The sequence below is a fragment of the Burkholderia sp. AU6039 genome, from assembly GCF_002223365.1.
Taxonomy (GTDB): Bacteria; Pseudomonadota; Gammaproteobacteria; order Burkholderiales; family Burkholderiaceae; genus Burkholderia.
Genome location: NZ_NKFK01000005.1, coordinates 1,944,544 through 2,059,886, shown reverse-complemented (window position 1 = coordinate 2,059,886; position 115,343 = coordinate 1,944,544). Strand labels below are relative to the sequence as shown.

General features: G+C 67.3%; 96 protein-coding genes (2 of these 96 only partly in view). 37 read left to right on the top strand and 59 right to left on the bottom strand.

The window, feature by feature from the left end:
- Window positions 1–229: the 5' end (the start) of a lysoplasmalogenase gene (locus tag CFB39_RS26930; protein WP_089475682.1), read on the bottom strand. It extends 443 nt beyond the left edge of the window; 229 of the gene's 672 nt are visible here — the first part of the coding sequence; the start codon lies at window positions 227–229; its stop codon lies off the left edge, out of view.
- A 433-nt stretch (window positions 230–662) separates the two neighbouring features.
- Between CFB39_RS26930 and speB the strand changes: the two genes are divergently transcribed.
- Complete coding sequence (gene speB / locus CFB39_RS26925) at window positions 663–1,631, top strand: agmatinase (RefSeq protein ID WP_089475119.1); 969 nt, start codon at window positions 663–665, stop codon at window positions 1,629–1,631.
- A gap of 234 nt (window positions 1,632–1,865) precedes the next feature.
- On the opposite strand, the gene CFB39_RS26920 is transcribed toward speB, so the two are convergent.
- Entirely contained in the window at window positions 1,866–3,155 is a 1,290-nt protein-coding gene (locus tag CFB39_RS26920; protein ID WP_089475118.1) for a citrate synthase family protein, read from the bottom strand.
- A 103-nt stretch (window positions 3,156–3,258) separates the two neighbouring features.
- Here CFB39_RS26920 and CFB39_RS26915 point away from each other — a divergent pair, with 103 nt between their 5' ends.
- Window positions 3,259–4,692: a CoA transferase gene (locus CFB39_RS26915; protein WP_089475117.1), complete on the top strand. Its 1,434-nt coding sequence runs from the start codon at window positions 3,259–3,261 to the stop codon at window positions 4,690–4,692.
- Window positions 4,693–5,004: 312 nt separating this feature from the next.
- Here the strand turns inward: CFB39_RS26915 and CFB39_RS26910 are convergent, their stop codons facing one another.
- The 6 genes from CFB39_RS26910 to CFB39_RS26885 form a co-directional block, all read right to left on the bottom strand.
- Window positions 5,005–5,229: a hypothetical protein gene (locus CFB39_RS26910; RefSeq protein WP_089475116.1), complete on the bottom strand. Its 225-nt coding sequence runs from the start codon at window positions 5,227–5,229 to the stop codon at window positions 5,005–5,007.
- 276 nt (window positions 5,230–5,505) lie between these two features.
- Window positions 5,506–5,709 (bottom strand): cold-shock protein, encoded by a 204-nt coding sequence (locus CFB39_RS26905; RefSeq protein ID WP_006485974.1) that lies wholly within the window; start codon window positions 5,707–5,709, stop codon window positions 5,506–5,508.
- Between the two features lie 414 nt (window positions 5,710–6,123).
- Window positions 6,124–7,107: a sulfonate ABC transporter substrate-binding protein gene (locus CFB39_RS26900; RefSeq protein ID WP_089475115.1), complete on the bottom strand. Its 984-nt coding sequence runs from the start codon at window positions 7,105–7,107 to the stop codon at window positions 6,124–6,126.
- 123 nt (window positions 7,108–7,230) lie between these two features.
- Window positions 7,231–8,070, bottom strand: a complete 840-nt coding sequence (locus CFB39_RS26895) for a MerR family transcriptional regulator (RefSeq protein ID WP_089427206.1) — start codon at window positions 8,068–8,070, stop codon at window positions 7,231–7,233.
- A 9-nt stretch (window positions 8,071–8,079) separates the two neighbouring features.
- Window positions 8,080–8,640 (bottom strand): GNAT family N-acetyltransferase, encoded by a 561-nt coding sequence (locus tag CFB39_RS26890; RefSeq protein WP_089475114.1) that lies wholly within the window; start codon window positions 8,638–8,640, stop codon window positions 8,080–8,082.
- Window positions 8,641–8,727: 87 nt separating this feature from the next.
- Window positions 8,728–9,600: a LysR family transcriptional regulator gene (locus tag CFB39_RS26885; RefSeq protein WP_089475113.1), complete on the bottom strand. Its 873-nt coding sequence runs from the start codon at window positions 9,598–9,600 to the stop codon at window positions 8,728–8,730.
- A gap of 131 nt (window positions 9,601–9,731) precedes the next feature.
- Between CFB39_RS26885 and CFB39_RS26880 the strand changes: the two genes are divergently transcribed.
- Window positions 9,732–10,730, top strand: coding sequence for a quinone oxidoreductase (locus tag CFB39_RS26880; protein ID WP_089475681.1), 999 nt, complete (start codon window positions 9,732–9,734; stop codon window positions 10,728–10,730).
- Between the two features lie 58 nt (window positions 10,731–10,788).
- Here CFB39_RS26880 and CFB39_RS26875 read toward each other — a convergent pair whose 3' ends face one another.
- Entirely contained in the window at window positions 10,789–12,303 is a 1,515-nt protein-coding gene (locus CFB39_RS26875; protein WP_089475112.1) for an MDR family MFS transporter, read from the bottom strand.
- A 229-nt stretch (window positions 12,304–12,532) separates the two neighbouring features.
- Here CFB39_RS26875 and CFB39_RS26870 point away from each other — a divergent pair, with 229 nt between their 5' ends.
- Window positions 12,533–14,092, top strand: coding sequence for a methyl-accepting chemotaxis protein (locus CFB39_RS26870; RefSeq protein ID WP_089427209.1), 1,560 nt, complete (start codon window positions 12,533–12,535; stop codon window positions 14,090–14,092).
- A gap of 55 nt (window positions 14,093–14,147) precedes the next feature.
- Here the strand turns inward: CFB39_RS26870 and CFB39_RS26865 are convergent, their stop codons facing one another.
- Both CFB39_RS26865 and CFB39_RS26860 read right to left on the bottom strand, forming a co-directional pair.
- Complete coding sequence (locus tag CFB39_RS26865) at window positions 14,148–15,815, bottom strand: ATP-dependent helicase (RefSeq protein WP_089475111.1); 1,668 nt, start codon at window positions 15,813–15,815, stop codon at window positions 14,148–14,150.
- 126 nt (window positions 15,816–15,941) lie between these two features.
- Window positions 15,942–16,796 (bottom strand): helix-turn-helix domain-containing protein, encoded by an 855-nt coding sequence (locus tag CFB39_RS26860; protein ID WP_006485970.1) that lies wholly within the window; start codon window positions 16,794–16,796, stop codon window positions 15,942–15,944.
- Window positions 16,797–17,020: 224 nt separating this feature from the next.
- On the opposite strand from CFB39_RS26860, the gene CFB39_RS26855 reads away from it, so the two are divergent.
- The 4 genes from CFB39_RS26855 (at window position 17,021) to CFB39_RS39675 (ending at window position 20,981) form a co-directional block, all read left to right on the top strand.
- Entirely contained in the window at window positions 17,021–18,355 is a 1,335-nt protein-coding gene (locus tag CFB39_RS26855) for an FAD-binding oxidoreductase (RefSeq protein WP_089475110.1), read from the top strand.
- 82 nt (window positions 18,356–18,437) lie between these two features.
- Window positions 18,438–19,532 carry a TrkA family potassium uptake protein gene (locus tag CFB39_RS26850; RefSeq protein WP_069251854.1) on the top strand — a complete coding sequence of 365 codons (1,095 nt, stop codon included), beginning with the start codon at window positions 18,438–18,440 and terminating at the stop codon, window positions 19,530–19,532.
- A 203-nt stretch (window positions 19,533–19,735) separates the two neighbouring features.
- Window positions 19,736–20,824 carry a retroviral-like aspartic protease family protein gene (locus tag CFB39_RS26845; protein ID WP_174972360.1) on the top strand — a complete coding sequence of 363 codons (1,089 nt, stop codon included), beginning with the start codon at window positions 19,736–19,738 and terminating at the stop codon, window positions 20,822–20,824.
- 16 nt (window positions 20,825–20,840) lie between these two features.
- Window positions 20,841–20,981 (top strand): hypothetical protein, encoded by a 141-nt coding sequence (locus tag CFB39_RS39675; RefSeq protein WP_256991458.1) that lies wholly within the window; start codon window positions 20,841–20,843, stop codon window positions 20,979–20,981.
- Window positions 20,982–21,086: 105 nt separating this feature from the next.
- On the opposite strand, the gene CFB39_RS26840 is transcribed toward CFB39_RS39675, so the two are convergent.
- Together CFB39_RS26840 and CFB39_RS26835 are read right to left on the bottom strand one after the other, a co-directional pair.
- Entirely contained in the window at window positions 21,087–21,845 is a 759-nt protein-coding gene (locus CFB39_RS26840) for an SDR family oxidoreductase (RefSeq protein WP_089475109.1), read from the bottom strand.
- A 140-nt stretch (window positions 21,846–21,985) separates the two neighbouring features.
- On the bottom strand, window positions 21,986–22,930 hold the full coding sequence (locus tag CFB39_RS26835; RefSeq protein WP_089475108.1) for a LysR family transcriptional regulator: 945 nt from the start codon (window positions 22,928–22,930) through the stop codon (window positions 21,986–21,988).
- Between the two features lie 166 nt (window positions 22,931–23,096).
- Between CFB39_RS26835 and CFB39_RS26830 the strand changes: the two genes are divergently transcribed.
- Window positions 23,097–24,311, top strand: a complete 1,215-nt coding sequence (locus tag CFB39_RS26830; RefSeq protein ID WP_089475107.1) for an FAD-dependent monooxygenase — start codon at window positions 23,097–23,099, stop codon at window positions 24,309–24,311.
- Window positions 24,312–24,475: 164 nt separating this feature from the next.
- Here the strand turns inward: CFB39_RS26830 and CFB39_RS26825 are convergent, their stop codons facing one another.
- Complete coding sequence (locus tag CFB39_RS26825) at window positions 24,476–25,411, bottom strand: esterase family protein (protein WP_089475106.1); 936 nt, start codon at window positions 25,409–25,411, stop codon at window positions 24,476–24,478.
- Window positions 25,412–25,472: 61 nt separating this feature from the next.
- The gene (locus CFB39_RS26820; RefSeq protein ID WP_046548090.1) at window positions 25,473–26,570 is read right to left on the bottom strand and encodes an OpgC domain-containing protein; all 1,098 of its coding nucleotides are present in this window, start codon (window positions 26,568–26,570) and stop codon (window positions 25,473–25,475) included.
- A gap of 382 nt (window positions 26,571–26,952) precedes the next feature.
- On the opposite strand from CFB39_RS26820, the gene CFB39_RS26815 reads away from it, so the two are divergent.
- The gene (locus tag CFB39_RS26815; protein ID WP_089427217.1) at window positions 26,953–28,107 is read left to right on the top strand and encodes a porin; all 1,155 of its coding nucleotides are present in this window, start codon (window positions 26,953–26,955) and stop codon (window positions 28,105–28,107) included.
- A gap of 45 nt (window positions 28,108–28,152) precedes the next feature.
- Here the strand turns inward: CFB39_RS26815 and CFB39_RS26810 are convergent, their stop codons facing one another.
- A complete protein-coding gene (locus CFB39_RS26810; RefSeq protein ID WP_089427218.1) occupies window positions 28,153–29,064 on the bottom strand; it encodes a LysR family transcriptional regulator in 912 nt (303 codons plus the stop codon).
- 140 nt (window positions 29,065–29,204) lie between these two features.
- On the opposite strand from CFB39_RS26810, the gene CFB39_RS26805 reads away from it, so the two are divergent.
- Both CFB39_RS26805 and CFB39_RS26800 read left to right on the top strand, forming a co-directional pair.
- Entirely contained in the window at window positions 29,205–30,221 is a 1,017-nt protein-coding gene (locus CFB39_RS26805) for an aldo/keto reductase (RefSeq protein WP_089475105.1), read from the top strand.
- 423 nt (window positions 30,222–30,644) lie between these two features.
- Complete coding sequence (locus CFB39_RS26800) at window positions 30,645–31,385, top strand: sulfite exporter TauE/SafE family protein (protein ID WP_089475104.1); 741 nt, start codon at window positions 30,645–30,647, stop codon at window positions 31,383–31,385.
- A 112-nt stretch (window positions 31,386–31,497) separates the two neighbouring features.
- Here CFB39_RS26800 and CFB39_RS26795 read toward each other — a convergent pair whose 3' ends face one another.
- From CFB39_RS26795 to CFB39_RS26785, 3 genes are all read right to left on the bottom strand, one after another.
- Window positions 31,498–33,672, bottom strand: a complete 2,175-nt coding sequence (locus CFB39_RS26795; protein ID WP_089475103.1) for a hypothetical protein — start codon at window positions 33,670–33,672, stop codon at window positions 31,498–31,500.
- A gap of 495 nt (window positions 33,673–34,167) precedes the next feature.
- Window positions 34,168–34,554 carry an ester cyclase gene (locus tag CFB39_RS26790; RefSeq protein WP_089475102.1) on the bottom strand — a complete coding sequence of 129 codons (387 nt, stop codon included), beginning with the start codon at window positions 34,552–34,554 and terminating at the stop codon, window positions 34,168–34,170.
- Between the two features lie 46 nt (window positions 34,555–34,600).
- A complete protein-coding gene (locus CFB39_RS26785) occupies window positions 34,601–35,497 on the bottom strand; it encodes a LysR substrate-binding domain-containing protein (protein ID WP_089475101.1) in 897 nt (298 codons plus the stop codon).
- A gap of 512 nt (window positions 35,498–36,009) precedes the next feature.
- Here CFB39_RS26785 and CFB39_RS26780 point away from each other — a divergent pair.
- From CFB39_RS26780 to CFB39_RS26770, 3 genes are all read left to right on the top strand, one after another.
- On the top strand, window positions 36,010–36,870 hold the full coding sequence (locus CFB39_RS26780; RefSeq protein ID WP_089475100.1) for a peptidoglycan DD-metalloendopeptidase family protein: 861 nt from the start codon (window positions 36,010–36,012) through the stop codon (window positions 36,868–36,870).
- 210 nt (window positions 36,871–37,080) lie between these two features.
- Entirely contained in the window at window positions 37,081–37,980 is a 900-nt protein-coding gene (gene bla, locus CFB39_RS26775) for a class A beta-lactamase (RefSeq protein WP_089475099.1), read from the top strand.
- A 106-nt stretch (window positions 37,981–38,086) separates the two neighbouring features.
- A complete protein-coding gene (locus CFB39_RS26770) occupies window positions 38,087–38,959 on the top strand; it encodes a LysR substrate-binding domain-containing protein (RefSeq protein WP_089475680.1) in 873 nt (290 codons plus the stop codon).
- Window positions 38,960–39,026: 67 nt separating this feature from the next.
- On the opposite strand, the gene CFB39_RS26765 is transcribed toward CFB39_RS26770, so the two are convergent.
- The 9 genes from CFB39_RS26765 to sapR all read right to left on the bottom strand — a co-directional run bounded on the left by CFB39_RS26765 (window position 39,027) and on the right by sapR (window position 47,017).
- On the bottom strand, window positions 39,027–39,362 hold the full coding sequence (locus tag CFB39_RS26765; protein WP_089475098.1) for a type 1 fimbrial protein: 336 nt from the start codon (window positions 39,360–39,362) through the stop codon (window positions 39,027–39,029).
- Window positions 39,363–39,741: 379 nt separating this feature from the next.
- Window positions 39,742–39,996: a GlsB/YeaQ/YmgE family stress response membrane protein gene (locus tag CFB39_RS26760; protein ID WP_046548078.1), complete on the bottom strand. Its 255-nt coding sequence runs from the start codon at window positions 39,994–39,996 to the stop codon at window positions 39,742–39,744.
- 128 nt (window positions 39,997–40,124) lie between these two features.
- Entirely contained in the window at window positions 40,125–40,901 is a 777-nt protein-coding gene (locus tag CFB39_RS26755) for an ABC transporter ATP-binding protein (RefSeq protein ID WP_089475097.1), read from the bottom strand.
- Window positions 40,898–41,812, bottom strand: a complete 915-nt coding sequence (locus CFB39_RS26750) for an ABC transporter ATP-binding protein (protein WP_089475096.1) — start codon at window positions 41,810–41,812, stop codon at window positions 40,898–40,900. Before CFB39_RS26750 ends, CFB39_RS26755 begins: the two co-directional genes overlap by 4 nt.
- A gap of 1 nt (window position 41,813) precedes the next feature.
- Complete coding sequence (gene nikC / locus CFB39_RS26745) at window positions 41,814–42,728, bottom strand: nickel transporter permease (protein WP_069251831.1); 915 nt, start codon at window positions 42,726–42,728, stop codon at window positions 41,814–41,816.
- Between the two features lie 66 nt (window positions 42,729–42,794).
- A complete protein-coding gene (locus CFB39_RS26740) occupies window positions 42,795–43,865 on the bottom strand; it encodes an ABC transporter permease (protein WP_089475095.1) in 1,071 nt (356 codons plus the stop codon).
- A gap of 10 nt (window positions 43,866–43,875) precedes the next feature.
- Window positions 43,876–45,477 carry an ABC transporter substrate-binding protein gene (locus tag CFB39_RS26735; RefSeq protein WP_089475094.1) on the bottom strand — a complete coding sequence of 534 codons (1,602 nt, stop codon included), beginning with the start codon at window positions 45,475–45,477 and terminating at the stop codon, window positions 43,876–43,878.
- A 70-nt stretch (window positions 45,478–45,547) separates the two neighbouring features.
- Window positions 45,548–46,111, bottom strand: coding sequence for a D-alanyl-D-alanine dipeptidase (gene ddpX / locus CFB39_RS26730; RefSeq protein ID WP_089442239.1), 564 nt, complete (start codon window positions 46,109–46,111; stop codon window positions 45,548–45,550).
- Window positions 46,112–46,135: 24 nt separating this feature from the next.
- Complete coding sequence (gene sapR / locus CFB39_RS26725) at window positions 46,136–47,017, bottom strand: sap1 transcriptional regulator SapR (RefSeq protein ID WP_089432867.1); 882 nt, start codon at window positions 47,015–47,017, stop codon at window positions 46,136–46,138.
- A 237-nt stretch (window positions 47,018–47,254) separates the two neighbouring features.
- Here sapR and CFB39_RS26720 point away from each other — a divergent pair, with 237 nt between their 5' ends.
- The 4 genes from CFB39_RS26720 to CFB39_RS26705 all read left to right on the top strand — a co-directional run bounded on the left by CFB39_RS26720 (window position 47,255) and on the right by CFB39_RS26705 (window position 51,904).
- A complete protein-coding gene (locus tag CFB39_RS26720; protein WP_089475093.1) occupies window positions 47,255–47,503 on the top strand; it encodes a helix-turn-helix domain-containing protein in 249 nt (82 codons plus the stop codon).
- 3 nt (window positions 47,504–47,506) lie between these two features.
- On the top strand, window positions 47,507–48,841 hold the full coding sequence (locus tag CFB39_RS26715) for a type II toxin-antitoxin system HipA family toxin (protein ID WP_089475092.1): 1,335 nt from the start codon (window positions 47,507–47,509) through the stop codon (window positions 48,839–48,841).
- A gap of 414 nt (window positions 48,842–49,255) precedes the next feature.
- A complete protein-coding gene (locus CFB39_RS26710) occupies window positions 49,256–50,512 on the top strand; it encodes an oxalate decarboxylase family bicupin (RefSeq protein WP_089475091.1) in 1,257 nt (418 codons plus the stop codon).
- 84 nt (window positions 50,513–50,596) lie between these two features.
- Window positions 50,597–51,904 carry an Nramp family divalent metal transporter gene (locus CFB39_RS26705; protein WP_089475090.1) on the top strand — a complete coding sequence of 436 codons (1,308 nt, stop codon included), beginning with the start codon at window positions 50,597–50,599 and terminating at the stop codon, window positions 51,902–51,904.
- Window positions 51,905–51,923: 19 nt separating this feature from the next.
- On the opposite strand, the gene CFB39_RS26700 is transcribed toward CFB39_RS26705, so the two are convergent.
- From CFB39_RS26700 to CFB39_RS26670, 7 genes are all read right to left on the bottom strand, one after another.
- Entirely contained in the window at window positions 51,924–53,177 is a 1,254-nt protein-coding gene (locus CFB39_RS26700; protein WP_089475089.1) for a hypothetical protein, read from the bottom strand.
- Between the two features lie 27 nt (window positions 53,178–53,204).
- Complete coding sequence (locus tag CFB39_RS26695) at window positions 53,205–53,747, bottom strand: class I SAM-dependent methyltransferase (RefSeq protein WP_144030323.1); 543 nt, start codon at window positions 53,745–53,747, stop codon at window positions 53,205–53,207.
- Between the two features lie 170 nt (window positions 53,748–53,917).
- Window positions 53,918–55,507, bottom strand: a complete 1,590-nt coding sequence (locus CFB39_RS26690; RefSeq protein ID WP_089447887.1) for an ABC transporter substrate-binding protein — start codon at window positions 55,505–55,507, stop codon at window positions 53,918–53,920.
- Window positions 55,508–55,643: 136 nt separating this feature from the next.
- The gene (locus tag CFB39_RS26685) at window positions 55,644–55,979 is read right to left on the bottom strand and encodes a sugar ABC transporter ATPase (protein ID WP_089427240.1); all 336 of its coding nucleotides are present in this window, start codon (window positions 55,977–55,979) and stop codon (window positions 55,644–55,646) included.
- A gap of 257 nt (window positions 55,980–56,236) precedes the next feature.
- Entirely contained in the window at window positions 56,237–56,566 is a 330-nt protein-coding gene (locus CFB39_RS26680) for a hypothetical protein (RefSeq protein WP_089427241.1), read from the bottom strand.
- 174 nt (window positions 56,567–56,740) lie between these two features.
- Window positions 56,741–58,300 carry a DHA2 family efflux MFS transporter permease subunit gene (locus CFB39_RS26675; protein ID WP_089432861.1) on the bottom strand — a complete coding sequence of 520 codons (1,560 nt, stop codon included), beginning with the start codon at window positions 58,298–58,300 and terminating at the stop codon, window positions 56,741–56,743.
- Window positions 58,301–58,721: 421 nt separating this feature from the next.
- Window positions 58,722–59,624, bottom strand: a complete 903-nt coding sequence (locus CFB39_RS26670; protein WP_069251819.1) for a LysR family transcriptional regulator — start codon at window positions 59,622–59,624, stop codon at window positions 58,722–58,724.
- A 145-nt stretch (window positions 59,625–59,769) separates the two neighbouring features.
- Here CFB39_RS26670 and CFB39_RS26665 point away from each other — a divergent pair, with 145 nt between their 5' ends.
- From CFB39_RS26665 to CFB39_RS26655, 3 genes are all read left to right on the top strand, one after another.
- Window positions 59,770–61,803 (top strand): FUSC family protein, encoded by a 2,034-nt coding sequence (locus CFB39_RS26665; protein WP_089475087.1) that lies wholly within the window; start codon window positions 59,770–59,772, stop codon window positions 61,801–61,803.
- Window positions 61,804–62,649: 846 nt separating this feature from the next.
- Window positions 62,650–63,825: a hypothetical protein gene (locus CFB39_RS26660; RefSeq protein ID WP_089475086.1), complete on the top strand. Its 1,176-nt coding sequence runs from the start codon at window positions 62,650–62,652 to the stop codon at window positions 63,823–63,825.
- Between the two features lie 125 nt (window positions 63,826–63,950).
- Window positions 63,951–64,850 carry a hypothetical protein gene (locus tag CFB39_RS26655; protein WP_089475085.1) on the top strand — a complete coding sequence of 300 codons (900 nt, stop codon included), beginning with the start codon at window positions 63,951–63,953 and terminating at the stop codon, window positions 64,848–64,850.
- 121 nt (window positions 64,851–64,971) lie between these two features.
- Here the strand turns inward: CFB39_RS26655 and CFB39_RS26650 are convergent, their stop codons facing one another.
- The gene (locus tag CFB39_RS26650) at window positions 64,972–65,892 is read right to left on the bottom strand and encodes a bestrophin family protein (protein WP_089475084.1); all 921 of its coding nucleotides are present in this window, start codon (window positions 65,890–65,892) and stop codon (window positions 64,972–64,974) included.
- A 12-nt stretch (window positions 65,893–65,904) separates the two neighbouring features.
- Window positions 65,905–68,229 carry an FdhF/YdeP family oxidoreductase gene (locus tag CFB39_RS26645; RefSeq protein ID WP_089475083.1) on the bottom strand — a complete coding sequence of 775 codons (2,325 nt, stop codon included), beginning with the start codon at window positions 68,227–68,229 and terminating at the stop codon, window positions 65,905–65,907.
- 155 nt (window positions 68,230–68,384) lie between these two features.
- Here CFB39_RS26645 and CFB39_RS26635 point away from each other — a divergent pair, with 155 nt between their 5' ends.
- The gene (locus CFB39_RS26635; protein ID WP_089475082.1) at window positions 68,385–69,806 is read left to right on the top strand and encodes a PLP-dependent aminotransferase family protein; all 1,422 of its coding nucleotides are present in this window, start codon (window positions 68,385–68,387) and stop codon (window positions 69,804–69,806) included.
- 54 nt (window positions 69,807–69,860) lie between these two features.
- On the opposite strand, the gene CFB39_RS26630 is transcribed toward CFB39_RS26635, so the two are convergent.
- A complete protein-coding gene (locus CFB39_RS26630) occupies window positions 69,861–71,111 on the bottom strand; it encodes a mechanosensitive ion channel family protein (protein WP_089475081.1) in 1,251 nt (416 codons plus the stop codon).
- 494 nt (window positions 71,112–71,605) lie between these two features.
- Here CFB39_RS26630 and CFB39_RS26620 point away from each other — a divergent pair, with 494 nt between their 5' ends.
- On the top strand, window positions 71,606–73,324 hold the full coding sequence (locus tag CFB39_RS26620) for a SulP family inorganic anion transporter (RefSeq protein WP_089475079.1): 1,719 nt from the start codon (window positions 71,606–71,608) through the stop codon (window positions 73,322–73,324).
- Between the two features lie 134 nt (window positions 73,325–73,458).
- Here CFB39_RS26620 and CFB39_RS26615 read toward each other — a convergent pair whose 3' ends face one another.
- The 6 genes from CFB39_RS26615 to CFB39_RS26590 form a co-directional block, all read right to left on the bottom strand.
- Window positions 73,459–74,913 (bottom strand): DHA2 family efflux MFS transporter permease subunit, encoded by a 1,455-nt coding sequence (locus CFB39_RS26615; protein WP_089475078.1) that lies wholly within the window; start codon window positions 74,911–74,913, stop codon window positions 73,459–73,461.
- On the bottom strand, window positions 74,910–75,473 hold the full coding sequence (locus CFB39_RS26610) for an isochorismatase family protein (RefSeq protein ID WP_089475077.1): 564 nt from the start codon (window positions 75,471–75,473) through the stop codon (window positions 74,910–74,912). Before CFB39_RS26610 ends, CFB39_RS26615 begins: the two co-directional genes overlap by 4 nt.
- Window positions 75,474–75,540: 67 nt before the next feature.
- On the bottom strand, window positions 75,541–75,996 hold the full coding sequence (locus CFB39_RS26605) for a MarR family winged helix-turn-helix transcriptional regulator (RefSeq protein WP_089475076.1): 456 nt from the start codon (window positions 75,994–75,996) through the stop codon (window positions 75,541–75,543).
- 73 nt (window positions 75,997–76,069) lie between these two features.
- Window positions 76,070–76,303, bottom strand: coding sequence for a hypothetical protein (locus CFB39_RS26600; RefSeq protein ID WP_089427257.1), 234 nt, complete (start codon window positions 76,301–76,303; stop codon window positions 76,070–76,072).
- A 44-nt stretch (window positions 76,304–76,347) separates the two neighbouring features.
- The gene (locus CFB39_RS26595; RefSeq protein ID WP_089475075.1) at window positions 76,348–77,448 is read right to left on the bottom strand and encodes a serine hydrolase; all 1,101 of its coding nucleotides are present in this window, start codon (window positions 77,446–77,448) and stop codon (window positions 76,348–76,350) included.
- A gap of 242 nt (window positions 77,449–77,690) precedes the next feature.
- On the bottom strand, window positions 77,691–77,990 hold the full coding sequence (locus CFB39_RS26590) for a hypothetical protein (protein ID WP_089475074.1): 300 nt from the start codon (window positions 77,988–77,990) through the stop codon (window positions 77,691–77,693).
- Between the two features lie 51 nt (window positions 77,991–78,041).
- Between CFB39_RS26590 and CFB39_RS26585 the strand changes: the two genes are divergently transcribed.
- Window positions 78,042–78,917, top strand: coding sequence for a LysR family transcriptional regulator (locus CFB39_RS26585; protein ID WP_089475073.1), 876 nt, complete (start codon window positions 78,042–78,044; stop codon window positions 78,915–78,917).
- A gap of 79 nt (window positions 78,918–78,996) precedes the next feature.
- Window positions 78,997–79,281: a transcriptional regulator gene (locus CFB39_RS26580; protein ID WP_089475072.1), complete on the top strand. Its 285-nt coding sequence runs from the start codon at window positions 78,997–78,999 to the stop codon at window positions 79,279–79,281.
- Between the two features lie 58 nt (window positions 79,282–79,339).
- On the opposite strand, the gene CFB39_RS26575 is transcribed toward CFB39_RS26580, so the two are convergent.
- From CFB39_RS26575 to CFB39_RS26555, 3 genes are all read right to left on the bottom strand, one after another.
- A complete protein-coding gene (locus CFB39_RS26575) occupies window positions 79,340–80,083 on the bottom strand; it encodes a transporter (protein ID WP_089475071.1) in 744 nt (247 codons plus the stop codon).
- 80 nt (window positions 80,084–80,163) lie between these two features.
- Complete coding sequence (gene mgtA / locus CFB39_RS26570) at window positions 80,164–82,929, bottom strand: magnesium-translocating P-type ATPase (RefSeq protein ID WP_089475070.1); 2,766 nt, start codon at window positions 82,927–82,929, stop codon at window positions 80,164–80,166.
- 718 nt (window positions 82,930–83,647) lie between these two features.
- Window positions 83,648–85,306, bottom strand: a complete 1,659-nt coding sequence (locus CFB39_RS26555) for a S8 family peptidase (RefSeq protein WP_089475067.1) — start codon at window positions 85,304–85,306, stop codon at window positions 83,648–83,650.
- Between the two features lie 421 nt (window positions 85,307–85,727).
- Here CFB39_RS26555 and CFB39_RS26550 point away from each other — a divergent pair, with 421 nt between their 5' ends.
- Window positions 85,728–86,624 (top strand): glutamate/aspartate ABC transporter substrate-binding protein, encoded by an 897-nt coding sequence (locus CFB39_RS26550; protein ID WP_089475066.1) that lies wholly within the window; start codon window positions 85,728–85,730, stop codon window positions 86,622–86,624.
- Window positions 86,625–86,699: 75 nt separating this feature from the next.
- Here CFB39_RS26550 and CFB39_RS26545 read toward each other — a convergent pair whose 3' ends face one another.
- The gene (locus CFB39_RS26545) at window positions 86,700–87,239 is read right to left on the bottom strand and encodes a hypothetical protein (RefSeq protein ID WP_089475065.1); all 540 of its coding nucleotides are present in this window, start codon (window positions 87,237–87,239) and stop codon (window positions 86,700–86,702) included.
- 299 nt (window positions 87,240–87,538) lie between these two features.
- Between CFB39_RS26545 and CFB39_RS26540 the strand changes: the two genes are divergently transcribed.
- Together CFB39_RS26540 and CFB39_RS26535 are read left to right on the top strand one after the other, a co-directional pair.
- Complete coding sequence (locus CFB39_RS26540) at window positions 87,539–88,792, top strand: multidrug effflux MFS transporter (protein ID WP_089475064.1); 1,254 nt, start codon at window positions 87,539–87,541, stop codon at window positions 88,790–88,792.
- Between the two features lie 21 nt (window positions 88,793–88,813).
- Window positions 88,814–89,335, top strand: a complete 522-nt coding sequence (locus CFB39_RS26535) for a GNAT family N-acetyltransferase (RefSeq protein ID WP_089475063.1) — start codon at window positions 88,814–88,816, stop codon at window positions 89,333–89,335.
- A 39-nt stretch (window positions 89,336–89,374) separates the two neighbouring features.
- Here the strand turns inward: CFB39_RS26535 and CFB39_RS26530 are convergent, their stop codons facing one another.
- The 3 genes from CFB39_RS26530 to CFB39_RS26520 all read right to left on the bottom strand — a co-directional run bounded on the left by CFB39_RS26530 (window position 89,375) and on the right by CFB39_RS26520 (window position 98,478).
- A complete protein-coding gene (locus tag CFB39_RS26530; protein WP_089475062.1) occupies window positions 89,375–90,064 on the bottom strand; it encodes a hypothetical protein in 690 nt (229 codons plus the stop codon).
- A gap of 100 nt (window positions 90,065–90,164) precedes the next feature.
- Window positions 90,165–92,414 carry a penicillin-binding protein 1C gene (gene pbpC, locus CFB39_RS26525; RefSeq protein ID WP_089475061.1) on the bottom strand — a complete coding sequence of 750 codons (2,250 nt, stop codon included), beginning with the start codon at window positions 92,412–92,414 and terminating at the stop codon, window positions 90,165–90,167.
- 10 nt (window positions 92,415–92,424) lie between these two features.
- Entirely contained in the window at window positions 92,425–98,478 is a 6,054-nt protein-coding gene (locus CFB39_RS26520; RefSeq protein ID WP_089475060.1) for an alpha-2-macroglobulin, read from the bottom strand.
- A 303-nt stretch (window positions 98,479–98,781) separates the two neighbouring features.
- Here CFB39_RS26520 and CFB39_RS26515 point away from each other — a divergent pair, with 303 nt between their 5' ends.
- The 5 genes from CFB39_RS26515 (at window position 98,782) to CFB39_RS26495 (ending at window position 103,962) form a co-directional block, all read left to right on the top strand.
- On the top strand, window positions 98,782–99,288 hold the full coding sequence (locus tag CFB39_RS26515; RefSeq protein ID WP_089442267.1) for a sugar dehydrogenase complex small subunit: 507 nt from the start codon (window positions 98,782–98,784) through the stop codon (window positions 99,286–99,288).
- Complete coding sequence (locus tag CFB39_RS26510) at window positions 99,288–100,907, top strand: GMC family oxidoreductase (RefSeq protein WP_089475059.1); 1,620 nt, start codon at window positions 99,288–99,290, stop codon at window positions 100,905–100,907. Before CFB39_RS26515 ends, CFB39_RS26510 begins: the two co-directional genes overlap by 1 nt.
- A gap of 2 nt (window positions 100,908–100,909) precedes the next feature.
- Window positions 100,910–102,187 carry a cytochrome c gene (locus CFB39_RS26505; RefSeq protein WP_089475058.1) on the top strand — a complete coding sequence of 426 codons (1,278 nt, stop codon included), beginning with the start codon at window positions 100,910–100,912 and terminating at the stop codon, window positions 102,185–102,187.
- 185 nt (window positions 102,188–102,372) lie between these two features.
- Complete coding sequence (locus CFB39_RS26500; RefSeq protein WP_089429075.1) at window positions 102,373–102,792, top strand: DoxX family protein; 420 nt, start codon at window positions 102,373–102,375, stop codon at window positions 102,790–102,792.
- A 63-nt stretch (window positions 102,793–102,855) separates the two neighbouring features.
- Window positions 102,856–103,962 (top strand): porin, encoded by a 1,107-nt coding sequence (locus CFB39_RS26495; RefSeq protein ID WP_089475057.1) that lies wholly within the window; start codon window positions 102,856–102,858, stop codon window positions 103,960–103,962.
- 84 nt (window positions 103,963–104,046) lie between these two features.
- Here CFB39_RS26495 and CFB39_RS26490 read toward each other — a convergent pair whose 3' ends face one another.
- From CFB39_RS26490 to CFB39_RS26480, 3 genes are all read right to left on the bottom strand, one after another.
- Entirely contained in the window at window positions 104,047–104,589 is a 543-nt protein-coding gene (locus tag CFB39_RS26490) for a cysteine hydrolase family protein (RefSeq protein ID WP_089475056.1), read from the bottom strand.
- A gap of 229 nt (window positions 104,590–104,818) precedes the next feature.
- A complete protein-coding gene (locus tag CFB39_RS26485; RefSeq protein ID WP_089432841.1) occupies window positions 104,819–106,138 on the bottom strand; it encodes an MFS transporter in 1,320 nt (439 codons plus the stop codon).
- 44 nt (window positions 106,139–106,182) lie between these two features.
- Entirely contained in the window at window positions 106,183–107,367 is a 1,185-nt protein-coding gene (locus CFB39_RS26480; RefSeq protein ID WP_089427279.1) for a M20 aminoacylase family protein, read from the bottom strand.
- Between the two features lie 181 nt (window positions 107,368–107,548).
- On the opposite strand from CFB39_RS26480, the gene CFB39_RS26475 reads away from it, so the two are divergent.
- Both CFB39_RS26475 and CFB39_RS26470 read left to right on the top strand, forming a co-directional pair.
- Window positions 107,549–108,451, top strand: coding sequence for a LysR substrate-binding domain-containing protein (locus CFB39_RS26475; protein WP_089427280.1), 903 nt, complete (start codon window positions 107,549–107,551; stop codon window positions 108,449–108,451).
- Between the two features lie 209 nt (window positions 108,452–108,660).
- Window positions 108,661–108,981 carry a pyrimidine/purine nucleoside phosphorylase gene (locus CFB39_RS26470; protein ID WP_006478890.1) on the top strand — a complete coding sequence of 107 codons (321 nt, stop codon included), beginning with the start codon at window positions 108,661–108,663 and terminating at the stop codon, window positions 108,979–108,981.
- Between the two features lie 90 nt (window positions 108,982–109,071).
- Here the strand turns inward: CFB39_RS26470 and CFB39_RS26465 are convergent, their stop codons facing one another.
- The 4 genes from CFB39_RS26465 to CFB39_RS26450 all read right to left on the bottom strand — a co-directional run bounded on the left by CFB39_RS26465 (window position 109,072) and on the right by CFB39_RS26450 (window position 113,425).
- Window positions 109,072–109,407, bottom strand: coding sequence for a hypothetical protein (locus tag CFB39_RS26465; protein WP_021162025.1), 336 nt, complete (start codon window positions 109,405–109,407; stop codon window positions 109,072–109,074).
- 489 nt (window positions 109,408–109,896) lie between these two features.
- Window positions 109,897–111,684: a chloride channel protein gene (locus CFB39_RS26460; protein ID WP_089475055.1), complete on the bottom strand. Its 1,788-nt coding sequence runs from the start codon at window positions 111,682–111,684 to the stop codon at window positions 109,897–109,899.
- A 20-nt stretch (window positions 111,685–111,704) separates the two neighbouring features.
- Complete coding sequence (locus CFB39_RS26455) at window positions 111,705–112,118, bottom strand: MarR family winged helix-turn-helix transcriptional regulator (RefSeq protein ID WP_089427282.1); 414 nt, start codon at window positions 112,116–112,118, stop codon at window positions 111,705–111,707.
- Between the two features lie 131 nt (window positions 112,119–112,249).
- Window positions 112,250–113,425 carry an HPP family protein gene (locus CFB39_RS26450; RefSeq protein WP_089475054.1) on the bottom strand — a complete coding sequence of 392 codons (1,176 nt, stop codon included), beginning with the start codon at window positions 113,423–113,425 and terminating at the stop codon, window positions 112,250–112,252.
- Window positions 113,426–113,787: 362 nt separating this feature from the next.
- On the opposite strand from CFB39_RS26450, the gene CFB39_RS26445 reads away from it, so the two are divergent.
- The gene (locus tag CFB39_RS26445; protein ID WP_089427284.1) at window positions 113,788–114,756 is read left to right on the top strand and encodes a LysR family transcriptional regulator; all 969 of its coding nucleotides are present in this window, start codon (window positions 113,788–113,790) and stop codon (window positions 114,754–114,756) included.
- A gap of 49 nt (window positions 114,757–114,805) precedes the next feature.
- Here CFB39_RS26445 and CFB39_RS26440 read toward each other — a convergent pair whose 3' ends face one another.
- Window positions 114,806–115,343, bottom strand: the 3' end of a protein-coding gene (locus tag CFB39_RS26440; protein WP_089475053.1) for an MFS transporter. The gene runs 827 nt beyond the window's last position; the window shows 538 of its 1,365 coding nt (coding positions 828–1,365); its start codon lies off the right edge, out of view — the gene reads right to left on this strand; its stop codon occupies window positions 114,806–114,808.

Sequence of the window (115,343 nt, the reverse complement as noted above, 5' to 3'; positions counted from 1 at the left end):
CGAGCAGCACGTCGCCGAGCACGGCCGTCACGAGCGCCGCGCACAGCCACGCGCGTTCGCGCGGTGCGGCGCAGGTGCTGCCCGCCGCGAGCAGCAGGATGCCCATCGCGGCTTTCGCGACGGCCTGGCCGGGATAGGGCGCCGCGGCGAGCGACAGTCCATATAGCAGCGCGGCGACGACGGCGAGCGGCCAGAGCCGGCGGTAGGTGGCGGGAAGCGTGGCGATCAAGGCGGGTGTCTCCGGTTTGTTGTTGTCTGCGGTGGACGGCGCGCGGTCGAGCGCGCGGCTGTCGGCCATTATCCGGAAGAAAGGGCGTGCCAAAACCGGCGAATCCTTCTAGGAAACGACCGGGATCGTCCTGCACGAGGAGTGCCCGCCGGCGCGGCAATCCGGCGATGCCGGGCTCCGACGCCTGGGCGCGGCCGCCGGATTTCTCCGCGCGTTGCCCCGGTTGAACCGGGGCAACGACTGCAATTCGGCTTGCTATGATCGCCGCGGTATTGCCGTTGTCGATGTGGTTGTTGCTGTCGTTGTCGTCGTTCCGCCCGGCCGCGCGACTGGATGCGCAAGCCGATGCGGGCCCGATGAATCCATGCCGTGCCCGGCCCGTGCGCTCAGGCGAACCGGGCGGGCTGGCCTCCCCACGAAAACAGGTCCGACCATGACCGAACTTCTCCACGGCGACGGCGCGATCCGTCGCACGACGCCGTACGGCTCGTCGATCGAAAACACCTATGCGGGCGTGCTGTCGTTCATGCGCCGCAACTATTCGCGCGCGCTCGACGGCGTCGACGTCGCGATCTCCGGCGTGCCGCTCGACCTCGCGACGACCTACCGCTCCGGCGCGCGGCTCGGGCCGGCCGCGATCCGCGCGGCGAGCGTGCAGCTCGCGGAGCTTCATCCGTATCCGTGGGGCTTCAACCCGTTCGACGATCTCGCGGCGGTCGACTACGGCGATTGCTGGTTCGACGCGCACAACCCGCTGTCGATCAAGCCCGCGATCGTCGAGCATGCGCGCACGATCCTCGGTTCCGGCGCGAAGATGCTGACGCTCGGCGGCGACCACTACATCACGTACCCGCTGCTGGTCGCGCATGCGGAGCGCTACGGCAAGCCGCTGTCGCTGATCCATTTCGACGCGCACTGCGATACGTGGGCCGACGACGATCCGGACAGCCTCAATCACGGAACGATGTTCTACAAGGCCGTGAAGGAAGGGCTGATCGATCCGGCGACGTCGGTGCAGGTCGGCATTCGCACGTGGAACGACGACTTTCTCGGCATTGAGCGGCTCGATGCGGCGTGGGTGCATGACCATGGCGCGCGTGCAGCGGTCGAGCGGATCGTCGATATCGTCGGCGCGCGGCCGGCGTACCTGACGTTCGATATCGATTGTCTCGATCCGGCGTTCGCGCCCGGCACCGGCACGCCGGTCGCGGGCGGGCTGTCGTCGGCGCAGGCGCTCGCGATCGTGCGCGCGCTCGGCGCGGTGAACCTGATCGGCGCGGATGTGGTCGAGGTCGCACCCGCGTACGACCATGCGGACATCACGGCGATTGCGGCCGCGCATGTCGCGTGTGACTTGCTGTGTCTGTGGCGGCAGAAGAAGGTGGCGGGAGCGCTGAAGTAAGCCGGCATGCCGGGCATGCGCGTGCCGCTGGCGCGGTGCGCGCATTGCCGGATCGAGGTGCCGTGTGCTGTTCGTATCCCGTGAATCTGGAGAAAAGTCTTTGCGGATTTCCGTGGAGGGGCGTTGCCGACCTGTTGGCGAAATCCGCGAAACGTCAGTAGTTGGCTGCTTCCGTACGCCAACGACGCGCTGGCGTGTCACCGATGACGTGCCGCGACTGCATCAAGCAAAAACCTATCTACTCCTGAAGAAAGCCGCAAGCATGTCGTCTTTCGGCGCTGCCGGTTGAGTTGTTTGCTGTTTTCCCGCCCGTCCGCGAGATCGAGAGGGATCCGCCCCGGCACCATCTGGCCAGGCCCCCGTATAAACCGCACGCGGCCGGATGAGATCGGATTGCTCGCGCTGCTCCAGCCCGTGCGCGATCCAGCCGATCGAGCGGCCGAGCGCGAACAGGCCGAATGCCGCGCCGACGGGAAGCCGCAAATGTCTGCGTAACGCCACCAGCGCGAGATCGAGCGAGGGCTTCTGGCCGACGAGCGTGCTCCCGGTATCGATCATCCTTTTCCATTGAGGATGACGCGGCAGGATCCGCGACAACAGATACGTCGCACGCACGTCGCCATCGGGATAGAGCGCATGTCCGAAGCCCGGCAAGCCGTCACCCCGGGCGAGACGTGCGCCCATTTTTTGCTCGACGTCCCTTTTGCCCAGTTCGTCCCACAGTGCTTCGCCGCGCGCGGTGGTGGCGCCATGCCGCTCGCCCGACAAGCCGGCCAGGCCGCCGACGACGACGGCGCGCAAGCTCGCGTTCGTCGACGCGATGCACCGCCCCGTGAAGCTCGACGCGTTCAGTTCGTGATCCGCACACAGCACGAGCGCCATCCTGATCAGCTCGGCGCCCGCCGGCCCGACGCCCCATGCCCGCGCGCATTGCGCGTGGATGGGTGCGGTATCGATGCGGGTGCGCAGCAGGCATGCCGCCAGAATCCGCACGAGATCGCCGCAGCCCTGCGCCTGACGATCGGCCGACTGATGCCAGATCGCCGTCGGCGCGTCCTCGCTCGCGACGGTGAAGAGCGGCAGCAGCGCTTGCTCGGTGCGTTGACCGGCGTAGTGTCTGAAGAGCGTTCGCAGTACTGATGGCGTCGTGGGGACTTGACGGCCGAAAGCAGTCAGCTCGTCGCATCGCCACAGCAGCGCCGCGACTTCCTCGAGACTCGCGTGGGCAGCGAGATCGAGTGCATCCACCCCGCGATAGAAGAGCCGGCCGCCATCGATCAACGTGATGCTCGATTCGAGCACGGGCGACCCCCAGTTCAGCGCGGCCTTCGCCACTTCCTTCGGCTTGCGGCCGCGTGCGCGTTGGTCCGCGAGGCGCTCGACATCGGCCGCGAGGTAGCGGCTTTCACGGTGGCTGCCGCCTGGCTCCGCGCGAAGCAGGCCGCGGCTGACGTACGCATAGAGGGTTTGCCGCGAGACACCGAGCCTTGCCGCGGCTTCGGTCGAATTCAGGTAGTTCGACATCGTGCGCAGGGGGAATCGTTCGACAGGTTGATCAGGATAATCAACGTTGACAGCAAATGCGAGCGAGACGATCTTTGCGTCACCTGATTCATGCGAGGCGAACATGGGTGTCGATCAAATGTCGAGAGAGCGGGCAGCGGCCGATGACGATCGGGTGTCGCGTCAGCTACGGGCGTTCTGGCTCGCGGCGGGTGGGTCTCAGGCTTTTCTCGAGTCGTGCAGCTTCAGCGGGGCGGGCGAACTGGTTTCGGCATTTCGCGTCACCGACATGGCCACGGCGGCGATCGGCGCGGCAGGGATGTCCGTTGCCGAATTGCTGCATGCAGCGACCGGAGCGTTGCCGGCGGTTCGGGTCGACCGGCGCATGGCGTCGCTATGGTTCGGCACGTCGCTGCGTCCGCAGGGCTGGACGATGCCGCCGCAATGGGATCCGGTGGCCGGCAACTATCGGGCGCGCGATCGCTGGATCCGCTTGCACACGAACGCGCCGCATCATCGGCTGGCCGCGTTGTCGGTGCTCGGCTGCGCCGCCGATGCGCAGTCGGTCGCACAAGCGGTGAATCGCTGGGATGCCGGCGCGCTCGAAGAGGCGATCGTCGAGCGCGGCGGTTGTGCCGCGGCGATGTACTCGGCGCAGGAGTGGGCCGGGCATCCGCAGGGCAACGCAGTCGCAACCGAGCCGTTGCTGCATGTCCGTGCCGCGGCCGATGCCGTCGCGCATGATTGGCGGCCTTCGAAAGACCGGCCGTTGCGCGGCATTCGCGTGCTCGACCTGACGCGCATTCTCGCCGGCCCCGTGGCGACACGGTTTCTTGCGGGCCTCGGCGCTGATGTGCTGCGCATCGATCCGTACGGCTGGGAAGAGCCGGGCACGGTGCCCGAAGTCGTCCTCGGCAAGCGGTGTGCGCGGCTGAACCTGAAGGATGCCGCGGATCTCGATACGCTCAAGCAGTTGCTGCGCAGCGCGGATATCGTCGTGCACGGTTACCGGTCGGACGCGCTCGCGCGACTCGGGCTCGATGCCGCGCATCGGCGCGAGCTGAATCCTGCGCTCATCGACGTGTCGCTCGACGCCTATGGCTGGCGTGGTGAATGGCGTTGCCGGCGCGGTTTCGACAGCCTCATCCAAATGAGCACGGGAATCGCCGAGGCGGGCATGCGCGTGATGGGTGGCGATGAGCCGGTGAACTTGCCCGTTCAGGCGATCGACCATGCGACCGGCTACCTGATGGCGACGGCTGCCATTCGCGGGCTGACGACGCGAATGAAAGAGGGCGTTGGTACCGAGGTGCGCGCTTCGCTGGCGCGGACGGCGGCTGAGTTGCAGTTGCGGTCGGAGCCGATGAGCGAGGTGAACGAACTGGTCGCTGACGATCAACATGATCGTGCGGAACACGTCGAACCGACGTCGTGGGGGCCGGCATCCCGGCTCCTGCCGCCCGTGCGGATCGACGATGCGCCGCTCCGATGGTTTTATCCGGCCCGCGCGCTGGGTGCGTACGAGCCCGAATGGTTGTCGTCGAACGACGATCTGTGACGCGATGCGACGAGTCGGTTGGTGTCGGTGAGTGGCGACGGCACGGGAATCGACCTGGCCACGGCGATGAATGTGCTCAGCGCAATGCGCAGGTTGTCATCATCGGGCAGCGCGCGAACGTGCTGGAACACGTGGCCGAAGCGATCGGCGGCGTGTTTCCGGATGTACCCCCGCCGCGCCCTGGCCGCCGATCAGGGGTGCCTGATCAGACGGAATGCGTTCGGCGGAGAGGGGGCGGGCTAGTGAAGCCAGTGGGCCGGCGAAGACCGCCGGCGCGTTGCGCGGCGCCGGATCGAGGGTCGGGCGTTGTGTTTAACCGCGCGTGTCGACCCAGTTGCGTGCCCAGCGTGCCGAATGCTGCAACGCCTGCTCCTCGCTCGTGAAGTAATCGAGCGAATAGAACTGGTAGCGGCCTTCGGTGCGTGGGCTACCGGCGCGTTCAAGCAGCAGGTTGGATGAAAAACTACCGTCGGGCAAACGATGAGCCGAGGGTTGGACGGCATAGCCGTTGTATTGATGAATTTGTTTGTTGTGCATTTTAATTTTAATGATGTTCGAGTGCGCGCGTGCCGTGCGGAATATGCACGGGTATGCCGATTCAAAGCCATTGCGAGCTGAATCCGACGCAGTCGTAAAGCGAAAAAGGGCTTGGCAGCCAGAGGGGGAATGAAGTGCAACGAGGCGTGTGGCGCGCGGCGAGCTGCGGAATGAACCGATGCAGCCAAGAGCAATCGCGCCAACTTTGGGAGACCAGGCTCCGCGAGGATGTCGCTGCAACCCGGCGCCCGTTACGGGGGCCGGGTCCTTCAAACTTTACAGCGGCTTGATGTTGGCCGCTTGCAGACCCTTCGGGCCTTGCTTCGTTTCGAAGCTCACTTTCTGGTTTTCAGCCAGCGTCTTGAAGCCGTCGGCGCGAATTTCGGAGAAGTGAGCGAAGAGATCGTCGCCGCCGTTGTCGGGCGTGATGAAGCCAAAGCCTTTGCTGTCGTTGAACCACTTGACGATACCGGTATCCATGAAGATTCCTTGAGAAAAAAATATGAAGATTTGCTCTGGAAAGAGCGCTTGAAGCGTCAAGGAGGGAGAGGACAACGAATACCGCTGAGGAGCGATCAATTGATGAACAGCAATCGGACTTCTTGAACTTCGACCGAAACATTAACCGCTGGGCAGCGGTGGCGTCAATCATTAACTTGTAACTGTTTCGCCGCGCAGCCTGTTTGCGGACGAAGCGATGGGGCCCTGCGTGGCGGAGTGTGCTGCGCGGCACGGCGTGCAGGGACGTCCACGATAAACGCACACGCGAGACTCGCGCGCTGGCGCGAACGCCGACAGTGCGTCCCGCGTTTCCCGAAAATTCGACAAGAACAAGAAAGGCCGACGAGTCGTGTGCCCGGCGGGTGTTTCGGCACGTTGCGCGCTGCGTTCTCGCTACTTCGCCGCGAGCGCACGCTGAGCACTTTTATCGACCCATGCGTTGTCGGCCACGTTCAGCTTCTGCGGAATCAGCTTCGCCGCATAAAACGCATCGGCGACGCGTTGCTGAGCCGCGACGATCTTTTCGTCGAGCGGCACCGCGCCAAACGGGACACGCTTGATCCACGTCTCGACAATCGGTTGCGGCAGGCCGACCTTCGGTGCGATCAGCGCCGCCGTGTCGGCCGGATGCGTGTTGACCCACTGGCCCGTCTCGCGCGCCTGCTTCAGGATCGCGCCGACCACGTCCGGATGCTGCTGCGCGAAATCCCGCGTCGCTTCGTAGAAGTTGTTGGTCGCCGCGAGGCCCGTGTAGTCGGACAGCGTGCGCACCTTTAGCGCATTCTGCGCGGCCGCGTAGTACGGATCCCAGACGACCCACGCATCGACGTTGCCGCTCTCGAATGCGGCGCGCGCGTCGGCTGGCGGAAGATACACGGGGCGGATTTCGTCGTAGCGCACGCCGGCCTGCTTCAACGCTTCGAGCAGCAGGTAGTTCGCGCTCGAGCCCTTCTGCAGCGCGATCTTCTTGCCGCGCAGGCCGGCGACCGAGCCGATCGGCGAATCGGCCTTCACGATCACGGCTTCGTTGTGCGGCGCCGGCGGTTCCGCGCCGACATAGACGAAGTGCACGCCGGCCGCCTGTGCGAACACGGGCGGCGGCGCGCCCGTATAGCCGAAGTCGATGCTGTTCGCGTTCAGCGCTTCGAGCAGCTGCGGGCCGGCCGGGAATTCGAACCACTGCACGCCATAGCCGAGCGGCTTGAGCCGCGCTTCGAGCGAACCTTGCGCCTTGATGACCGACAGCAGGCCGGCCTTCTGGTAACCGATGCGCACGACCTTGTCGGCGCCGCCTTGCGCGAAAGCCGACGCGGCGGACAGTGCGACGAGCGTGGTGACGGCGGCGGTGCGGGCGATCCAGCGGGTGAAACGAATCATCGAACGGACTCCATGCAAAACGTCTTCGGGCGAGCGGCGGTGCCGCTCGGTTGGAAGAATCGTCGCATGGGCAATCACGCCCGCAAACGAAGCATTGCCGATATCAATATGACGGCGGCGCGCCTATGCTTCGTCGCCGCCGTTTTCCGGTGAAGGTGTGCCGGACTGCCGTGCGGCCTCGTCGCTGAGCTTCTTGTCGAGGATCGTCGCGACGCGGCCGCCGAGATACGCGCTCGCCGCGGTTTCCAGTGCGCGGTTCGTCTCGCCTTCGACGAACACGGCCGCGAGCGGGCGCAGGCGCCAGATCGCATCGACCAGTTCGGGCACGTCGGTGGCGGGCGGCAGCGTGCCCGCGTCGTAGCGGTCGAGCCGCTTCACGACGAGATCGACCAGCAGCCGCGCGATCGCGTCGAAATGCGGCCGTGCGAGGCTGATCACGTCGAGCAGCTCGCGCGGCGGAATGCCTTCCTTGGTCATCGCGGCGGCCGCTTCGAGCAGCGCGGGGCTCTTGGCGACGAACGACAGGCCGCGCCGTTCGAGCAGGCCGAGTTCGGTCACGCGCGACAGCTGCGTGGTGGCCTGCGGGCCGAACATCTGCGCGAGCGCGGCAAGCGAATAGGTCTTCGGCAGTTCGTGCGACCAGCGGCCGCCGATCGCGTTTTCGAGACCGAGGATCGAGCGCAGGTCGTGGCCTTCGTCGATTGCCTTGATCAGGTCCTGGATGTTCGACAGCGTGTAGCCGCGCGCGAGCAGATGGTTGATCAGCTTCAGCCGCGCGACGTGCGTGTCGTCGTAGATGCCGACGCGGCCGCGCTTTTCCGGCGGCGCGAGCAAACCGCGATCCTGGTACGCACGGACATTGCGCACGGTCGTGTCGGACACGCGTGCAAGTTCGTCGACCGTGTACTCGTTGCGGGAGTCCGGGGCCGCCTCGTCGGGTGTGGAATGAGTCTGTTTTGACATGCGGCCATTCTAGCGCGACGTGGGAGGCTCCGGCGAGACGGGGAGCGTGCGGGCGCCGTCGCCGAGCGGGCGCTGCAGCAGCGCCGTATCGATCCAGCGGCCGTGCTTGAAACCGACCGCCTTCAGCATGCCGGCCGGCTCGAAGCCGAACGCGCGATGCAGTGACGTCGAGCCGCCGGTGCCGCCGTCGGCGATCACCGCGATCATCTGCCGCCACGGGCCGGCCTCGCAGCGTTCGATCAGCGCGGCGAGCAGCGCGCGGCCGATCCCGCGCCCGCGCTGCGCATCGTCGATGTAGATCGAATCCTCGATCGTGAACCGGTACGCGCTGCGCGTGCGGTACGGCGTCGCGTACGCGTAGCCGGCCACGCGGCCGTCGCATTCGGCGACGAGATACGGCAGCCCGTGGCGCAGCACCGCGTCGCGGCGCGCGCGTAGTTCGTCGACGTCGGGCGGCGTTTCCTCGAACGACGCGACGCTGTGGTGCACGTGGTGCGCATAGATCGCGTGGATCGTATCGAGGTCGGCGTCGGTCGCGTCGCGAACGACGCAGGCGGGGGCGGTGGGCATGGCGGCGGGTCCGGTGAATTCGGAATGCAAACCGCTACTATGCCGGCCGCTGGCGCGCATGGCAAAGCCGTGTGCGGAGGCAACTGCCTACAGCCGTCCGTCCGCCGCGTGAACGGCTTCGGCGATCGCGTCGGCGACACGCTGCACGCGCGGCGACCGGCGCACGTCCGGGTGGACCACGAGCCAGATCTCGCGCTCGATGTCGCAACGCGGGGCGGCCGTCAGCTCGACGAGCGGCGCGCCGGCATGCGCGGCCGGATCGTCGACGAGAAACCGCGGCAGCAGCGCGACGCCGGCGCCGGCCGCGCACGCGCGATGCTGCGCGGCCAGGTCGTTGGTGACGAACGCGAAACGGCGGCCGGCCGCGAAGCGGGCGAGCCACTGGTGCTGCGGCGTTTGCGCGAGCGCGTCGTCGTAGCCGACGAACGGCCAGGTGTCGGGCGGCGCGTCCGCCCATTCCGGCGACGCGCACAGCGCGAAGCGCATCGTGCCGAGCCGGCGTGCGGCGAGCCCCGGCTCGGTGGGCCGCGACAGCCGCACGGCGAGATCGGCTTCGCGCGTGTACAGGTTCGCTGCGTGCATCTCGCCCAGCAGGTCGATCCGCAGCGCCGGCCATGCGCGCTGCGCGCGGGCGAGCCGCGGCGCGAGGAAGTGGCTGGCGAACACCGGCGACGCCGATACGCGCACCACGCCGTCGAGCGCCGCCGCGCCCTGCGCGGCGCGCGCGAACGCATGCGCGTCGGTTTCGATGCGTGCCGCGTGCTCGGCAAGGTGCAGCCCTTCGTCGGTCGGCGGCCAGCCGCGCGGCAGCCGGTCGAACAGCCGGATGCCGAGCGCGGACTCCAGCGCGTCGATGCGCCGCGCGACCGTCGAGTGCTGAACCTGCAGCGCCCGCGCGGCGGCCGACAGGCTGCCGCCGCGCATCACCGCGAGGAAATAACGGACGTCGTCCCAGCTCATCGGCAATGCGGACGCGGAAACGGGATCCTGATCGGTCGAATTTTGCACGGTAGATGGGCGGTTGGCGGGAATTCCGTTCGATTATGCACGATGGGATGATCGTGTCACTTCATTCGATTACGAGGAACGTCATGACCCAGACTGCCACCGCCATCCGGATCGGGATCGACCGTTACGGCGACGCCGGCGTGCTGCGCCGCGTCGATGCGCCCGTCGCGCCGCCCGGTGCCGGCGAAGTACGGATTCGCCAGACCGCGATCGGCGTGAATTTCGTCGACATCTATTTCAGGTCGGGCGCGCACGCGTTGCCGGCGCTGCCGGATGCGCTCGGCGTCGAGGCGGCCGGCGTGATCGATGCGGTCGGGCCGGGCGTGATGGAGCTCGTCCCTGGCCAGCGCGTCGCGTATGCGGGCATGCCGACCGGCAGCTATGCGAGCCTGCGCACGATGCCGGCCGAGCGTGTGCTGCCGATTCCCGACGGCCTGAGCGACGAAGCCGCCGCGGCCGGGCTGCTGAAAGGGATCACCGTTTACATGCTGCTGCATCGCGTCCGTCATGTCGGCGCCGGCGACACGGTGCTCGTGCATGCGGCGGCCGGCGGCGTCGGGCTGCTGGCGACGCAATGGGCGCGTGCGCTCGGCGCGCGGGTGATCGGCACGGTCGGGTCGGCCGCGAAAGCCGCGCTTGTTCGCAAGCATGGCGCCGACGCGGTCGTCGATTACCGCGAGGAGGATTTCGTCGCGGCGGCCCGCGCGTTCGGCGGCGGCGCGGGAGTCGATTATGCGATCGACGGGATCGGCGGCGACGTGCTGACGCGCACGCTCGGCGCGGTCCGTCCGTTCGGGATGGTCGCGAGCATCGGGCAGGTGGCCGCGATCGGTGCGCGGCAGACGTTCGATCTCGACGAACTGGGGCCGGCGCGGTCGATCGCGCTGGCACGGCCGAGCGTGCTCGGCTTCATCGCGCGTGACGTCGACGGATATCGGGAGGCTGCGCGCGCGACGCTCGAGCGGCTGGCGGGCGGGATGCACGTGGAGATCGGCGCGCGGCTGCCGCTCGAACAGGCGGCCGATGCGCACCGGTTGCTGGAGTCGCGCGCGACGACGGGTGGGGTCGTGCTGGTGCCGTGATGGCGGGGGATGGGGATCGCGATGCGGCTCGATGCTCGCATCGCGATCCACGGGAGGCTCAGTGGTGCTTGCGCAGCGGCGCATCCTCGACGAACCACGCGAGCACGAACGCGATCGCGATGACCGTCGCCGCGGCCAGATACACGACGTGCAGCGAACCGGCGAACGCATGCAGGTACGCGTCGCGCACGGCATCCGGCAACTGGTGCACGGCGGCCGGGCCGAGCGCGGGCGGCAGCGCCGTGCCAGCCGGCAGCGCAGCCATTACGCGCGACTGCAGCCCGTGCGAGAACAGCGCGCCGAATGCCGCGACACCGAGCGAGCCGCCGATCGAGCGGAACAGCGTCGCGCCCGACGTCGCGACGCCCATGTGCCGGAATTCGACCGTGTTCTGCACGGCGAGGGTCAGCACGGGCATCACCATGCCGAGGCCGATCCCGAGCAGCGCCATGTACGCATACATCGTGTGCAGCGGCGTATCGAGCGTCAGCGTCGACAGCAGCGCCATCGCGATGCCGCCGGTCAGCGTGCCCAGGATCGGGAACATCCGGTACGAGCCGAGCCGCGAGATCAGCCGGCCGCTGACGATCGACGTCACGAGCATCCCGCCCATCATCGGCAGCAGCTGCATCCCGGCCTGCGACGGCGTCGAGCCCTTCACGACCTGCAGGTAGAGCGGGATGAACGTGACCGAGCCGAACAGCGCGATCCCGACGACGAAGCCGATCAGGCTGACCAGCACGAAGGTGCGATGGCGGAACAGCTCGAGCGGCATGATCGGCTCGGCCGCGAGCCGCTCTTCGTAAATGAAGCCGCCGATCGCGACGATGCCGAGCACGAGCGTCATCCACAGCTGCGGCGACGTCCACGGCAGCAGCGAGCCGCCTTCGCTCGTGAAGAGGATCACGCAGGTGAGGGCGGTGGCGAGGAACGAGGCGCCCATGTAGTCGATCCGGTGCTTCACGTGCGCGGTGTGCGGCCGGAACGCGACGCCGATCACCGCGAGCGCGAGAAAGCCGAGCGGCAGGTTGATCGTGAAGATCCAGCGCCACGACAGGTGCTCGACCAGGAAGCCGCCGAGCAGCGGGCCGATGATCGTCGCGAGGCCGTACACGCCGCCGAACATCCCCTGGTAGCGCGCGCGGCGATCGGGCGGCACCAGATCGCCGATCGCGGCCATCGTGACGACCATCAGGCCGCCGCCGCCCAGCCCCTGCAACGCGCGCAGCACGATCAGCTGCGTCATGTCCTGCGCGACGCCGCACAGCGCGGAGCCCGCGAGGAACAGCACGATCGCGGCCTGCAGCACGATCTTGCGGCCGTACAGGTCGCCGAGCTTGCCGTACAACGGCAGCACGACGGTGGAGGAGAGCAGGTACGCGGTGACGACCCACGACAACTGGTCGAGCCCGCCGAGCTCGCCGACGATCGTCGGCAGCGCGGTCGACACGATCGTCTGGTCGAGTGCGGACAGCAGCATGACGAGCAGCAGCGCGGCGACGATCAGCCCGGTCGGCGCGTCGCGGCGGGCCGTTTCGGCGGCCTGTGGAGTGAGGAGGGTGTCGGTTGTCATCGAGACATCTGCCATGGCAGGGAATTGTGTCGAATATAGCCATTGATAGTTGACTGGTCAATTTCTGCTCAGCCTCGATGTGTTGCAACCGTAACAGGAGATTGCCGGCCCGGAAAATTGACCGGGATCAGGGGAAAGCGGGGACGGACTCAAGTTTTTTGCAGGCAAACCGTAATCCAGAGTGCTGCGGACCGATTGCCGCGGCACTTTTCATCGCTCTCGTCCCGTCATGAACCTGAACGCCCTGTTTTCCCGTTTCTCGATCCGTACGCGGATTTTCTCCACGCTCGGCCTCGTTGCCGCGCTGCTCGTCGTCTCGGGGCTGATCGGCCTCGCCGGCATGCAGAGCTCGAACCGCGCGCTCGACGAGGCTTATACGCAGCAACTGGCTGCGAAGACCGCGCTGTCGGCGGCCAGCCTGAACCTGACGATCGTGCGCACGACGCTCGACCGCGCGATGCTGCATCCGGAAGCGCCGGAGGTGCCCGATCTCGTCAAGAAGGCCGAGAGCTATCTCGCGAAGGCCGACACCGCCTGGCGCGGCTACGCGTCGATGCCGCACGACGGCGACGAAGGCCCGCTCGCGAGCCGCCTCGACGCCGCGCGCCAGGCGCTGATCGGGCAGGCGCTGAAGCCGATGATCGACGCGGTCCGCGACGGCCGTCGCGACGAGGCCGACCGGCTGCTGATGTCGGTTGCGCCGCCGCTGTCGGTCGCGCTCACGCAGGCGACCGATGCGCTCGATGCGTACCAGGTCGCCCGCGGCAAGGACGTGTACGACACCGCGCAGACCTATTACGGCTGGATGCGCGCGGGTGCGATCGCCGGTATCGCGTTCGGCCTTGCCGCGTGCCTCGGTTGTGCGATCGGCCTGCATTACGCGATCACCCAGCCGGTGAACCGGCTGCTGTCGCATTTCCGCCGCCTGTCGGAAGGCGACCTGACGTCGGAAGTGCGCTGGTCGTCGCGTGACGAGATGGCCGAGCTGGTCAAGGGCGTGACCGGCATGCAGCGCAGCCTCGCGGATACGGTCCGCCAGGTCAGCCAGGGTTCCGAAGCGATCTCGACGGCGACGCACCAGATCGCGGCCGGCAACACCGACCTGTCGCAGCGCACCGAGGAACAGGCGTCCGCGCTGCAGGAAACGGCCGCGAGCATGGAGCAGCTCACCGCGACCGTGAAGCAGAACGCGGACAATGCGATGCAAGCGCAGGCCTGCGCGGATACCGCGAGCGAGATCGCCACGCGCGGCGCGACGGTGGTGGGCGAAGTGATCGGCACGATGAACGAAATCGACCAGAGCTCGCAGAAGGTCGCCGACATCATCGGCACGATCGAGGGCATCGCGTTCCAGACCAACATCCTCGCGCTGAACGCGGCGGTCGAAGCCGCGCGCGCGGGCGAGCAGGGTCGCGGCTTCGCGGTGGTCGCGGGCGAGGTGCGCACGCTCGCGCAACGTTCGGCGTCGGCGGCGAAGGAAATCCGCACGCTGATCGGCGAATCGGTGGAACGCGTCGCGACCGGCTCGCGGCTCGTCGGCACGGCCGGCGCGACGATGCAGGACATCCAGCAGGCGATCGGCCGCGTGACGGGCATCATGACCGAGATCGCGGCGGCGTCGAACGAGCAGCGCGACGGGATCGAGCAGGTGAACCGCGCGGTGTCGCAGATGGATCAAGTGTCGCAGCAGAACGCGGCGCTCGTCGAGCAGGCCGCGGCGGCGGCCGCGTCGCTGGAAGAGCAGGCCGACGGGCTGCGCCGCGCGGTCGGCGCGTTCCGCGTCGCCTGATCGACCGTGGGCGGCGACGGGCGGGCGCTGGCCCGCCTGCCGTCCGCCCGTTACATCAGACGGCCGCGAGTTGCGCGGCCGCGCGCGACGACGCGACGATCAGCAGCTTCATCGTCGCACGCGTCGCGCCGACGAACAGCTTGCGCGCGGCACGCGCGTCGAGCGTGTCGAAGTCGACCTCGGTGAGGATCACGCACGGCGCCGACTGGCCCTTGAAGCGGTAGATCGAATCGAGCAGCACGTCGCCTTCGCGATACTCCGGGTTGCCGAACAGGTCGTACTTGCCGGTGAAGCTCTTGAGCCGGTGCGGGCCGAGCTGGTCGAGCGGTGCGAGCACCGAGCCTTCGCGGCCGCGATACGACAGCACCGCGATGTCCTGCTTGCGAAAGCCGAGCGACAGCGCATGCGTGATCGCCCGCTTGGTCGCGTCGATGCAGGCGTCGGCCAGTGCGTCTGCCGACGCGCCTTCTTCCCCGTACGACGACACCGACGGATCCGAACCGTCGAACGGGCTGCCCGAGCGCAGCTCGGCCGCCAGCGGCTCGACCCGCCCGACGATGTCGCGCACGAATTCGAGCAGGTCGCGCGGGCTGCGGTAGTTCGTGAGCGCCTTCAGCGTGACCCAGCCCGGCAGCGCGACGGGCTCGCGCATGTACAGGTTCTGCAGCGGATCTTCCAGCCACCACCATGCGCCTTCCGGCGCCAGCAGGCGCGCCAGGGCGGCCGCCCACGGCGCATGGAAATCCTGTCCTTCATCGACGACCAGCACGTCGAAGCGCCAGCGCTCGGGAATCGGCGTTGCCGCGAAGCGCGCCTCGAGCCGCTCGAATTCGCCGGGTACCTGAAAGTCGGGCGTATAGCCGCCGTCGCGCGCGACCCAGTCGCATAGCTGGTGGTAGTTCGCGATCTTCGCGCCGGGCGGCGCGATGCGTGCGATGTAATCGGCGAGCGGCCGGTTGAAGCACACGTAGAGTACGCGCTTGCCGGCCGCGACCGCATCGCGCATCGCCTGCACCGCGAGCTGCGTCTTGCCCGAGCCGGCCGTGCCGGTGACGCGCAGCCGGAACGGCGCGAATTCGAGCTGGCGCGCCCACGCGGCGAGCCCGCCCGACAGCCGCGTGACGAGCGTGCCGGCCTGCCCGACGAGCGCGCTCGTGTCGGGCGTGAGCGCGAGCTCGTCCGCAAGGAAATGGTGGAGCTTCGGCGCGTTCGGAAAGGGTTCGTCGTCCTCGGGCAGGATCTGCAGGATCACCTGCGCGAGCTGCCCCTTGCGCGATGCATCGACGATGCGGTCGGCCGCGACGCCGGCGATCGACGCGTCGCGGATCGAGTAGTCGGGGCAGTACAGCAGCGCCTCGACGCCGTAGACACCCGCGCCAAGCGCGGCCGTCAGGCGCCGATGCAGCGTTTCCTGCGTGCGCGCGAGCTGGATCGGGACATTGCGTTCCTTCTGCAGATAGACCTTCACGAGCCCCTTCGGCGTTTCGCGCAGGAAGCCGGCTTTCTGCTCGATCAGCAGCACGCGGCCGGCCGGGCTCACGACGACGAACGCGGCCTCGCCGAACACCGAGAACGCCTGGTCGGCGCGGGTCCAGTGCACGCCGTGATACACGGTGTAGCTGTCGGGCAGCGCGTGTTCGAGCGCGGCGAGCGTTTCGCGCTCGCGTTCGGCCGCGCCGGTCGCGGCGAGGCTTTTCCAGTCGTCGGGGATGAGGCGGGCCATGGCGTCGGGCGGCGGAAGCCGGCGTGGGCGTGAACGGGTGCGGCTATTGTACTGAGCTATGCACCGGTTCACGACCGCCGTGCCGCGCGGACGTTGGCCGTCAGGAGGAAGAACGGCCCGGGGACGTTACCCGCGGGCGAGCCGTTTCGCGAGATCGGCGCTGAGGATCGCCATGCGCGCGGGCTTTTCGTAGCAGACGACGTCGAACGCGCGGATCACTTCGCTGATGTCGGCCTCGCTCGCGCGGCCGGTGAGCAGGTCACCGGTCAGCACGAAGATCGGTGCGCCCGGGTTGTCGGACGTGCGCACGGCCTTGATCGCGGTGGCGGCCGTGCTGTCGTCGAACAGCCATTCGGTCAGCACCGCGTCGAACGCCTGGCCTTGCAGCGCGTCGACGAACGGCGCGAGGCCGTCGAATGCGGCGGTCGCGAAACCCTGGCGTTCGAGATAGCGGCACAGCTCGGTCGCGCTGACGCGATCGGGGTCGATCACCGCGACGACGAGCTTGTCGCTCTCCGCGCGGCGCGGATAGATCTCGATCTTGTGCACGTCGTACGCGTTCTGGTAAAGCACGCCGGTGTGGCGCAGCACGCGCCAGCGGCCGTTCTGTTCGTACGCGACGAATTCGGGGCGCGCGCCGGCCTCGAGCGGCGCGCCGATCCAGGCGGTGCACGGAATCTCGGCGACGCCCGCGTAAAGGACGGCCTCCTGCGAATAGGCGCCGACCATGCCGGGGTCGAGCGTTTGCGCGCCGAACAGCTGCGCGGCGGGTTCGCCGTACGCTTCGGCGACTTTCTTGATCTGCGCGAGCGTCCAGGGGCTGCTGCCGCGCAGTTTGCGGTGGCCTTGCGAGAAACTCAGGTCGAGGATGCGGCACAGCTCGGTGGTCTGCTGGCGCTTGCCGATGCCGTTGCGGGTCATCAGCTCGCGCACGCGCTCGGCAACCGCGAGGGAATCCGTGGTGATTGCTTCAGTGGTCATGCTACGGGAACGGATCGTGACGTTCAGAACGACGCCTTGCGGCAGTCTCGACGGACAGTCTTCATGACGTCCAGGGGCGAGCCGACCGGCCACGCGCGGAAAAGATAACTTTACCGCAAAATGGTCGTTATTCAGCGTGGCGAAAGGTGCGTTTGTGTGAAAGGTGTGTCACGACGTTACCACCGCCGCCCACATTCGGATGCATTAACGCCTGACAGGAAACAATGACGACAACCTATCCGCTGCATGATGCCCTGACCCGCGCCGACACACCATTCCCGCACGAAGCCGACGTCGTGATCGCCGGCGCCGGCATCATGGGCTGCGCAGCCGCGTATTACCTGGGCCTGCGCGGCCTGAAGGCCGTCGTGCTCGACAAGTCGCGCATCGCCGGACAGCAGTCGACCCGTGCATGGGGCTTCGTGCGGCAGCAGGGGCGCGAAGCGGCCGAGGTGCCGCTGATGATGGCCGGCATCAAGATCTGGGAGGGGTTAGAGGAAACCCTCGGTTTCGATCTCGAATGGCGGCAGGGCGGCTGTCTTTATATTGCGGACAACGAAACGGACTGGGCGTCGTTCAATGCGTGGCTCGCCGTCGCGCGCGAGCACGGGCTGGATACACGCACGCTGACGCGCGCGCAGATCGACGAGCGCGTCAGCGGCCTTTCGCCGCAGGCACGCACGCTCGGCGGGCTGTACACCGCGACCGACGGGCAGGCCGAGCCGCGTCGCGCGGCCGCCGCATTCGCCGCGCGTGCCGCGGAGGCGGGCGCGCGCTTCTTCGAAGGCTGCGGCGTGACCGCGATCGAGACGGCCGGCGGTGCGGTGGTCGGGGTCGTGACCGAGCGCGGCACGATCCGCACGCGGCGCGTGATCTGCGCGGCCGGTGCGACCAGCTTCCGGCTGCTCGATGGCGTCGGCATCCGGCTCCCGCAACAGGCCGTACGCGGCACCTGCATGCGCACCAATGTGGTGCCGCCGGTGTCGGCGTCGACGGTGTGGGGCCACGGCCTCGGTATCCGGCAGCGCAAGAACGGTGCGATCAATCTTGCCGACGACATGCAGGTCGACGTCGACCTGACGCTCGGGCACCTGCGTGGGTTGAGCCTGTTCTGGCCGGAGTTCTGGTCGCAGCGCGACAAATTCCGGCTGCACGTGAACGGGGCCGCGTGGCGCGATGCGCTGGCCCGCATCAACGGGGCGACCGGGCCGATCGAGCCGCGCGATCCGCAGCCGCAGCCGAATCGCGCGCATGCGCCGCGCGCGCTCGCGAAGCTCAAGGCGATCTTTCCCGCGCTGAAGGACGCGCAGATCGTCGAGGCCTGGGCCGGCCTGATCGACGTGCTGCCCGACGGCATTCCGGTGATCGATGCGCCGGGCGCGCCGTCCGGGCTCGCGATCGCGACGGGATTCTGCGGCCACGGTTTCGCGATGGGGCCGATCGTCGGGCGGCTGCTGGCCGAATGGATCGACACGGGCGCGCCGTCGCTCGACCTGTCGGCGTTTCGTGCGCAGCGCTTCGTCGACGGCACGATGGTGCGGCCGCGCAGCATGCTGTAACGGACGCATCGACGTGATGACGTCGGCCGGCCGCGGCCGACCCATCGTAGAATCGAGCCCGCATCCTTCAGGAGATTCCCCGTTGGCTTCGCCCTCCGCCCAGCGCCGCTCGTTGCGCTCACGCCTGCGTCGCGCCCGCAACCCGTGGCAGGCGCCGCGTGCGCGCACGCTGTTCACGCGTCCCGCGACGTCGCCGCGGCGCACGCTGCTGTTCCGGATCGGCGCGGTCGTGCTGCTGTGCACGCTCGCGTTCCTCGTGCTGTATCTCGATCGCGACGGGTTGCGCGATTCGACCAAGAGCACGCCGATGACCGTCGCCGATCTCGTGTACTTCACGATGGTCACGGTCGCGACGGTCGGCTATGGCGACATCGTGCCCGTCACCGCGCGGGCGCGCCTGATCGATGCGTTCTTCATCGTGCCGATCCGCATCGTCATCTGGTTCATTTTCCTGGGCACGGCGTATCAGTTCGTGATCCAGCGCGTCATCGAGGAATTCCGCATGAAACGCCTGCAGAAGCAATTGTCCGATCACATCGTCGTCTGCGGTTATGGCCTGTCCGGCTCGATCGCGGTGCGCGAACTGCTCGAGAGCGGCGTCGATCCGGCGACGCTCATCGTGATCGACTCGCAGCAGCAGGCGATCGAGGCCGCGACGTCGCTCGGCGTGGCGGGATTGCTCGGCGATCCCGCGCACGAGGATCTGCTGCAGCAGGCACAGGTGCGCGAAGCGAAGGCCGTGATCATTTCGGTGACCGACGATCCGACCGCGATCCTGCTCACGTTGTCGGTGCGCAGTATCGCGCCCGATACGAAGATCGTCGTGCGGATCCAGGAGAACCTGTATCAGCGGCAACTGCGGCAGGCGGGCGCCGACGTGATCGTGTCGTCGACGAAGATCGGCGCGCTGCTGCTCGCGGATGCCGTGCATAGCCGCTATATCGTGCCGTTCGTGAACGACATGCTGTCCACGCGCGGCCGCGCGACGCTGCTCGAGCGCGAGGCGATGCCGCAGGAGGTCGGCTGCATGACGAACGTCGTGCCGGGCGCGATCGTCGTCGGGCTCGATCGATGCGGGAAGATTTTTTCGTTCTATGAAGACCCGCCGTGCCGGATCGAGAAAGGGGACACGCTGGTCGTGATTCAGTCGGCGCGGATTCCGGATCCGGATGTTTGACGGCTCGTATGGCAACATGGCCGACCGGTTGCCGCTGATGCAGGGAGGCGGCGCCGGTCCGGCGCACGCGAGGGATCGGCCCGCGCGAACGGGCCGCGAAATCAGAATTGAACGGGGCAATGAAAAGAATGATCGAGAGAGAAAGCGGGGCGACAAGGAACCCGCATGACGCAGATGGGCCGCACGCGTTTTCGAAGGGGCGCATGAGCCGGTCGGTTCGACGCGCCGTCAAGGTGGGCACAGGGCTCGCGGTGCTGGTCGCCATGACCGCCTGCGACCAGGTCGGCATCGCGGTACCCGACGACATCAAGCCTGCTGTCGACACGTACAAGCTTTCCGGCATGTCCGTTTCCGACATGACGAAGCCCGACATCCGGCGGGCGCTGGTTCAACTGAGCCGGGAGGCTTGCAATCGGGACGCGATGGGCCGAATGGCCGCGCAGATCGATGCGCTCGGCTACCGTCGCGAAAGCGCGTCCGCGCTGATCGGGTTCGTCGATCGATGCGGGCGCGCGGACGGTTTCCTGAGTGCTGCCGCGAACGACCTGATGGCCGTGAGCGATTTCAAGGGCGCCGTGGAGGTCTCCGACCGGCTGATCGCAAACAACCCGTCGGAACCGCAGTATTACTTCGATCGCGGGCGCGCAAACGAAGGCTGGCAGCGCGACGATGCGGCATTGTCGGACTACATGCAGGCGCTGGCTTTGTCGACGAACCTGGCGACAGTCACCAGCAACCTGTTCATCCGGATCGCCGACCTGCATGCGAAGGCCGGCCGCTACTGCGATTCGGTCAGTGCGATCCGGATGTGGGTGTCGGCGGATCCGGAGCGTGCGGACAACACGCAGGCGAAGGGGATGATCGCGCAGTACGCGTCGCATGCGAGTTGCCCGTCGACGTATGCGGCCGGACAGGAGAGTTTTGCCAGGCAATCGGGCAATACGATTCGCGTGAAGGCGAAGGTCAACGGCATCGAGGGTGTGTTCATCGTCGACACGGGCGCGAGCTATGTTTCGCTAAGCGAAGCGTTTGCCCGGCGCGCGCAGGTTCCGACGGAGCAAGCCAAGCGGATTCGTCTGCAGACAGCCAATGGTGCCCGTGACGGACTGCTGGCCCAGGCCCGCGCGGTCAAGGTCGGTGCGGTCGAAGCGTCGGACGTGCCGGTATCGGTCGATGCGGGCGGCAAGTCGCCATACGGCGACGGCATCGATGGCTTACTCGGCCAGTCTTTCCTGTCCCGTTTCGAGGTGTCGTTCACGCCGACGCGTTGGTCGATCAGCCAGCGCTCCTGACCGGACCGTGGCGTGAGTGGGCCTCCTGCGTGAAGACTGGGCGGGCATCCGCCGGATCGGCCTGGAAGGGCCGGTTGCCTATTCGCCTGCCGACATCGCGGCGATCTTTGCGCACATGCTGGATCGACCGGTGCGGCCGGTGGCGCTCGAACCATAGTGCAGCTCGCGTTCGCCCCACAGCACGTGACGTCGTCCGCAGTCATGACGCGGGTGACGTCTCGCGATGCGGGCCGGACGGGATCGGGTGTCGCGTGCGTTTCGTTCAGCCCCGGCCGACGAACGGCATCGCGGTCGCCATGATCGTCATGTTCAGGATGTTCGTGTCCAGCGGCAGGTTCGCCATCTGAACGATCGCGTTCGCGACATGCGTGACGTCCATGCGCGCCTCGGCTGCGAGGCTGCCGTCGGCTTGCGGGACGCCTTGCGTCATCCGTTCCGTGAGCGACGTCGCGGCGTTGCCGATGTCGATCTGGCTGCACGCGATGTTGTACCGGCGGCCGTCGAGCGCCAGCGACTTGGTGATCCCGGTCACCGCATGCTTGGTGGCCGTGTACGCGATCGTGTCGGGGCGCGGCGCATGGGCCGAGATCGAGCCATTGTTGATGATCCGGCCGCCCTGCGGCGTTTGCGCTTTCATCAGGCGCCACGCGGCCCGCGCACACAGGAAGACGCCGGTCAGGTTGGTCGCGACGACGCTGTTCCACACGTCGAATTCGTATTCGTCGAGGGAAACCGGCGGCGCGTTGCGGCCGGCGTTGTTGAACAGCACGTCGAGCCGGCCGAACTGCTGCGCGATCCGGGCGAACGCGTGGTCGACCGAGGCTTCGTCGGTGACGTCCGCAGGAAACACGTGCGCGTCACCGCCGGCGGCGCGGATCGCGTCCTGCGTGTCGCGCAACGATGCCTCGGTGCGTCCGAGCAGCGCGACGGTGTAACCGGCCTGGGCGAGCGCGATGGCCGCCGCGCGACCGATGCCGGAGCCGGCGCCGGTGACGGCTGCGAATTTCGTGAAGACAGACATGGCTTGATTTCCTGCGGGTTGAAAGAGGGGCGAGGTGGCCGACGACCGGGATCATCGCCACTTCGGCAATGTAGTCGAAATGCGCGGTGCACATGTTCAAGCGACACCGTCAGGTACGCGCGATGGCGTGATGACCTCGGCTACTTCTTCCGGCCGGGAGTGGCCTTCCGCGCCCGCGTGCCTGACTCCGCGAACAGATCGACGACCACATCGCGCAGCCACTTGTTCCCTTCGTCCTGATGGACCCGCGTATGCCAGAGCATGTGAATCGGCGCGCCCGGCACCGTGACGGGCAATGCGCGCCAGCCCAGCGAGAACGGTGCCGCGAGCTGCTGCGCGAGATGTTCGGGCACCGTCGCGATCAGGTCGGTGCGCTGCAGGATGTAGCCGACGCTCATGAAGTGCGGCACCGTGAGCCGCACCTGGCGCGCCACGCGGCGGCGCTTCAGCCATTCGTCCACCTGCCCGTGACCAGTGCCGGCCGACACCACGACCAGATGTTCGGCATTGCGCCACGCGTCGACCGTCAGCGGCGCGTCCTCGAGCGGATGGCCGCGCCGGAACAGGCACACATAGCGCTGATCGAACAGCCGGCGCTGATAGAAGCCGCCCTTGAGCTGCGGCAGCAGGCCGATCGCGAGATCGACGCGGCCATCGGCCATTTCGTCGCCGAGGTTGACGCTCGTGTCGCGCACGGTGTTGAGCGCGATGCCCGGCGCCGCTTGCGACAGGTGTTCGAGCAGTGCGGGCAGGAACACGACTTCGCCGATGTCGGTCATGCCGATCGTCAGCGTGCGCGTGGCGCGCTGCGGATCGAAACCGGTCTCGGGGTTGAGCGCGGCGTGCAGCGTCGCGAGCGCGTGCGATACGGGTTCCGCGAGGCGCAGCGCGAACGGCGTCGGCACCACGCCGCCGGGCCCGCGCACGAACAGCGGATCGCCGAGCCGGCGGCGCAGCTTCGCGAGTGCATTGCTCACGCCCGGCTGGCTCATGTTCATCTGCTCGGCGACGCTCGACACGCGCCGTTCCTGCATCAGCCGCTGGAAAAGCAGCAGCAGGTTGAGGTCGATATCGCTCAGTTCCATGGGTCGGGCCTCGCCGGGTTCATTGCATTCAGTGATGAAGCAGATTCCGGTCATTTTATTGCGGGATGAAAGTCCGCTCCCGAGAATACCGATACGGCCCATGCATTCGACATGACCGCTGCGCATGCCGCAGACCCCACATCGGAATATCGGAGACACCTTCATCATGCAGACGAACCTGAAGATTGCGATCGTCGGCGCCGGGATCGGCGGCCTGACGCTCGCGCTTGCCTTGCGCGAGCACGGCATCGACGCGCAGCTCTACGAACAGACGGAGGTGTTGCGCGAAGTCGGCGCGGCCGTCGCGCTGTCGGCCAATGCGACGCGCTTCTACGAACGGATGGGATTGCGGGCGGCCTTCGATGCGGTGTGCGCGGACATTCCAGGGCTCGTCTATCGCGACGGCCGCAGCGGCGCGGTGATCGGCCATCATCGCGGCGCCCCCGACTATCGCCGACAGTTCGGCGGCGCGTACTGGGGCGTGCATCGTGCGGATCTTCAGGCGCTGCTGTCGAAGGCGGTCGGCCTCGACGCCATCCATCTCGGCCATCGGCTGACCGATCTCGCGCAGCATCCCGATCGCGTCACGCTGTCGTTCGACAACGGTGTGCGCGTCGACGCCGATCTGGTGATCGGCGCGGACGGCGCGCGCTCGATCACGCGGCGCTGGATGCTCGGCTACGACGATGCGCTGTATTCGGGGTGTTCGGGGTTTCGCGGCGTGGTGCCGGCCGCGCGGCTGAGCCTGTTGCCCGATCCCGAGACGCTGCAGTACTGGATCGGGCCGCACGGGCACCTGCTGCACTATCCGATCGGCGACGACGGCGACCAGAATTTCCTGCTGGTCGAGCGCCATCCGTCACCGTGGCCGTCGCGCGACTGGGTGATGCCGTCGGAAGAGGGCGAGCAACTGCGTGTGTTCAGGGACTGGCATCCGGCGGTGGTGCAGATGATCACCGCTGTGCCGATCAGCCAGCGCTGGGGGTTGTTCCACCGGCCGCCGCTCGGCCGCTGGAGCCGCGGGCGCGTGACGCTGATCGGCGACGCCGCGCATGCGCTGGTGCCGCATCACGGGCAGGGCGCGAACCAGTCGATCGAGGATGCGGTGGTGCTGGCCGAGCAACTGGCCAAGGCCGGGCCAGGCAACTGGCGCGAAGCAAAGGAAGCGTATGAGCGGCTGCGTCGCGGTCGCACGCGCAAGGTGCAGTACGCGTCGATCTCCGTGGCCGATGTGTTGCACCTGCCCGACGGGCCGGCCGCGCAGGCGCGCAATGCGCGTTTGGCCGAGCGCGACAGCGTGCTGCATCACCTGGACTGGATTCACGATTTCGATGCGCTGGGCGGGGAGCCGAGCGAGCGGCAGGGCGGCACTTGGCTTTGAGTCTGCCAATCTGGATCAGGGGCGCGGCGGCTAGCGCGACGAGTGCGCCATCAGGCGCGACAGGCTCGCCGGGATTGCATTCGCCGGGCATGACGTGGGTCGACGGCCCGCGGCCCGCCGGTCACCGGCCAGCCTGACGAAAACGGGCGGGGCAACGCCCGCCGTCACTTCACGCATTCGAGCGCGTACTTCAACCCCTGCCCGAGCAGCCCGCGCCATACATCCCACGTGTGCCCGCCGTCGACGATGCGCAGCTCGGCCGGGTTCTGCGCGCGGCGCAGCTGCGTGTACAGCACGCTCGATTCGGCCTGGATGGTCAGGTCGTCGTCGCCGACCGCGATGAACATCGGGATTCGCCAGCTGCGCGCGAAATAGCCGCGCATCAGCGCCGGGTAGTTGAGCTCGTGCCACACGCGCGGGTCGAACTGCCGGTCGCCGAACACGCCGACGTAGCGCGCGGCGGAATTGAGCGGCGGCTCGTTCGCGTAGATCGCGGGGCTCAGCAGCATCGCGCCGCAGAACAGCCCGGGTTCGAGCAGCGAGAAGCGCAGCGCGCCGAAGCCGCCCATCGACACGCCGCCGATCGCGCGGCCCGCCCGCTGGTTCGACACCGCGAAGTGCGCTTCGACCTCGGGCAGCAGGTCGTTGAGGAACGCGCTCTGCATCTTCTCCTTGCGGTCGACGTACCAGTCGGTGCCGCCCTGCGGCATCACGATCACGACCGGCGGGATCTCGCGGCGCTCGATCAGCGTGTCGGCGGTGGCCTGCAGCCGGCCCTGCGTGACCCAGTCGTTCGCGTTGCCGGCGTTGCCGTGCAGCAGGTACATCACCGGGTAGCGCGCGCCTTCCGGGTTGTAGCCGGGCGGCAGGTAGACCGTGTACGACCAGTCGCGCTTCAGCGACGCCGACCGGAACGTGCGCAGCACGACGCTGCTGCCCGGATTGAGCGCGGGCTCCTGGGCGGCCGACGGGGTCGTCGCGGTCTGCACGGCCGGTGGCGGCGACGCGGGCGCTGCCACCGGCGCGGGCGGCGTGGCGCGGGCGGTGGCGATGGAGCCGGCGATCAGGGCGGGGGCGAACGCAAGGGCGAGTCGGCGCATGTCGAATCGTTTCAGGAGAGGCGCCGGCTATCGTAGCAGCGGCGCATGACGGCGCGGCGCGTCATCGCCGCGAACGGAACGGCAGCCGCGCGACGAGCGGCCCGTAGAGTTTGGCGACGAGATACAGCAGGCCCATTGCGACGACGTCGGCAATCAGGCCGAGCTTCACGTCGAGATAGCCTTCGGTCGCCTGGTAGAGCACCGAATCGACCGCGAGCGAGATGGCGGTGCCCGCGACGAAGCACAGCAGCCCCTGCCGGCCGATCGTGCCGATCCACGGCATCGCGTGCGCAACCTTCTTCATCCAGCCGAGGTGGACCAGCTTGGCCGCGAGCCATGCGATCGCGAGGAAGTTCGCGAGCCGCAGCGCGCCGAGGTTCTGCTTGATCGACGGGTCGGTCGGGAACGGCTCGATGCGCAGCCGGTAGTACGCGCCGGCCGCGACGATCGCGAGCGCCGCGGCCGTCAGCAGCCAGCCCTGCGGCTTCGGCGCGAGCGTCTGGTAGACGGGCTGGCAGCGCGCGATCACGCCGAGCACGAACAGGAACTGCCATGCGAACGGATTGAAGTCCCACGGCGCGCCTTCGACGGTCGGCAAAAAGCGCGCGACGTGCGGCGCGGCGTACCACAGCGATCCGCTGAACGCGAGCAGCAGCCACGGCTGCGTGCGCGCGAGCGGCAGCGTGAGCGGGACGAGCAGCGCGAAGAACGCGTACATCGGCAGCACCGACGCGAGGTACGGCTGGCGGCGGAACAGCAGGATGTCGCGCAGCGCGGCGAGCGGCTTGTGGAGCAGACCGTCGAGATCGTTGGTCGGCATGTTCGGGCCGTCGATCGCGAACGCGTTCAGCGCGGCCGTGATCAGCAGCATCAGGCCGGCTGTTACGAGGAATGCACGGTAGATCTCGAACGCGCGCCGGATGAAGCGCTGGCGCGCGGCGGCTTCGTCGTGCCGTTCGGCGAGCGAGTTGTACGCGATCGCGGTGGCGAAGCCGCCGAGGAACACGAAGACCTCGGCCGCGTCGCACAGCGCGTAAGCGTGCAGCGTCACGCGCGACAGGATGCTGCCGCCGATATGGTCGACGACGATGACGAGCAGCACGAGGCCGCGGAAGAAATCGAGCTCGGCGTAACGGCCGGCCCGGGCCGGTGCGGTCATCGGACCGCCTCCCGGCGCGGGCCGCGGGCGCGACCGGCACGCGCCGCGCATGAATCGGGGGGAAGCATGACTTCGTGAAGAAATGACGAACGGATGCGCATTGTGCCACCGATGCGGCGCGCATCGGGTTTACGCGGATGGCCGGCCGTCGTGCCGCTGCCGATAAGCCGGGTCAGGCAGTCTGCGCAACGGGGCAGTTGGACGAGCGCAACGGTTTGCGCAGGGTTCAGCTACCCCGATGGACGGACGGTTTGCGACGTGACACCATTTTGACCTCACGCGGCCGCACACCGCGTCGTCCGCCCTGCGGGCCACACCTAAAACAGACCAAACATTCGCCGGGCGCTCGACCCTGCCCGGCCCCCGGCTCCGGAGATCCGTCATGAAGAAGCACGTCATTTTTGCCGCCGCGCTAGCCGCTTTCGCCGCGCCGGTCTTCGCCCAGAACAGCGTGACGCTGTACGGTGTGATCGACGAAGGCTTCAATTACACGAACAACGTGAACGTCAATGGGGTCGGAAAAACGAATTACCAGCTCGCGAGCGGCTATGCGCAGGGCAGCCGCTGGGGCCTGAAGGGCAGCGAGGATCTCGGCGGCGGGCTGAAGGCGATCTTCACGCTGGAAAACGGTTTTGACGTGAACAACGGCCGGCTCGGCCAGGGCGGCCGCATGTTCGGCCGCCAGGCGTTCGTCGGGCTGAGCGCGCCGCGCTTCGGCACGCTGACCCTCGGCCGTCAGTACGATTCCGTCGTCGACTATCTCGCGCCGCTCACCGCCAACGGCAACTGGGGCGGCACGCTGTTCTCGCACCCGTTCGACAACGACAACACGGACAACTCGTTCCGCGTCAACAACACGGTCAAGTACGCGAGCGCCGACTGGAACGGCCTGACGTTCGGCGGCACGTACAGCTTCAGCAACAGCACCGGCTTCTCGAACAACCGTCAATACAGCCTCGGCGCGCAGTATTCGCTGGCCGGGCTGCAGGTCGCGGCTGCGTACCTGCAGGCGAACAACCCGGGCATCGGCAGCGCGGGCGCGATTTCGGCCGACGACGCGAACTTCGTCGCCGACCGCCTGCGGATCTTCGGCGGCGGCGTCAATTACACGTTCGGCCCGGCCACGGTCGGCTTCGTCTACACGAAGACGGACGTGAAGAACCCGGTGTCGACCGTCTACCTGCCGGCTTCGACGTTCGCCGGCCTCGGGCTGACCGCGACGAAGTTCCAGAACTTCGAGATCAACGGCAAGTACCAGCTCACGCCCGATTTCTATCTCGGCGCGCAGTACGTGTACACGGACGGCAAGTACGATGCCGCGGCCGGGACGTTCAAGCCGAAATACCACACGGTCGGCCTGATGGCCGACTACAGCCTGTCGAAGCGCACCGACGTGTACCTGCAGGGCGCGTGGCAGAAGGTGGGCGGCGACAAGACCGGCACGGCGGCCGACGGCGGCTACGTGGTCGGGACGGACGGCCCGTCGGCGTCGTCGAACCAGTTCGCGGTGCGCGCCGCGATCCGCCACAAGTTCTAAAGTTCTGACCGGGCGGCGCCGGGGCGGGTGCGCCGGCGCCTGCCGTCAATCCGCCCGGGGCGTGGCGCCGAGCGTTTCCGCAAGCCAGTCGACGAAGATCCGCACGCGCGGGGCGAGATGCCGGCCGGTCGGAAACACCACCGACACGGGCAGCGGCTCGGCGTTCCATTCCGGCAGCACCTCGACCAGCGAGCCGTCGGCGAGCAGCGGCCCGAGCCCTTCGCGCGGCGCCTGGATCAGCCCGAGGCCCGCCAGACAGCACGCGAGATACGCCTGCGAGCTGTTGACCGACACGACGCTGCGCATCTTGACCGCGTGCAGCCGGCCCGAATCCATATCCGCATATTCCCAGTCCAGCTCGCGGCCCGTGCGGCTCGAGAAATAGCCGACCGCGACGTGATCCGGGAGCTCGTCCGGCGAGCGCGGGGTGCCGTGCCGCTCGAGATACGCGGGCGCCGCGCAGTTGATCTGCGCCAGTTCGCCGATGCGCCGTGCGACGAGCGACGTATCGGACATCGCGCCGACCCGCACCGCGCAGTCGATGCCATCGGCGACGAGGTCGACGAAGCGGTCGGTCGTGCCGATCACGACGCGCAGGTCGGGGTAGCGCGCGTGGAAACCCGGCAGCGCCGGAATCACCTGGTTCAGCGCGAAGCGCTCGGGCAGGTCGACGCGGATCGCGCCGCGCGGCGTCGTGCCGGCGTCCTCGAACAGCGTCTCCGCATCGTCCAGATCGGCCAGCAGCCGCATGCAGCGCTCGTAATAGGTCGCGCCTTCGGCCGTCAGCGCGACGCGCCGCGTCGTGCGCTGCAGCAGGCGGACCTTCAGGTGCTTTTCCAGATACTGGACGGCGTTGCTGACCGTCGGGCGCGGCAGTTGCAACTGCTCGGCCGCTTTCGTGAAGCTGCCGAGATGGGCGACGCGCGCGAAGATGCGCATTGCTTGCAGATGATCCATGCGGGGCGGGTGCGTGGGTGGAGAGGAGCAGGCTCCATTGTTAATCAGCGTCGAATGGTTTGGTTGAGTGTTTCGCGTTTATCGCGCGCCGCGATACGCCCAGAATCCGGCCTGTTCATTCATCACTCGAGGAAACGGATATGGAAACGCGTGAACTGGGTCGGACCGGCCCGCGGGTGTCGGCAATTGCACTCGGCTGCATGGGGATGTCGGACTTCTACGGCCCGGCCGACCGCGACGAAAGCATCGCGACGCTGCACGCGGCGCTCGACCACGGCATCACGATGCTCGACACCGGCGATTTCTACGGGATGGGCGACAACGAGATGCTGATCCGTGATGCACTGCGCGGCCGGGCCCGCGACCAGGTGCTGATCAGCGTGAAATTCGGTGCGCTGCGCGATCCGGCCGGCGGGTTTGCCGGCTACGACGCGCGGCCGGTGGCGATCCGCAACTTCGTCGCGTACTCGCTGAAACGGCTCGGCACCGACTACATCGACATCTACCGGCCGGCGCGCGTCGATCCGGCGGTGCCGATCGAGGAGACGATCGGCGCAATCGCCGATCTCGTGAAGGCCGGGTACGTGCGCCATATCGGCCTGTCGGAAGCCGGCGTGGACACGATCCGCCGCGCGGCGGCCGTCGCGCCGATCTCCGACCTGCAGATCGAGTATTCGCTGCTGTCGCGCAGCATCGAGGCCGGGATCCTGCCCGCGTGCCGCGAACTCGGGATCGGCGTGACGGCCTACGGCGTGCTGTCGCGCGGGCTGCTGGGCGGACGCTGGAGCACGGCGCGGGAAGGCGAGCGCGATTTCCGTGCGGCGAGCCCGCGCTTCCAGGGCGAGAACCTCGCGCACAACCTCGCGCTCGTCGATGCGCTGCGCGCCATCGCCGACGAGAAGGGCAGCAATCCGGCGCAGGTCGCGATCGCGTGGGCGCTGTCGCGCGGCGGCGATATCGTGCCGCTGATCGGCGCGCGCAAGCGCACGCAACTTCAGGATGCGTTGCAGGCGATTGGGATGCAACTAACGGCCAATGACATCGCCCGCATCGAAGCGGCGGTCCCCGCCGGGGCGGCTGCCGGTGAGCGTTATCCGGCCGCACAGATGGCGCACCTCGACAGCGAGCAGGGGCGGGGGGCATCTCACGGGGACTGATCGGCGCGGATCGGCAATGGTTTCGGTGCAGGCTCCGTATTCGGCTCGAATCTGAGGGCCGGGGCCGGGGCCGGGGCCGGGGCCGGGGCTGAGGCTGGAGCTAGGGCTGGAGCTAGGGCTAGGGCTAGGGCTAGGGCTAGGGCTAGGGCTAGGGCTGGGGCTGGGGCTGGGGCTGGGGCTGGGCTGGGGCTGAGGCTGAGACTGAAGCCGGGCCGGCAACCCCGATTGAAGTGCATGGCCGGCCTGGCCCGACTCGACGCCGGCGGCGCGTTTTTCGCTGGCCCGCAACGCGCCAGCCCATCGCCACAATCGCGCCGCCGCCCCATCCGGCAAGCCCTAGCCAGCCTCAGGCAAAACCAGATGGCGAGCGGCGCGATCGGAGTTCACCATCGGCGCCGTACTCAACCGGACGGAACGCCTTTCATGCAAGTTCATACGCTGACGATCATCGCGGTGGTCTTCCTGCTGGCCGGCGCGGTCAAGGGGATGATCGGGCTCGGGCTGCCGACGATCGCGATGGGGCTGCTGACGCTCGCGATGCCGCCGTCGGCCGCCGCGAGCCTGCTGCTCGTGCCGTCGTTCGTCACCAATGTGTGGCAGTTGTGGCTCGGCCCGTCGTTCGGGCCGCTGCTGCGCCGGCTGTGGCCGCTGCTCGCCGGCCTGACGATCGGCACGCTCACGGGCGGGCTGCCCACGCTCGCGGCCGGCAGCACCTGGACGCATGCGGCGCTCGGCGTGGTGCTGATCCTCTACGGGCTGTGGGGGCTGGCCGCCGCGCGGCTGCCCGCGCCGGGCCGCCATGAAAAATGGCTGTCGGCCGTGGTCGGCTACCTCACGGGCGTCGTGACGGCCGCGACCGGCGTGTTCGTCGTGCCGGCCGTGCCGTACCTGCAGGCGCTGCGGCTGTCGAAGGACGACCTGATCCAGGCACTCGGGCTGTCGTTCACCGCATCGACGATCGTGCTCGGCCTGCAGTTGCGCGTGACGGGCGCACTGGAGACGGTCGATCTCGGCGTGTCGGCGCTCGCGCTCGTACCGGCGCTGGCGGGCATGGTCGGCGGGCAATATGCTCGGCGCGTGATGAGCGAGAAGGCGTTCAAGCGCTGCTTCTTCGTCGGGCTGATCGCGCTCGGCGCATATATGGCGGCTTCGGGGTGGCTGTAAGCGGGCATCGCTGACGAGCGCGATGCCCGCTGTCCGCTGTCCGTGACGCGCCCGAGGCCGGTTTCGACAACCGCGGCCTTCGGGCGCGTTCACCGGACGTGGGGCACCTCGCTCAGGCCGGGTCGGCGTACTTCAGCGTCCAACCGAACGTGCGGGTCGCGCCCGCGCCGAGGGCAAACGGCTTCGTCGTGCAGGCGAAGTTCGAATGCAGCTGGCCCACCGGCGTCGTTGACAGCGGATTCGTCGTGCCGTTCGCCGTGTCGAAGGCCGACAGCGCGCAGGTGTCGAACCCGGACGCCGCATAGCCGGTCGCGGCGCTGTTCGCGTAGGTCACCGACACGCCGTCGCCGTTCGCCTGCGTCGACGCGAAATCCGCGAACGACGTGAAGTCCGTCTCGACCGACAGGTTGCCGGTGAGCGAGCCCGTGCTCAGCGTGTCGCTGCGGGTGACCGACCCATGCGCGAACGTCAGCACCGTATGCACCTGCAGGTCGAGATCCGTCGTGTACGCCGAATTCTTCGACGCGAGCCGGAACTTCGCGGTATCGAACGACACGATCACCTGCCCGTTGGTTTGCTGGACGTTCAGGTTCTTGTAGTACGTGACGGGAATATAGGTCTTCCCGTTGTACGACACCTGCGGCACCAGCAGCGCGTAGCCGAGATCGGTCGTGCCGTAGATCAGCTTGTCGGAGAACGGCACCGGGTAGTACGGCGTGTACGAGTTGTAGTCGGGCGCCTGGCTGAGGTTCAGGTTGATCACGCGCCGGCCGTCGCGCACGGTGACGAGCGCCGCATTGTACGGATGCGCGGCGTCGCCCGGCTGGTTGTACCAGGTGAGCGTGTAGTGCGGCAGCGCGTCGAGCCACGCGTTGTAGTCCGTGTCGGCCATCGGCGCCTTGCCGCCGAAGCCGAGCTTGTTCCACCACGCGTTCACGTACAGGTATTGGTGCAGCAGGCTGAAGTTCTCACCCATCACGCGCGGCTTGCCGCGATACGCGTCCGTGCCGCGGCCCTTGACCCACATGTTCACCGAAGGTGTGGGCAGCGACGGGTCGTACCAGTATGTGTCGAAACGCTGCGCGGCCTGATAGATGAACTTGTATGCAACCTGCTTCTCCTGGTCGGTCAGCACGCCGGCGTTGGCCGCGGCCGTCAGCACCTCCATGAACGCCGAATCGCCGTACGGGCCGATCGAGCGGCCGTAGTTGAAGCCCTGGCCGTTCGCGTTCAGCTGCGGCAGGATCAGGTCGACCGACTTGCGCAGATAGCCCTTCAACTCGGGCGTGAGGTTCGCCTCGTTGCCCATCTCGAACGTGCGCTCGGTCACTTCGCCGATCAGCAGCGTGCTGTAGCGGTCGAAGCGAGCCTGGTCGTAGTAGGTCGTGTGCGTGTTCGACGCTTCGTCCGAGAACCCGCCCGACGAGTCGTTGCGGATATGGTTCGTGAGCGTGTACAGCAGCGCGTCGCGCGCGCCCATCGTCGCGACCGACGGATCGGTCTTCGATGCAAACGCCGGGCTGCTCCAGCCGAGCTTCTGGCGCAGCCCGGCGATTCCGTAGGACACCGCATAGTAGTTCTGCGCGGTGTTGAGGGAGGCGATGTCGATCGGCGTGCCGGCCGCGGGGCACGTATCGGTCTTGCCGCTCGCATCGGGGCCGAACATGTCGCAGAAGGTGAGCCGCCGCTGCAGGGTCGCGAGCATCGCGTCGCTGAAGACTTCGTTGAGCATCCCGTGCGCCTTCAGGTTGTTCAGCGCGACGAGGTAGTAGTACTCGCCCCAGGACGTATTCGCATACGTGTAGTTGCTGCCCGACTGCGCCATCATCGCGGTCGTGATCGTCTGGTACGTCGCGAGGTAGCTGGCGTATTGCGGATCGTTCTTCGACTTCATGTCGATCAGGATGTACGACAGGCCGAGCGCGAGCTTGCCCGGCAGGAATTTGTCGCCGGTGTTCGTGTCGAGCACGTGAACCGGCGTGCCGTCGCCGAGATCCATCACGACCTGCGTGAAGTCGGGCGATTTCCGGATCAGGTCGAACAGTGCGCGCATCTGGCCCATCATCGTGACCGGAATGTTCGCGCCGGCCGGCACGCTGGTGTCGGGCGCGCCGTAGACGAGCGCCTGCAGCGAGTTCGACGCGAGCGTCGGTGTCGTGGACGGGGGCGGCGAAGATGACGACGGTGGCGGCGTGTCGGTCACGTCGTTGCCGCCGCAGGCGCTGACGAACAGGACGGAAAGGGCGCTGAGCGCGGCGCCGAGCGCGAATCTGCTGCGCGGATGCATTGTGTCTCCAGTTTTGAATAGTGATGAAGCACGGGCGGGTGTAGCCGTGCCGCGCTCGATGCCCGTACCCGGCCGCCGTCTCGCAACCCTGATCCCTGAAGACGGACGGCCTGAATCACTTGTCGAGCGGGCAAGCGTTCTCCCTGCGCGGGCCGTGACCGGCGTCGCGCGGATGTATTGGAAAACGTTTTCCTAATTTAGGCAGCCATCGGCGTGATGTCAATGAACTTTCACGTCGGAAGGGGCGGGAAAAACCCGGATGGTGGGAAGGCGGGAGTAAAGGGGGGGAACGAAATATTGCAGAATTTACCGGGATTTCTTCTTGGTAACGCAGGGTGCGGCGAAGGATGTCGATGCGGAAACGACGGCCGGAAGGAATGTCCGCCGATGCGGGTTCGATGGATTTGTAAAGAAAACGTTATCCATAAGAATCGGGATGAATTCGACGGACATCGGGGCGCGATGGCGACCGGCAACCACGTCGTTCCGTCGAGACTAAAGCTGTGCCTCGATCGCGGCCTTGTCGATCACCGACCAGACCTGACGGATCTTGCCGTCATGAAACTCGTAGAACACGTTCTCGCAGAACGTGACCTTCCGGCCGTCGACGGCGAGCCCCATGAACGTCCCGCTCGGCGAACAGGCGAAGCGCAGCCGGCATGCGATGCGCGGCGGCTCGCACACGAGCAGCCGGATGTCGAAACGGAGATCGGGAATGTCGCGGAAGTCCTGTTCCAGCATCGCGCGGTAACCGGCGAGGCCGAGCGGCCGGTCGTTGTGAATCACGTTATCGGAGACGTATTCGCCGAGCGCCGGCCAGTCCTGCCGGTTCAGGCAGTCGATGTACGCGCGGTAGCGGGTTGCAAGATCGGTGTCGGTCATGGCCGTGCCTCCTTGTATCGACGGGATGAGTCGGATGCGGCGCGCGTCACCGCGGCGCGGTTTCGCCGGACAGGAACGCGACGAACTCCCGCGTGTACTTCGGCAGCGCATCGAACGACCGCGCGCACAGCTTCAGCCGACGATGGCTCCACGCATCGGACAGCTCGACGAGCCGCACGTCCATCGTCTGCATCGCGCGCTCGGCCGCATGACGCGACACGATGCCGATGCCCACCCCGCTCGCGATCACGCGGCAGATCGCATCGAAGCTCTTCAACTGCACGCGATAGCGGATTCGCTTGCCGAGCGCGCGCGCCTGGTCGGCGAGATGCACCTGCAGCGCGCTGCCGTCGGTGAGGCCGATGAAGTCGGCATCGGCGATCGAGTCGAATGCGACCTTATCCTGCGACGCGAGCGGATGCGTGGCCGGCACGACGACGATCAGCCAGTCCTCGCGGAACGGTTTCTGTTCGAGCCCGCCGAGCCCGACCGAATCGGCAACGATACCGACCTCGGCCGTCTTGTTGCGGATCGCATGCACGATCTCCTGGCTCGAGCGCTCCTCGACGCTGATCGACAGCTTCGGATGATGCGGCAGGTAGTCGGCCAGCGCGTCGGGCAGGTATTCGCTCAGCGACGCCGTGTTGCACAGCAGCCGGATATGCCCGCGCAGCCCCTGGCCGTATTGCTGCAGCTCGCCGCGCATGTGGTCGATCTGCTGCAGCACGGTGCGCGCGTGGTGTTCGAGCGCGCGGCCGGCATCGGTGGCCTGCGCGCCCGACTTGGTCCGGTGCAGCAGCGGCACGCCGAGCTCGTCCTCCATGCCGCGGATGCGCTCGCTCGCGGCCTGCAGCGTGATGTGGGTCCGCTCGGCGCCGCTCGTGATCGTGCCGGCCTCGCAGATGTTCAGGAAGAGCCGCAGGTCGGTCAGGTCGAAGCGCATGATGGGTGGGGCGATCGTATTGGAATGGCCGATAAGTTAGCAGGGAACCGAGGCCCGGGTCTCAGGCACAGCTTGAGGCCCGATTCGTCGGTTCCGCATTTTCGGGGCGCGATCGATGGCGGATCATGGCCGCACATCAACCGGGGAGCCTGTCATGCAGATCGATCCGTCGTGGGGCGTGTCGTTCAAGATCGCGTTGCACGTGCTGTTCCTGTGCATCGGCATCGCGTGGGCCGGTTCCGAACTCGCCGCGTGGTTGCGTTGAACGTCGCGGCGATCGCCGCCTCGTGCCTATTGAAAACAAATCCGCCATAGTTTTCCGAGACGAAAATTCTTCCGCTTTCCTGCAAAAAGACCATCAAGTTTTCCTGAATCGGACCGTATTACCGGTAGCGAATGCCGGCCGGCATCCGGTTCGTGATCGTTTGTCATCATTGTTTGCATCCGGTTACACGTCGGCCGTTCCGTTTTTGAGATGCTTGAAAGATTGTCAAACCGGAGTCGGATCGTCCATGAAAACGCGCGAGATTCACCGCAACGCGGCGTGGCTGCCAGGCCTGGCAGCCGTGCTCGTCATGGCCGGTTGTGCAAGCACGCAGTCCGTTCCGCCGAGCGACACGCTGGCGGGACAGCCTTCGCCGTCGAGCCAGCCCGCCGCTGCGCCGTCGGCCAATACACCGCCGCCGGCGCCGATTCTCGTCGCGCAGAAGTACGTCGTGAAGCGCGGCGACACGCTGACGGGCATTGCGTCCGCGAACGGCTGCAGCGTTGCCGACCTGCGCACCTGGAACAAGCTGGGTGCGAACGGCAGGCTGCGCATGGGGCAGGTGCTGCGCATCGTCAAGCAGCAGCCATTGCCGGCGCCGGGTGCACCCGGCACGCAGGTGGCCGCATCGTCGGCGTCGGGCAATAGCGCGGCGAGCAACCCGGCAGCTACGCAGACCATCGCGTCGAGCGCGAGCGACCGTCAGGTCGTCAAGGAAACGAAGCGGCATGCGGGCGGCGTCGCGCTCAAGTGGCCCGCGAGCGGCAAGATCGTCGACGGCTTCCGGCCGGGGCAGAACCGCGGCATCCAGATCGCCGGCCGGCCGGGCGACCCGGTCCGCGCCGCGGCCGACGGCCGCGTGATGTACGCGGGCACCGGCCTGAACGACTACGGCAGCCTGATCATCGTCCAGCACAACGCGGATTTCCTGACCGCCTATGCGCACAACCGCAAGCTGCTCGTGAAGACGGGCGACATCGTGCGCCAGGGCGACGAGATCGCCGAGATGGGCGACCTCGACAACTCGCGTGTCGCGCTGCTGTTCGAAGTGCGACGCGACGGCAAGCCGGTCAATCCGATGCCGTACCTGCCTTCGTCGCAAGGGTGAAGCCGGGCCGTTTCGCTGGAACGTCGCGGCGGTCGCTGCTACGCTAGGGTCTGTTCATGCAAGTCCCGCGCTTCGCGGGGCCGACGGTCGTCTTTCGGGGAAGCGCGGCGAATGCCGTCGCGGGCCGGCTGTCGGCGTGATCGGGTGCGCTGTTTCACTGCGTGCCCGAGCTGCTTCGTGCCACCGATTCCGACAGAACTCACGACATTCATGGAACACTCTCCGACACGCCGCTCGCTGTTGCTTGCCGCCGTTGCCGCGCCGTTCGTCGCCGCGTGCACGTCCGCGCCGGTCGCCGACCAGGGGCGCGCCCATACCGCCCAGGCTGAACTGGCCGCGCTCGAGAAGGCCTCGAATGGCCGGCTCGGCGTGGCCGCGCTCGATACGTCGAACGGCGTACGCATTGCTCACCATGCGCGCGAGCGCTTCCCGCTGTGCGGCACCTATGCAGTCGTCGCGGCCGCCGCGATGCTCGCCCGTGGCTCGCTCGACGCGTCGCTGCTGCCGCGCCGCATCCTGTACCGCCGTTATGAAATCGTGTCGGGCTCGCCGATCACGGAAAGCCACGTCGACACGGGCATGACCATCGAGCAGCTTTGCGTGGCGATGCTGCAGTCGGGCGACAAGGGCGCCGGCAACCTGCTGATGGGCGTGCTCGGCGGCCCGCAGGCCGTCACGTCGTTTGCGCGCGAGAGCGGCGCCACGTCGTTCCGCCTCGATCACTGGGAACCCGAACTGAACAACGCGGCGCCCGACGACGAACGCGACACGTCGACACCGGTCGAGATGGTCGACATGCTGCAGCGGCTGCTGCTCGGCAACACGCTGCAGGAGCCGCAGCGCGCGCAACTGACGGAATGGATGGTCGGCGGCGCGCGCGGCGCGACCGGCATCGCGGCGGGCGTGCCGCCCGGCTGGCGCATCGCGGACAAGGCGGGCACGGGCGGTTACGGCACGACGACCGACGTCGCGGTGCTGTGGCCGCCGTCGCGTGCGCCGATCGTGATGGCCGTGTCGTTCACGCAGCCGCAGGCCGCTGCAGCGGCCCGCGCGGACGTCGTCGCGTCGGCGGCGCGCATCGTGGCGGGCGCGCTCACCGCGACGGCCTGAGCGTCCCGCGCCTCGCGCAAAGCCGGCGTTTGGCTTATCGTGTCGGACAGTGCGCGCCGGGGTCGGCGCGCGGTCCTTCCGCGCCGTTTTTCCGTTTGCCTTCTTCATGCGCCGACTTCCGCCCCTGCATGCGCTGCAGATCTTCTCGACGGTGGCCCGCCACCGCAGCTTCACGCGCGCGGCCGAGCAGCTGTGCATCACGCAGGGCGCGGTAAGCCGGCAGATCCAGACGCTCGAGGCGCATTACGGTTTCCCGTTGTTCAAGCGGCATGCGAAGGGCCTCACGCTGACGGCGGAGGGCGAGCAGTTGCTGCCGGTGGTCAACGAGAGCTTCGCGCGGATCGAGGACATTTCGATGCGGCTCACGCGGCAGCGCACCGATCTCGCGCTGAAGGTGCCGACCTGCGTGATGCGCTGGATGCTGCCGCGCATCATGCGCTTCCAGGGCGAGCATCCCGATCTCCATGTGCAGATCACCACCGCGTGGCAGCACGTCGTCGATTTCTCGACCGAGCCGTTCGATGCGGCGGTCGTCTACGGCACGTCGCCGGGCGCCGGCGTGTTCGCGCTGCCGCTGTTCGACGAGCGGCTGACACCTGTCTGCGCGCCCGAATTGCGGCAGACGTCGCCGCTCGACGCGGTCGGCGATCTCGCGCGCCATACGTTGCTGCATCCGACGCGTGACCACCGCGACTGGCGCGCGTGGCTCGATCATGCCGGCGAGCGCGGCGTCGATCCCGCGCGCGGGCCGACGTTCGACACGCTCGATCTCGCGACGAACGCGGCGATGCAGGGCTTCGGCGTCGCGATCGGCGACGTGACGCTCGTCGACGACGACGTCAGCGCGCGCCGGCTGGAGCGCCCGTTCGACATCGTGCTCGAGACGGGCGCGCGCTACTTCTTCGTCTATCCCGAGAACATCGGCAACCAGCAGAAGATCCGCGCGTTCAGCGACTGGATCGCGCGCCATCGCGATTGACCGGCGATCACGCAGGTACGCCTAGCCGGCGCGCGGAATGCGTTGGATCCCGCGCCGGCGGACGGCTTTACTGGTACGTCACGACGGCGATCATCGGCGCCTGGTTGTTGCCCGGACGGTTCGGTAAAACGATTGCGCGCGAGGCCTGAGTAAAGGTCGTGGTCTTGATGGCCTGCTGGCTCGCCGCGTCGACGAACGCGATCTGGCCGTAGGCCGGGCGCGGACAATCGGGGCGCACGTGCCCACGGGCGGGATCGGCCGTATCGACCGCGAACGAGCAGGGCGGCTCGACGATCATGCCGGAGAAGGTGATGACGCCGGACGCGCCGGCGGCGAAGGACGAGGAAGTGGCCAGAAGCGAAGCAGCCAGGACGAACGAGGCGGCGATAGGGCGGTGCTTCATGACAGGCTCCAGAGAGGAAGCGCGTCGCAGCGGGGCCGCTCGGGTGGCAGTCCGTCTAACGCTGCGATGCTGTATGCGTAAACGGCAAAACCATCGAAACTCTTGAGTGGAAAATTACCAATTTGGGATAGGAGCAAACGATTTCGTATTGCTGAATTCAATCTATGCCTGATTTGCGAGATATCAAATCAGGGTAATGCCGGTGGTGTACGCTCGACCGGAAAGCGGACGTCCGATGCCGGTCGTCATGGCAGGTCGTTGCGAAGTCAACGAGTTTGCGGATCGTGGAAGCGGTGCGCAGGTGAATATCGGCGATCCAAAAGAAAACGGCCGCTCGTTTCCGAGCGGCCGTTTTGCGTTGAAGCGGAACGTGCGTCGTTCAGGCCGTGCGCTTGCGTACCGCGCCGACGACCACGAGCAGCACGATCGCGCCGATGATCGACGCGATCCAGCCCGCGCCCTGGCCCGGTGCGTACCAGCCGGCGGCGCGGCCGACGTAGCCGGCGACCAGCGAGCCGACGATGCCGAGCACGATGGTCATCAGGATGCCCATCTTGTCGTCGCCGGGCTTGAGCGCGCGGGCGAGGAGGCCGACGATGAGCCCGACGACCAGGGTTTCGATGAATTGCAGCATGAACGCCTCCCTATTGCGGTTGAGCTGTTGACGAAAGAAAGTTGACCCGTGCGGCGCACAAGGGTTCCATGCGCGGCAGGGCGGCGCGTGGCGTGCCGAGTATCGCACGCCGGCACGGCGCGCAGATGTCAGGCCGCCGGCGCGCCCGCCACCGGGTCGAGACGGCGGTAGCCTTCGGTCGCGTTCAGCAGCGTGCGCGTGTAGTCGCGCGCCACCTGCCCGGCGCGCACGTCCTCGATCCGGAGCTGCTCGACGATCTGGCCATGCTGCATCACCGCGACGCGCTGGCACAGGAAGCCGACCACCGCGAGGTTGTGGCTGACGAGGATCATCGTCAGGTTGCGTTCGCGATGCAGGCGGCGCAACAGGTTCAGGATCTCCGCCTGCACCGATACGTCGAGCGCGGACGTCGGCTCGTCGAGCAGCAGCACGCGCGGCTCGACGATCAGCGCGCGCGCGATCGCGACGCGCTGCCGCTGGCCGCCCGACAGCTGGTGCGGATAGCGGAACCGGAACGCGGGGCCGAGGCCGACCTCGGACAGCGCGCGGGCGATGCGTGCATCGGTGTCGCCGATGCCATGGATCGACAGCGGCTCGCGCAGCGTCTGGTCGACCGTGAAGCGCGGATGCAGCGATGCGTACGGATCCTGGAACACCATCTGCACGTGACGGCGAAAGGCGCGATCGGGCGTGCCGCCCACCGGCCGGCCGTCGATCGACAGGCTGCCGGACGCGAGCGGCACGAGGCCCGTCAGCGCGCGCAGCAGCGTCGACTTGCCGGAACCCGATTCGCCGACGAGCCCGAACACCTCGCCGTCGCGTACCGCGAAGCTCGCGTCGCGCACGGCGTCGACGTGACCCGTGCGGGTCGGGAAACGGATCGATGCGTGATCGACGTCGATCATCGTGCGGCCTCCTGTCGATCGGCGGGCGCGCCGGCAGGCGGCGCGGGCTCGAGCCACGCCGGATCGCGCCGCAGCACGGGCAGTTCGTCCGGCGGGTTCGCGAGCGGCGGGTTCGCCGCGAGCAGCCCGCGCGTATAGGGATGGGATGCGTCGCGCAGGTCGCGCGCGGCGCAGGTTTCGACCACGCGGCCCGCGTACATCACCGCGACGCGATCGCAGAACGACATCACGAGCGGCAGGTCGTGGCTGATGAACATCAGGCCCGTGTCGTGTCGCGCAATCATCGCGTCGAGCACGGCGAGCACCTGCATCGACACGGCGACGTCGAGCGCGGACGTCGGCTCGTCGGCGATCAGCAGGCGCGGGCCGGTCGACACCATCATCGCGATCATCACGCGCTGGCCCATGCCGCCGGACAGCTCGTGCGGATACGCATCGGCGACGCGTGCGGGGTCGCGGATCTGCACGGCCGCAAGCGCGTCCACGATCCGTTCGCGCAGCGCGCGGCCGCGCAGGCCCGGCTCGTGCAGCCGGAACGCCTCGCCCATCTGCTTCGCGACCGTCATCACCGGGTTCAGCGAATATTTCGGATCCTGCAGGATCATGCCCATCTGGCTGCCGCACAACCGCCGGCGTTCGCCCGGCGGCATCGCGAGCAGGTCGTGGCCCGCGAAGCGCATCGTGCGGGCCGACCAGCGCGCGGCGTCGGGCAGCAGGCCGAGCAGCGCGCGGCCCGTCAGCGACTTGCCGGAGCCCGATTCACCGACGATGCCGAGCCGTTCGCCGGGCGCGAGCGTCAGCGACAGGTCGCGCACGGCGTCGGTGACGGTGCCGTCGTGGCCGCGAAAGCCGATCTTCAGGCCGTCGATCTCGCAGAGCGGCGCGGCGGCTTGGAAGGAATTCAATGACATGTCACGCTCCATGTCGCGGATCGAAGACGTCGCGCAGCCCGTCGCCGAGCAGGTTGAACGCGAGGCTCACGAGCAGGATCGCGCAGCCGGGCAGCGTCGCGACCCACCACGCGTCGAGCAGCACGTTGCGGCCCGACGCGACCATGAAGCCCCACTCGGGGCTCGGCGGCTGCGCGCCGAGGCCGAGGAAGCCGAGGCCCGCGACGGTCAGGATGATGCCGGCCATGTCGAGCGTCGCGCGCACGATCACCGACGACATGCACAGCGGCATGATGTAGCGCAGCAGGATGCGCGGGCCCGACGCGCCCTGCAGGCGCGCGGCATGGATGAAGTCGGCCTGCGCGATGCGGATCGTCTCCGCCCGCGCGAGCCGCGCATACGCGGGCCACGCGGTGATCGAGATCGCGACGACCGCGTTGATCACGCCCGGCCCGAGCGCGGCGGCGAACGCGAGCGCGAGCACGATCTTCGGGAACGCGAGCGCGATGTCGGTGATGCGCATCAGCACGCTGTCGACGAAGCCGCCGCAGTAGCCGGCCGTCGTGCCGATCAGGAGGCCGATCGGCACGACGATCACGACGACGAGGATGGCGATGCCGAGCGTGAGGCGCGAACCGGCGATCAGCCGCGAAAGGATGTCGCGGCCGAGCTGGTCGGTGCCGAGCCAGTGCGACGGCGAGCCGGGCGGCAGCAGCCGGTCGGACAGCACCTGGCGCAGCGGATCGTGCGGCATGATCAGCGGGCCGACGATCGCGACGACGATCAGCGCGACGAGAATCGCGAGCCCGAACAGGTTGAGCGGATTCGCGGCGAAACGACGCCAGCGTCGATACGCGAGGCCGAGTGCGGCCTGCGAGCGCGATGCGGGCGCGTCGGAGAGAAGCCACGCACGCAGGGTGAGACGCTCGGCATTCATGACTGGACGACCTTCGGCATGGGCGATGAAAGAAGCAGGGGGGAAGCGGTCATGACGTGGCGGCCCTCAGCGCGCACGCGGATCGAACACGCGATACAGCGCGTCGGTCAGCAGGTTGACGGTGATGAACATCGCGCCGATCACGAGCGTCGCGCCGAGCACCGCGTTCATGTCGGCGTTCAGCAGCGCGCCGGTCAGGTACGAGCCGAGCCCGGGCCACGCGAACACGATCTCGGTCAGCACCGAGCCTTCGAGCAGGTTGCTGTACGTGAGCGCGATCACGGTGAGCAGCGGCACCATGATGTTGCCGAATGCATGCCGCCAGATCACGCGTCGTTCCGACAAGCCCTTCGCGCGCGCGGTGACGATGTATTCCTGGCTCAGCTGGTCGAGCATGAACGAGCGCGTCATCCGGCTCAGGTACGCGACCGAGTAGTAGCCGAGGATCGCGGCCGGCAGTGCGATGTGCGACACCGCGTTGCGGAACACGTCCCACTCGCCCGCGAGCGCCGCGTCGATCAGCAGGCTGCCCGTGCGCGCGTCGACCATCCCGTCGTACACGGGATCGAGCCGGCCGGGCCCGCCGACCCAGTGCAGCCGCGCATAGAACAGCAGCAGCCCCATCAGTCCGAGCCAGAACACCGGCACCGAATTGCCGATCAGCCCGACGAAGCGCGCGACGTGGTCGATCGGCCGGTTGTGCTTCACGGCGGCCGCGACGCCGAGCGGCACGCCGATCGCGATGCCGATCAGCGTCGCGATCGTCGCCAGTTCGAGCGTGGCCGGGAACACGCGCCTGATGTCGTCGAGCACGGGGTTCGCGGTCAGCAGCGACATGCCGAGATTGCCGTGCAGCACGTCGCGCGCATAGATCAGGAATTGCGTGGCGAGCGGCTTGTCGAGGCCGAGCGCGATGCGCTCGGCCGCGTACGCGTCGGCCGACGCGCGATCGCCGAGGATCGCGAGCACGGGGTCGATCGGCACCTTGCGGCCGATCACGAACGTCAGCGCGAGCAGCCCCGCGAACGTGACGGCGAGCGTGAGTGCCCAGCGCAGCACGCGCAGGGCCCAGCGCACGGCCGGGCGCCGCGCGGGCAGCGTGCGCAGTGCTTCGAGGGAGGAGGCGGGTGTCGACATGCGGCGAATCTTATTGCTTCTTCAGGTTGCGGTACGACACGAGATCGTTGATCGGCCCGACTTCGAGCCCGCTCACGCCGGGCCGCGTCGCGACCTGCGCGACTTTCTCGAACATGATCACGAACGGCGAGCGCGCGAGCATCTCCTTCTGCATCGCCTGATACCGTTGCGCGCGTTTCGCGGCGGTCGGTTCGGCGAGCGCGGTGTCGGTTTCCTTCGTCAGTTGCGGGATGTCCCAGCTGTTGCGCCAGGCCAGCATTTTATAGCTCGACTTGTCGGAATTGTCCGGGTTCCATGCAAAACCCTGCGCGTTGCTGTGCGGATCGATGTAGTCGGCCGACCATTCGCCGATGTAGATGTCGTGCTGGCGCGCGCGGTATTTCGCGAGCGTCTGCTTGTTGTCGCCGGGGATCAGCTGCACCTTGATGCCGGCCTGCGCGAAGTTCGCCTGCACGGCCTGCGCGATTTCGGTGTACGGATAGTCGTTGCGCACGTCCATCGTCACCGAAAAACCGTTCGGCACGCCGGCCTTCGCGAGCAGCGCCTTCGCCTTCGCGACGTCGAGCTTGTACGGGTTCGCGTTCAGCGTGCCGAGGAAGCCTTCGGGCAGGAAGGTCTGGTGCACCTTGTAGGTCGTCTTCACCACGTTGCCCTGGATGCCCGCATAGTCGACCAGCCATTTCAGTGCTTCCTGTACCTCCGGTTTCGCGAGCGTCGGGTTCTTCGTGTTCAGGCCGAGATACAGCAGCGTCGCCTGCGGCGAGGCCGACACCTTCGCCTTGCCGGATTTCACGACCGACGCCAGATCGTCGGGGCTCAGGTCGCGCGCCGCGTCGACGTCGCCGTTTTCCAGCAGCAGGCGCTGGCTTGCCGCTTCGGGTACATGGCGCAGCACGATGCGCTTCATCGCGAGCGGCAGACGGTAGCCATCGAAGCGTTGCAGCACGACGCTGTCGCCGGCCGTCCATTTCACGAGCTTGTAGCCGCCGGAGCCGGCTTCGTTGGTCTTCAGCCAGGCGTTGCCGAAATCGTTGCCCTGCTGGTGCGACAGCAGCAGCTTCTTGTCGACCACCGATGCGGGCCACGAGCCGAGCACGTTCAGCACGAAGGTCGGTGCGTACTTCTGGTCGGTCGTGACCGATACCGTCAGGTCGTCGAGCTTCTTCACGTTGGCGACGACGTTCGCCTTCGTGAGCCCGATGCCGGTCAGCACGGCGGCCGGGCCCTTGTCGAGCAGCACCGCGCGCTGGATCGACCAGGCGACGTCGTCGGCCGTCAGCGGGTTGCCCGAGTGGAACTTGAGGCCGGGGCGCAGCTTGAACGTGTAGGTCAGCCCGTCGGTGCTCACCGTCCACGACTGGGCGACGTCGCCGTTGAATTTCGACGGATCGCGCAGATCGACGCGCACGAGCCGGTCGTACGTGTTCGCGACGTATTCCTCCGGCACCAGCTCGTAGATCTCGCCCGGGTCCAGCGTCGTGAATTCGTCGAGCAGCGTGGCCATCACGAACATGTCCTTCGGCGTTTCCGCGCGCGCGGCGGAAAGCGGTACGGCGGCGAGAACGGACGCGGCGGCCAGCGCCGCGACGAGCCGGGATGTCAGCAATTTCATGTGCGCTCCATCTGTCGTTGAGATCGTTGAAGTCGTCGAACGTGAACGGTGAGGGAAATACGTCGGGCCATCACATCAGGTGCCACGGGCCGCTGTCGGCATTGTCGATCTGCGGCAGCGCGCGCGAGCCCGGCAATTCGTAGTGCCACCACTCGCTGTCGATATGCGCGAAGCCGGCCGCGTGCATCACGCCGAGCAGCAGCAGGCGGTTGCGTTGCACCGCTTCGGGCAGCCCCGCGTGGAAGTGGCCGGAGGCGGCGACCATCTCGTCGAAGCCGGTGCCCATGTCGAGCGGCGCGCCGTCCGCGCCGACGAGCGTCAGGTCGAGCGCGGTGCCGCGGCTGTGATTCGAGCCGCGACCGAGATCGGCGATGAAGTTCGGATCGGGCAAGAAATCCCACAGCACCTGCTGCGCCTGCGGCGGCCGGTACGCGTCGTAGATGCGCAGCGTGAAGCCGGCTTGCGCCGCGATGTTCACCGCGCGGCGCAGCGCGGCTTCGGCCGGCGCCAGCAGCAGGCAGTGCGCGCGGCGGTAGATCGGCTTGCCCGTCAGGTTGCGGTCGGTCGCGTAGACGAGATCGATGTCGACGCGATGCGTGGCGGACGTGATTTCAACGAGACGGTGAGCGTTCATCGGCGGTTCGGAAGGCACTCGCATTCAGGATTCGAATTGATCGAACGTGCGCTGCAGTTCGCGGTTGCGCGCGACGCGCCGGTCGATTGCCGGGCCGAGGCGGTCGACCACGGCCGTGATCAGCAGGTTGAACAGGCAGGTGAGCGGCGCGAGCGAATCCCAGAACTGGCCAACGTCGGTCTTCACCTGCAGCAGGTCGGCCGGCCAGTCGCGCGCCCACGGGCACGAGAGATCGGTGACCAGCGCGAACGGCTGCCCGCGCTCGGCGGCCGCCTGGCAATAGCGGCGCGCGCTGCGCGAATACGCGCGTGTATCGGTGACGATGCAGTACGGCCGCTCGAATTCGGAGTTCAGCGAATCGACGTACGAGCCCGACTGGCCGTCCGAATAGAACACGCGCGGGCGCAGGTATTCGAGGTAGCTGCTGAACGCGTTGCTGATCCCGCGCGTCGACTGGATGCCGAGGATGAACACGGCGTCCGCCTGCGCGATCCGGTCGGCCACCTGCGCGAACACCGGGCCTTCGGCGAGCCGGTACACGTGGCGGATCGCATCGAGCTCGCGCTCGAGCGACGACGCGAGCGGCCCCTCGCGGCCGTTGCCGTCGGGTTCGGCCGGATGCGTGCCGGCGACGCGGCGGTATTCGTCGAGCCGGTCGGTGATCATCCACGGGCGGTCGCCGCCGCCGCGCAGTTCGCGCTTCAGGTCGTCGAGGTTGCGGTAGCCGACGCTGCGCAGGAAGCGCCCGACCGAGATGCCGCTGGTGCCGGCCTGCTGCGCGATCTGGTCGGCCGTCTCGAGCCCGAGCCGGTCGAGGTTCGCGAGCATGTAGCTCGCGATGCGCTTGGCGGTCGGCGTCAGCTCGGCATAGCGGGATTCGACGGTACGGGCAAACGCGCAGGTCATCGGCTGTTAGATCGTTGTCGTCGGGTGATCGAATGTCATCCATCTAACAAAGCCAAAATCATCCGCGCCAGCGGATAAAAACTATGGTGTGAGGATAGGTGATAGGGGCGAAGGGGGCGTGAGCAGGGCGGTAGATTATTCCTGACAGGCATATTTTGCGTTTATGCCTGACAGGCATATTTTGCGTTTATGCCTGACAGGAATATACTGCGTTTATTGTCTCCAGGAATCCACACCGTGAACTTCATCGTCAACACGCCCGCGCAACTGGGCGAGATTCTGTCGTCCGCGCGTCAGGCCAAGGGCCTGACGCAGGCCGAAGCAGCGATGCGGATCGGCGTGGGCCAGTCGCGCCTGTCGTTGCTCGAATCCACGCGTACCGAAAGCCTGTCGCTTAGCCAGTTGCTCGAACTGACCGCGTTGTACGGTCTCGAGCTCAGCATCCGCACGAAGGACGGGCGCGGCGCCGCCGACGTCGAGTGGTAAGCGATGGGACGCAAATCGCATACTCGCGCATTGTCGATCTGGGCAAATGGCCAGAGGGTTGGCACCTGGCGGATTCCCGCGCGCGGCGACATGGAACTGCTGTACGACGCAGGCTGGAAGCAGTCGAGCGTCGGCCGCCCGTTGTCGCTGTCGTTGCCGTTTGGTGTCGGCGACGCGCCGCTGCGCGGTGAACGCATCAATCACTACTTCGACAACCTGCTTCCGGACAGCGACGTCATTCGGCGCCGCTTGGCCGCAAGGTTCGGCATAGCGACGACCGAGCCGTTCGATCTGCTCGCCGCGCTCGGCCGTGACTGCGTCGGGGCGGTGCAATTGCTCGGCGAAGACGACGTGCCGACCGACCTGGATCGTATCGACGGCACGCCGTTGTCGGACGACGACGTTGCACGTGTGCTCGACCAGGCCAGCGGCGTGGTGGTCGCGGCCGGCGACGACGACGATTTCCGGCTGTCGCTGGCCGGTGCACAGGAAAAGACCGCGCTGCTGTTTCACGACGGGCGATGGATGCGCCCGCATGGCGCGACGCCGACGACGCACATTCTCAAGTTGCCGCTCGGCCTGGTTGGCAACAAGCGGGCCGACCTCACGGCTTCAGTCGAGAACGAGTGGCTGTGTCTTGCGATCCTGCGCGCCTTCGGCTTGCCGGCCGCCAATGCGGAAATCGTGCAATTCGGCGCGTACAAGGTGCTGTCGGTCGAGCGTTTCGATCGCGTGTTGCATCGCGACGGCGGGTGGCTGTTACGGTTGCCGCAGGAGGATTTCTGCCAGGCGCTCGGCGTGCCGCCTCACCTGAAGTACGAGTCGCACGGCGGCCCCGGCGTGCCCGACCTGGCAAGTCTCCTGCGCCGTTCGGAAACGGCGCGGGAAGACCTCGACACACTGTTCGCGGCGCTAATCGTTTTCTGGATGCTCGCGGCGCCGGACGGGCATGCGAAGAATTTCAGTCTGCGCCTGCTGCCGGGCGGCCGCTTTCGCCTTACGCCCCTCTACGATGTGATGTCGATCTGGCCGGTCGAAGGCGACGGCGCGAACCAGTGGTCATGGCACAAGGCGAAGCTGGCGATGGCCGTGCACGGCAAACGCAAGCACTACGCGATGCGCGACATTACGCGGCGGCACTTCAGCGCGATGGCCGAACACTGCCTGCTCGGTGATATCGCGACGCCGATCGTCGAGCGGCTCATCGCCATGACGCCGCAGGTGATCGAATCTGTCGGTGCGGCGCTGCCTGCCGGTTTTCAGACGCGGGTCGCGGAACGCATTCTGGGCGGACTGCAGTTCGCCGCGCAACGGCTCGACGAAATGCCGCGGGAATGAAACGCATCCCGGACGGGTTACCCGGCGTTCGTTGTATTCGGATTCGCACGCTTTCGTTCAGATGATCAGTGATCCATGGCGATTGCGCGGCATTGCGATCATGCGTGACACTTTTCATCCTCTTCCTGTCGCCATTCCGGGCGTCGCCGCCGCGCCCGGTCGCATTTCCACCTCCACCTGACACGACCGATTCATCGGCATCGGCCGCCTGCACCCCGCATCTCATCACGCCTCAATCATTACAAAATTAAAGCGAATCAGATTAACTCATCAATTCAGGTTAATAATTCATTTAATTTTTAGATGAATATGGATTTAACTTGCGTCACGGGATGTTCGATTTTCGATAATCCGAAAAACGGCATGTGTTCCGTAAATGGAAATTCGCTCAATCGCACGCATGAAGAGGAAATCATGACGAATCTTTCTCGACGCAAGATGCTGGCTGGAACGGCCGGCGCCATTGCCGCGGCGGGTATCGCCGTATCGGCCAAGGCTGCTTCGTTCGGTAATCCGGACCGCCCGCCGGAAGGCGCGGTGAATGCGCGCAACCGCCAGAGCCTGACCGACCCGGGGCCCCAAAACCCGGCAATCGCCAATCAATTCCCGTCCTTTCAGGATCCGCCGGCTACCGATATCAATGGGATGCCATTATTCTGGGCGTCATTCAATAACGCCCATAAACGCATTCAAAATGGCGGATGGGCACGTGAAGTCACGCAGGACGATTTTGCGATTTCCGAAACCATTTCCGGCGTCAACATGCGCCTCACACGCGGCGGCATTCGCGAAATGCACTGGCACCAGCAGGCCGAGTGGGCCATCATGCTCGACGGCCGCTGCCGGATCACGGTACTCGACGAACTCGGCAGGCCATCGGTGCAGGACGTGAAAACCGGCGATCTCTGGTATTTCCCGCCCGGTCTGCCGCATTCGCTGCAGGGCCTCGGCACCGACGGCGCCGAATTCCTGCTCGCGTTCGATAACGGCCGCGCGTCCGAATTCAACACGCTGCTGCTGACCGACTGGATCGCGCACACGCCGCCCGACGTGCTTGCGCTCAACTTCGGCGTGCCGGCCGACGCGTTCAAGAACATTCCGCTCGACAACCTGTGGATCTTCCAGGGCGACGAACCGGGCCCGCTCGCGGAAGCCCAGCGCGCGTCGGCGTCGTCGGCCGGGGCGCCGCCGCATCCGTTCATCTTCTCGCTCGGCGACATGAAGCCGGTCAGGAAGACCCGCGGCGGCGAAGTGCGGATCGCGGACAGCACGAACTTCAACGTGTCGACCACGGTCGCGGCGGCGCTCGTCACCGTGCATCCGGGCGGCATGCGCGAGCTGCACTGGCACCCGAACGCGGACGAATGGCAGTACTACCTGCAGGGCGACGCACGGATGACCGTGTTCGACACAGGGCCGAAGGCGCAGACGGCCGACTTCCGCGCGGGTGACGTCGGCTACGTGAAGAAGAGCCTCGGACACTACGTGCAGAACACCGGCAGCACCGATCTGGTGTTCCTCGAGATCTTCAAGACCGACCGCTATGCGGAAGTGTCGCTGTCCGACTGGCTCGCGCATACGCCGCCGCAGCTCGTCGAAGCACACCTGAACGTCGCGCCGGACGTGATCGCGCAGTTTCCGCGCAACCGTCCCGACGTCGTGCCGCTGTAACGTCGCCGCCTCGGCCGGCAGGCGGCATGCCGGCCACGGCGCCCGAACTTCAGGAATCCTTCCTCATTCGAACGGAACCTCACCATGATTCCCGTCACGAGCAAACGTGCCGGCGGCTTCGCGCTGCCCGACCTGTCCACCGCGCACCCCGACGGCGCGGCGCGCGCCGCGCTGGAAGGGCGCCGCACCGGCGTCGCCGCGCTGCTGCCGTTCGTCGGCCCGGCCGTGATCGCGTCGATCGGCTACATGGATCCCGGCAACTTCGCGACCAACATCCAGGCCGGCGCCGCGTACGGCTACCGGCTGCTGTGGGTCGTGCTGGCCGCGAACGCGATCGCGATGCTGTTCCAGGCGATGTCCGCGAAGCTCGGCATCGTGACCGGCCGCAATCTCGCGGAGCTGTGCCGCGACCGCTTTCCCGCGCCGGTCGTGTGGGGCATGTGGGTCGCGTCCGAGATTGCCGCGATGGCGACCGACCTCGCCGAATTCCTCGGCGGCGCGCTCGCATTCGGGCTGCTGTGCCACCTGTCGCTGTTCGCGGGGATGATCGCGACGGCGCTCGCGACCGGCGCGATCCTCGCGCTCGAAAAGCGCGGCTTCCGGCCGCTGGAAGCCGCGATCGCGGCGCTGGTCGGCGTGATCGGCGCGTGCTATCTCGGCGAGCTGCTGATCGCGCCGCAGGACTGGCATGCGGCCGCGTTCCACCTGGTCGTCCCGCAGATTCCGGATCACGCCGCACTGACGATCGCGGTGGGGATCATCGGCGCAACGATCATGCCGCACACGCTGTATCTGCATTCGGGTCTCACGCAGGATCGCACCGCGCCGCGCGACGACGCGCAGCGGCGGCGGCTCGTGCGCTTCTCGAACCGCGAGGTCGTCGTCGCGCTCGGGCTGGCCGGGTTCGTGAATCTCGCGATGGTGATGATGGCGTCGTCGGCGTTTCACGCGAGCGCGCCGGGCATGACCGACATCGGCGACGCGTATCACACGCTGATCCCGGTGCTCGGGCCGGCGGCCGGCGCGCTGTTTCTCGTCGCGCTGCTGACGTCGGGCGTGTCGAGTTCGGTGGTCGGCACGATGGCCGGGCAGGTCGTGATGCAGGGCTTCATCCACCGCCGCATGCCGGTCTGGGTGCGGCGCGCGGTGACGGTCGTGCCCGCGTTCGCGGTGGTCGCGCTCGGCTGCGATGTCACGCGCGCGATGGTCGCGAGCCAGGTCGTGCTGAGTTTCGTGCTGCCGCTGCCGATGATCGCGCTGCTGTTGCTGTCGGCGCGCACGGACGTGATGGGCGCCTACGCGATGCGGCCGCCGCTGCGGATCGTCGCCGGCGCGGCGACGGTCGTGATCGTCGGGTTGAATGCGTACCTGGTGTGGGCGGCCTTCAATTGAACGGCCGCGGGCCGACCGCCTACTGCTGCATGTCCGGCGCCTCGCGAAGCCGCCAGATCACGTTGCATTGCTGGCCGCCGAGGCTCGTCGAGCGCAGCGTGATGACGGTGCCGGCCACGACCTGATACCAGAAATGCGCCATCAGCTCGGTGCCCTTGCGTTGCGCCTGCCCGTCGACCAGCACCTCGCACAGCAGCGGCGACGGCGAGCCGGACGGATGCGTGACGTAGACGTTCAACCGCGCGATGTCGCGGGTCGCGGTGAGCACGATTTCGTGGTTTCCGCTGCCGACCAGCATCGTGCCGCCGGGTTCGTCGATCGCCTGCAGATAGGCGCCGGTGCTTTCCTCGATCGCCGCGGCCGCGACGGTCAGCCCGGCCGAGCGGACGTAGCCGGTCGCCGCGATGCGCGCGGCAACCGTGTCGGATTGCGCCGGTGTGCCGTCCGACAGCGCGAACGGCACGCCGTCGCGCAGCGCGGCGTCGGTGTGGTTCGGGTAGTAGCGCCACCGGTCGAGGAAGCGGATGTCGCCGGTCATGTGCAGCGCGCGGATCGGCTCGCCGTGATACCGGAGCGTCGTCGTGCCGGTGCTCGCATCGAACGCTTCGTGAATGCCGTACTTGCTGACGAAGTTCTGGACCGGGTCGAGCAGCGCGGTTTCACCCTGTGCGCTCCACAGGTGCAGGAAGGTCGTATCGATCCCGAAGCATTCCTGGAAATCGGTGCCGATTCGGGCGATGCAGTCGCGCAGGTGGCTGGCGTAGCGTGTCCAGGCATCGGCGGTCCCGGCCACGAGCCCGGCCTGCAAGGCGGCGCCGTGGCGCGCGGAGACTTCGTCGACGACGAGACGCCAGTGATGGTCGCGCCGCTCGCCGATCAGCGGCGTGACGACGAACGTGCAGAACAGCGGGTCGGGGCACGCGTGGATCCGGTCGTCGCCGATCTGCGAGAACAGGTCGAACCCCGGTGCGCAGAACCAGATGTCGGCGTCGTACAGCGCGAGCTTGCGAATCTGCGGGTGGCGAGCGCAATACTCGGCCGCCTCGATGAAGCGGCCGACCGGCAGCGCATACGCGCCCGACGCTTCGATCACGTCGACCGACTGGCTCGCCAGGATCTGCCGCTTGCGTTCGGAGAGGCCGTAGCCGATCACCGCGATCCGGCCGTCGTAGCCGGTGTGCCGCAGCGACAGCAGGAACGGCACGAGCATTTCGTACCACGCGCGGTTGTTGTCGTTGATCGCCACGCAGACCGCGTGCTCGCTCGAATGCATGATCTTTCCCCGGTGTGCGTGCCTGGCTCAGTAGCCGACGTGGCGCTCGCAGACGACCGCGCCGCAGCCGCGGCTGTCGTGATACGTAATATGAAACTGCTTGTTGTCCCACAGCCACTGGAACACGGCTTGATATACGCCGGCCGTGGTCATGTCGTGCAGCACGATCTTCTTGCGCGCCAGCGGGCCGAAGCGGTTCAGTTCGGCGAGCGTCTGCTCGTACGTGTGCGTGGTGTCGATGAACAGCAGGTCGGATGCCAGCGGCTCCATCGCCAGATCGTCGGCGATCCTGAATTCGAAGTCGACCGACAGGTCTTTCGCGGCCTGCTCCAGTTCGTGCCGGATCCGGAAGTGCTCGTCGGAGATGTCGACCGACACGAGGCGCTTGGGTTGCGCGAGCATGAAGGCCGTCGTGGTCAGCCCGGTGAACACGCCGAGCTCGAGGATGGTGTCGCACCCGATCGCCGTTTCCGTATAGAAGTCGAAGCGGGAAGGGCTGTCGCCGAGCCAGCCGATCGGTTCGATCTGGTACTGCAGAAACGCCATTCTCAGTTGTTGTAGCGTGCGCATCCTGTTTTCCTTCGCGAACCGGATTCGGTGGTGGGTGCCATCGCCGGGATCGGCTGGCCCCCGCGGTGCCGGCCATTGTAGATCGCCGGCCGCCCCACGCCCTAGCGCCGGCGCGGCGGTGGCGGCGATTACCCGCGCGCCGGCAGGGCCGGCCGCGCGGGCAGCCCCGATTACTTCGCGAGCGTGCGGTATGACACGAGGTCGTTGATCGGCCCGATTTCCGGCCCGGTCACGCCGGGGCGCGTCGCGACCTGCACGACCTTCTCGAACATGATGATGAACGGCGAGTTCGCGAGTACGGCCTTCTGCAGCGCTTCGTAACGCTGCGCGCGCTTCGCGGGCGACGGCTCGACGAGCGCGGCCTCGGTGTCCTTCGTCAGTTGCGGAATGTCCCAGCTGTTGCGCCACGCGAGCATCTTGGTCGGCGACTGGTCGGAGTTGTCCGGATTCCACGCGAAGCCGCGCGCATTGCTGTTCGGGTCCATGTAGTCGGGCGACCACTCGCCGACGAAGATGTCGTGCTGGCGCGCGCGATACTTGCCGATCGCCTGCTTCGCATCGCCCGGAATCAGCTTCACGCGGATGCCGCCCTGCGCGAAGTTCGCCTGCAGCGCCTGCGCGATCTCGAGGTACGGATAGTCGTTCGGCATGTCCATCGTCACGTCGAAACCGTTCGGCAAGCCGGCCTTGGCGAGCAGCGCCTTCGCCTTCGCGACGTCCTGCTTGTACGGCCGCGCGTTCGACGCACCGAGGAAGCCTTCGGGCAGGAAGGTTTCGTGCACCTTGTAGGTCGTGCTGACGATGTTGCGCTGGATGCCGTCGTAGTCGACGAGCCATTTCATCGCCTGCTGCACCTCGGGTTTCGCGAGGTTCGGGTTCTTCGTGTTCAGGCTCAGGTACAGCAGCGCGGACACCGGCCACGACGTGACCTTGATCTTGCCGGCCTTCGTCAGCGCGGCGAGGCTGTCGGGGCTCAGGTTGCGCGCGGCGTCGGCGTCGCCGTTCTCCAGCAGCAGGCGTTGCGCGGATGCTTCGGGCACGTGACGCAGCACGACGCGCTTCATCGGGTACGGTGTGCGGTACTTCTCGAAACGCTGCAGCACGATGGTCTCGTTGGGCGTCCACTTGACGAGCTGGTACGGGCCCGAGCCCGCGTCGTTGGTCCGCAGCCAGGCGCTGCCGAAATCGTTGCCTTGCTGATGCGACAGCAGCAGCTTCTTGTCGAAGACCGATGCCGGGCACGCGCTCAGCACGTTGAGCACGAAGCTCGGCGCGTACTTGCGGTCGGTTTCGAGCACGACGGTCTGCGGATCGACCACGCGCACCTTCTGCATCACGTTCGCCTTCGTGAGGCCGAGATCGGCGAGCACGCCGGCCGGCCCCTTGTCGAGCAGGATGGTGCGCTGCAGCGACCAGGCGACGTCGTCGGCGGTCACCGGGTTGCCGGAGTGGAACGTGAGGCCGGGGCGCAGCTTGAACGTGTAGGTCACGCCGTCGGCGCCGACCGTCCACGATTGCGCGATCTGCCCGTCGAAGCGTGTCGGGTCCTTCAGGTCGACGCGCACCAGGCGTTCGTAGGTGTTCGCGACGTATTCGGACGGCACCAGCTCGTAGATCCCGCTCGGGTCGAGGGTCGTGAATTCGCCGAGCTGCGTGGCGACGACGAAGATGCCAGGCGGCGTGGCCGCCTGCGCCGGGAGTGCCGGAACAAGCGCGACGAGCGCGGCGCTGACGAACAGGCGGGACAGCAGGTGCTTCATGCGGGCTCCGTTGAAAGGGAATCGTGGGTGCGATTCTCTCATCGACGGCTGCCCGGATGAAAATATTCGGCGTGCGCGCCGGCGGGGTGGCGCGCAGCCGCGAGCCGGGCGGGCGCCCGGCGTCCGCGGGTTCGAATCAGATCGCGCAGCGCGCGATCGCGAATCGCATCGCTTCCTCGGCCGGCTCGTTGCCCGAGCCGCGCACGACCTTGATGACCGAACCGTTGCCCGACGGCGTCAACGTGACGAAGTACGAGTTCGACCCGACCGCGATGTCGGTCACGCCGTTGTGCTGCGATTGCTCGGTGCCCGACAGGCGGCTGTCGAGGCAGTTGGCGACCGCGTAGGCCGGACGTTGCGACGACACGTAGATCATCGGCGCTGCACCGGAGGCGGAGCCCGGGTCGGACGAGGGCGCGGAACCGCAGGCGGCGAGCAGGGCGGCGGGAAGGAGCAGCAGGAATCGTTTCATGATGGGTCGTCGTGTGTCTCGTATCGAGGCTGGGGCGCGGGGGAGGCGAAACGCGAAGCTTCGCGACGAAACCGCCCGGAATCGGGCCGTTTTTGACGGATGACGATGCGACAGGCGGCTGACGACGGAGTATACCCGCAGCGTTTGAAGCCGTTGGCGCGTTGAAACGATTCGATACACAACAAGCACCCGCTACCGCATCGCGGCAGCGGGCGTTTCAGGTGATGGCGAATGGGCACTTGCCGGTGTTGTCGATCTTATTGGCCGATCTGGTGGCTGACCGCATTTTCCTGCTGGTTCAGCACGTGCTTTTCGCTCTTCGTGATGTGGCTGTGATCCTGCGCAGCCATGTCCCGCTCTTCCCGGCGGATCTTGCGGTCGTCACGGTGCAGGCGCGCAGCCTCGGCGTGCGACATCTCGCCTTCCTTCACTTCGTGATGGATCCGGCGATTCTGGTTGGCGAGGCGCTGGTTGACCGCTTCGCGGCGCGGATGCGCCTGTTGCCACGGCGTATCGGCGAACGCGGTACCGGTCAGCACCGACATCAGGGTCGCGGCAATCGCGAGATGGCGGGTCAGGGCTCGCATGGTGTGTTCTCCTGTCGTTGCGCTCCGGATCATGGGCGCTTGTCCAAAAAACGCGGAGCGGGCACCGGCTGTTGACGTTTCCTCGTGTATCGATTGCAAGTCTTTATTACGTCGGCGTGTGACGGCGCGAGCCCCGGCGCGTGCAGGACGGGGCCCGACCGTCGCGCACTCGGGTCAATGCGCGCCGGCCGCCGCCGCATCGGCATCGCCGCCGCCGGAGCGCTTCGGCTTCGTGATCCAGATGAGCGGAATGATCGCGATGAAGATGATCGCCGACACGTAGAAGATGTCGTTCAGCCCCATCACGGCCGCCTGCGAATCGACCGACGCGTTGAAGAACGCGAGTGCCGAATCGGGGCCGAGATGCAGCAGCGAGCGCGTCGTGTCGACCTGCTGCGTGAAGACCGGATTGGTGACGCTCGCCTGTTCGGTGAGCCGCACGTGATGCAGGATCGTGCGGTCGTTCCATGCGTTGCTGATCAGCGACGTGCCCACCGCGCCGCAGAACGTGCGGCCGAAATTCGACAGGCCGGCGGCGGCCGGGATCTTCTCCGGCGGCAGCCCGGACAGGATGATCGACGTCAGCGGCACGAAGAACATCGCCATCGGGATGCCCTGCAGCAGCGTCGGCAGCACGAGATCCCAGCGCGACACGTCGGTGTAGAAGGTCGTGCGCATCATGAACACGACCGCGAAGCCGACGAACGCGAGCGTCGCGATGTAGCGCGGATCGGTGCGCGGCAGCAGGCGTCCCATGACCGGCGTGAGCAGGATCGCGAACACGCCGAGCGGCGCGGTGGCGAGCCCGGAATCGACCGCGCGGTAGCCGAGATAGCCCTGCATCCACTGCGGCAGCAGCACCAGCGTGCCGAAGAACATCCCGTACGCGACCGAGATCGCGATCGTGCCGCCCGCGAAATTGCGCTGCGTGAACAGCCGCAGGTCGACGATCGGGTTCGCCTCGTGAAGCTCCCACACGAGGAAGAACGCGAAGCCGATCAGCGCGACGATGCCGAGCGCGACCACGACGGGCGAGTTGAACCAGTCGAGATCCTTGCCCTTGTCGAGCATGATCTGCAGCGACGCGACCCACAGCACGAGCAGCAACAGGCCGATCGTATCGATCGGCATGCGTTTCGTGGCCGATTCGCGGTCGCGGAACACGATCCACGTGACGGCGGCCGCGAAGAAGCCGACCGGGATGTTGATGTAGAAGATCCACGACCAGTTGTAGTCGTACGTGATCCAGCCGCCGAGCGACGGCCCCGCGATCGGGCCGACGAGCGCCGTCATCGACCACAGCGCCAGCGCGCTCGACGATTTCTGCCGCGGCCACGCGCCGAGCAGCAGCGCCTGCGACAGCGGCGCGAGCGGCCCGGCGACCGCGCCCTGCAGGATCCGTGCGGCGAGCAGCGTGGGCAGGTTCGGCGCGATCCCGCACAACCACGACGCGAACACGAACAGCAGGATCGACGTGACGAACAGGCGCACCTGGCCGAAGCGCTGCGTGAGCCAGCCGGTCAACGGAATCGACACCGCGTTCGCGGCCGCGAAGATCGTGATCACCCACGTGCCTTCGTCGACCGACACGCCGAGGTCGCCCGAGATCGTCGGAATGGCGACGTTCGCGATCGACGAGTCGAGCACGTTCATGAACATCGCGAGCGATACCGCGATCGTGCCGATCGCGAGGCGGCCACCCGATAGCGGGGCTGTAGTGGACGGAGAGGACATGGGTTTCCTGCGTAAGGGACGTAAGGGGCGTCAGGTGCGGAACGGATGCGACCCGTTGCGGCGGGCACGCGCGGCCACACGTGGCCACGCACGCGCGCGCGAATGCGACGCACGGACGGCGCGGCTGCTGGACGGAAGGAAGCACGGCGCGCGCGACGCGGCCCGGTAGAGGGGCCGACGCGTGCGACGTGCTGCTCGATCGAATGCACGAAGCCGTGGCGGGCTTCGGGAGGCGGAATGCTGCCGGTCAGGAAGGCGGGACGCGCGTGACGCGCCTGCGGGCAGCGGTCAGGCGGCTGCCGTCGCGTGTGGAATGGTTTTGCATCGCGACAGGCTAACGATGTGGCGAGCCGCCATCAACACGTGCCGGCTCATTAATCGATTTCGCTTGCTGCAATAATCGCTGGGCGAACCGTGCCGGTTACGGGGCGGTGCGCCAATCGTCGAACACTTCCGCGAGGAATTCGACGAACGCGCGCACCTTGCTGTCGAGCGTCGCGCGCCGCGGATACAGCACGTGCAGCTCGACGTCGTCGGTCCGGTGCCAGTCGGGCAGCACGATTTCGAGCTCGTTCCGCTCGAGCCGGCGCGCCGTGTAGTGCGTCGAGACCAGCGCGATGCCGCCGCCGCTCGCGGCCTGGCGCAGCACCGTCACCGATTCGTTGGTGATCAGCACCGGCCGCACCGGCACGTCGGCCACGTCGCCGGCCGCATTGGTGAGCCGCAGCGTCAGGCCGGGCGCGTCGCGGCCGACGAGCAGCAGGTCGTGCTGCGCGAGATCCTGCGGCGTGGCGGGCCGGCCGACGCGGTCGAGATACGCGGGGCTCGCGGCGAGCTTCGCCTGCGACCAGCCGAGCGAGCGCGCGATGTAGCTGGAGTCCGTCAGCACGCCTGCGCGCAGCGCGACGTCGAAGCCGTGCTCGACCAGATCGAGCGGGTTGTTGTCGTAAATCAGCACGAGCTGGACCAGCGGGTAGCGCCGCCGAAACTCGGCGAGAGCCGGCTCCAGCTCGAACAGGCCGATCGAATAGGGCACCAGCACGCGCAGCATGCCCTCCGGCGCCGTGCGCAGCGCACGGGCCTGGCGGTCGGCGTCGAGCAGGATGTCCTCGGCACGCAGGCAGCGCTCGTAGTAGTCGCGTCCGGCTTCGGTGACGGACACACGGCGCGTCGTGCGGTACAGCAGCTGGACGCCGAGATCGTCCTCGAGCTGCTTGACCTTGCGGCTCACGCGGCTGAGCGGCATGTCGAGGTGCGTGGCGGCGGCGGTGAAGTTGCCGCGCTCGACCACGCGCAGGAATATCCGGATGCTTTCGAAGTCCATACGAGGTGCTTCAGTGTTCGACCTGCGCGCATCTTACCTGTGCCGGCCGAATTGCTTCGTGCGGCGGCGATTATCCTGCCCGGTGCAATAACGCATCCTGTCCGCGCCTCTTAGTGGCGGCGGCGTGCCCCCGTATGCTCGCCGCATGAAATTCGCCTTGCCCCCTCTACCGCCGCTCGCGGCCGTGCGCACCGCGCTGCGCGACGCCCGGCCCACGCTGCCGCCCGGCGCCCTCGGCTTCGCGTTGCGCAACACGGCCGCGTCGCTCCTCGCGCTCTATATCGCTTTCCGGATGAATCTCGACGACCCGAAATGGGCCGCGTCGACGGTGTGGATCGTCGCGCAGGGCAGCCGCGGGATGGGCTTGTCGAAGAGCCAGTACCGGATTCTCGGCACGGCGATCGGCGCGGCCGTCGCGCTCGTGCTGACCGGCGCCTTCGCGCAGACGCCCGAACTGTTCCTGCCGGTGCTCGCCGCGTGGATCGGCCTGTGCGCGGGCGTCGCGACCTTCCTGCGCAATTTCCGCGCGTATGCGGCGGTGCTCGCGGGCTATACGGCGGCGATCATCGCGATGGACGCCGTCTCCGCGCCGCTGCACGCATTCGACATCGCGACTGCGCGCTTCCTGTACGTGGTGGTCGGCATTCTCTGCGGCGCGGCGTTCGAGACGGTGTTCGCGCCCGGTTCGCCGCTGGCCGACGTCCGCACGCGGCTCGCGCGCTATCTCGACCGCGCGGTGGCCGTCGGTGCGGGCGCGCTGCGCCGCGAGCCGAACGGCGCGGCCGTGCACCGGCTGTTCGCGGACGCGCTCGAACTCGACACGGCGGCCGAATATGCGGCCGCCGGCGATCCGCCGGTGCGCAACGCGATCGGCCATCTGCGCGCGGCGGTGCTGGGCGTGCTGTCCGCGCAAGCCGCCGGGCAGGCGCTGCACGAGCACGCGGCGCGCAGCGGCGGCACGCCGGACCCGCTGGTCGCCGATGCCGCACAGGTGCTCGATGGCGTGGCGGCGTCGGGCGAAGCGGGGCCTGCGCTGACCGCATTGCGTGCGCGCGTGGACGACGCGGTGCGTGCCGAAGCCGCGGAGCCGGCCGGCTCCGATCCGTCGCGCCTGCTCACGCTCGACCGGCTGGCAGCGCTGCTTGCCGGGTTCGACGCCGCCTTTGCGGGCAAGGCGCAGCTGGACCGCCCGAATCCGCCGGCGTCGCGCGTGCGCTATGCGTTCCACGACGATCCGGTGCTCGCGTGGCACAACGGCATTCGCGCGTTCGTCGCCGTGCTGGTCGCCTCGGCGCTCTGGATCGTCACCGCGTGGCCGTCGGGCGCCGGGTTCGTCGCGATCACGGGCGTAGTCTGCGCGCTGTTCTCGACGCGCCCGAACTCGGTCGGCGCCACCGTCGGCTTCCTGAAAGGGGCGGCCTGCGCGGCGGTCGCGGGCGCGCTCTGCAATTTCGTGCTGCTGCCGGCGGTGTCGGGATTCGAGATGCTCGCGTATATCCTCGGCGTGTTCATGATCGGCACGGGCATCGCGATGCGCAATCCGCGCACGGCCGGCATCGGCAGCGGCTTTTCGATCTTCTTCTGGAATTTCACGTCGCCGGACAATACGGCGCGCATCGGCGATGCCGCGTTTCTCAATTCGGCGCTCGCCACGCTGCTCGGCATCGCGTTCGGGGCGCTGGTGTTCGCGCTCGTGTTTCCCGGCGATCCCGGCACGAGCCGGCGGCGCCTGCATCGCGCGGCGCGCGACGATCTGGTTCGCATCGCACGCAATCCACGCGCGTGGCGGGCGAGTGCGTGGCTGAGCCGCACGGCCGACCGCATCGGGCGCGAACTCGGTTTCGCGGGCCGTCTGTCACCCACGCTCATCGAGCGCGACCTGCGCGACCTGCTCGCGGCCTGGACGATCGGCGACAGCCTGTTGTCGCTGGCCGAACTGGCCGCGCGCGAGCCGGCGGCGCGCCGGGCGGTCGCGGTCGTGCGGGGGCGGGTCGGGCGCGCGGATTTCGCGCGGCTCGCGCGAACCAGCAACGCGGCAGCCCGCGTGCTGCTGCGGCGCGTGACCGAAGTCGACAGCGACGACGGCCGCGCGCTGCTGCGCGGTGCGGTGCTGCTGAGAACGATCGCGGAGACGGCGGCCGCGCATGATGGCTTCCTGCGCGCGGTAGCGTTCGTCTGAAATCGGAAGGAGTGGTGCAGTCTCTCCTTCGAAAACCACCTGTCCATCGACGTTGGATGAGGCAGGCGCACCCTGAGGCTTCAGTTTTCCGCTTTGCCTCGCCGGGTAATCATTCGTCAGCGGTATCCAGTTCCGTGGTGTCGTTGCTCACTTTTTTCCGGGGCGACTGACGAAATCCAGACCTGAGCGCTTGAATTTATCAGCGTCTGTTCCAATGGTTACTTCCCACCGGTCTTCTAAAAATTCGAGCACTCTTGCAGTGCGTTCACATATTTGGCGAGGATTCTGCTCACTCCCGTGCGCGATTTCATTTTCGGAATGGAATTCATGGCCAAATCCAACTTTTTCTATTGATCTGCTTTTATTGGGGAGCAATTGCGGCCGTTTAATGAGAGCGATCGAGGAACTGGCGCAACGCAGGCAACGACCCCGTACTGTCCGGGCGACAAGCACTCGACTCTGTTGCTGTAATGGAACGGCAAGGGGATATTTTTAATTTAATTCGAACCCATTTATATTGATTTTTGGGTTATTGAATAATATTGATGATTGATGACTCGAGATGGGCTGATATAAATAACAGCTTTAAAGTTTATGTTTTTTATCTATGTTGTATTCATGCGGCTGGTTTGATTATTAAGCGTGCGCATGGGAGATTCCGGGAAACGGCGAGGCGAAGTCGTGCAAAAACGCCGCGTCAACGCGAAAAAAACGAGGTGCGCGCGACTATGGCGTAGCAATGTGGTGGCCGCAGTAATGCGGGAAGTTGCAGTGGATTGATAGGTTTGCTTGCTAAATGATCGGGGCATTTAAATCGTGTATTAAAATAACACAAAGGTGAATGTCATGGCGGATCCGAAAAACTTCGTTGATCTTCAAGCTGGCTTCTACAACGCACTCGCCCAGGGTCTGGGGTACTCCAACCAGGACCCGTTTCAGGTGATTCAACCGTCGCCTCCGCTTCTGGATGGAGAGGGTGCGGATGACTTGCTCTGGGCCTATTTCAACAATCTTCCCGTCGCGTCTCTGACGGGGAACACGCAGATTTCGGGCGGCAATCAGTTTCTTGCCAATTACCAGGCAGTGATGTCTGCATTGCAGTCAGCACCGAACAACTTCCAATCGACGCTCGGCCCGGCATGTTGGGATAGCTATCAAGCTGCGCTGAAGCAGGACAAGAGCCTGACGAACCCCAAGAAGTTTCGCAATTGGGCGCTATATAACGGAGCGTGTTCTGCCGTTGCAGTGTCGGGCGCGTCTGCCTTGGCGGCTGCGGAGCTTGATCCGATCTTCGCTGCGCAGTTGAACGTCGAACCCTACCTCCCGGCCGGTGACGAGTCGGTTGACTTCGTGCCCGGCTACTCGAAGATGCTTGCCTTGCTCAAGAAGGCGCCGTATCGCTCCTTCAATGTCAGTACCAACAGCTGGCAAACCGATGTGTCCAGCACGTGGACTCAAGGTTCGAACAGCGGTTTCTTCGGGCTATGGGGCGGCAGCAGCTATACGTCGACGCTGAGCCAGAAGTTCGCCTCCGGCGGTGTATCGGTGGACGCGAGCTTCCGCAACGTGCTGCCGTTCAACGTGACCCCGGGCACGTGGTACAGCTCGGGCGCGTTCGGCCTCGCGTTCAACAACCCGGGCAGCGCGCCGTGGAAGCCCGGTGTCAAGCCCAATTGGGAAACGACATTCGGCGCGTCGGGCAACATGCAACGGTTCGCATCGACTCTCGTGATTGCCAACGAGATGAACATCAAGGTTACGTCTAACGCGTCCTATAGCGAGAGCGAGCAGGAGCAGATCAGAAATAACTCGTCCGCCGGTTTGTGGCCATTCTATTGCTCCAGTAGCTCGGGCGGTTCCAACACGTCGACGGCGTTCAATGCCGCGGGAAACATGACCGTCACGATCACCTCTCAGAAGAACGTACCCGTTGTCATCGGCTGCATCGTTCTTTCCGCAAGCCAGTATCTCGGCCATGAGTCGCTGGCGTCGAAGATCCTTACCGAGAAGTTCTACAGCTGACGTCGGGCAGTGATACCTGAGCCGGCACTCCGGCCATTTGCAGCAGGAGGTCGCTGCGCCGTGCTCATTTCGGGCGGGATCCCCTGGATCCCGCCGACTTGCACAACCGAAGAAAGGTCAATCCCATGGCTTCATTCGTCGAACTGCAAGACCGCTTTGTCACCGCGGAGTTTGCGGCGCTCGGGTTTTCTCGGTCGGGCGGGCAAGTGCTACAGCCGGCCGCATTGCTCCGCTCCGGGGATAACGAGTCACTGTGGTCCTGCTTCAACACCATTCCGGCCGACTTGCCGGTCTTTGCGCCAAGCGGTGGCGACACGTTTTTTGCGGCATATTCCGCGTTGATCGACTCATTGATACCTGGATCCGCTCTGCTCGATCCGATTGCGGCAGCAAAGCATCGCCTCGATGTATGGGGGCGGCAGCCCCCCGCCTGGAATGTCGACTATGCCGGCCTGGTGAAGCAGCTTGCGGCAGCCCCTAGCGTCACGTTTCCGTTCGGCAGCGACGCCGAGCCCAATACAGGATTCTGGGGCCTGTGGGGCGGCAGCGATTCCATCTCGGGACCGAGTGCGCAATTCGCCGCCGGCGACGTGTCCGGTCAGTTCGAATTCCAGCACGTGCTTCGGTTGTCGGCAACGCCGTCCAACTGGTACGTTTCTTCAGCGCTGTCACTTGCGCACGCGACGAAGAGCGGCGACCCGTGGAATCCGGGATCGGCGATCAATTGGCAATCGACGTTTGGCCCGCAGGGCAACATGCAGCGCTTTGTTGCAAGCTTGCTTGTCGTATCGGGTCTGAATGCCGAGTACACATCGAGTGCGTCGTTTAGCAAAGCCGACCAGCAATCGATCCAGGCCAGTCAGGCGAAGGGTATGTGGCCGTTCTACTTGAGCGGCTCCGGGATTTCCACATATATTCACTTCAACAGCGAGAACCAGATGAAGGTGCAAATCGCCAGCGATCGGAATGCGCCAATCGTCCTCGCCGCGTCCGTGGTAAGTGCAGCGCAATTCCTCGGAGGGTAAGGGGCGCGACGCAATGGCGCGGTCGTCGACGGTGCGGTTCAATCCACGGCAGGACTCGTACCGAAAATGCAGGGGACGTCAACGCCGGGCAGCGCGTCGCTACCGGGCCGAGTCGGCCGGATCAACTGAGCTGCCAGGCCTTGCCCGGCGTGACTTCCGCCGGCAGCGGCTCGCGGTTCAGCTCGAGCAGCGTGCGCTCGATCTGCCGCGTCATCGCGTCGAGTGCGAGATGGTTCGGCCCGTCGCCGAACGGCTCGGCGATCGCATGTGCGATCGCGTCGAGCGCGATCAGCGTATAGGCGACGAACACGCTGACGAACGGCGTCGCCGCGCCGATCGAATCGACGAGACCGAACGGCAGCAGCACGCAGTATGCATAGATGGTCCGGTGCAGCAGCACGTCGTATGAAAACGGGATCGGCGTCGACGCAATCCGTTCGCAGCCGCTCACCATCGCGACGAGATCGTCGAGGCGCGCGTCGAGCATCCACAGTCGCGTGTCGGAGAGATGGCCCGCATCGGCGCGTGCGGCGAACGCTTCGCGCAGTGCGTGCACGATGACGACCGGGCGAAAGCGCGCAGCGGCAACGCGCGCGTAAGCGGCGCCGTCGAGCAGCCCGCGCAGGTCGGCGGCCGGATCGGTGCCGCGCAGTTGATGCTTGAGCGCATAGACGAACGCGACGACCGTCCGCACGAACGCGCGCCGCGATGCGTCGTCACGGTCGATCGCACCGTAGCAGAGCGCCTGCGACACCAGCGTGCGCGTGGCGGTCAGCACGCCGCCCCACAGTTGCCGGCCCTCGCGGTAGCGTTCGTAGCTCGCGTTGTTGCGGAACCCCGCGAAGATCGCGAGCGTGAGGCCGATCAGCGTGAACGGCGTCGGGTTCAGCGGCACCTTCTCGCCGAGCACGCGGCCGCCGCCCCAGACCGCGACGAGGCTGATCGCGAGCGTCAGCACGAGCTGCGGCAGGATGGTCGGCAGCACCGAGCCGTTCCAGACGAGCAGCATCCGCAGCCAGTGCTCGCGCGGACGAACGATCATCGCCGCGCTCCGTCAGGCGGCAATCGAGGCCGGCGCGGCCGTGCGATGCAGCAGCACGGGAATCGACTTCGACGTCGGTGTGTTGCACACGTCGCCGACGCTGTCGAGCGGCACGAGCGGGTTCGTTTCCGGGTAGTACGCGCCGATGCAGCCACGCGGGATGTCGTACTCGACGAGCAGGAAGCCGTCCGCGCGCCGCTCGATGCCGTCGTGCCACACGGTTTCCATGTCGACCCAGTCGCCGGCCTTCAGGCCGAGCATCGCGAGATCGTCGCGATTGGCGAACACCACGCGGCGCTGGCCGAACACGCCGCGATAGCGGTCGTCGAGCCCGTAGACGGTCGTGTTGTACTGGTCGTGCGAACGCGTCGTCATCAGCGTCATCAGCCGCTCGCCGTGCAGCGCGCGGGCACGCTGGATCGGCGTGTCGGCCGGCAGCGCGTGCGGGATGAAGTTCGCCTTGCCCGTCGGCGTGAGCCATTCGCGGTCGCGCGACGCGACGCGCAGGTGGAAGCCGCCCGGCCGCGCGATGCGCGTGTTGTAGTCGTAGAAGCCGTCGAGCGTCGCCTCGATCGCGTCGCGGATCTTCGCGTAGTCGTCCTTGTAGGCAAGCCAGTCGATCTTGCCGCTGCCGAACAGCGCATGGCCCATGTGCGCGACGATCGCGGGCTCCGACATCAGGTTCGGCGACGCCGGCTTGTTCATCCCGTACGACACGTGGACCATGCTCATCGAATCCTCGACCGTCACGCCTTGCGCGACGTTGTCCTGCAGGTCGATCTCGGTGCGGCCGAGCGTCGGCAGGATCAGCGCGTCGCGGCCGTGGATCAGGTGGCTGCGGTTCAGCTTCGTCGTGATGTGCACGGAGAGGTCGCAGCGGCGCATGCCTTCCCACGTGCGCGGCGTGTCGGGCGTCGCCATCGCGAAGTTGCCGCCGAGGCCGATCAGCACCTTCACGTGGCCTTCGAGCATCCCTTCGATCGTCTCGACGACGTCGTAGCCGTGGTGGCGCGGCGGTTCGAAGTCGAACACGTGGCCGAGCCGGTCGAGGAATGCCTGCGACGGCTTTTCCTCGATGCCGACCGTGCGGTTGCCCTGCACGTTCGAGTGGCCGCGCACCGGGCACAGGCCCGCGCCGGGGCGGCCGATGTTGCCGCGCATCAGCATCAGGTTCGTCAGCATCTGCACGGTCGCGACCGAATGCTTGTGTTGCGTGATGCCCATGCCCCACGTCGCGATCACGCGCTCGCTGCGCGCATAGAGCCGCGCGAGGCTGTCGATCTGTTCGTAGGGCACGCCGCTTTCGGCCGTCAGCGCCGACCAGCTTTCGTTGCGCAGGTCGTCGGCGAATGCGTCGAAACCGGCCGTGTGCTCACCGATGAACGCGGTGTCGAGCACGCGCGGCGCACCGGCGGCGCGCGCGGCGTCGTCGAGTTCGAGCACGCGCTTCGCCATCCCCTTGATCAGCGCGAAATCGCCGCCGATCGTCGGCTGGATGAACGTCGATGCGATCTTCGTGCCCGACATCGTCAGCATCTCGATCGGGCTTTGCGGATCGGCGAAGCGTTCGAGGCCGCGCTCCTTCAGCGGGTTGATCGACACGATCGTCGCGCCGCGCTTCGCGCACTCGCGCAGCTCGCCCATCATCCGCGGGTGGTTGGTGGCCGGGTTCTGGCCGAAGATCAGCAGCGTGTCCGCGTGTTCGAAATCGTCGAGCGTGACGGTGCCCTTGCCGACGCCGACCGACGCCGGCAGCCCGCGGCTCGTCGCCTCGTGGCACATGTTCGAGCAATCGGGGAAGTTGTTCGTGCCGTACAGGCGCACGAGCAGCTGGTACAGGAACGCCGCTTCGTTGCTGGCGCGGCCGGACGTGTAGAACGCGGCCTGGTTCGGGTCGGGCAGTGCCCGCAGGTGGCGTGCGATCAGCGCGAAGGCGTCGTCCCATGCGATCGGCACGTATCGGTCGGTCTGTGCGTCGTACACCATCGGGTCGGTGAGCCGGCCGTGCTGCTCGAGTTCGAAATCCGACTGTTCGAGCAGCTCGGTGACCGTATGCGCGGCGAAGAAGTCGGGCGTCACGCGCTTGCTCGTCGCTTCCGCGGCCACCGCTTTCACGCCGTTTTCGCAGAATTCGAACGTCGACGCGTGCTGGCGGTCGGGCCATGCGCAGCCCGGGCAGTCGAAGCCGTCCGGCTGGTTCTGGCGCAGCAGCGTCCGGTAGTTGCCGCCCGCGACCTTTTCCTTGATCAGGTTGATCGTGACGGCTTTCAGCGCGCCCCAGCCGGCGGCCGGGTGGGTGTACGGTTCGATGCGCGCGGTGGCGGATTTCTTTTTCATGATGCAGCGGGTGTCGGGGTCGATGGGTGCAGAGTACGCGCGGCCCCCATCCGGCTGTGTGTACACCTGTTCATTCCAAAAAAGAGTACAGTTGCGGCCATTCACGCAGTGCGGATCGCAACTGTATTGTTGAAGGGAAGTTGAAAGGGAGGCGCGTGAAGCGTTACGAACAACTGGCCGACGATCTCCAGGCGCAGATCGAGCGCGGCGTGTACCGGCCAGGCGAGCGGATTCCGTCGGTGCGGCAGGCGAGCCGGCAGCAGCAGCTCAGCGTCACGACCGTGCTGCGCGCGTACCTCGTGCTGGAAAGCCGCGGCCTGATCGAGAGCCGGCCGCAATCGGGCTATTTCGTCCGGGCGCGCGCGTCGGCGCCGGCCGAGGCCGAGCTGCACATGTCGGCGCCGGCCGCCGAGCCGTCGGCCGTGGACGTGAGTCGGCTCGTGCTGTCGACGCTGCGCTCGATCTCGCGCGACGACGCGGTGCCGCTCGGTTCGCCGTATCCCGATGCGTCGCAGTTTCCGGTGCAGCGTCTTGCGCGCTATGCACAGACGATCGGCCGCCGCCGCACGCGCTGGGGCGTGATCGACGATCTGCCGCCCGGCAACCAGGAGCTGATCCGCCAGATCGTGCGGCGCTACGCGGAGCGCGGGATCGTGGTCGAACCCGGCGAGATCGTGGTGACGATCGGCGCAACCGAGGCGATCAACCTGTGCCTGCAGGCCGTCGCGAAGCCGGGCGACACGATCGCCGTCGAGTCGCCAACGTTCTATGCGATGCTGCACGCGATCGAGCGGATGGGCATGCGCGCGCTCGAAGTCGCGACGCACCCGGTCGACGGCATCGATCTCGACGCGCTCGAACGGGTCCTCGAACGCGAGCGCATCGCCGCGTGCATGGTGATGCCGAACTTCCAGAATCCGCTCGGTTTCCAGATGCCCGACTCGCGCAAGCGCGCGCTCGTCGAACTGCTGGCGAAGCACGGCGTGCCGGCGATCGAAAGCGACGTCTATCACGAGCTGCACTTCGGCGACACGACGCCGAGCGCGCTGAAGTCGTTCGACCGCGACGGGCTCGTGCTGCATTGCGCGTCGTTCACGAAGAGCCTGTCGCCGCGCTACCGGATCGGCTGGGCGATGCCGGGCCGCTACCGCGATCAGGTCGAGAAGCTGAAATTCCTGAACACGCTGGCCACGCCCGCGATCGAGCAACTGGCGATTGCCGAGTACCTGAAATACGACGGCTACGATTTCCACCTGCGGCGCATGCGCAAGCAGTACGCGCAGCAGGCGAGCCTGATGAGCGCGATGGTGCGGCGTTTCTTTCCGGAAGGCACGCGGCTGTCGCAGCCGCAGGGCGGGTACGTGCTGTGGGTCGAGCTGCCGCGGCCGGTCGATGCGATGAAGCTGTATGCGGCCGCGCTTGCGCAAGGGATCACGGTCGGCCCCGGACACATGTTCTCGGCGAGCACCGATTACCGGCATTTCATCCGGCTCAACTACAGCTATCCGTGGTCGCGGCAGATCGAGGATGCGCTGAAGGTGCTCGGGCGGCTCGCGTCGGAGTGCGCGGCGCGCTGAGTGCCGGGGGCCGCGCGGCAAGCGGCGGCCGCCGACCGGCCGCCGCCGCATGCCTCACCCCGCGTGCGGCGCCTGCAGCCCGGCTTGCGCGGCGCTGACCATCTGCCGCATGTCGAAGCCCGACGGGTGCTGGTACACGCGCAGCCCGAACTCCGGCAGCACCGCGATCAGGTGATCGAACAGGTCGGACTGGATGGCCTCGTAGTCGACCCACGTCGTCGTGTCGGTGAAGCAGTACAGTTCGAGCGGAATGCCTTCGGCCGTGAGCGGCAGTTGGCGCGCCATGCAGGTCATGTCGCGGCGGATGCGCGGATGGCCCTTCAGGTAGTTCGCGACATACGCGCGGAACGTGCCGAGATTCGTCAGCTGGCGGCGGTTCGCCGGGCAGTCGCCGGCCGCGCCGAGCGTGCCGTTCCATTGCTCGATCGCGTCGACCTTGTCCTCGAGATAGTCCTTCAGCAGCGTCAGGCGTTCGAGCCGTTCGATCTCGTCGTGGGAGAGAAAACGCACGCTCGTCGCGTCGACGAACAGCGCGCGCTTGATGCGGCGCCCACCCGCTTCGGTCATTCCTCGCCAGTTCTGGTAGCTCTCGGTGATCAGCTTCCACGTCGGCACGGTGATGATCGTGTGATCGAAGTTCGCGATCTTGACGGTGTTCAGCGTGATGTCGATCACGGTGCCGTCCGCGCCGGCCGACGGCATCGTGATCCAGTCGCCGATCCGCAGCATGTCGTTCGACGACAGCTGCACGCCCGCGACGAGGCCGAGCAGCGTGTCCTTGAAGATCAGCATCAGCACCGCGGACATCGCGCCGATGCCCGACAGCAGCAGGCCGATCTGCTTGCCGGTCGCGTCGCCGATCACGACCAGCGCGGCCGTGATGAACATCACGAGCTTGACGAGCTGCATCGCGCCTTTCAGCGACAGGTGCGGCTGGCCGCGCTGATCGCGCTGGTACGTGCGATGCGTGTGTTCGAGCGCCGACAGCGTCGCGCTGACGGTCATCGTCACGAGGAACACGATCAGCGCGAACAGCACCTTGTCGGCGACCTCCGCGGCCGTCCCGGGGATGCCGGGCACCGCGCCGAGCCCGAACTTGATCACGACGAACGGGACGATACGGTTCAGCCATTTGAATGCGCCGAACTCGAACAGCGCGTCGTCGACGCGCGTGGCGGACAGCCGGGCGAGCCGCGCGACCACGCGGAACAGCAGGAAATGGACGACGGCGGTGATCGCGCCAGCGGCGGCGAGCAGGATGAGGGTGCCGACGAGCGGCGCAAACCAGGATTCGTTCAGGGTCATAGGGGCAAACAGGGGCCTTCTCGTGCGTTGAATCGGCGCCGCGGCGCGGCGCGCGCCCGGTGAAGGGCACATGAAAGGGACCGTGATTGTGCCATCGGGTTCCGGGCGCGTTACTGCGAGTGCAAGGTGCGCGTCTCCCGGATCTCCTCACCATTGCGTAGGTTTCCTCTGTAATCGGGTGAGGGCGCGTGGTGAAAGCGCATCACCGCGAGCCGCCGCACGCGCATGTCGCCGGATGCGTTGCGCGCGCGCCGGGGATCGGCTGGGGCCCGCTATGGCGGGCCTTCGCGCTTCGATGCGCGTGAACGGCGATCCATGCAATCATGCGGGCGTCGCCCGTGCCGGCGCGTGTGACGCTCGCCTTCGCGTGCGGCTCATCGCCGACGGTGAGCGACACGTGCCACCTTCGCGCACTTGCCATGGGACGCCTGCCCGGGGCACGATGCACGAACGACTTCGCGAACCACGCCACCCCGTATTCACGCATTCCACGCATGCAAGATTCCAACGAAAGCCGCCCGTCGGGCGTGCGGCTGCTGAAAGGCATCCTCCCGATCCGCCGTGGCGGGGCGATCCGCGACGTGTTCGCGGGTATTTCGCTCGCGTCGATGGACATCCCGCAGGTGCTCGGCTATGCGCGCATCGCCGGCATGCCGGCCGTCACGGGCCTCTACACGGTGTTCCTGCCGCTCGTCGCGTTCGCGTGCTTCGGCGCGTCGCGGCATCTGGTGGTGGCCGCCGATTCCGCGACCGCGACGATTTTCGCGAGCCGGCTGTCGTCGATGGCGCCGGCCGGCAGCGCCGAGTACGTGGCGCTGGCCGGCATGGTCGCCTTGCTGACCGCCGCGATGCTGCTGCTCGCACGCCTCTTCAAGCTCGGCTTTCTCGCCGATTTCCTGTCGCGCACGGTGCTGGTCGGCTTTCTCGCCGGCGTCGGCGTGCAGGTGTCGATCGCGATGCTCGGCGACATGCTCGGGCTGGCCGTGCCGTACCCGGCGTCGCGCAGCCTGGCGCAGCTCGACTACGTCGTCACGCATCTCGTCCACGCGAACCGGCCGACGTTCGCGCTCGCGGCGCTCGTCGTCGTCGCGATTCTCGCGTGCAAGCGGTTCCTGCCGCGCGTGCCGATGCCGATGATCGTGGTCGTGGGCAGCATCGCGGCCAGCTCCGCGTTCGGGTTCGCCGCGCACGGCATCGCGGTGCTCGGGCCGGTCGCCGGCGGGCTGCCGCCGTTGCGCTGGCCGTCCGTCACGTGGCAGCAGTGCCTCGATCTCGTGCCGGTCTCGGCTTCCTGCTTCGTGATGATCATCGCGCAGAGTGCGGCCGCCGCACGCGTGTTCGCGCAGCAGTACGACGAGGAGGTCGACACCAACGCCGACATCCTCGGCCTCGCGGCCGCGAATGCGGCGGCGGCGGTGGGCGGCGCGTTCGTCGTCAACGGCAGCCCGACGCAGACGGCGATGGCCGACGGCGCAGGCGTGCGCAGCCAGATCGGGCACCTCGCGTTCGCGGCCGTGGTGGCGGTGGTCCTGCTGTTCTTCAGCACCACTCTGCAGTACCTGCCGCACGCGGTGCTGGCCGGCATCGTGTTCACGATCGCGCTCGGGCTGATCAACGTGCGCAGTCTCGCCGCGATCCGCAAGGAAAGCCCCGGCGAGTTCACGCTCGCGCTGGTGACGGCACTGGCCGTCGTGGCGGTCGGCGTCGAGCACGGCATCCTGCTGGCCGTCGCACTGTCGCTGATGCGGCACGTGCGCCACAGCTACCAGCCGCATACGATGGTGCTCGAACCGGTCGAAGGCAACGGGCGATGGCAGCCGGTGCCCACGCGGCGCGGCGCGATGACGGCGCCCGGGTTGATCGTCTACCGGTTCGGCTCCGACCTGTTCTTCGCGAACGATCATCTGTTCACCGCCGAAGTGACCGAACTCGTCGAGGCGGCGCCGGTGCCGACGCGCTGGTTCGTCGTCGATGCGGGCGCGATCACCGATATCGACTACTCGGCCGCGCGGACGCTGACCGACCTCGTCAGGATGCTGCAGGCACGCGGGATCGGTGTGCTGTTCGGGCGTGTCAATCGCTACCTGCGCGCGGACATGGATCGTCACCGGATCACGGAGATCGTCGGCGCGTCGTGCATCTTCCCGACGCTGCACCAGGCACTCGAGGCCGCCGGCACGACGCCGGCGCCGCAGGAACCGGGCATCGTGTAGCGGGAGCGGACGCTAGGCCGCCGCCCGTACGCGCGCGAAGCCGTTGCGCAGGTGGCGTCGATCGTGCCGATGTGGTTGCCGTAACCACGCCGCGCGGGGGGCGCGGCGTGACGTAGCCCAGCCAGCGCCCGCGGTCAGCGCGAACCGGCGCGCGCGGCGCCGGCAGGTTTCCCGCCCGCACCGGCCGACCACAACGGCAACCGCAGCGTCGTGACGAAGCTTGCCGCGTGCAGCACGCAAAGCAGGCCGAACGCCCACGCATACGCGTTCGCCTGCGTGCCGCCGCTCGCCACCGATTCGGCCTGCAGCCGCCACGCGAGGAACAGCGAGCAGATCGTCGTGAACGTCGGGCCACCGAGACGCTGCACGATATTGAGCGAGGTCGTCGCCATCGGCAGGTTGCGGCGCTCCACTGACGCATACGCGGCGGAAATCGACGGCGCGCCGATCGCGCTCTGGCCCATGCCGCGCAGGAACAGCGCGGGCACGAGCAGGACCGGATCGTAGCCGCTCAGCGCGAGAAACACCAACGGCAGCGTCGCGAACAGCGCGAGCAGGGCGCCTGCGGCGGCCAGCCGGCGCACGCCGAACCGGCTCGTGAGCGCGCCCATCGACGGGTAGGTGACCAGCATGCCGAGCCCCATCGGCGCGAGCAGCCAGCCCATTTCGCCGGGCGTGCGGCCGCAGGCCTGGATCAGGAACACCGGAATCAGCATCTGGCCCGCGAACAGCGCGCCGTTCGACAGAAACTGCGTCGACGCGGCCGCGCCGAACACCTTCCGGCGAAACAGCGCCAGGTCGATCAACGCGCGGTCGCCCTTGCGCGTTTCGACCCGCAGGAACGCCGCGAGCAACAGCGCGGCCGCGACGATCGCCGCGATGCCGAGCGCTTCGTTGATCCGCTCGATCCCGTACAGGAACAGCACGAGCCCCGGCGACAGCAGCGCGAGGCCGACCCAGTCGAGTTCGCGCGGCTGCGTGTCGTCGCGGTCGCCGGGCAGGAACCACACGGCCAGCGCGAGCGCCAGCACGCCGACGGGCAGGTTCACGAGAAACAGCCAGCGCCACGACGTGTGCTGCAGGATCGCGCCGGCGACGACCGGGCCGAGGATCGGTGCGAGCAGCACCGGCACGGCCGCGTAGCCGATCACGCGCGCCATCTGCTGGCCGGCGACGCGTGCGATCATCATCTGCGCCATCGGCGCGAGCAGCCCGCCGCTCACGCCTTGCAGCACGCGGAAGGCGATCAGCGAGGGCGCGGACCAAGCGAGCCCGCACAGCGCCGACGTGAGCGTGAACGCCGAGAAGCACCACAAATACAGCGCCTTCGCGCCGATCCGGTCGACGAGCCAGCCGTTCAGCGGCAGCACCAGCGTGAGCGCGAGCAGGTAGCCGCTCGTCACCCACTGGATCGTCGCGAGGTTTGCGTGCAGGTCGGTCGCGAGGCTCGACAGCGACACGTTGACGATCGTCGCGTCGAGTTGCGCTAGCAACGAGCCCAGCACCGCGACCGCGCTGACCTTCCAGATCGACGGATCGAGCCGGCCGGCCGCGTGGTCCCGCGCCGGCCGAGTGCGTGGATCGCTCACGCGCCGCGCCGGTCGAGCAGCGCGACGATGTCCTGCGTCGTGCCCGTCTCGCCGAGGCGCGGGAACAGACGCTCGATGCTGTTCACATGCGCATCCGCATTGAGGTCGGTCATCGCATCGACGGCGAGCGTGACGTTGTAGCCGAGTTCATGTGCCTGCCGTGCAGTCGATTCGACGCCGATGCTCGTCGCGACGCCGGTCAGCACGATCTGCGTGACGCCGGCCGCTTTCAGGTGCGCGTCGAGATCGGTGCCGGTGAAGGCGCCCCAGGTCTTTTTCGTCACGAGGTGGTCGCCCGGTTGCCGGGTCAGTTCGGGCACGAGTTCGGCCCAGTCAGCCGGGAGCTGTGCCGTACGCGGCGGTTGCTCGGTGCGACCCGGTGCGCCGCCCGCGACGTTGACGAGCACGACCGGCAGGCCGCGGCTGCGGAATGCGTCGAGCAGTTCACGGGCGTGCGCGATCACCGGTTCGACCGGGTGCGCGGTGGGGAGGGCGACGATGCCTTTCTGCAGGTCGATGACGACGAGGGCCGTGTTCGTGTCGAGACGGGTTGCGCTCATGATGGGACTCCGTGAAAGGGGCGAAGGAAGCCGTGCGCGCGAATGCCGTGGGGCGCGCCGGCCGGATTCATTGCTCGCCGATGCGGCGGATCAGCGGGATCGCGGCGGCGAGCGTGGCGATGTCTTCGGGATCGAGTTGCGCGATCGCGGCGCCGAGCCACTTGTGCTTCGCGGCGTTGCGCTTGAGCCGCGCGTCGAGCCCGGCCGCGGTCAGCCGGAACAGGATCTGGCGGCCGTCGGTCGGATGCGGTTCGCGTTCGACGAGACCATCTTCCTCGAGGCTGGCAAGCGTCGCCTTCATCGACTGCGGCTTCATTGCTTCGGCGCGCGCGAGGTCGGCGGTCGTCATCGGCCCGTGCCGTTCGAGTCGCGCGAGCGCGCTCGTCTGGGACATGCCGAGCCCGCCGGATTCGATCTCCGAGCGGAGTCGGCGGATCAACTGGCCGACCGCGAGGGTCAGATCGGCGGCGACGATATCGGCGGAAGCGCCGGATTTGCGTGGCGGGTTCATGCGGCGGATCATAGGACACGACAGTTAAACTTGCAAGTTTAACTGTCTAATTGATCGCCGGATCGCGGTGCAGCCGGGCGGGTGGTTACGCGCCGGGGAGCGGGACCGGTACGACTTCGCTGTATCGCGGGGTCGCGCTTTCGTGCAGCAGGTCGCCGAGGTATTGCGCCAGTTCGTCGGCGGCAAGCTCGGACGGAATGTGCAGGTTTGCCGGGCGCCGCTTGCCTTCGGCGCCGAGAGCGAACACGATCCAGCGGTCGTTCTTGCGTACGACGGCGAGTAGCCGGCCAAATGCGTTGAAGCGGTATTCGTCCTGCATGGCATCGCTCCGTGACGGTGAACGCGCCGGCCGCCCGTGCGCGCTTACTGGATCGAGCAGGACAGCCAGCGATGGATCTTGATGGCATCGCTCGAGACGCCCGCGCGCGTCGGCGCGCCGAGCAGCACGACCGTTTCGCGGCGGCCCTTCACACGCATGCGCATCACGACGCCGTGCCCCGACTCGTTGATGAAGCCGGTTTTCTGCAGCCGGATCGGCAGGCGGCGGTAGCGGACGAGCGGGTCGGAATTCACATACAGCAGCTCGCCGTCGCCCGGGCGCACGGTGGTCGACGTATCCGTCGAGAAATAGCGGATCAGCGGATCCTGCGCGGCCGCGCCGACGAGCTTCGCGAGATCCTCCGCCGTCGACACGTTGTGCGGCGACAGGCCGGTGGGCTCGCGGAAGTGCGTATGGCGCATGCCGAGGCGGCGCGCTTCGCGGTTCATTGCCTTGACGAACGCGGCGCGTCCGCCCGGATAGTCGCGGCTCAGCGCGGCGGCCGCGCGGTTTTCCGACGACATCAGCGCGATATGGAACATCTCGCGGCGCGACAGTTCCGAGCCGACCTGCAGGCGCGACCCGGTGAACTTGATCGTGTCGCGGTCGTGCGCGGTGACGCGCAGCACGCCGTTCAGCGGGCGATCCGCGTCGCGCGCGACGACGGCCGTCATCAGCTTCGAGATCGACGCGATCGGCCGCACGGTGCGTGCGTTGCGGGCCAGCAGCGGCGTGCCGGAGTCGACGTCGAGCACGTAGGCGGCGCGTGAATGGAGCGAGTTGACTGCGCGCGGGTTATAGCCGCAGCTTGCCATCAGGCGCGGCCTGGCGGCCGCCGGGCGCGGGCGCACGGCAGTCGTGCGCTTGGCGCGACGCTGCTGCGGGGCCGGTGCCGCCTGGCGCTTGACTGCCTGATGCTTCACGCGCGGGCGGCGGTGCTTGACGGCCTTCTGCTTACGCTGCGCGGGCTTTTTCCTGACGGCTTTCTTGACGACCTTTTTCGCATGCGGCTGCACATGCGCGACGCGCTGCGGCGTGTGACGTTGTGCGGACGACGCGTTCGTCGAGAAGGCGAACATCAGCATCGACAGGGCGACGAGCAGGGTGGTCCGGGCGAGAGGCAGGCGCGCGATGAGGCCGGTCAAGCGAAAGTCTCCTTGTCACGCGTGGCGAGGCGGCGTGAAATGCGTGGGCGGTCAGCGGGATGCGGAAAATTATACGGTCGATCGCGGGGCGATGACGATTGAAGGCGGGAAAAGATGCGCGATTCGGTGAAATTGGGAGGCGCTGATCGGTGATTCGAGGAGGGCGCAGTGGCCTGTGCGCTGGCGGTCGCTCGATATATGACGCGATACGCGGCGCGATCGTGGATCGATAGCGCCGATGCTCAACGCGGCCAGTTGCGCCGCGACACCACCGCGAAGCTGATCGCGATCGAGCCGGTCACGGGGCGCGGCGGTGCGTCGTTCGTCGCGCTCATCGCGTCCACCGCATCGCCGAAACGAAAGCGGCGGCCGCGGCCGTCAGCGCGTTCGGCACGACGTTTCGGCGCGCGCGGATCGGCCGCTGCGGCGCGCTCATCGAGGGCGGCCCGTGCGCACGACGTGTCGTCGGGCGGACATTCACGGACGAGATCTAAAGACATGACGGTCGATTCCTGAAAGGGCATGTCCGTATTGAACGCCATCGCATTCGATCGGTAAAATGAATGTTTCGATCGTTACGATTCCTTTTAAGAATGGAATTGAAACTGCTGCGAACCTTCCTGACGGTCACCGAGCTGTGCCATTTCAGCCGCGCGGCCGATGCGCTGCACATGAGCCAGCCGGCACTGAGCAAGCAGATCGGCGCGCTCGAGGCGAGCCTCGGCGGCAAGCTGTTCGAGCGTGGCCGGCACGGCGCGGAGCTCACTGCGTTCGGCGAGCGTTTCCTGCCCGATGCGCAGGCGCTGGTGCGCGATGCGGACGAGATTCTCGTGCGCGCGCGTGAGCTGTCGAGCGGGCAGCGCGGGCATTTGCGGCTGGGCATCTGCCTGTCGGTGCTGACGCTCGTCCCGAAGCTCGTCGCGGAATTTCGCCGCCGGAATCCCGGCATTGCCGTGACGTTGAGCGACCTGTCGTCCGCGGAGCAGACGCGCCGGTTGCGTGCGGGCAAGCTCGATGCGGGATTCCTGCGCCTGCCGTCGGACGAAGGTTTGTCGTCGTTCAAGGTGATCGACGAGGCGCTGGCGCTGGCGGTGCCGCCGCATCTCGGCCTGAAGCGCGTGCCGGCCGATCTCGGCACGCTCAACGAGATCGGCTTCATCGCGTTGCAGCGCGCACGCGGCCAAGGGTTGGCCGCGCAGGTCGACCGGTGGTGCGTCGAGCGCCGTTTCGTGCCGCACGTGACGCAGCAGGCCGAGGACGTGCAGTCGGTGCTCGCGTCGGTCGCGGCCGGCGCGGGCGTCGCGTTCATTCCGTCGCGTGCGCAATATCTGCTGCGCGACGCGACGGTATTGCCGCTCGACGGCAAGGATGCGAAGTGGCGCGTCGGGCTCGCCTGGCTGTCGGATCGCGACGATCCCGTCACCACACGCTTCGTGTCGTTCATGCGTGCCGCGATCAAGAATGCATGAGGGACGAAGCGGTATAGTGTCCTCAGCCGGCAGCGGTCGCCCGATCGCCAGCCCCAGTCTCGCTCAACAACCACCACCCATGACTTCAGAATCCGACGACGCCCCGCTCGATCCCGCACTCGTCGCGACGCTCGCGACACTGAACGACGCCGCGAGCGATCCGGCCGGCAAGGTCTGGTCGCTGCCGAAGATCGCGAAACGCACGCAACTGCCGATGAGCACGCTGCGCCGCGTGCTCACGCAGCTCGACGCCGCCGGCCTGAGCGCGACGACGTTGAACGAGGACGGTACCGGCAGCGCCGCGCTGACCGACGAAGGGCGCGCGGTGTGCGCGCAACTGTTCGGCGCGAACGACGCGCAATGAAAACCGGGCCGCTGGAAGCGGCCCGTCGTCTTGCGGTTCGACGCTCGGCGTCGATGCGTTACCACCGCACCGTCACGCCGCCCATCACCGAATGATCGTAGGTCTGGTCGTTCAGCCCGCGCCGGTAGCCGAGGTCGAGATCGAGCCACGGCTTCGGCGAATAGATCGCGCCCGCGATCACGAAGGCGGGATTCGCGCCTGCGCTGCTTGCCGTGTGGCGCGACGTGCCGATGTCGGCCACGATCTGCAACGTGTCGGTCGCCTTGTAGATCGCCGCGCCGGACACGGCCCAGATCGACGTCAGGTCGCCCTGGCGATTCGGCTGGTATGTCATGCCCGCATTCGCGAGGAACGAAAATCGCGCGACGTCGAGCTGCGCGAGCAGCGTTGCGCCGGTGCCCACGCGGCCGGTGCCGAGCCCGCGCCGGTCGTTGCCGGTCGGCGCGGTCAGTTTCGGCTTCAGCGCGATCGACAGCGGGCCGCGCTCGACGAACCGCCATTTCATGCCGATCTCGACATCGCCGATTCCGGCGCCGTTTTCATCGGTGCGTGTTTGCAGATGCGTGTACGGCGCGTTCACGTAGAGATCGACGTGCTCGCCGAACCCGCGCGTGAGCGTCGCGTTCCACAGCTGGTGGCGGCCGTTTTCTTCCTGTTTCGAGGTTTCCTCGGCATTGAATTCGAACTGCCAGTTCGCGTTGCCCTGCGTGCCCGTGTCGTCGCTGACGAGCGGGTGGGTGGCGAGGGCATCGAACGGCGCGAGGAAGGCGCTCGCGGCTGCGAGCGGAAGCATTCTTTTCATCGTGTCACCCGAGATGCGTGGCGAGCCTGCCGGCCCACGCCCAGGCAGGCGCAGGCCGGCAGGTCGTCAAGCGAAGACGTTCAGAACCACTGCTTGTAGCGGTGCACGTAGATCGTCTTGACGATCTGCGCGAGCAGGATGTAGCCGACCATCGTCGCGGCGAGCCACAGCCAGAAGGTGCCCGGCAGGTGCATGAAGCCGAGTGATTCGGCGAACGGCGAGAACGGCAGCCAGCAGCCGATCGCGATCGCGGTGAACGTCGACAGCAGCACCGGCAGCGCGGCCGTGCTCTGCAGGAACGGGATCTTCTGCGTGCGCAGCAGGTGCACGACGAGCGTCTGCGATACCAGGCTCTCGATGAACCAGCCCGAGTTCATCACGATCTGGCCGCCGGTGCCGCCGTTCAGGTGATACATCGCACCCGCGCCGAACACGGTCCACATCAGGATGTACGTCGTGATGTCGAACACCGACGACGTCGGCCCGACCCACAGCATGAAGCGGCTGATGTTGCCGGCTTCCCACTTGCGCGGCTTCTTCAGGAACTCGGGATCCATCTTGTCCCACGGCAGCAGCATCTGCGACGTGTCGTAGATCAGGTTCAGCACGAGCAGCTGCGTCGCGAGCATCGGCTCCCACGGCAGGAACGCGCTGGCGACGAGCACCGAGAACACGTTGCCGAAGTTCGAGCTGGCGGTCATGTTCAGGTACTTCAGGATGTTGCCGAACGTCTCGCGGCCCTTGATCACGCCTTCCTCGAGCACCATCAGGCTCTTTTCGAGCAGGATGATGTCGGCGGTTTCCTTCGCGATGTCGGCGCCGCTGTCGACCGAGATGCCGACGTCGGCGTCGCGCAGCGCGGGCGCATCGTTGATGCCGTCGCCGAGGAAGCCGACCGTGTGGCCGTTCGCCTGCAGCGCCTTGACGATGCGCGCCTTCTGCAGCGGCGTGAGCTTCGCGAACACGGTCGTGCGTTCGACGACTTCCGCGAGCGTCGCGTCGTCGAGCGCTTCGATTTCCGTGCCGAGGATCGGCTTGCCGGGTTCGAGGCCGACCTGGCGGCACACCTTCATCGTGACGACCGGGTTGTCGCCCGTCAGCACCTTCACCGCGACGCCGTTTTCGCGCAGCGCGGCGAGCGCCGGCGCGGCCGATTCCTTCGGCGGATCGAGGAAGGTCAGGAAGCCGCGCACGACGAGGTCGTGTTCGTCGGCGGTGCGGTACTGCTGGCGCTCGTCGCCGCGCGGGATCGTGCGCGTGGCGAGCACCAGCACGCGGAAGCCGTCCTCGTTGTAGGCGCTCGCCTGTTCGAGCAGCCGCTTGCGCGCGACGAAGTCGAGCGGGCGCACGCCGTCCTCATCCTGCACGTGCGTGGAGACGGCCAGCATTTCCTCGACCGCGCCCTTGCAGATCAGCAGGTGCGTGCCGTGCCTGTCCTCGACGACGACCGACAGGCGGCGCCGCACGAAGTCGAACGGCAGTTCGTCGATCTTCTTGTAGCCCTGCGGCTTCACGCGCTCGCCGATCTCGTCGGCACGCGCGACGACCGCGATGTCGATCAGGTTCTTCTGGCCGCTCTGGTGGAAGCTGTTCAGCCAGCCGAGCCGCAGGATCTCCTCGTCCTTGTAGCCCGACAGGTCGAGGTGATGTTCGAGGATGATCTTGTCCTGCGTGAGCGTGCCGGTCTTGTCGGTGCACAGCACGTCCATCGCGCCGAAGTTCTGCACCGAGTTCAGCCGCTTGACGACGACCTTGCGGCGGGCCATCGCCACCGCGCCGCGCGCGAGGTTCGCGCTGACGATCATCGGCAGCATCTCCGGCGTGAGGCCCACGGCCACCGCGAGGGCGAACGTGAGCGCGCTCAGCCAGTCGCCCTTGGTCAGCCCGTTGATCATGAATACGATCGGCACCATCACGAACATGAACTTGATCAGCAGCCAGCTCACGCTCGCGACGCCGCGGTCGAAGCTCGTCTCGATGCGCTTGTGGCTCACGACGTTGCGCGCGAGCGAGCCGAAGTAGGTGTCCTCGCCGGTCGCGACGACGACGGCCGTCGCCGTGCCGCTGACGACGTTGGTGCCCATGAAGCAGACGTTCTCGAGATCGAGCAGCGATGCCGACGTATCGGTCGCGGAGTCGGCCGCGCGCGTGCCGGCGGATTTGCCGGCGACCGCGCCGAGCGTGTCGTACTTCTCGACGGGCAGCGCCTCGCCGGTCAGCACGGCCTGGCTGATGAACAGGTCGCGCGACGCGAGCAGGCGCACGTCCGCCGGGATCATGTCGCCGGCCGACAGGTGCACGATGTCGCCGGCCACGACTTCCCGCATCGGCACGTCGCGGCGTGTCGGCTCGGACGTGTCGGTCATGGCGCGCTGCACGGTGGCCGTCGTGCGGACCATCGCCTTCAGCTTCTCGGCCGCGCGCAGCGAACGGAATTCCTGCACGAAGCGCAGCAGCGCGCTGATCGTGACCATCGTCAGCAGGATCGTCATGCCGACGTAGTCGCGATCGTCGGGCGCGGCGAAGTAGACGTCGGTGAAGAAGCTGATGGCGGCCAGCACCAGCAGCACGTAGACGAACGGGTTGTGGAACGAGAGCAGCAGCTGGCGGGTCCAGTGCGGCGGCTTGTCGTGCGCGATTTCGTTCGGGCCGTAGTGCTGCAGGCGGTCGGCGGCCTGGTCGTAGGTGAGGCCGCGCGTGCTGGTGTTCAGCGACTTCAGCGTCTCTTCGAGCGGACGGGCCGCTTCCTGCGCCGCGCGCATGATGCGCGGGTCGTTCTGCTGGGCGCCGCCGGCCTTGATGAAGCCGCGCTGTTTCTTTTGCGATGTGTTGTGTCGTGTTGTCATGAGTCGCTCCTAGCGCACGAGGCGGCGGGCGGGGAGCGACCGTGACGTTATCGACGCACGAGCGCTCCCCGCCGCGTCGCGTCAGGCGCGATCGGCTGTGGATCGGTGAAGGCGGGAACGCTCGCCGGCGCGTGCGGTGCGGCCGGAGGGGCGATGCGCGGCGTCGCACCGGCGAGCGGTAATCGACTACTGTCGTCTGAGTTCATCTGCACTCCTGTCGGTTGCGGATAATCGGCACGGGCGATCGACGGCGACGCACGCACGAAGGCGCGCGGCCGGACGGCACGCGAACGGAAAACGCACGCGGCTGACGCTGCGCGCAACACGAACGCACGCGCGCGACGGCGCATCGCGTGCATTCGACAACCATGAAAATTCGGCGGGAGATCTGGCCAGTCAAGTCAGGCCGGAAGGACGCCGCATCCTGCTTCCCGGGATGCGGCAGAAGACGAGGCTCTGCGCGTTTTCCTCAGGCAGCAGTCGAGTTGGTCGAGGACCAACTACAACTCGCATCGGTGTTCACAGAACACTCCATGTAATTAGACGGGAGCGATGGTAATGGGTCGCTGTGCGAAGCGTCAACCCTTTTGTCAGTCGTTATTTCGAGAAACGTAATCGGGGTGAGGGGTGCGCGGCGCGCCGTCGGATCGACGCCAATGAAACGGCCGCGCGCATGCGATATCGGCATGCGCGCGGCCGTGTCGAAGCAGGTGGCGTATTAGTGGGCCGATGCGACGGCGGCCCCTGCATCGAGGATGCCCGAGCCCGCCGGCATCGCGGTGCACGACGTGCCGGCCGCGAGCTTGGCCGTGCGCGTGCCGCCCTGCAGCTTCTGCTGGATCTGCGCGGGCGTGAGGTTGCCGTTCACCGACAACATCAGCGCGGCAACCCCCGTCACTTGCGGCGTGGCGAGGCTGGTGCCGTTCGCGAGGCCGTAGGTGTCCGAGCCCGGGGTCGTCGTGCCGGTATTCGACGTCGACAGGATGTTGACGCCCGGTGCGCTCAGCGAGACATCGGGACCGAAGTTGCTGAACGACGCGCGGCGGCCGGTCGCGTCGGTGGCGCCGACGCTGATCACGCCGCGGCAGTTCGCGGGCTGGTCGAGCCCGGTCGACAGGCCGTCGTTGCCGGCCGCGACGACGACGGTCACGCCCTTCGCGGTCACGTCGTCGATGGCCTGCTGGAACGTCGTGCTGCACGCGCCGATACCACCGAGGCTCAGGTTGATGACCTTCGCGGGGCGCGGGTTGTTCGGCACGCCGTTCACCGCGATGCCGGCGGCCCAGCGCATCCCGTCGGCGATGTCGCTCGTCGTGCCGCCGCACTTGCCGAGCACGCGCACCGGCAGGATCTGGCCGAGCCACGACACACCGGCGATGCCGGTGCCGTTGTTGGCGGTCGCGCCGATCACGCCCATCACGCGGGTGCCGTGCCAGCTGCTGTCGCTCGGCTGGCTCGCGCAGTGATAGTACGGACCGTTTGCGTTGTCGAGTTCCTGCTGCGTGACCCAGTCGCCCGGGTCGGTCGCATCAGGGCTGCGGGTCAGGCCGTTGTTGCTGGTGTTGACGTTGCTGATGAAGCTGTAGCCGGACAGCAGGTTGCCGACGAGGTCGGCGTGCGGCCGGTAGCCCGTGTCGAGCACGGCCGTGACGACGGTCGGCGAACCCTTGGTCACGCTCCACGCGGGCGGCAGGTCGATCCCGGCGGTCGGGTCGGACAGGTACCACTGCTGGCTGTAGAGCGGGTCGCTCGGCGTGTCGCGGATCTGCATCGGATGATCCGGTTCCGCGTAGTCGACGTCCGAATCGGCTGCGAATGCCTGCGCGAGCGCGGCGGCGTCGGTGGCGGCCATGCGTTGGCCGAGCGACAGCACGCTCGCGCCGTTCGAGATCGTCCGTTCGACCTGCACGTTCACCGGCGTTTGCCCGACCGTGCTCGCATACGCACGTGCGCTGCCGGCGACCGGCGCCGTCCAGCGCGTCAGCGAGCGCTGGATCACCGCGTCGAGCCGCGTCCCGTTGTCGATGGCGGCCATCGCACGCGTGGCCGTCAGCGTCTTCAGCTTGACGATCAGGTGATCGATCGGCGGTTCGGTCGGCGCGGTCTGCGCGGCCATCTGCACGGCGGCCTGCTGCGTCGTGCACGCATTGCTGCCGGACGACGTGGGCGGGTTCGTGGGATTGGACGGCGCGGGAGACGGCGTGGGGGCAGGGGCAGGGGCAGGCGCTGCGTTGGAAGAAGACGGGTTGCTGCCGTCGCCGCCGCCTCCGCCGCCGCAACCGGCGAGGGGCAGGAGGGCGGCGGCGGACAGCATGCCGGCGAGCATGCGCGCATGTGCGGAGCGCGCCAGCGCAAAATTGAAACGCTTGGTTCTCATGTTGAAACTCGATCCTCGTAGATAACCGTCGTGCCGGCGGTGGCGCTGGTCCGGCTGACCCGGACCTTGTCTTTTTTGTCTGACGGTTGCAGCCAGGTTGCTGCGACGCGCCATGCACTGGGTAACGGCCTGCGCGGCGGCTTCTTGAGTGCGTTTCACGAGAAAAACCGGGGTGGGCGCAAACGATTACGTTGGTGCGTCGCAGCATGAACGCGTGTTTGGAACGCGTGGCACAAAAGGTGGGGCGAGTCCGTGCGCGGCCGGTCGGGCGACACGTGCGGCGCGGGCGCGTTTGCGCGGTACGGAAAACATCTTTCACGGCGCGGCCGCGGCGGAAGGTTGATGACGCTTTCCCTGATGCGACGCGAATTTTGTCGGGCGTACGATCGCGATTCGATCAACGTTTCGTCAGGAGAAAGGCATGGATCGCCGCTTACGCTGGCTGGCCGTTACGCTGTCCTGTGCGCTGGCGGGCGCCGCGCACGCGCAGGCCCTCACCGGCACGCTGAAGAAGATCAAGGACACGGGCGTGGTGTCGCTGGGCATTCGCGAATCGTCGGTGCCGTTCTCGTATTCGGACAACCAGCAGAAGAACATCGGCTATTCGCGGGACATCGCGTCGCGCATCATCGACCAGTTGAAGACGGAACTGAACGCGCCGAACCTCACCGTGAAGGAAATCCCGATCACGTCGCAGAACCGGATTCCGCTGTTGCAGAACGGGACGATCGATTTCGAATGCGGATCGACGACCAACACGCTCGAACGGCAGAAGCAGGCCGCGTTCTCGAACAGCATCTTTCTTTATGGCATCCGCTTCAGCACGCGCAAGGATTCCGGCGTGAAGGACTTCGCGGACCTGGCCGGCAAGACGGTCGCGACGACGGCCGGCACGTCGGACGAGCGCCTGCTGCGCAAGCTCAACGAAGAGAAGGCGATGAACATGACGATCATCAGCGCGAAGGATCATGCCGAAGCGTTCATGAACGTCACGACCGGGCGCGCGGTGGCGTTCGTGATGGACGAGCCGCTGCTGTACGGCGAGATCGCGAAGGACCGCAACCCGGGCGCGTACACGGTGACGGGCACGCCGCTCGTCCACGAGAACTACGCGTGCATGATGCGCAGGGACGATCCGGCGTTCAAGCACGTGGTCGACGGCGTGATCGCGAAGATGCAGACGTCGGGCGCGGCCGAGAAGCTCTACAACCAGTGGTTCACGCAACCGATTCCGCCCAAGGGCGTGAGCCTGAACTATCCGCTGTCGGCGGAGATGAAGGAGCTGTTCAGGAATCCGACGGATCAGGCGCAGTATTGATTCGGCCGTCGCAATGAAAAACCGCCGGCGTACGCAGGCGGTTCGAGCGCGCCGCGCCGAGCGGCGCGAAGCGTGTCAGGCCTTGATTTCCGGGCCGCGCGCGGCGGGGGCGGCAGGGGCGGCCGGCGTTGCCGGGGCCGTCGAACGCACCGACGGCTGCGCCGGCACGATGACGAGCACCGGCTCGGGCATGGCCCACGGCGCCATCGCGAAGCCGACGGGCTGCGGCATCGGCATCGCGAACGCATTGGCGAGCGCGATGTGCTGGAGCGCCATCATCTGCTGCTGCATCGCGACCATCTGCGCCTGAGCCGCCTGCATCCGGTACTGCGCGGCCTGCATTTGCCGCCACGCTGCCGCGGGCGGCAGGCCGCCCGACGACGACGTCTGCATCTCGACGCTCGCGCCGCCTTGCGGGCTGTGCCAGCTCCACGTGCTGACCTTCATCGGCCCGACGGCCGTCTGGACGACGCGCGTTTCGGCTTTCACGGGCACGGCCTGCCCGTCGACGTTGACGAACATCGGTTGGGCGGCCGCCGCGCCGGCCTGCCCGGCCAGGGCGAACACGGGCACCAGCGCCAGCGCGCCCGCCGCCATATACGAACGGAATCGCATCTTCGTATCTCCATCAAACGAGACTGATCGAATCAACAATGACGTGCGGCTCACGGAGTGAGCCATCCGGGACAATGCAGCCATCGGCTTAAATCAACATTAAAACCGCCGCCGGCCGGCCCGGTCAGCGCATGTCAGGACGCTCCGCAATCGGCATTCAACCTCGCCCGTGCCAGGGGAATCCTGTCGCCCGATGCAACAACAGGCACAATACGGGATTCGCCACGACACGCACGCGTGTTCGCCATTCGAACATCGCACGGCTGCGCCGCTGCTGTCCGACCTCCTTCCCCGTCGTCATGAACGCCACGCTCACTCCGGCGCGCGAGTCGAATTCGCCGCGTTTCCTGCTGTTCCTGATCTGCCTGTTCGCGTCCGCCGGCCAGCTCGCGATCGACATCTACGTGCCCGCGCTGCCCGACATGGCACGTTCGTTCGCCACCACGCCGCAGGCGATCCAGTCGAGCGTGTCCGGCTACATGGCGGCCTACGCGCTCGGCCAGCTGATTTTCGGGCCGGTCGCCGATGCCTACGGGCGCAAGCGCGTGCTCGCGTTCGGGCTCGTGATCTACACGATCGGCTGCCTGCTGTCGCTCGGCGCGCAGAACCTGGAGACGTTCGTGCTCGCGCGCTGTCTGCAGGGCTTCGGGATCGCGACCACCAACCTGCTCGCGAAGGCGATCATCACCGATTCGTTCGCCGGCCAGGCGCTGATGCACGCGTTTACGTACATGTCGATCGCGTGGGGGCTTGCGCCGATCGTCGCACCGGTGATCGGCGCGCACCTGCAGGAATGGTTCGGCTGGCGCGCGTGCCTCGTGTTCCTGCTCGTGTACTCGCTGGTGATGTGGGCGCTGCTGTGGCGTTACCGCGAAACCTTGCCGAAACCCGTGCATCTCGAGCCGCGCACGCTGATGACGAACGCGGGCAAGGTGCTGGCGAGCCCGGTGTTCCAGAGCTGCTTCCTCGCACAGGGGCTGTGCTACAGCATCCTGCTCGTGTTCAACATCGTCGGGCCGTTCATGGTGCAGACCACGCTGCACAAGCCGCCGACCTTCTTCGGCTATCTCGCGCTCGGGATCGGGCTGATGTATTTCCTGGGCGGCCTGTCGAACCGGATTCACCGGCCCGGGCTGCCGAGCGCCGAGCAACGGCTGCGCATCGGCGCGCGCGTGATGGCCGGCGCGTCGGTCGCGATGCTGGTGCTGGCGCTGACCGTCGGGTTGCGCGTCTGGACGCTCGCGACGCCCGTGCTCGTGATGGGTTTCTGCGCGGGCGCGATGTATCCGACGCTGATGGCCAAGGGCAATTCGCTGTTTCCGCATATCGCCGGCCTGACGAGCGCGATCCTCGGATGCGCGCTGCTGCTGGTGTCGTCCGCGATGATGGGGCTGGCCGGCTTCGTGTCGATTCACGTGCTGACGCCGCTCGCGGTGTTCTTCGTCGTGCTGTCGTGCATCGTCGTGTGGATGGTCACCAAGCTGTTGCGGTACCTGTCGCAGCAGCAGGCGCAGGCCGCGCCCGTCGCGTGCGGCCGCGAAGAGGCCGCGTAAGTGCCGCCTGTCGACCGGGCCGTGAGCCCGATCCTGCTGAACCGCGTCGCCCGTACCGACGCCGCCGACCTGCTCGCCGCCAATCGCGCGAGCCGGAGCCACCATCTGCCGTGGGTCGATTCGTTCACCGACCAGGCGGGATTCGACCAGTGGTTCGGCCGCTGCCTCACGGGGCCGAACGTCGGCCTCGTCGCGCGCGAACGCACGTCCGGGGCGGTGGTCGGTGTGGTGAACCTCAACGAGATCGTCGGCGGCGTGTTCCAGAGCGCGTATCTCGGGTACTACGGAATGGCGGCGTTCAGCCGTACGGGGCTGATGACCGAAGCCCTGCGCGCGGCGATCAGCGTCGCGTTCGGCGAACTCGGGCTGCATCGGCTCGAAGCGAACATCCAGCCCGGCAACCACGCTTCGATTGCGCTGGTTCGGCGGCTCGGTTTCACGAAAGAGGGGTTTTCGCCGCGCTATCTGCGCATCGGCGGCGAATGGCGCGACCACGAACGGTGGGCGCTGCTGGCCGACGGCGAGCCCCAAGCGCGCCCCTGACGCCCAATACCGGGCGATTTTCTTCCCGCCGCCGGCCGCTTATAGCGGATGCGCCGCGCCGGCCTGCGTCAGCAGCGATACGGCCGCCGGATCCGGCATCCCGTTCGAGTCGATTGCACCGGCTTTCGCAAGGGCGACGAGATCGCTGTCGACACCCGGTTGCCCGACCGTGAACGATGTCGTCAGGAACGCCGGCGCGGTGAACGCCACCGAATAGCGCTGCTGCAGGTTCGTCACCACGGCCGATTGCGCGGCCTGTACGGTGTTCGAGCTGTTCATCGCCTGCTGATAGCGCGAATTCCCCTGGAAATTGCCGATCAAGGCGGCCGTGTTCGTACCGAGCTGGGCGGCGAGATAGACCAGCATCAGCTCGGTCTCGGGTGTCGTATTGAACGTGCCGCCCGCGTATGCGAGCGAATGCAGGCTCGTGCCGCCCGACGTCACGGTGATCACGCACGGCAGCGCCGCATTGACCGTCACGCGGTAGTTGCCGCCGCCGTCAGTCAGCGTCGTCGCCGACCCTGCCACGCAACTGACCGTTACCTGCGCGCTGGCGAGCGCGCCGCCCGTCGCGGCCGTGCCGGACAGCGCGACTGTCTGCGTATTGTTGTTGAAGCAGGCATCGACGCCGAAGCAGGCATCGCCGTTGCACGCCTGAAGCGTCGCGAGGGTGGCGAGGCAGAGGGTGCCCAGCGCGGGGCGGATGAAGCGCCTGGGGTGAATGTTCATGGTCGCGGGCCTTGACGAGAGTGGGGCAACCGGTCGGCGCCGAAAATGCGGCGCCGTTCCTATTCTAGGTCCCGAATCGGGGCGCTGCTTGCCCGTTTGGTCAGTTCGGCCCGCGCGCGCTCGCCTTCGCGAACGCGCCGCGCACCTCGAAGCGGATCGTATCGGCCACCTTGCCGCGCGCATCGACGAGTTCGAGCCGGTGCCGGCCCGGCCACGGCATCCACGCGATGCGATCGGCATGCCCGATCACCTTGTCGTCGAGCCGCCACGCGAACTTCGTCGCGCGTCCGGCCGAGCGTTCGAACCAGATCCGCTGGTTCTTCGGCGGAATGTCCGGATCGATCGCGAAGATCGTGCCGTCGGTCGGCGTGCCGATCGTCAGCGGCGCGCGCGCGCCGTCCTTGCCCGGCGTGACGGGGGCGGCGAGCCGGATCGTGTCGACCGCCGTTCCCGCGATGAACCACTCGTTGCGCGACGGTTCGATATCGCGTTCGAACGTGATGCGGCGCGTCTCGACGCCAGCCGGCGCGCGCGGCGCACGGCTCGGCTGGTCGCGGTGCAGGTAGTCGACGACGGCCGACCACACCGGCGACGCGCCCGTGACGCCCGACACGTCCCACATCGGCGAGCCGTCCGCATTGCCGACCCATACGCCGACCGTATAGCGCGACGTGAAGCCGACGGTCCAGTTGTCGCGCATGTCCTTGCTGGTGCCGGTTTTGACCGCCGAGAAGAAGCGCGTCGCGAGCGGATTGTCGAAGCCGAACGTGCGCACGCGCGCGTTGTTGTCGGAGAGGATGTCGGTCACGACGAAGCTGGCCGCGTCGCTGAACACGCGCGTGCCGTCGGCTGCGCGGGCGGGTGACGCGGCCGATGCGCCGGCTGCACCGGACGCCGGCGCCGGCACGTCGACGACCTTGCGCGCGACGCCGCCGTTCGCGAGCGCGCGGTACGCGTTGGTCAGCGACAGCAGCGTGACGTCCGCGCTGCCGAGCGCGAGGCTGAAGCCGTAGTAATCGCCTTCCTGCGCGAGCGGCAGGCCGAGCGCGGTCAGCGTGCGTGCGAAGCGGTGCGGCGTGACGAGCACGAGCGTGCGCACGGCCGGCACGTTCAGCGAGCCGCCGAGCGCGCTGCGCACGCTCACCCAGCCCTTGAAATCCTTGTCGTAGTTCTGCGGAATGTACAGGCCGCCGCCGGCAGCGAGGTTGATCGGCGCATCGTCGAGCAGCGACGCGGCCGTCAGCCGTTTCTCGTCGATCGCCTGCGCATACAGGAACGGCTTGAGCGTCGAACCGGCCTGGCGCGGCGCGAGCACGGCATCGACGTCGCGCGCGCCCGACAGCGCGCCGGACGAGCCGACCCACGCGCGAATCTCGCCGGTCGCGTTGTCGATCACGACGACCGCGCCGTCCTGCACGTTGCGCCGATGCGCGGGTGCGTTGAGTTCGGTCAGCGCGCGCACCAGCGCGTCGCGCGCGAAGCGCTGCAGCGGCGCATCGAGGGTCGTGCGTATCTGCGCGCCGGCCGTTGGCCGCACCTCGGCCGCGATGCGTCGCGCGAAGTGCGGGGCGAGGGCGGCGCCGTCGTCGCGCGCGGCGCCGGCCGGACGCGCGATGACGAGCTGCACGTAGCCGTCGAGCGACGCGCAGGCCTGCTCGGCATGCATGTCGCGCAGGATCCGGCATGCGCGCTCGGCGACTTTCGCGGAGGTTGCGTTGGGCGCGCGCACGAGCGCGGCCGCGATCGCGGCTTCGCGGGCGTCGAGGCCCGACGGCGCCTTGCCGAACAGCACCTGCGACAGCGCGGCAAGGCCGATCGTCTCGCCGCGGAACGGCACGAGGTTCAGGTATGCCTCGAGCACCTGGTCCTTGCGCCAGCCGCGTTCGAGCAGCAGCGCGTTGACCGCCTGCGACGCCTTCTGCGGCAGCGAGCGCTGGCCCGAGCGGCGCGGCGAATCGCTGAGCAGCCCGGCGAGTTGCATCGTGACGGTCGATGCGCCGCGCGTGCGCTCGTTCCACAGGTTGCCCCAGGCGGCGCCGGCGATGCCGCGCCAGTCGACGCCGCTGTGTTCATAAAAGCGCTTGTCTTCGGACACGACGATCGCCTCGCGAAACGCGGGCGACACGTCGGCGAGCGACACCCAGTCGCCGCGCCGTTCGGTGAGGTCGACGCGCGTGCGCTGCAGCGGCGTGCCGTCGCGCGCGAGCAGCACCCAGTCGGAGCTGCGCCAGTTGCGGCGCACGTCGTCGTAGCTCGGCAGCGCATGCGCGACGAGCGGTGCGGCCAGCACGATGGCGACGAATACGCGGCCGGCGAAACGCGCCGGCCGCGGCAAACCCTGATCGATCATCGCTTGCTCGTTATTTGCCCGCTTCGGCCGCTTTCACGGTCATCGGCGGGTTCGGCCACAGGCCGTACACGGACGGCGCGTACAGCGCCTCGACACGCGTCGGCGGCAGCCCGAACGTGCCGACGTTGTTCAGCCGCACCGTGTACTCGACCGAGAATTTGCCCTTCGGCAGATAGTCGTAGTACGCGCGGTAGCCGTCGAAGTCGCGCTCGATGAACGCCGGCCACGCACCGTCCGGCGTCTTCTCGCCCTGGGTCGCGGCTTCGGAGTCGCGGCCGAGGCCCGAACCGAGGATCGTCGAACCGGCCGGAACCGGATCGTTGACGACGACCCACGTCATGTCGCTCTGCGCATCGATGTCGAGATGCACGCGCACGACGTCGCCGCGCGTCAGCACGCCCTTGACGGCGGGCGACACGGGCGTGACGGTCTTCGTGATCCGGTAGCCGGCCGCGAACGGCGAACGCAGCGGCACCGCCGCGAGGCTTTCGATCGTGGCCCAAGGGCGGCCCGTGCCGTCCTGCGTGACGGACAGCGTGGCCGGCGCCTGCGATGCGCGCGGCCACGGCAGCATCACGCTGCGGGCCGCGGCGGCGCGGGTGGCCGGGGTGGCCGACGCCGGCGTGTCGGCGGGCGTGGACGCGGGGGCCGATGCCTGCAACCACGAGATCGTGCGCGCGTCGCCGCCGAGCGCGACCTTCGTCGCGCCGGCCACCGGCGTGCTCTCGTAGGTGCGCGAGAAACGCTCGACCGCGAGCAGGCCGAGCGCGTTCGACGTCGTGGTCTGCCATGCGCCCTGGCGCTGCAACGCGAGCAGGCCGGCCGTCACGCGCGGCATCTCGTCCTTCCACGCCGGGTCGCCGGCGAATTCCAGCGCGAGCCGTGCCGCGTTGGTCTCGTTGCTGGTCATCAGCCACCACAGGTCGTCGTCGCGTGCGGTCGAGAACACGAGCTGCGTGCCCTGGTACGTCAGGCGTGCCCGCAGGATCTGTTCGACCTGTGCGCGTTTCTCGTCGCGTTGCGGGATGTCCTTCACGCGCGTCAGGATCGCGTGATAGTCGATCACCGCGGAAGTCGGCCACTGGTTCGGCGCGATCTCGATCGAGCCGAGCATGCGGCCCTGCGCGGCGCCGTAGCGCGACAGCGCCTCGATCGCGGCCAGCTTGCGCAGGTCGCGGTCCTGGCGCGGCGCCCACGGGTTGCGTTCGAGGCGGCCGTCGACGAAACGCGCGAGCCCGGCCTCGAGCTGCGTGCGCAGGTCTTCCGGCAGCGCGAAGCGCGGGTCGAGACGGCTCGCCTCGTCGGACACCACGAGCAGGTACGACGACAGCGTCGCGCTGCCGGCATGCGAATCATCGGACGACGGCGGGAAGTAGCTCGCGAGCCCGTCGCTGTCGAGATACACGGGCATGCGTGCGATCAGCGCCTGCCATTGCGCGGGGTCGCGCAGGCCGATCGCGCGCGAGGTCTGCTGTTCGAGGCAGCGGTACGGATAGCGCTCGAACCAGCGCTTCACGCCGGGCAGCCCGTCGGCGAGCTTCGACTGCAGCGACACGGCGATGCCGCCGCGCGGCAGGCCTTGCGCGTTGTTCGCGGCGCCGGCCGGGGAGGCGATCGGCACCGTCAGCGTGCCGTCGACTTGCGCGAGGGTCGCCTGCTGGACCGTGACCGGCAGCGCGGGCACCACCTTCTGCGCGACCGCCAGCGCGTCGGACGCGCGCTTGCCGCCTTGCTCGGCCGCTTCGATGCGCCAGTTCAGCGCACCGGCCGCGTCGAGCGCCTGCTCGGGCACGGTGATCGTCCACGCGACCTCGGTGGCCGTGTTGGCCGCGAGCGAGACGGTTTGCGGCGCGACGTCGAGGCCCGTCACGCGCGGCGTCACGACGACCTGCATCGCGCGGTCGGTCGTGTTGCGCAGCGTGACCTGCGCGCGGAACGCGTCGCCTTCGCGCACGAGCGGCGGCAGGCCGGAAATCAGCTGCAGATCCTGCGTGCTGCGGATCGACGTGCTGCCGGTGCCGAAGCGGTCGGGACCGACTGCCGCGATCGCGACGATCCGGAAGCGCGTGAGCGCGTCGTTCAGCGGCACCTCGACGGTCGCGCTGCCATTGGCATCCAGCGTCACGCGCGGATTCCACAGCAGCAGCGTGTCGAACAGCTCGCGCGTCGGCGCGCTGCCGCCACCGCCGCCCGCGGGCACGGCCTTGCGGCCGAAGTGGCGGCGGCCGACGATTTCCATCTGCGCCGTGGATGTCTCGACGCCGTACGCGCGTCGCCGCAGCATCGCGTCGAGCAGGTCCCAGCTGTTGTTCGGCATCAGTTCGAGCAGGGCTTCATCGACGGCCGCGACCGCGATCTGCGTGCCGGCCGGCGCGGGCTGGCCGTTCGGCAGCGTGACCTTCACGTGCGCCTGCGCCTTGCTGCGCACCGTGTAGCGGGTCGCGTCGGTCGTCACGGTCACGCCGAGTCGGTGCACGCCCGTGCCGACCTTGATTTCGCCGAGACCGTAGCGGAACGCGGGCTTCGACAGGTCGACGAACGCGGTCGGCGCTTCATAGTGACGGCCTTCGCGCCAGAACGCGCGCGCCCATTCGACCGGCGCCTTCCAGCCCCACGTGAAGAACGAGTACCACGGCACTTCGCGAATCCGGCCGCGCAGCGCGAGCACCGACACGTAGACGTTCGGCCCCCACGATTCGCCGACCTTCAGGTCGACCGTCGGATTCTTGCCGTTCAGCTCGACGATGTGCGTTTCCATCACGCCGCCGCGTTCGACCGCGACCAGCGCGGTGGCGTAGCGGAACGGCATGCGTACCTGGAAGCGGGCGGTTTCGCCCGGTTCGTACGCGGTTTTCTCGGGGATCACGTCGATCCGGTCGGTGTTGTCGCCGCCGAACCAGAGCTCGTCCTCGCGCGTGACCCACACCGACGTCGACGCGTTCGACGTGCGGCCGTCGCCGTCCTTGGCGACCGCGATCAGCTGCACGTTGCCGGCCTGTTCGAGCGTCGCGTCGCACGCCATGCGGCCCTTGTCGTCGGTCTTGCCCGAGCACAGCACGCCGAGGTCACGCGTGTCGCTCTTGTTGTCGTACGCATAGAAGCCGCCGACCATCCGCTTGCGCGACGACGTCGTGATGCGCGCGATGCCCTTGATCTCGATCGGCACCGACGCGCGCGGCTTGCCTTGCAGGTCGACCGCCAGGGCCTGCACGGGCACGCGCTGGCCGACCGATACCCAGCGGCCCGCCTTGATGCCGGCCACCACCGCAGCCGGCCACAGGATCGTGTCGCCGCGAATCGTCTGCACTTCGCCGTTCGGGTCGGCGAACGTCGCTTCGAGCGCGATGCGCTTCGGTGCGTCGACGTCGGGCAGGCCCTTCAGCGTGACCGAGCCCGCGCCGTTGCGGTCGAGCGTCAGCGGCAGCTTGTCGGCGATCAGCTTCGTCGCGTCGGGATCGTTGTTCGACGTCGATGCGTTGTCGCCGTCCTGCGAATCGTCGTCGGCATTGCCGTCGCTCGCTTCGGGGCGATACGGCGTGAAGCTGAAATCCTCGAAGCGATCGGCGAACGGCGGCGACGCCCACTTCATCAGCGCCGATACCTGCACCGGCAGGTTCGATGCGCCGCCGCCCGACACGTAGTCGATCTGCACCGCGAGCGGCGCTTCCTTCACGGCGACGAGCGGGCTCTTCTGCGCGTCGCGCGCGCCGATCGACCCCTTCAGCACCGGCAGGCGGAACGCCTCGACGCGGAAGCTGCCGCTGTAATAGGTGGCGGTCGGCGCGTCTTCCGGGCCGCCTTCGAGTTCGACGCTGTATTCGCCGAGCTTCGCGGCGGCCGGCAGCGTGAACTGCGTGTCCGCGCTGTGATCGGCGGCCCACGTGAGCGGCAGCTTGTAGGTCTGGCCCGTGCCGAGATGGCGGATCGTCACGCGCGTCGGGTATTGCGACGGGAACGCGAGGCTCTGCAGCGTCTCGGCACGGATGAAATGCTTCATCGACACGGTTTCGCCGGCGCGCAGCAGCGTGCGGTCGAAGACCGTATGCGCGCGCACGGTGCGTGCACTGTCCGTGTCGGTCGGCACGTTGAAGCGCCACGATTCGATTCCGCGGTTCCAGCCGGAGCTGACGAACGCCATGTCGGGACCCGTCTTCGGATCGTTCACGCGGGCCGACACGAAGTAGTCGTCGAAGCGTTGTTCCGAGTCGGACGAGCTGCAGGCGCGCTTCGATTCGAACGCGCCGTCGATCTTCAGCAGGCCCTGCGCATCGGTCTTGCCGGACGCGATCTCGTCGCCGTTGCAGTCCGACACGCGGATCTGCGCGTTCGGCACGGGCTTGCCCTTGTCGAGCGTCGTGACCCACACGAGGTTGTTTTCGCGGCCCTGTTTCAGGTGCACGCCGAGGTTGGTGACGAGCACCGTGGTGCGCACGTACATGCTCGACGGCTTCGCGAGCAGCGAGCGGCCGAGCGCGGGCGACGCGAGTTCGAGCACGTAGAAGCCGGGCTTGTCGATCGGCACGCCGACGACCTCGAACGGGCGCAGCGCCTTCGGGTCCGCCTTCGGCAGCGTCAGCGCCTGCACGCCGGGCTGGCCCTTGAGCAGTGTCAGCGAGCGCACGTCGATGCGGCGATCCTTCGGCGCGGGCGCCTTTTCGCCGGCTTCGCGCGGCACGTACACGGGATGCTGGCCCTTGCGTTCGAGCAGGCCGGGAATCTGGCGGTCGATCGAGCCGGCCGTCATCGACCAGTTGTCGAAGCGGTCGACGGTGCGCATCCACTGGCGGATCGCGGTGTCGTCGTCGACCTTCAGGTTCGAGAACTGCGCGCCCTGGGTGTTGAGGCCGTCGATATGCAGGTCGGCCTCGACGTTGCGCAGCGTGACGGGCACGAGCGCGGGCGAATCGGGTTCGGCGAAACGCTCGACGATCCCGAAGGTGCCCGACGAGAATTTCGCGAGCGGCGGCATCGGCGCGGTGCGCGTCGCGAGCGGGAACAGGTCGGCGTTCGACAGCGGTCGGTCGGTCACGTCGCGCAGGCCAGACGGCAGTTCGATCGTCAGGCCGGCCTGTTCGGGCAGCGGCGGATTGAACGTGACGGTGGTGACTTCCTCGCTCTTGTCGTCGGCCGCGAAGGTCGGCGCGAGCGTTCCGTCAGGGCCGCGCAGCTTGATCGCCTCGGCGTTCTTGCGCGAGATCGGCGCGTTGAACGACAGCGTGAGCGGGCGCAGCGGCGTGCAGGGCGCCTTCGCGTTCTCGCGTTCGCACGAGAAGCTCGCGGCGAACGGGGCCCGCACGGTGAAATCGAAGCGGCGCTCCGTTTCGTTCGGAATGCCGCTCGGGCTCGTGACGCCCTTGCCGTACACGAGCTGCATCTTCGCGCTCGCCGGCAGTGCCTGGGCGCACGACAGCGTCAGCACGCGCGCGGCATCCTTCTTCAGGCCGAAGTGATCGAGCAGCGCGTTGCGCGCATCGTCGTCGGCGGCCGTGACGGGAATGCGGTTGCCGATGCCGGCCGCTTCGCACCAGATGTTCGCGAGCGCCGAGCGCGGTTCGGCCGGGCCGTTCAGCTTCAGCACGAACATCTGCCGCTCCTCGATCTCGCGCGAGCCGGGGCGGACGTTCACCGGGAACGGGCCGCCCGTCTGGAACGTGAAGCGGCGCGGGCCGCTGGCCGCGTTGCCGGCGACCGAGCGCAACGTGTCGTTGAGCGCGACCGAGCAGCGCACGCCGGGCGGCAGGTCGTTTTCGAAATCGTAAACCCAGGTCTTGTCGTCGAGCCAATGGCCCTGGCCGCGCGCGGCCGTGGAATCGTTGCAGGTCACACGTGCGGGATTCGGCGCGGAGGCCGAGCCGAACGCGACCATCGGTTCGTCGAACTTGACGACGGTCTGCCGGACCTCGGTGACGGTGCCTTGCGGCGACACGCTCACCGTGCGCGCCGCGCCCGCATGCAGCGACAGCGCCGTGGCGCCGCCGAGCGCCGCGACGGCGCCGATGCGCCAGAGCAGCCGGGTGGTGTGGTTGGTTCGTTTTGCTTTGTTCTGTTTGTCGTGCTGCTTCATCGCTCGTTGCCCTTGGAGGGAAGCTTTCTGTTTGATTGCACGGGATTCTAACCGACCGACCTGCGCGCGCATCGCACTGCACAGTGTGTCGTCGGCGTGCGACACTGGCATGCGTGCCGCAGATCTGTCGCATCAACGACACAAAAATGCAGCGAAATGTCGATTGTCTCGGATTGCGGAACATTTAATGGACTATAAAAAGATTGTTCGATCCGATTTGTGCGCGTACATTTCAGGTCCGCGCCAATGTTTGAGAAATATCAAGCGTGGTTTTCCCGAATCCGGTGTTCGAGAGAAGGAAACATGCACAACGACAACACTCCCCACTCGCGTCGCTCGGGCGACGCAGCCGTAACAGGCATCACACGGCGTCAATGGCTGCAGGGCGCACTGGCGCTGACGGCGGCGGGCCTCACGGGCTCGCTGGCGTTGCGGGCCCTGGCCGACGATCCCGGCACCGCGCCGCTCGATACGTTCATGACGCTCTCCGAAGCAGTGACAGGCAAGAAGGGGTTGAGCCGCGTGCTCGGCCAGCGCTTCCTGCAGGCGTTGCAGAAGGGCTCGTTCAAGACGGCCGACAGCCTGTCGCAACTCGCCGGCGCACTCGCGTCCGGTTCGCTGAATCCCGACCAGGAAGCACTCGCGCTGAAGATTCTTGAAGCGTGGTATCTCGGCATCGTCGATAACGTCGTGATTACCTACGAAGAAGCATTAATGTTCAGCGTCGTATCCGATACGCTCGTGATCCCGTCGTATTGCCCCAACAAACCCGGCTTCTGGGCCGAAAAACCGATCGAGAGGCAAGCCTGATGGCCGATACCGATACGCAAAAGGCCGACGTCGTCGTCGTCGGGTCGGGTGTCGCAGGCGCGATCGTCGCGCACCAGCTCGCGATGGCGGGCAAGTCCGTGATCCTGCTGGAAGCCGGCCCGCGCATGCCGCGCTGGGAAATCGTCGAGCGCTTCCGCAACCAGGTCGACAAGACCGACTTCATGGCGCCGTACCCGTCGAGCGCGTGGGCGCCGCATCCGGAATACGGCCCGCCGAACGACTACCTGATCCTGAAGGGCGAGCACAAGTTCAACTCGCAGTACATCCGCGCGGTAGGCGGCACGACGTGGCACTGGGCCGCGTCGGCGTGGCGCTTCATCCCGAACGACTTCAAGATGAAGACCGTGTACGGCGTCGGCCGTGACTGGCCGATCCAGTACGACGACATCGAGCATTACTACCAGCGCGCCGAAGAGGAACTCGGCGTGTGGGGCCCGGGCCCCGAGGAAGACCTGTACTCGCCGCGCAAGCAGCCGTACCCGATGCCGCCGCTGCCGTTGTCGTTCAACGAGCAGACGATCAAGAGCGCGCTCAACGGCTATGACCCGAAGTTCCACGTGGTGACCGAGCCGGTCGCGCGCAACAGCCGCCCGTACGACGGCCGGCCGACTTGTTGCGGGAACAACAACTGCATGCCGATCTGCCCGATCGGCGCGATGTACAACGGCATCGTGCACGTCGAGAAGGCCGAGCAGGCCGGCGCGAAGCTGATCGACAGCGCGGTCGTCTACAAGCTCGAGACCGGGCCGGACAAGCGCATCACCGCCGCGGTCTACAAGGACAAGACGGGCGCCGACCATCGCGTCGAAGGCAAGTACTTCGTGATCGCCGCGAACGGCATCGAGACGCCGAAGATCCTGCTGATGTCCGCGAACCGCGATTTCCCGAACGGTGTCGCGAACAGCTCGGACATGGTCGGCCGCAACCTGATGGACCATCCGGGCACCGGCGTGTCGTTCTACGCGAACGAGAAGCTGTGGCCGGGCCGCGGCCCGCAGGAGATGACGTCGCTGATCGGTTTCCGCGACGGCCCGTTCCGCGCGACCGAAGCCGCGAAGAAGATCCACCTGTCGAACATGTCGCGCATCAACCAGGAAACGCAGAAGATCTTCAAGGCCGGCAAGCTGATGAAGCCCGACGAGCTCGACGCGCAGATCCGCGACCGTTCCGCGCGCTACGTGCAGTTCGACTGCTTCCACGAAATCCTGCCGCAACCCGAGAACCGCATCGTGCCGAGCAAGACGGCCACCGACGCGGTCGGCATCCCGCGCCCCGAGATCACGTATGCGATCGACGACTACGTGAAGCGCGGCGCCGTGCACACGCGCGAGGTCTACGCGACGGCCGCGAAGGTGCTGGGCGGCACCGAAGTCGTCTTCAACGACGAGTTCGCGCCGAACAACCACATCACGGGCGCGACGATCATGGGCGCGGACGCACGCGACTCGGTCGTCGACAAGGACTGCCGCACGTTCGACCATCCGAACCTGTTCATCTCGAGCAGCTCGACGATGCCGACCGTCGGTACGGTGAACGTGACGCTGACGATCGCGGCGCTTGCGCTGCGGATGTCGGACACGCTGAAGAAGGAAGTCTGACCGTGCGGAAATCTACTCTCACCTTCCTCCTCGCCGGCTGCCTCGCGCTGCCGGGTCTCGTACGCGCGGCCGATGCGGCCGATCCGGCGCTGGTCAAGCGCGGCGAATATCTCGCTGTCGCGGGCGACTGCATGGCGTGCCACACCGCGAAGGGCGGCAAGCCGTTCGCGGGCGGTCTCGGCATGCCGGTCCCGATGCTCGGCAAGATCTACACGAGCAACATCACGCCCGATCCCGAGACGGGCATCGGCAACTGGTCGGCCGAGGATTTCGAACGCGCGGTGCGCCACGGGGTGTCGAAGAACGGCGACAACCTGTATCCGGCGATGCCGTACGTGTCGTACGCGAAGATCAACGACGACGACGTGCAGGCGCTGTACGCGTACTTCATGCACGGCGTCGAGCCGGTCAAGCAGGCGCCGCCGAAGAACGAGATCCCCGCGCTGCTGAGCATGCGCTGGCCGCTGAAGATCTGGAACTGGCTGTTCCTGAAGGACGGTGTCTACCAGCCGAAGCCGGCGCAGAGCGCCGAGTGGAACCGAGGCGCGTATCTGGTCCAGGGGCTTGCGCACTGCAGCACGTGCCACACGCCGCGCGGCATCGCGATGCAGGAGAAGTCGCTCGACGAAACGGGCGGCAGCTTCCTGTCGGGCTCGGTGCTCGCGGGCTGGGACGGCTACAACATTACGTCCGACGCCAATGCGGGGATCGGCGGCTGGACGCAGCAGCAACTGGTCCAGTACCTGCGCACCGGCAGCGTGCCGGGCCTCGCGCAGGCGGCCGGCCCGATGGCCGAGGCGATCGAGCACAGCTTCTCGAAGATGACGGAAGCCGACATCGGCGCGATCTCGACGTACATTCGCACGGTGCCGGCCGTCGCCAGCGGCGATGCGAAGCAGTCGCGCGCGTCGTGGGGCAAGCCGGCCGAGGACGGCCTGACGCTGCGCGGCGTCGCGATCGCGCCGTCGGGCATCGATCCGGCCCGCCTCTATCTCGGCAACTGCGCGACCTGTCACCAGATGCAGGGCAAGGGCACGCCGGACGGCTATTACCCGCCGCTGTTCCACAACTCGACGGTCGGCGCATCGAATCCGACCAACCTCGTGCAGGTGATCCTGAACGGCGTGCAGCGCAAGGCCGGCAGCGAGGACGTCGGGATGCCGGCGTTCCGCCACGAGCTGTCGGATGCGCAGATCGCCGCGCTGACCAACTACCTGACCGGGCAGTTCGGCAATCCGGCCGCGAAGGTGACCGAGCAGGACGTCGCGAAGCTGCGTTGAGGCGGCGCGCGACGAAGCAGGGCGATAACTGACAAGAGGAGGAGCACAGCACATCGGGTTGTTGCCCGATGCCGGTTGTTGCAGAGCGGGGCGGGCGGCGCAGGCGGCCGCCCGTCCTGGTTCATTCGCAATCCGGTGCGCCGGGCGTGTTTTCGCCGTGCGCATCGCTTTCGTTGATCGACACCATGACACCGAATCAACCGTTTCTCGCGTCCCAGCGCGATGTGCTGCTGCTGCTTGCCCGGATCCTGCTCGTGATCCTGTTCGTCATGTTCGGCTGGAAGAAGATCGTCGACTTCCCCGGGACCATCGCGTTCATGGGTTCCGAAGGCGCGCCCGCGCCGATCATCTCCGCCGCGATTTCCGTCGTGATGGAGCTGTTCGTCGGGATCGCGATCCTGGTCGGTTTCCAGACGCGGGCGCTCGCGCTGCTGCTGGCACTCTATACGATCGGCACCGGCATCATCGGCCACCACTACTGGACGATGACGGGCGGTGAGCAGATCAACAACATGATTCATTTCTACAAGAACATCGCGATCGCCGGCGGCCTGCTCGCGCTTTGCGCGGCGGGCCCCGGTCGCTTTTCGATCGATCGCGGATAAACGGACCCGGGGCGCGCGCATGGGGCGCGTGCTGGAAGGTCGAGACTCCGAGGGGGCATCATTTTGCGACTCAAACATTTCGCATGGCTGATCGCGGCTGCCACACCGGCGGCCGCATTTGCACAGACGAGCGTGACGCTGTATGGCCGCGTCGACGGCGGCATCGAATACCTGAACCACATCGCGAAGCCGAATGGCGGCAGCGGGACCCGCTGGAGCGCCGAAAGCGGCGACTGGGGCACCAGCATGTTCGGGCTGAAGGGCATCGAGGATCTCGGCGGCGGGCTGTCGACGGTCTTCAACCTCGAAACCGCGTTCCAGGTGATGAACGGCCAGACGGGCGGCGGCCGCATGTGGTCGCGGCGCGCGTACGTCGGGCTGAAGAGCAACACGTGGGGCCAGCTGCAGGCCGGCCGCAACCTGTTCATCGACAGCGACGGCGTGTGGGAATTCGACCCGTTCGTGCAGCAGGCGTTTTCGTCGGCCTCGCTCGTGCGCGGCCGCAACTGGCAGCAGACCAGCAACAACATCGAATATCACAGCCCGGTGATCGGCGGCTTCGACGTGCAGGCGCAATACGCGTTCGGCAACCAGTCGCGCGGCTTCAACTACGGTGCGGCCGACGATTTCGGCCGCTCGGACGGGATCATGATCTCGTACCACTCGCCGTTGCTCGACGTGCGCGGCATCTACGACGAACTGCGCGACAACAACGGCAAGTTCAGCAACATCTTCACCGCGTCGCGCGAGTATTTCGTCGGCGCGAACGTGAAGGTGTCGAAGTTCAAGATCCAGGGTGCGTATACGCACTACCAGGCGCCGGATAGCCCGGCCGGCGTAGCCGACCGCGCCGATCACTACTGGCTCGGCGCGACTTACACCGCGACGCCGCAGTGGGCCGTGACCGGCGGCGGTTACTACGTGAAGGTGGGAGATGGCGGTGGCGATGCGTCGCACGATCCGTCGGGGCACGCGATGATGTATGTGCTCGGCACGACGTACAACCTGTCGAAGCGCACGTTCCTTTATGGCACGGTCGCTTGTGTGCGAAACGGCGGCAACTCGAATTTCTCGCTGCTCGCGACGCCGCGCGATGCGACGTCCGGGACGAGTCCGATGACGGGCGAGTCGCAGACGGGGGCGTATGTGGGGATGATGCATACGTTCTGAGCAGGCGGTTACGCGACCGGTACGCAACGCACGGGCGGTGGCTGCCCGTGCGTTGTTGTGTTTAGAGTGTGTGAACGGTGTCGATCAGAACGCGCACGCGTCGGTCGTCGTCAGCGTCGCGAACGGCCCACCAAGCGTCGTGTTGTGATGCGCGACGATCCGCTCGGACGGCAGCTCCGGCGTGTCCATGCAGGTGTGCGCATCGGTCACGAGCACCGCACGAAAGCCATGATCGGCGGCCGCACGGCAGGCCGTATCGACGCAGTACTGCGTCTTCATTCCCGCGATGACGATCTCGCCGATGCCGGCCTCGCGCAGCCATTCGGCGAGCCGCGTACCGGCGAAGCAGTTCGACAGTGCCTTGTCGAACACGATGTCACGCTTCATATCGATCTCGAGTTCCGGCACCAGCGCGATCAGCGGGGAACCGGGCGCAATCGGCGAACCGACAGGCCCGGTGTGACGCACGGCGAACACCGGCGCACCGGCTTCATGCGCACGACCGATCAACCGGTTGATGTTCGCGAGCACGCGCTCGCCGTCGTATGGCCGCTCGGGGCCATGAAACAGGCCGACCTGCATGTCGATGACGAGCAGTGCGCGTTTCGGGGAACAGACTTCTGGCATTGCGTTTCTCCTGAGTGGCCGATACGGACGGAGAAACGACAAGACCCCGTCCGGAACCGGCGGGGCCTGTGAGGGATGGCGCTACGACCTTGCGCGCACTCGCCGCACGAGCCCGCCGAAGGCGGTCGTGCGCGTCGTGGTCGAGAGGGTGGTCGTGATGTGGCGCATGGAGCGATCATGCACGATGCGCGCGCGCCACGTCAATCGCGCATCGCGCATCGGCCACCAGTCAGTCGAGTGCCTTCCCGGCCTTTTCATCCATGCAACGGACAGCAAGCAGCGTCATCGCGCCACAGCCGATCGCATACCACGCGGGCGCATTCGGATTCCCGGTCGCCGCGATCAGCCACGTGACGAAGAATTGCGCGAAACCGCCGAAGATCGCGACGCCGACGCTATACACGAGCGCGCCGCCGGTGGCGCGCACCGCACGCGGGAACAGCTCGCCAAGCATCGCGCCCGTCGCGCCGATGTTGATCGCATGCACGATCGACAGCGCGGCGATGATCGACAGCAGCGATGCGGCGCCCGGCCAGCGGTTCAGCGCGATGAATGCCGGGTAGATCGCGGCCATCAGCACGATACGCGTCCACCAGACGATCCGGTTGCGCCCGTAGACGTCGGACAGGTGGCCGCCGATCGGCGTCACGAGCATCAGGATCGCGCCCGCGACGCAGCCGGCCGTCATCGACAGCCACGTCGGCAGGTGCAGCACCTGCACGCCGTAGATCGCCATGTAGAACACGATGATGTAGTGGATCGACGTGCCGCCGATCGTCACGCCGAGGCCTGCGAACACGGCCTTGCCGTGATGGCGCAGCACGTCGGCGAGCGGCAGCGATGCAACCGGCTCGTCGTGCGCGGCGGCAGGCGCGGCGGCCGGCACTTCCTCGACGGTGCGGCGCAGCCAGTAGCCGAGCGGCACGAACAGCGTGCCGATGATGAACGGCACGCGCCAGCCCCAGCTTTCGAGCTGCGCGGCATTCAGCGTCGACGTCAGCGCGACGCCGGTCAGCGCGCCGGCGAGCGCCGCGAGCCCCTGGCTCGAGAACTGGAACGACGCGTAGAAGCCGCGACGATGCTGCGGTGCCTGTTCGAGCAGCAGCGTCGTCGACGCGCCGACTTCGCCGCCCGACGCGAACCCCTGCAGCAGGCGCGCGAGCACGAGCAGCAGCGGTGCGGCGAGCCCGATCTGCGCGAAGGTCGGCGCGACCGCGATCGTCGCGGTGCCGAGCGCCATCAGCAGCAGCGTGAGGATCATCGCCTTCTTGCGGCCGGCGCGGTCGGCATACATGCCGATCACGAGCCCGCCGAGCGGACGCGTGACGAAGCCGACGCCGAAGCTCGCCACCGCGAGCATCAGTTGCCCGAACGGCGAGTGCACGGGAAAGAACAGCTTGCCGATCAGGATGGCGAAGAAGCTGTAGACCGTGAAGTCGTAGAACTCGAGCGCGTTGCCGACGGCGGCGGCCGCGATCAGCCGGCGTTTCTTCGCGGCGGCGCGTGCATCGACCGGCGTGCCGGCGAACGAAAGGGCGGACGTTTCCATGTGGGGCTCCCCGGTTGGGCGCGAAACGATGGGGTGAAGGGCCGTCAGGCCGCGAGCCAGGCTTCGGCGATGCGAACCCAGTAGCTCGCGCCGATCGCGAGGATGTCGTCGTTGAAGTCGTAGCCGGGGTTGTGCACCATGCAGCCGCCCTTGCTGCCGATCCCGTTGCCGATGAACGCGTAGCAGCCGGGGCGCGCTTCGAGCATGAACGCGAAATCCTCGCTGCCCATCAACGGCGCGGCGTCGGTTTCGACGCGTTCGGCGCCGAGCATCTGGCGCGCGATGTCGGCCGCGAACGCGGTCGGTTCCGCGTGATTGACGAGTACCGGGTAGCCGTAGTCGTAGTCGACTTCCGCCGTGACGCCGAAGCTTTCCGCCTGGCCTTTCGCGAGCGCTTCGATGCGGCGCGCGAGCAGCGCGCGCACGTCGGCGTTCAGCGCGCGCACCGACAGCTTCATCGTGACGGTTTCGGGAATGATGTTGAACGTCTCGCCGGCCTGCACGCTGCCGACCGTGATCACGGCCGCATGCTGCGCATCGACCTCGCGTGCGACGATCGTCTGCAGCGCGACCATGATGCTGCCCGCGGCCGACATCGGATCGCGCGCGAAATGCGGCATCGCGCCGTGGCCGCCGACCCCGCGCAGCGTGATCGTCACGCGATCGGCCGACGCCATCGCGGCGCCGGTGCGGAAGGCCATGTCGCCGGCCGCGCGGCCTGGCATGTTGTGGATTGCGAAGATCGCGTCGCACGGGAAGCGGTCGAACAGGCCGTCGTCCATCATCGCCTTCGCGCCGCCGAAGTTTTCCTCGGCCGGCTGGAAGATCAGGTTCAGCGTGCCGGAGAACTGGCGCGTGGCTGCGAGGTGGCGCGCCGCGCACAGCAGCATCGCCGTGTGGCCGTCGTGGCCGCACGCATGCATCTTGTTCGCGTGGCGGCTCGCGTACGGCAGGCCCGTGGTTTCCGCGAGCGGCAGCGCGTCCATGTCGGCGCGCAACCCGACCGTGCGCGTGCCTTGCCCTTCGCGCAGCACGCCGACCACACCCGTCTTGCCGATGCCGCGATGCACTTCATAACCCCAGCCGGCGAGCAGCTCGGCGACGAGATCGCTCGTGAGCGTTTCCTCGAACGCGAGCTCGGGATGAGCGTGGATGCGGCGGCGCACTTCGACCAGCTCGGGTGCGATCGCGGCGATACCGGGGATGACGGGGTTCACGGCTTGCAGCATGGTATCTCCTGTGGGGCAGATGGGCGTTTGACGCACATATGACGAGCAAGCATATAAATTTCTTTTGTGTACCAGAAGCTGATAAATTGCTTTGGTGCTCACCACCGGTTGCCGCTCGGGAATACCCTGAGCCGGCGTGTGCCGCGCAGCACGGGGTTTCCACGGATCACGCGTCGCCGCCATGAAATACCATCAGCTGAAAGCGTTCGTCACCGTCGCGGAAGAGGGGAGCATTCGCGCGGCCGCGCGGCGCCTGAACGTGTCGCCGGCGGCGCTGACGAAGGCGGTCAAGGAGCTGGAGATCGCGCTCGGCGTGTCGCTCGTCGTGCGCACCGCGCGCGGCGTGCAGCTCACCGCGTTCGGCCAGCAGTTGCAGGTGCGCGCGCGGCTGATCGTCGCCGAAATGCAGCGCGCCCGCGACGACATCGAGCAGGCGCAGGGCGCGATGACGGGCTCCGTCGCGGCGGCCATCACGCCGGCCGCCGCGGTGACGATCCTGCCCGACGCATTTCGCGCATTCCGGCGGCGCTTCCCGGTGGCGCGCGTCAACCTGATGGAGGGGTTTCCGGGCGTCGCGCTGCCGCGCCTGCACGACGGTTCGCTCGATTTCGCGGTGGCCGTCGTCGTGCCCGAACTGCTGGCGGCCGAATTCGATCACGCGGAGCTCTATGCGAGCCGGTCGCTGATCGTCGCCCGCAAGGGGCATCCGCTCGCGTCGGCCACGTCGCTCGCCGAGCTCGTCGAAGCCGACTGGCTGATGAACCCGTCGCCGGAAAGCTCGACGCAGGTGCTGTTCAATTCGTTCGTCGCCTACGGGCTGCCGGTGCCGGCGCGTGTCGTCGAGTGCCCGAGCTTCGGGCTCGCGCGCAGTCTGATGATGGAATGCGACCTGATCGCGTCGATGCCCGAGCAATTGTTGCAGGCCGAATGGGCGCGCGACCAGCTCGCGGTGCTGCCGATCCGCGAGCGCCTGCCGGGCGTCTCGGTGCAGGTCATCACGCGTCGCGACAGCCCGCTGACACCGGCAGCGGCGATGCTGCTCGACTGCCTGCGTGATTCCGCGCGGCGCAAGGGGTTGCGGTGAGCCGGTGCCCGCGGTCGGCGATCTTCAATGCATCGTCATCCTGATGATTATCCGTGCGGCATTGCCATCGTTTGACGGGCACGAGGCTTGCGTAGTGGGCATGCCGTTCCTGCGCATGCCGCGCGAGCCGGTATTATAGCGGCCGGCCCGCCGCTCCGGCCGGCCTCCAACAACATCGCCATCCGGCATCCAGCAATCAGAGGCATTTCATGACCAGTGCAACCCAATTCGACAACGTATCGGTCGTCAAGCGCGCGAACGTCTATTTCGACGGCAAGTGCGTGTCGCATACCGTGCTCTTCCCGGACGGCACGCGCAAGACGCTCGGCGTGATCCTGCCGTGCGCGCTCAACTTCGGCACGGACGCCCCCGAATTGATGGAAGTGCAGGCCGGCAAGTGCCGCGTGAAGCTCGACGGCAGCAGCGAATGGCAGACCTACGGCGCGGGCGAATCGTTCTCGGTGCCGGGCAAGAGCCGCTTCGACATCGAAGTGCTCGAGACGCTCGATTACGTCTGCAGCTACCTGTAACACGCCGCCGCGCAGCAAAAGAAAAGCCCCGCCGAAGCGGGGCTTGTCGCAAGCGGATGGCGCCAGGGCCATCCGAAGCGCCTGTTCTCGTTACAGGCAGGCGTTGATGTCGCCGGCCGACGACGCATCGCCACCGCGGAAACCCACCCAGGTCTTCGCATTGGCGGCGTTGGCCGGGCGCACGACGGCCGCGGCGCCATTCGGCGGCTGCTGGCCCGGCGCATACACGGCCATGGCGAGGCCGTTCGCGAGTTCATACTGCGACGTCACTTGTTGCTGTGACTTGTCGGCCCAGGTCTTGGCGATGCACTGCGCGACCTGGTCGGCGGGTTTCTGGCTTTGTCCCACGTTTTGCAGGGCAGAATCGGCTGCGTGAGCAGAAAATGCCACGGTCAATGCGATGAGCGGTAAGTATTTCGCGTTCACGTTATCTCCCTCGAGTCGTGATTGATTGAGTGGGATGCGCAGCAGGACTGCGTAACAGTGAGATCGCATCGGGCGAGCACGGTTCCGGCTATTCCGAAACAAGATGTTAACGCGCTTGCCAAATGGCGGCTCCGATGCTCTGCACTTTGCTGCGGCACAGCATGCATCGTGTGCGGCACGACGTCATGCGCTGCGTGGTCGGCGCGCTGCCCGGTCGTGTGGTGACGTGACGGTCGCGGCGAATGGCATGTGTCTGCATGCCGTGCCGTGACTCTTTATTGGATCGCGAAGTGGAATGGCTAGATGGATGGCCCCGTCGCATGAGCACCATGATGACAAACTTTCGCCAGTCGAATTGTTAACCAACTTTAAACACGGGAAGCGGCGGAATGCGATGCGGCACGCGAGACGCGTGCTGCATCGCGAGCGCAAGCGGTGAGGCGAGCGGAGCGTACGCGGCGAGGGCGCGGCGCAGTGCGGTGCAGTGGGTCAGCTGGCCTTGCGCGTGCCGATGTCGCGCAGGTTGGCCGGGACGATCGGGCGGAAGCGTTCGCGCTTCTGTTCGTCGTCGAAGTGCTGGAGTGCGGGCTTGATCAGGTCGCTGCGCGACACGATGCCCGTGATATGCATCGATTGCTCGTCGTCGACAACCGGCAGGCGTTCGAGGCCGAGCATCGCGAGTCGCGACGCGACGACGCGGCACGTTTCATGCGCCTGCGCGACAGCAGGCGCGCGGTTGGCGAATGCACCGGAGATCGGCGTGTCGGCCGCGGCCTGGACGCGCTGCGCATCGAGCGTCGCGCGATCGACGAGACCGAGCAGGCGGCCGTTCTGCACGACCGGGTACGCACGATGCGTCTGCTTCGCGCCGAAGTACTGCGACTCGACGGCATCGAGCGTCGCTGCGCCGTCGATCGCGACGAGCCGGTCGGCCGACGTCATCACTTCGCCGATGTCATGCCGCTCGAGCGGATCGACGCCGTATTCGCGATAGATGTGATAGCCGCGACGTGCGATCTTTTCCGTCATGATCGAGCGCTTCATCACGATGGTCGCGAAGCCGTGCGCGACGAGCGTCGCCGCGAGCAGCGGCAGCAGTGCGTTCGCGTCGTGCGTGAGGCCGAACGCGAACACGATCGCGGTCAGCGGGGCACCGAGCGTGGCGCCGAGCGTCGCGGCCATGCACACGAGCGGCCACAGCGCCGGGTCGCCGCCCGGCAGCACCGGCGACAGCACGGTGCCGAGGCCGGCGCCGAGCATCAGCAGCGGGGCGAGCACGCCGCCCGACGTGCCCGAGCCGAGCGCGATCACCCACATCACGGCCTTCACGATCAGCAGCGCGAGCGCGATCTTCAATGCGATGTGCTGATGCAGCAGGTCGCCGATCACGTCATAGCCGACACCGAGCGCGCGCGGCTCGAGCCAGCCGCCGATGCCGATCACGACCGCGCCGAGCGCGGGCCACCACATCCAGTGCACCGGCAGCTTCGCGAAGGTGTCCTCCACACGATACAGCGCCGCCGACAGGCCGCACGCGAGCATGCCCGACAGCAGGCCCGCGACGATGCACGACAGCAGCGCGACGGGCGTCGGTGCGGCGGTGGTCAGCGGAAACAGCGGATCGACGCCGAAGAACACGGCGCGGGCGAAACCGGCCACCGCGCAGGCGAGCGCGACCGGCAGGAAACTGCGCGGGCGCCATTCGAACAGCAGAAGTTCGACCGCGAGCAGCACGGCGGCGACCGGCGTGCCGAACACGGCCGTCATGCCGGCGGCCGCACCGGCGACGAGCAGCGTCTTGCGCTCGGCGGCGGTGACGTGCACGCACTGCGCGATCAGCGAGCCGAGCGCGCCGCCCGTCATGATGATCGGGCCTTCCGCACCGAACGGGCCGCCGCTGCCGATCACGACGCCGGACGACAGCGGCTTGAGGATCGCGACCTTCGGCGACATGCGGCTCTTGCCGAACAGGATCGCCTCGATCGCTTCGGGAATGCCGTGGCCGCGGATCTTTTCCGAACCAAAGCGCGCCATCAACCCCACGATCAACCCGCCGATCACCGGCACGACGATCACCCATGCGCCCAGCGTGCTGTTCGCCGGCGATCGGTCGGCGAACGAGAACTGCTGGTAGAAGAACAGGTTCGTGAACAGGTGGATCAGGCTCAACAGCACGAATGCGGCCAGCGTGCTGAGCAGGCCGATCCCGGCGGCGAGCAACGCGATCCTGGGCAGGCGGTCGTTGGTCGCGAAATCGCGTTTGTGTGGTGCGTTCATCGGAGTGGACAGAGCAGGGGTCAGTAATCGATCTGGGGAACCTGGAACGCGTCCTTGAGCGACCTCAGCTCGGCGCGATGCATGGCCGCGAGACGCGCGAGCAGCGTCTCGCCGGCTGGCTCGAGGTGGACCTCGACCTGGCGGCGATCCGCTTCGCTCGTCTTGCGCTTCACGAGGCCGAGCGCTTCGCAGCGCGTGACCAGCGCGACGACGCCGTGATGCTGCGCCTGCAGGCGTTCCGCGAGTTCGCCGATGGTCGCCCATTCGCGATGCGGATAGCCCTTGATGTGCAGCAGCAGCAGGTATTGCAGCGGCGTCACGCCTTCGCTTTGCGCGGCGCGTTCGGAGAAGCGCTCGAAGCGGCGCATCTGGTAGCGGAACTCGGACAGTTGCTGGAAATCGCTTTTCGCCAGCGCGCGTCGGGTATCGTTCATCGGGGCGGTCGGACAGTCAGTTTCGGTAGCGATTAATATATCACAACATGATATAAATGGCCGAATGGGGGCGAATGGAAGGCATTCCGCGTTGCGCCGGCCGTTACATGGCGTTACATGCGCCGCATGCGCTACGCGGCCTCGAGCATTTGCGTCTGCCGATAAAGGCCCGTGACGAGATCCGTCTGGGTAATGATTCCGACGAGCCGGCGCGATGTATCGACGACCGGAATATGGTGGTGGCCCGAATGCGTAAACAGCGGGACGAGCGCGGTGATCGGCATCGTCGCCGGCACGCACGCGACGTCGCGCGTCATCACGGTGGCGACGCTCGCCGGCTGGCCGCCGAACGATTGCGGCAGCCGCGCCGACAGGCGTTGCCACAGCGGGGTCGGGCGGCGCAGCGGGCGCGTGAGGTCGGCGCGCGTGACGATGCCGGTCAGGCGGCCTTCGCCGTCGACGACCGGCAGCGCCTTCACGCGGTGGCGGTCGAGCAGCGTGAGCGCGGCCGTCACCGACGTCGACGGCGCGACTTCGATCGCGTTCTTCGTCATCAGGTCGGCGCACGACAGCTGGCCGAAGGTGCGCGTATAGGCCTGCATCTCGGTTTCGCGCAGCAGCGCTTCGAGATCGTCCGGATCGACGTCGAGCCATTCGCCGCGGCGCTTCAGCACCGCATCGAGGTCGCCGCGCGTGAAGCCGCCGCGCGCCGGTGCGGCGCCGCCTGCCTGCGGTTTCGCTTCGGGACGCACGCCGCCGTGCGGGTAGCGGTGCCCGGTCAGCGCGTGATAGGCGAGCGCGGCCGACAGCAGGATGGCCGATTGCAGCGCGATCGGCTCCAGCACGAAGCTGAACCCGAGCGAATGGATCGCGGGGCCGCCGACCACGGCCGTGAGCGCGACGGCGCCCGACGGCGGGTGCACGCAGCGCAGCACGAACATGCCGCCGATCGCGCACGCGATCGCGACCGCGGCGGCCGTGACCGGATCGGCGATCCATTGGGCGCACGCGACACCGACCGTCGCCGCGACGAGATTGCCGCCGATGATCGACCACGGTTGCGCAAGCGGGCTCGCCGGCACCGCGAACAGCAGCACGGCCGACGCGCCCATCGGCGCGACGAGCAGCGGCACGAGGCCCGGCACGCCGGGCAGCAGCCGCATCGTCACGCCGACCGTCGCGATGCCGACGAGCGCGCCCGTGCACGAGCGCAGGCGCTCGCGCCAGCCCAGCGACATCGGATGAGGAATGAAGCTGTGCAGCCATTGCCGCAACGCGCGGCGCGACGAAGGGGAGCCTGACGACATGGACGGTAAGCGGTAAAAGTGACGGCGCGGAGGCGCGCAGCGACAAGCGGCGAATTATATCGTGTTGTGATACAAATTGTCGCGCTGCATCAGGCCGTTGCACGTGCGCGACGCGCGTTGCTTGCAAGAACCTTTCATCAGATGGGAGTTTGCGGGCCGCAGATCCGCGCAAATTTGTCTGCAGCGGCGTACAATTCGGGCCACTGAATCCCCCGTCATGCCAGAACCCCGTCCGCGATGCCCGCTCTCCCGCCTTTCTCCCGGCACGGTGATCGATTCGACGTGGTTCGCGGCTGCGTTCCGTTTCCCACCTGACGCGAGCGCTGCCGACGCCTCCCCACTGACTCCCCCAAGCCAATTCAATGGACATGCTCGAAAACATGCGCCTGTTCGTGCGCGTTGTCGAATCCGGCAGTTTTACTGCGGTCGCGAAGGAAATCGACGCGACCACTGCGCAGGTGTCGCGCGCGGTATCGAACCTCGAAGCGCACGTACAGACGCGGCTGCTGCATCGCACGACGCGCCACCTCGGCCTCACCGAAAGCGGCGAACGCTATTTCGAGCGCGCGAAATCGATCCTCGCGGAAATCGACTACGCGAACGCGGAGGCGCGCAACGCATTGCTGCGACCGAGCGGCAAGATGCGCATCCATGCGATGACAGGGCTCGGGCAGAGTCATGTCGTGTCGTCGATCGTGCGCTACCAGGAGGACAACCCCGACGTGTCGGTCGAACTGACGCTCGCGCAGCGGATGCCGAATCTCGTCGAGGAGGGCTATGACGTATCGATCGTGACGGCGTCGCAGCTGCCCGATTCGGGCTATGTCGCGCAAACCTGCGGCACGAGCTGCAGCGTGCTCGTCGCGTCGCGCGAATACCTGGCGCGCCACGGCACGCCGCAGTCGCCCGACGAATTGCCGAACCACGTGTGCCTGCGCCTCGATACGCCGGCGTCGCCGGCCGGCGAATGGCGGCTCGAGCGCAGCGATGGCGAGGAGGCCGTCTACGAACTGCAGCCCGCGCCGTTCCAGGTCAACGTGCCGGACGCGCTGTGCGTCGCGGTGCGCGCCGGGCGCGGGATCGCGTGCGTCGCGCTGTATACGGTGCTCGACGACATCCGCGAAGGGCGGCTGATCCGCGTGCTGCCCGAGTACCGGCTGCAGACGGTGAGCGTGTATGCCGTCTACGCGACGCGCCGCTATCTCGACGCGAAGATCCGCACGTTCCTCGACCACCTGCGCACGACGCTCACGCCCGCGCTGGAGAACGACCTGCGCGAACTCGACCGGCTGACGACCGAACTGACGCCGGGCGGCCGCAAGCGCGCGTGACGATCGGCGCGGGCGTGCGCCGCGCGAACCGCACGGGCCGCGGCGCGGTTCATGCGCGCGGCGCGATGCGAATCCGCTCGAAGCGTCCCGCGAGCCACGCGTAGGCGGCAATGCCGAGCAGCCCGTGCGCGGCGACGAACCACAATGCGCCGGCGAACGAGCCGGTGCTGGCGACGAAATAGCCGATCACGAGCGGCGTGACGATCCCGGCGATGTTGCCGAGGCCATTGAACACGCCGCCGCTCAGCCCGACCATGCCTTCCGGCGCGGTGTCGGCGAGCACGGCCCAGCCGACCGCCGCGAGCCCCTTGCCGAAGAACGCGATCGTCATCAGCGCGATCACGACCGCATTCGACGATGCGCCGTTCGCAAGCACGAGCAGCGTCGCCATCGCCATCCCCACGACGAACGGCGTCTTGCGCGCCTTCGACGGATGCATGCCGCGCCGGATCAGCCAGTCCGACAGCACGCCGCCGAGCACGCCGCCCGTGAAGCCGCAGATCGCCGGCAGCGCGGCGACCCAGCCGGCCTCCATGATCGTCATCCCGCGCCCCTTGATCAGGTAGATCGGGAACCACGTGATGAAG

Excerpts from the sequence above, each read along its gene's own strand:
- speB (WP_089475119.1), top strand. The coding sequence starts at position 663 with ATGACCGAACTTCTCCACGGCGACGGCGCGATCCGTCGCACGACGCCG.
- CFB39_RS26920 (WP_089475118.1), bottom strand. The coding sequence starts at position 3,155 with ATGTCGAACTACCTGAATTCGACCGAAGCCGCGGCAAGGCTCGGTGTC.
- CFB39_RS26915 (WP_089475117.1), top strand. The coding sequence starts at position 3,259 with ATGGGTGTCGATCAAATGTCGAGAGAGCGGGCAGCGGCCGATGACGAT.
- CFB39_RS26910 (WP_089475116.1), bottom strand. The coding sequence starts at position 5,229 with ATGCACAACAAACAAATTCATCAATACAACGGCTATGCCGTCCAACCC.
- CFB39_RS26905 (WP_006485974.1), bottom strand. The coding sequence starts at position 5,709 with ATGGATACCGGTATCGTCAAGTGGTTCAACGACAGCAAAGGCTTTGGC.
- CFB39_RS26900 (WP_089475115.1), bottom strand. The coding sequence starts at position 7,107 with ATGATTCGTTTCACCCGCTGGATCGCCCGCACCGCCGCCGTCACCACG.
- CFB39_RS26895 (WP_089427206.1), bottom strand. The coding sequence starts at position 8,070 with ATGTCAAAACAGACTCATTCCACACCCGACGAGGCGGCCCCGGACTCC.
- CFB39_RS26890 (WP_089475114.1), bottom strand. The coding sequence starts at position 8,640 with ATGCCCACCGCCCCCGCCTGCGTCGTTCGCGACGCGACCGACGCCGAC.
- CFB39_RS26885 (WP_089475113.1), bottom strand. The coding sequence starts at position 9,600 with ATGAGCTGGGACGACGTCCGTTATTTCCTCGCGGTGATGCGCGGCGGC.
- CFB39_RS26880 (WP_089475681.1), top strand. The coding sequence starts at position 9,732 with ATGACCCAGACTGCCACCGCCATCCGGATCGGGATCGACCGTTACGGC.
- CFB39_RS26875 (WP_089475112.1), bottom strand. The coding sequence starts at position 12,303 with ATGACAACCGACACCCTCCTCACTCCACAGGCCGCCGAAACGGCCCGC.
- CFB39_RS26870 (WP_089427209.1), top strand. The coding sequence starts at position 12,533 with ATGAACCTGAACGCCCTGTTTTCCCGTTTCTCGATCCGTACGCGGATT.
- CFB39_RS26865 (WP_089475111.1), bottom strand. The coding sequence starts at position 15,815 with ATGGCCCGCCTCATCCCCGACGACTGGAAAAGCCTCGCCGCGACCGGC.
- CFB39_RS26860 (WP_006485970.1), bottom strand. The coding sequence starts at position 16,796 with ATGACCACTGAAGCAATCACCACGGATTCCCTCGCGGTTGCCGAGCGC.
- CFB39_RS26855 (WP_089475110.1), top strand. The coding sequence starts at position 17,021 with ATGACGACAACCTATCCGCTGCATGATGCCCTGACCCGCGCCGACACA.
- CFB39_RS26845 (WP_174972360.1), top strand. The coding sequence starts at position 19,736 with ATGAGCCGGTCGGTTCGACGCGCCGTCAAGGTGGGCACAGGGCTCGCG.
- CFB39_RS26840 (WP_089475109.1), bottom strand. The coding sequence starts at position 21,845 with ATGTCTGTCTTCACGAAATTCGCAGCCGTCACCGGCGCCGGCTCCGGC.
- CFB39_RS26835 (WP_089475108.1), bottom strand. The coding sequence starts at position 22,930 with ATGGAACTGAGCGATATCGACCTCAACCTGCTGCTGCTTTTCCAGCGG.
- CFB39_RS26830 (WP_089475107.1), top strand. The coding sequence starts at position 23,097 with ATGCAGACGAACCTGAAGATTGCGATCGTCGGCGCCGGGATCGGCGGC.
- CFB39_RS26825 (WP_089475106.1), bottom strand. The coding sequence starts at position 25,411 with ATGCGCCGACTCGCCCTTGCGTTCGCCCCCGCCCTGATCGCCGGCTCC.
- CFB39_RS26820 (WP_046548090.1), bottom strand. The coding sequence starts at position 26,570 with ATGACCGCACCGGCCCGGGCCGGCCGTTACGCCGAGCTCGATTTCTTC.
- CFB39_RS26815 (WP_089427217.1), top strand. The coding sequence starts at position 26,953 with ATGAAGAAGCACGTCATTTTTGCCGCCGCGCTAGCCGCTTTCGCCGCG.
- CFB39_RS26810 (WP_089427218.1), bottom strand. The coding sequence starts at position 29,064 with ATGGATCATCTGCAAGCAATGCGCATCTTCGCGCGCGTCGCCCATCTC.
- CFB39_RS26805 (WP_089475105.1), top strand. The coding sequence starts at position 29,205 with ATGGAAACGCGTGAACTGGGTCGGACCGGCCCGCGGGTGTCGGCAATT.
- CFB39_RS26800 (WP_089475104.1), top strand. The coding sequence starts at position 30,645 with ATGCAAGTTCATACGCTGACGATCATCGCGGTGGTCTTCCTGCTGGCC.
- CFB39_RS26795 (WP_089475103.1), bottom strand. The coding sequence starts at position 33,672 with ATGCATCCGCGCAGCAGATTCGCGCTCGGCGCCGCGCTCAGCGCCCTT.
- CFB39_RS26790 (WP_089475102.1), bottom strand. The coding sequence starts at position 34,554 with ATGACCGACACCGATCTTGCAACCCGCTACCGCGCGTACATCGACTGC.
- CFB39_RS26785 (WP_089475101.1), bottom strand. The coding sequence starts at position 35,497 with ATGCGCTTCGACCTGACCGACCTGCGGCTCTTCCTGAACATCTGCGAG.
- CFB39_RS26780 (WP_089475100.1), top strand. The coding sequence starts at position 36,010 with ATGAAAACGCGCGAGATTCACCGCAACGCGGCGTGGCTGCCAGGCCTG.
- bla (WP_089475099.1), top strand. The coding sequence starts at position 37,081 with ATGGAACACTCTCCGACACGCCGCTCGCTGTTGCTTGCCGCCGTTGCC.
- CFB39_RS26770 (WP_089475680.1), top strand. The coding sequence starts at position 38,087 with ATGCGCCGACTTCCGCCCCTGCATGCGCTGCAGATCTTCTCGACGGTG.
- CFB39_RS26765 (WP_089475098.1), bottom strand. The coding sequence starts at position 39,362 with ATGAAGCACCGCCCTATCGCCGCCTCGTTCGTCCTGGCTGCTTCGCTT.
- CFB39_RS26760 (WP_046548078.1), bottom strand. The coding sequence starts at position 39,996 with ATGCTGCAATTCATCGAAACCCTGGTCGTCGGGCTCATCGTCGGCCTC.
- CFB39_RS26755 (WP_089475097.1), bottom strand. The coding sequence starts at position 40,901 with ATGATCGACGTCGATCACGCATCGATCCGTTTCCCGACCCGCACGGGT.
- CFB39_RS26750 (WP_089475096.1), bottom strand. The coding sequence starts at position 41,812 with ATGTCATTGAATTCCTTCCAAGCCGCCGCGCCGCTCTGCGAGATCGAC.
- nikC (WP_069251831.1), bottom strand. The coding sequence starts at position 42,728 with ATGAATGCCGAGCGTCTCACCCTGCGTGCGTGGCTTCTCTCCGACGCG.
- CFB39_RS26740 (WP_089475095.1), bottom strand. The coding sequence starts at position 43,865 with ATGTCGACACCCGCCTCCTCCCTCGAAGCACTGCGCACGCTGCCCGCG.
- CFB39_RS26735 (WP_089475094.1), bottom strand. The coding sequence starts at position 45,477 with ATGAAATTGCTGACATCCCGGCTCGTCGCGGCGCTGGCCGCCGCGTCC.
- ddpX (WP_089442239.1), bottom strand. The coding sequence starts at position 46,111 with ATGAACGCTCACCGTCTCGTTGAAATCACGTCCGCCACGCATCGCGTC.
- sapR (WP_089432867.1), bottom strand. The coding sequence starts at position 47,017 with ATGACCTGCGCGTTTGCCCGTACCGTCGAATCCCGCTATGCCGAGCTG.
- CFB39_RS26715 (WP_089475092.1), top strand. The coding sequence starts at position 47,507 with ATGGGACGCAAATCGCATACTCGCGCATTGTCGATCTGGGCAAATGGC.
- CFB39_RS26710 (WP_089475091.1), top strand. The coding sequence starts at position 49,256 with ATGACGAATCTTTCTCGACGCAAGATGCTGGCTGGAACGGCCGGCGCC.
- CFB39_RS26705 (WP_089475090.1), top strand. The coding sequence starts at position 50,597 with ATGATTCCCGTCACGAGCAAACGTGCCGGCGGCTTCGCGCTGCCCGAC.
- CFB39_RS26700 (WP_089475089.1), bottom strand. The coding sequence starts at position 53,177 with ATGCATTCGAGCGAGCACGCGGTCTGCGTGGCGATCAACGACAACAAC.
- CFB39_RS26695 (WP_144030323.1), bottom strand. The coding sequence starts at position 53,747 with ATGCGCACGCTACAACAACTGAGAATGGCGTTTCTGCAGTACCAGATC.
- CFB39_RS26690 (WP_089447887.1), bottom strand. The coding sequence starts at position 55,507 with ATGAAGCACCTGCTGTCCCGCCTGTTCGTCAGCGCCGCGCTCGTCGCG.
- CFB39_RS26685 (WP_089427240.1), bottom strand. The coding sequence starts at position 55,979 with ATGAAACGATTCCTGCTGCTCCTTCCCGCCGCCCTGCTCGCCGCCTGC.
- CFB39_RS26680 (WP_089427241.1), bottom strand. The coding sequence starts at position 56,566 with ATGCGAGCCCTGACCCGCCATCTCGCGATTGCCGCGACCCTGATGTCG.
- CFB39_RS26675 (WP_089432861.1), bottom strand. The coding sequence starts at position 58,300 with ATGTCCTCTCCGTCCACTACAGCCCCGCTATCGGGTGGCCGCCTCGCG.
- CFB39_RS26670 (WP_069251819.1), bottom strand. The coding sequence starts at position 59,624 with ATGGACTTCGAAAGCATCCGGATATTCCTGCGCGTGGTCGAGCGCGGC.
- CFB39_RS26665 (WP_089475087.1), top strand. The coding sequence starts at position 59,770 with ATGAAATTCGCCTTGCCCCCTCTACCGCCGCTCGCGGCCGTGCGCACC.
- CFB39_RS26660 (WP_089475086.1), top strand. The coding sequence starts at position 62,650 with ATGGCGGATCCGAAAAACTTCGTTGATCTTCAAGCTGGCTTCTACAAC.
- CFB39_RS26655 (WP_089475085.1), top strand. The coding sequence starts at position 63,951 with ATGGCTTCATTCGTCGAACTGCAAGACCGCTTTGTCACCGCGGAGTTT.
- CFB39_RS26650 (WP_089475084.1), bottom strand. The coding sequence starts at position 65,892 with ATGATCGTTCGTCCGCGCGAGCACTGGCTGCGGATGCTGCTCGTCTGG.
- CFB39_RS26645 (WP_089475083.1), bottom strand. The coding sequence starts at position 68,229 with ATGAAAAAGAAATCCGCCACCGCGCGCATCGAACCGTACACCCACCCG.
- CFB39_RS26630 (WP_089475081.1), bottom strand. The coding sequence starts at position 71,111 with ATGACCCTGAACGAATCCTGGTTTGCGCCGCTCGTCGGCACCCTCATC.
- CFB39_RS26620 (WP_089475079.1), top strand. The coding sequence starts at position 71,606 with ATGCAAGATTCCAACGAAAGCCGCCCGTCGGGCGTGCGGCTGCTGAAA.
- CFB39_RS26610 (WP_089475077.1), bottom strand. The coding sequence starts at position 75,473 with ATGAGCGCAACCCGTCTCGACACGAACACGGCCCTCGTCGTCATCGAC.
- CFB39_RS26605 (WP_089475076.1), bottom strand. The coding sequence starts at position 75,996 with ATGATCCGCCGCATGAACCCGCCACGCAAATCCGGCGCTTCCGCCGAT.
- CFB39_RS26600 (WP_089427257.1), bottom strand. The coding sequence starts at position 76,303 with ATGCAGGACGAATACCGCTTCAACGCATTTGGCCGGCTACTCGCCGTC.
- CFB39_RS26590 (WP_089475074.1), bottom strand. The coding sequence starts at position 77,990 with ATGGCGTTCAATACGGACATGCCCTTTCAGGAATCGACCGTCATGTCT.
- CFB39_RS26585 (WP_089475073.1), top strand. The coding sequence starts at position 78,042 with ATGGAATTGAAACTGCTGCGAACCTTCCTGACGGTCACCGAGCTGTGC.
- CFB39_RS26580 (WP_089475072.1), top strand. The coding sequence starts at position 78,997 with ATGACTTCAGAATCCGACGACGCCCCGCTCGATCCCGCACTCGTCGCG.
- CFB39_RS26575 (WP_089475071.1), bottom strand. The coding sequence starts at position 80,083 with ATGAAAAGAATGCTTCCGCTCGCAGCCGCGAGCGCCTTCCTCGCGCCG.
- mgtA (WP_089475070.1), bottom strand. The coding sequence starts at position 82,929 with ATGACAACACGACACAACACATCGCAAAAGAAACAGCGCGGCTTCATC.
- CFB39_RS26555 (WP_089475067.1), bottom strand. The coding sequence starts at position 85,306 with ATGAGAACCAAGCGTTTCAATTTTGCGCTGGCGCGCTCCGCACATGCG.
- CFB39_RS26550 (WP_089475066.1), top strand. The coding sequence starts at position 85,728 with ATGGATCGCCGCTTACGCTGGCTGGCCGTTACGCTGTCCTGTGCGCTG.
- CFB39_RS26545 (WP_089475065.1), bottom strand. The coding sequence starts at position 87,239 with ATGCGATTCCGTTCGTATATGGCGGCGGGCGCGCTGGCGCTGGTGCCC.
- CFB39_RS26540 (WP_089475064.1), top strand. The coding sequence starts at position 87,539 with ATGAACGCCACGCTCACTCCGGCGCGCGAGTCGAATTCGCCGCGTTTC.
- CFB39_RS26530 (WP_089475062.1), bottom strand. The coding sequence starts at position 90,064 with ATGAACATTCACCCCAGGCGCTTCATCCGCCCCGCGCTGGGCACCCTC.
- pbpC (WP_089475061.1), bottom strand. The coding sequence starts at position 92,414 with ATGATCGATCAGGGTTTGCCGCGGCCGGCGCGTTTCGCCGGCCGCGTA.
- CFB39_RS26520 (WP_089475060.1), bottom strand. The coding sequence starts at position 98,478 with ATGAAGCAGCACGACAAACAGAACAAAGCAAAACGAACCAACCACACC.
- CFB39_RS26515 (WP_089442267.1), top strand. The coding sequence starts at position 98,782 with ATGCACAACGACAACACTCCCCACTCGCGTCGCTCGGGCGACGCAGCC.
- CFB39_RS26510 (WP_089475059.1), top strand. The coding sequence starts at position 99,288 with ATGGCCGATACCGATACGCAAAAGGCCGACGTCGTCGTCGTCGGGTCG.
- CFB39_RS26500 (WP_089429075.1), top strand. The coding sequence starts at position 102,373 with ATGACACCGAATCAACCGTTTCTCGCGTCCCAGCGCGATGTGCTGCTG.
- CFB39_RS26490 (WP_089475056.1), bottom strand. The coding sequence starts at position 104,589 with ATGCCAGAAGTCTGTTCCCCGAAACGCGCACTGCTCGTCATCGACATG.
- CFB39_RS26485 (WP_089432841.1), bottom strand. The coding sequence starts at position 106,138 with ATGGAAACGTCCGCCCTTTCGTTCGCCGGCACGCCGGTCGATGCACGC.
- CFB39_RS26480 (WP_089427279.1), bottom strand. The coding sequence starts at position 107,367 with ATGCTGCAAGCCGTGAACCCCGTCATCCCCGGTATCGCCGCGATCGCA.
- CFB39_RS26475 (WP_089427280.1), top strand. The coding sequence starts at position 107,549 with ATGAAATACCATCAGCTGAAAGCGTTCGTCACCGTCGCGGAAGAGGGG.
- CFB39_RS26470 (WP_006478890.1), top strand. The coding sequence starts at position 108,661 with ATGACCAGTGCAACCCAATTCGACAACGTATCGGTCGTCAAGCGCGCG.
- CFB39_RS26460 (WP_089475055.1), bottom strand. The coding sequence starts at position 111,684 with ATGAACGCACCACACAAACGCGATTTCGCGACCAACGACCGCCTGCCC.
- CFB39_RS26455 (WP_089427282.1), bottom strand. The coding sequence starts at position 112,118 with ATGAACGATACCCGACGCGCGCTGGCGAAAAGCGATTTCCAGCAACTG.
- CFB39_RS26450 (WP_089475054.1), bottom strand. The coding sequence starts at position 113,425 with ATGTCGTCAGGCTCCCCTTCGTCGCGCCGCGCGTTGCGGCAATGGCTG.
- CFB39_RS26445 (WP_089427284.1), top strand. The coding sequence starts at position 113,788 with ATGGACATGCTCGAAAACATGCGCCTGTTCGTGCGCGTTGTCGAATCC.